Genomic DNA, 115343 nt, shown 5'->3' with positions numbered 1-115343 from the left:
CGCATCGGCGACCTTCACGCGGGCGCTGATGGTGCCCTTGCGGCCGTCCTCGAAGGTCACTTCCGTCGAAATGTCGGCTTCCTTCGAGCCGTCATAGAGCGCCGTGATCAGCGGGCGGTAACGCTCGGCGATGAAGCCGCGCCGCACCTTCTGGGTGCGGGTCAGTTCGCCGTCGTCGGCATCGAGCTCCTTGTGCAGGATGAGGAACCGCTTGATCTGGGCGCCCGCCATCATCTTTTCGGCGGCGAGCGAACGGTTGACCTCCTCGACATGGCCCTTGAGCATCTCGTAGACGCGCGGGTGATTGGCAAGCTCCTGATAGGAGCCGTAGACGACGTTGTTGCGCTCGGCCCAGCTTCCGACCGCGGTCAGGTCGATGTTGAGCATCACGGTCACGAAATCGCGCCCATCGCCATAGGCCACCACCTCGCGGATGTTCGGAAAGAACTTCAGCTTGTTCTCGATGTATTTCGGCGGGAACAGCGTGCCGTTCTTGAGCTTTCCGACATCCTTGGCGCGGTCGATGATCTTCAGGTGCCCGGTCTTCTCGTCGAAAAAGCCGGCGTCGCCGGTCTTCACATAACCGTCGCTGGTCAGCACCTCGGCGGTCTTGCCGTCATCCTTGAAATAGCCGGTGAACATGCCGGGCGACTTGAACAGCACCTCGCCGCTGTCGGTGATCTTGATGTCGACGTTCGGACAGGCGGGGCCGACGGTGTCGGAGTAGATTTCTCCGTCCGGCTGCGCGGTCAGATAGAGGAACGCTTCGGTCTGCCCGTAGAGCTGCTTCAGGTTGAGACCGATCGAGCGATAGAACGCGAAAAGTTCCGGGCCGATTGCCTCGCCCGCCGTATAGGCAGTGCGTACTTTCGACAGGCCGAGCACGTTCTTCAGCGGCTCGTACACGAAAAATCGTCCGATGCTGTAGAGGATACGGCCGCCGAGCGGGACGGACTTCCTGTTCAGGATGTCCTCGCCGTATTTCCGCGCGACGCCGATGAAATAATGGAACATCTTCCGCTTCAGCGTGCCAGCGTCTTCCATGCGGATCATGACGCGGGTGAGCATCTGCTCGAAGGTGCGCGGCGGCGCGAAATAGAAGGTCGGCCCGATCTCGCGCAAATCCTGCGCGGTGGTCTCGCTGCTTTCCGGGCAGGCCATGCAGAAGCCGGCGACCAGCCCCTGCGCGTAATTCAGGTAGTGATCGCCGACCCAAGCCAGCGGCAGATAGGCGAGCGAGACGTCGGTTTCGTTGAGGCGGTCGAACACCACGGTGTCGGTGGTCGCCTTGATCGAACGCTCGCCGGTCAGCACCACGCCTTTCGACTGGCCGGTGGTGCCCGACGTATAGAGGATGATTGAAACGTCGGCGCCGTTGCCGTTGGCGATCTGATCGTCGATCCACTGCCCGAGCGCGGGATCCTTCGCCATGGCGTCACGGCCGGCGGTGATGATGTCTTCGATGTTGTGCAGCCGCGTGTGGTCGTAATCGCGCAGGCCGCGCGATTCGTCATAGAACATCTGTTCGAGCTTGGGCAGGCGCTCCTGCACCGAGAGCACCTTGTCGACCTGCTCCTGATCCTCGAGCGCGGCAAAGCGCACTTCGGCATGGGCGAGAACGAAGGCAAGCTCGTCGGCCACCGCGTCGGCATAGACCGGCACCGGAATGGCGCCGAGCACCTGGGCGGCCATCACCGACCAGTAGAGCTTCGGGCGGTTGGCGCCGACGATGGCGATGGCGTCGCCGTGTTTCAGTCCGAGCTTGTGCAGGCCGACCGCGTAGGCGCGGACCTGATCGAGCACTTGCGCCCACGTCCACGACTGCCAGATGCCGAGATCCTTGTGGCGCATGGCCGGACGGTCGCCGAACTGACGCGCATTGCGGACAAGCAGTTTGGGAAACGTGTTCGCGCCGGCAGTGACGGACTGCTCCACGGCCTCCTCCCTCTCATGGCCGCTTTTTATTTGTCGGAGCATCCCCACGCCCCGATAAGCAGCCTTGATGAGATAAGAAGCCAGCCGCCGTGGGCGGTCAAGCCCGGAATGTCGCCTGATGAAAACCGGGGAGCGGTCTTAAGTTATTCGGCGGCTTTGAGAATCTGCCCGCTTGCGGACTGGAGCTGATCCCGCAGCGCGGCTTCCTCCGCCTTCGCAACGGCGAGATGGCGCTGCTTGACCGGACCATAGCCGCGGATCTTCTCCGGGATCGCCGCGAGACCGACGACGAGGTGATGGTTCTCGCCCGTCAGGTGATCGCAGGTTTCGCGCAGAAGCAACTCGTAGTCGCGAACCAGCCTGCGCTCCATGCGCCGCTCGGCGGTGTAGCCGAACGGGTCGAACGGCGTCCCGCGCAGGAACCGGAACTTCGACAGCACGCGGAACGCGGTCAGCATCCAGGGGCCGAATGACATCTTCTTCGGCTCGCCGGTCGCCTTGTCGATGCCCGCCAGCAGCGGCGGCGCGAGATGGAACTCGAACGACAGCTTGCCGTCGAAGCTCGCCTTCACCTGGTTCAGGAAATGCGTGTCGCTGTAAAGCCGCGCGACCTCGTATTCGTCCTTGTAGGCCATCAGCTTGAACAGATAGCGCGCCACCGTTTCGGCAAGACCCGACTTGCCCGGCGCGCGGTTCGCCTCAGCGGCGACGATCCGGTCCACCCACTGGCGGTAGCGGCGCGCGTAACGCTTGCCCTGATAGGCGGTGAGGAAGGCGACGCGGCGCGACACCAGCTCGTCGAATGTTTCCGAGAGCCGCAGCGAGTCGCGCTCCGCCTGCGGCGCGGGCTTCACCAGCGCCTCGACGGCGGCGGGGTCGGCGGCGGCGCGGCGGCCGTAGCGGAACGCGGCGAGATTCATTGCCACCGCCTCGCCGTTCATCTCGATCGCCTTCTCGATCGCTTCGCCCGACACCGGCAGCGCGCCGGTCTGGTAGGCATAGCCAAGCATGAATATGTTGGCGCCGATGGACTGCCCGAGCAGCGCGGTGGCGAGCCGCCCCGCATCGACGAAACGGCTCTGCTCATTGCCGGCCGCCGCGACGATCGCGCGTTTCAGCCGCTCGACCGGCAGCGAGAAGTCCGGATTGCGGGTGAAATCGCCCGGCGTGAATTCCGCGGTGTTGACGATCATCCGGGTGCCGCCGTGCTTGATCGCGGTCAGCACCTTCTTGTTGCCGACGACGACGATGTCGCCGCCGAGTACGAGGTCGGCGCCTGCCGCGGCGACGCGGATGGCGTGAATGTCTTCGGGGTTGTTGGCGATGCGGATGTGGCTGTAGACCGCGCCGCCCTTCTGCGCGAGACCGGCCATGTCGATGACGCCCACGCCCTTGCCTTCGAGATGCGCCGCCATGCCGAGGATCGCGCCGATGGTGACGATGCCGGTGCCGCCGACGCCAGTGACGATGACGCTGTAGGGATGATTGGCAAGCGGGAGCTGTGGCGACGGCAGCGCCGCCCAATCCGCAGGCTCCGCGACGCTCTCGCCCTTCTTCAGCTGCGCGCCATGCACGGTGACGAAGGACGGGCAGAAGCCCTTGAGGCAGGAATAATCCTTGTTGCAGCTCGACTGGTCGATCGTGCGCTTGCGGCCCCACTCGGTGGTCAGCGGCTGCACCGAGACGCAGTTCGACTTGACGCCGCAATCCCCGCAGCCCTCGCAGACGAGGTCGTTGATAACGACGCGCTTGAGCGGGTCCGGGAACGCGCCGCGCTTGCGGCGGCGGCGCTTTTCGGCGGCGCAGGTCTGGTCGTAGATGAGGACGCTTGTGCCCGGCACTTCGGTCAGTACGCGCTGCACGGCGTCGAGCTCGTCGCGGTGATGGATGGTCAGCCCGCGCGGCCAGTCGGTGCCCGAAGGATATTTATCCGGCTCGTCGGTGACGACGACGACCTTGCTCGCGCCTTCGGCGGCGACCTGCCGGGCGATCTGGTCGACGGTGAGCGTGCCGTCGTGATGCTGGCCGCCGGTCATCGCGACCGCATCGTTGTAGAGGATCTTGTAGGTCATCTTCACGCCGCTCGCGATCGCGGCGCGAATGGCGAGATAGCCGGAGTGATTATAGGTGCCGTCGCCGAGGTTCTGGAACACATGGTCGCGCTTGGAGAACGGCGCCTCGCCGATCCAGTTCGCGCCCTCGCCGCCCATCTGCGTGAAGCCGAGCGTCTTGCGGTCCATCCACTGCGCCATGTAGTGGCAGCCGATGCCGGCATAGGCGCGGCTGCCTTCCGGCACGCGGGTCGAGGTGTTGTGCGGGCAGCCCGAGCAGAAATACGGCGTGCGCACCGCAACGTCCGTCGTCTCGGTCAACGACTTCTGCGCGGTCTTGAGCCGCGACACATGGGTGGCAAGCTCGTCGTTCGGCGCATATTTCAGCAGCCGTTCGCCGATGCAAATTGCGACGTCGTTGGGATCGAGCGCGCCCTTGACCGGAAACAGCCAGTTTCCCTGCTCGTCCTTCTTGCCGATGCAGACCGGCTGGTTGGCCGAGCCGTAAAGCTCCTCGCGCACCTGCACTTCGATCAGCGAGCGCTTCTCCTCGACGACGATGATGAGGTCGAGCCCTTGCGCGAAGTCGACGAGATCTTGGCGCGGAATCGGCCACGGACAGCCGACCTTGAACAGCCGCAGGCCGAGATCGTTGCACTTCACCTCGTCGATGCCGAGTTCGTCGAGCGCCTGGCGCACGTCGAGATAGGCCTTGCCGGTGGTGATGATGCCGATCTTCGGCGCGCGGCCGCCGGACGTGATGATGCGGTTCAGCCTGTTGGCCCGCACGAAGGCGAGCATGGCGTCGCGCTTGAAGTCATGCAGCCGCGCTTCCTGGCCGAGAATGGTGTCGGCGAGGCGGATATTCAGCCCGCCATCGGGCATGAGAAAATCGGTGGGCGTGACGATCGACACGCGCTCGAGGCTGCCATCCACCACGGCGGTCGACTCCACCGTGTCGTGCATGCATTTCAGCGCCGTCCAGGTGCCGGTGTAGCGCGACATCGCCCAGCCGTAGAGCGCATAGTCGATGATCTCCTGCACGCCGGCCGGATTGAGGATCGGCATCATCACGTCGACGAAATGGAATTCGGACTGATGCGCGGTGGTGGAGGATTCCGCGGTGTGGTCGTCGCCCATCAGGGCAAGCACGCCGCCCTTCTTCGCGGTGCCGGCCATGTTGGCGTGGCGGAACACGTCGCCGGAGCGGTCGACGCCCGGTCCCTTGCCGTACCACATGCCGAACACGCCATCGAACTTGCCCTCGCCGCGCAGCTCGGCCTGCTGCGAGCCCCAGATCGCGGTGGCGGCAAGCTCCTCGTTGATGCCGGGCTGGAACTTGATGTCGGCGGCGGCGATATGGCGGCCGGCACGCATGAACTGCTGGTCGAGCCCGCCGAGCGGCGAGCCGCGATAGCCGGTGACATAGCCCCCGGTATTGAACCCCTCGCGACGGTCCCGTGCCTTCTGCATCAGGCAGGCACGGATCAGCGCCTGATAGCCCGTGACGAAGATGCGGGCCTGCGCCAGATCGTATTTGTCGTCGAGAGAGACCGGGTGAAGCGTCGTCATTGCTGGGTCACGATCGCTGTGTTGTGGGCATCGGGCCGAAGGCTGCGCCCACCCTTGAAGCCGGCATTTGTCACTATATAGGGCCGCCGCGGCAGACTCGAAACACTCTAACCTTCAAAAACCTGTCACCGGCCACGTTTCGGGTCAATTTCGTTGTCGGCGCGCGTCCGGGAACGAAATTTCAAGCGGCGCGGGCGGCACGCATTTTGGCGCAACGCAACATGCACAACAGCCATCCGTCCGGCGGGCTTGGTCGCGATCCGGCCGCCCGCTAAAAGGGCGGCACGCCGGACGCCTTTACGTGCAAATCACGACGCCGCCTTCCATCGAGACCAGGCAATCCTGGACCGTCGCCACCGCCGCGCTGGTGACGCTGATGATGTCGTTCGGCAGCGCTTGGATCATTTCGGTGGCGCTCAAGGACGTCGCCGCGGAAGCCGGCGGCGCGCGCACGGTGCCGGCGATCGCGGCCGCGCTGGTGTGGCTGTGTCTGGGTTTCGGCGGCATCCTGATGGGCCGCATCGCCGACCGTATCGGCACCCGCCCCGTCGTCGCGTTCGGCGGCGTCTCGATCGGCATCGGTCTTGCCATCTCGACGCTCGGCCCGTCCTGGCCGCTGTGGATCGGCCACGCCATCTTCATCGGCTTCTTCGGCCTCGGCAGCATCAATGCGCCGCTTTACATCTACATCAGCCACTGGTTCGACCGCCGGCGCGGCTCGGCGCTGGCGCTGATCTCGAGCGGCAGCTATCTCGCCGGTGCGCTGTGGCCGCCGCTGTTCGAGCGCATGATCGAGCATTTTGGCTGGCGGCACACCATGCTGGCCTGGATGGCCGTCGAGCTTCTCGTGATCGTGCCGCTGGCGCTGATCGTCTTCAAGGCGGCGCCGGCGACGGCACCCGAGACCGTGAAAGCGACCGGCGCCAAGCCGACCGTGCTCGGCATGCGGCCCAATACGGCCTACGCCCTGCTCTGCTTCGCCCCGATCCTGTGCTGCATCCCGATGGCAATGCCGCAGCAGCACCTCGTCGCCTTCTGCAGCGACCTCGGCTATTCGCGAACCTTCGGCGCCATCACGCTGTCGGTGTTGCTCGGCACGGCATTTCTCAGCCGGCAGTTCTGGGGGGTGATCTCCGACCGCATCGGCGGGCTGCTGACGATCTTCATCGGGGCGACCTGGCAGGCCGTCGCGATGTCCGGCCTGCTGCTGACGCAATCCGAAATCGGACTGATCACCGTCTCCGCCGCCTTCGGCCTCGGCTTCTCCGGCATCATCCCGGCTTACGTGCTCGCGGTGCGCGACCTGTTTCCGGCGAGCGAGGCCTATTGGCGTATTCCGGTGATGCTGCTGTTCACCGCGGTCGGCATGGCGATCGGCGGCTGGCTCGCCGGCGCGCTCTACGATCACTTCGGCTACTATGCGCCGGCCTTCCTCACCGGTGTCATCGCCAACGTGCTCAACGTGCTGCTGATCGGGTTTCTCGTACTGCGCCAGCATCGCTGGCGCGGCAGCAAGCCAGCTTTTGCCTGAACGGCGTTAAGCCTTCGGCACCAGACGAAACATCTCCTCGCCATAGGTCTTGCGCGCGTCGGCCAGCAGCGGCTGCACCGCGGCGACGAACTGCGCGTGCTGGTCTTGCGTCAGCGCATTGACGGTGCAGCCTTCCGCCTCGATCGCCTGGCGCGACTGCTCGTGCTCTTCGACCGCAAGCCCGCGCTGATAGACGACCGCATCCTTCACCGCGGCGCGCATCGCCTCCTGCAAGTCCTTCGGCCATGACTCGAAAGCGTCGCGATGGAAAAAGATCGGTCGCGAGATATAGAAGTGGTTCGAGAGCGTGTGGAACTTGTGGAACTTGTGCACGCCATAGGTGACGGTATTGGCGAGCGGATTTTCCTGCGCATCCAGCGTACCGGCCTTCACCATTGAAATCGCGTCGGTCAGATCCATGCGCATCGGCGCAGCCCCGATCAGTTCGAAGGTGCGGCGATGCACCTCGCTCGGCAGCACGCGGATTTTCATGCCTTTCATGTCGGCGGGCGTGTGGATCGGACGGTGCAGATTGGAGATGTGGCGGAAGCCGTTCTCGAACCAGCCGAGGATGCGATAATTCACGCGGTCCTCGATCTTCTTCACGAGGTAAGCGCCGAGCGCACCGTCCATCGCCGCGCGCGCCTGCGCGTTCGAGGAAAACAGGAACGGCAGATCGGCGAAGCCGAGTTCCGGCACCCGGTCGGTGAGATAACTCGCGGACTGGTAGCCGAGCGTCAGCAAGCCGTGCTCGACCAGCCACAGGATGTCCTCGGACTTGTAGCCGAGGTCCATGATGTTGAAGACGTATTTGATATCGACGCGCGGGCCGAACTGCTTTTCCAGCCGGTCGCCGATGAATTGGAGGCTTTTGCTGAACCCGGTCGTCGGCGGACCATAGCCGCCCATGCGGATTTGAATCGGCGCGCTCATATTTCGTTTCTTTCAGATGCTATTTTCATTTGCCGAAATCATTTCACGTCCTGAAACCGGCATTCGCGAAAGCAACGCAGCATAATGTGGCGCACGGCGAAAGCCAGAGCGCGTGAACCGGCCGCGATGTTGGGCTATGATGGGGCAACGCAAATTGAGGAGACGCGAGCCATGAACAAGCCGACGTCATCGGCCGAGGTCGCAAAGGCCGGCAAGGTCCCCGCAGGCATGTCGGCGGAGGAATGGCAGGCGCGCATCGATCTCGCCGCGGTCTATCGCCTCGTCGCCCACTACGGCTGGGACGACGTGATCTACAACCACGCCTCGATGCGGGTGCCCGGCGAGCCGCGCATGTTCCTGATGAAACGGCACGAGCTGCTCTACACCGAAGTGACCGCATCGAACCTCGCCAAGGTGTCGATGGACGAGGACCTCGACGAGTCGTCCGGCGTCAACCGTCCCGGCTTCACGCTGCATGGCGGCGTGCTGGCGGCGCGGCCGGACGTCAATTGTGCATTACATATGCACACCGAGATCGGCATGGCGTTCTCCGCACTCAAGCACGGCTTGCGGATGCTGTCGCAGCCTGCCGTGCGCTTCTACAACCGCATCGGCTATCACCCGTATGAGGGCCTCACCGAGGATTTCGGCGAGCGCGAGCGCATCGCCCGCAATCTCGGCGACGGCAAGGCGCTGGTGATGCGCAATCACGGGCTGCTCACGGTCGGCCGCACCGCGCGTGACGCTTTCGTACTGATGGAGCATCTCGCGGAAGCCGCCGATATCCAGATGCGGCTCGAGGCGACCGGCGCCGAGTTGATCGAGATTCCGCCGGACGTTTGCGCCAAGACCGCCGAGCAGTTCGACGCGCATGACCGCGGCCGCGGCCAGGCCGACTGGCCGGCCTACATCCGCATTCTCGACGGCATCGATCCGGGATTCAGGACCTGAATCGCCATCCTCCGCTCACCTCCGCGAAAGCGAGGGTCCAGAATCTAAATCAATAGACCGCGATACTGCGCTGGATTCCCGGCCGCAGGTCGGGTTTACCCGACCTGCGTGTTATAAAGACTGACATCGGGTATACCCGATGTCAGTGCGCGGGAATGAGCGGAGCTTTTAGCGATCGTTGCGGCGGCCCTCACCCGGCCCCCACTGCCAGAAATCGCGGCCTTCCTCGCGCAGGAATTTCGCCAGCACCATCATGTGCACTTCGCTCGCGCCGTCGACGAGGCGCGCGGCGCGCGCGGCGCGATAGATCCATTCGACCGGCGTGTCCTTCGAGAAGCCGCGCGCGCCCTGCAACTGGATCGCGACATCGGCCGCCTTGTGCAGCGTGTCGGCGACATGGACCTTGGCCATCGACACTTCCTTGCGGGCACGGCCGCCCTGATCGAGCATCCAGGCGGCGTGCATGGTGAGCAGCCGGCCGATCTCGATCTGTTGCGCGACCTCGCCTAATTTGATCTGCACGCTCTCGCGGTCCGCGAGCCGCACGCCAAACCCCTCGCGATTGTTGACGTAGTCCTGCGCGATCTCGAGGCAGCGCTTCGACCAGCCGAGCCAGCGCATGCAATGGGTGAGCCGCGCGGGACCGAGCCTGATCTGGCAGAGCTTGAGGCCGTCGCCCTCGCTCATCAGCACATTCTCTTCCGGCACTTCGAGGCCGGTGAATTCCAACTCGCAATGGCCGCCGTGCTCCTCGGGGCCGAGGATGCCGATGCGCCGCACGATGCGCCAGCCGGGCTGATCTTTGTGAAAGAGAAACGCCGTGAGGCCGCGCCGCTTGTCGTCGGACGTGCGGGCGATCAGGATGAAATGCGCCGCGCCGTCCGCGCCGGTGATGAACCACTTGCGGCCGGTGATGACGTATTTGCCGCCCTTCTTCTCCGCTTTGGTTCTGATCATCGAAGGGTCGGAACCGCCGCCCGGCGCAGGCTCGGTCATCGCGAAGGAGGAGCGCACCTTGCCCTCGACGATGGGACGCAGCCATTTCTCTTTCTGCGCCGGCGTGCCGACGAGACGCAGCACGTTCATGTTGCCATCGTCCGGCGCCATGCAGTTGAAAGCGAGCGGGCCGAACAGCGAGCGTGCCGCCTCCTCATACATAGCCGCCCAGGCGACGATCGGAAGCTCCATGCCGCCGAATTCCTTGGGCGACTGCGGCGCCCACAGGCCGGCGGCCTTGGCCTTCTCGCGCACCGGCGCGAGCCGCGCGTCCGGAATGTTCTCGTGCTCGGAGAAATTCGCCGGGTCTTTCTCCAGCGGCAGCACGTGCTGCTCGACGAAGGCGCGCACCCGCAGGCGGATGTCCTCATGCTCGGGAGAGAGGTTGAAGTCCATGAGCGTCCCCTACCCGTTCAACGCCGAAATCTGTCCGCCATCGACGACGATGGTCGTGCCGGTCATATAGGCGCCGGCGTCCGAGGCGAGCAGCAGCAGCGCCCCGGTCAGATCGCCCTCCTGCCCGAACCGCCCCATCGGAATGCTGCGCTTCAGCGCTACGCCCGCCTCGCCGTTGAGATAGGCGTCGTTGATCTCGGTGACGAACCAGCCCGGCGCGATGGCGTTGACGCGCACGCCCTTGAAGGCGAGCTCGAGGCCGAGCGCGCGCGTAACCTGCACCACGCCGGCCTTGGCGGTGGCGTAGGCGGCGACGCCCTTGTGCGCGCCGAAGCCGAGCACCGAGGCGATGTTGACGATCGCGCCTTTGGTGCCGGCGGCGAGCATGCGCCGCGCCGCCTCCTGCGACCAGTAGAACACCGCGTCGAGATCGACCGACAGCACGCGCCGCCATTCTTCTTCGCTGACGTCGGTCGCGCGCAGCGCTGCCTGTGCGACACCGGCATTGTTGACCAGTGTGGTGAGCGGACCGAGCGCCTTCTCGGCCTTGTCGAAGGCAGCGACCATGTCGGCGCGCTTCGTCACGTCCGCCTCGATGGCGACGGCCTTCGCGCCGCTTTTTTCAAGCTCGGCCTTGAATGTTTCCAGCCGCTCGGCGCGGCGCGCGACCAGCGCCACGGCGGCGCCGTTGTCGGCCAGCGCACGGGCGAATTGCTGGCCGAGGCCGGACGAAGCGCCGGTCACCAGCGCGACTTTGCCTTTGAGGCTGAACAGGTCCGCAGCTTTCATGCGCGCCTTTATACACACGGGCCGCGGGGCTTTGAAACAGATTAGCAAGCATTGTCCGGTTAGCGTCGTGCCGGGCCGCCACCGAACCGGGTTACCGCCGTGAACTGGCTTGTGCGCGCAACGATCAACAGCTGGAACGGCGTGGGTTCCGCGCTGCGAACGGAAAGGCCCTTTCGCTGGGAGGCTGCCGCTTGCATCGCCGGAACGCCACTCGCGTTCTGGCTGACGCCGTCGGCCGGCGAACGTCTCGCGCTGATCGGCGCGCTTGCCGCCCTGCTCGTCGTCGAGCTGCTCAACACCGCCATCGAGAAGCTCGCGGATCGCGTCACCCTCGAAAACGACGATGCCATCCGGCGCGTCAAGGATATGGGATCGGCCGCAGTCGGCCTCACGATCCTGCTCGCGGTTGCGGTCTGGGGCGCGATCGCCTGGCAGCGCCTCGGGTTTTAGAGTTTTTTGTTTTGCCGCGTTTTCTTCACGCGAACCGGTACCCACTTCGCTTGAAAACGCTCTATCGATACAGCGCCTGCGGCAGCGCGGTCGCAAGCTGCGGCACTAACCACAGCACGACCAGCGCGACGACCTGGATCAGCACGAACGGCACGATGCCCCAATAAATGTGCCGCGTGGTGATCGCCGGCGGCGCGACCCCGCGCAGATAGAACAGCGTCGGCCCGAGCGGCGGATGCATGTAGGAGGTCTGCAGGTTGACGGCGATCATGATGCCGAACCAGACCGGATCGATGCCCGGCATTTTTAGGAGCGCCGGCCCGACGATCGGGATCACCACGAAGATGATCTCGAAGGCGTCCATCACGAAGCCGAGCAGGAACACCGCGAGCATCACCGCGAGCATCGCGCCGCCCGCCCCGCCGGGCAGCGCGGTCAAGGCGCGATGCACCATGTCGTCGCCGCCGAGCGCGCGGAACACGAGGCTGAACAGCGTCGCGCCGAACAGGATGACGAAGATCATCGCGGTGATCTGTGCGGTCTTCTCGACCGCAGGCGCAAGCATGCTGCGCAGCGACGCCTTCAATGCCGCCAGCAAAAGCGCGCCGACCGCGCCGACCGACGCGGCCTCCGTCGGCGTCGCGACGCCGCCGAGGATCGAGCCGAGCACGGCGACGATCAGCAGCAGCGGCGCGACGAGCACGCGAGCGAGTGGAGCCGTCGCCTGACCTTCCACCCGCGTCATCGCCGGTGACGCATCCGGCCGGACCACCGCGACCGCGAGAAGGAACGCGAGATAGAGCGCGACCAGCAAGAGGCCCGGCACGATCGCGCCGGCGAACAGATCCGCCACCGAAATCGCGTCGGGCGCGAACTTGCCCTGCGCGAGCTGCGCGGCCTGATAGGAGATGTTGAGCTGGTCGCCGAGCAGCACCAGCACAGTCGAGGGCGGGACGATCTGCGCCAGCGTCGCGGAGGCCGCGACGGTGCCGGCCGCAAGCCGCGGATCGTATTTGTGCCGCAGCATCGCCGGCAGCACGATCAGGCCCATCGTCACCGCGGTCGCGCCGACCACGCCGGTCGAGGCCGCGAGCAGCGCGCCGACCAGCACGGTCGCGATGCCGAGGCCGCCACGCAGCCGACCGAACAGCCGGCCCATCGCCTCGATCAGCTCTTCCGCGATGCGCGACTTCTCGAGCAGCACGCCCATCAGCACGAACAGCGGCACCGCGAGCAGCACGTCGTTGGTGACGACGCCGAAGATACGCTGCGGCAACGCGGCAAGGATGCCGAAGCTCATCGCGCCGGTGAGATGCCCGATCGCGGCGAAGCCGAGCGACACGCCGCCGAGCGTCAGCGCCACCGGATAACCGACGAGCAGCGCGGCGCAGACCGCGGCCACCATCACGACGGCGAGGAGTTCGGCGAACGGCATCAGCGTCGCCCGGCCAAGGCGTCGGCCGCGCGGATCGCCTGCGCCACGCCCTGCAACGCCATCAGCGCCGCGAACAGCGGGATCAAAGTCTTGAGCAGAAACACCAGCGGCAGCCCGCTCGCCTCGCGCGAGCGTTCGAGGATCGCCCACGACCGCGCCGCATAAGGCCACGACAGCCACAGCAGCACGAGCATGAACGGCATCAGCAACAGCATCGCGCCCGCCAGGTCGATCAACGCCCGGGCGCGCGGGCCGGCGCGCTCGAAGAAAACATCGACCCGGACATGGCCGCCGGCCTGCAGGGTCCACGCCGCCGCCAGCATGATGAGCGCGGCGTGGCCGTAGATCACGGCCTCCGTCAGCCACACCGAGCCGAGCGAGAAGACGTAGCGCAACACCACCAGCGCGAACTGCAGCACCGCCACCGCAAGGCACAGCCACGCCGCCGCGCGGCCCACGGCGCGGTTCAGGCGATCGATGCGGTCGGCGAGCACGAGCACGGGTTGGCAACCACCTTCAGCCGTCATGCCCCGCGAAAGCGGGGTATCCAGTATGCGCAAACGCATACATATCATCGTCGCGTCTGAGTTTACTGGATCATCCGCCTTCGCGGATGATGACGCTTGTAAATATTTTCGCTTATACTCAGCGTATGTCCGGACACGAGCACGACGACCATCGCCACGGCCACGATCATCACGATCACGGCCACCATCACGACCACGACCATTCCGAGCTGTCGGAAGTCCAGCTTCGCGTCCGCGCACTGGAGACGATCCTGACCGAGAAGGGCTATGTCGATCCGGCCGCGCTCGACCTGCTGATCGAGACCTATGAGAAGAAGGTCGGCCCGCGCAACGGCGCCCGCGTGGTCGCCCGCGCCTGGACCGATCCGGCCTATCGCGAGCGGCTTCTGAAGGAAGCAACCTCCGCGATCAACGAACTGGGTTATGCCGGCCGCCAGGGCGAACACATCATCGCCATCGAGAACACCCCGCGGCGGCACAACATGGTCGTGTGTACGCTGTGCTCCTGCTACCCGTGGCCGGTGCTCGGCCTGCCGCCGGTCTGGTACAAGTCAGCGCCTTACCGCTCGCGCGCGGTGAGCGATCCGCGTGGCGTGCTGAAGGAGTTCGGCGTCGACCTGCCGAAGGACACCGACGTGCGCGTGTGGGATTCGACATCCGAATTGCGTTATCTCGTGCTGCCGATGCGGCCCGAAGGCACCGAAGGCTGGAGCGAGGAAAAACTCGCCGATCTCGTCACCCGCGACTCGATGATCGGCACCGGCCTGCCGAAACGGCCCGGGGAGCTTACCAAGTGAACGGCGCGCAGGATCTCGGCGGCATGCACGGCTTCGGGCCGGTCGAGCCGGAAAAGAACGAGCCGGTCTTCCACGGCGAATGGGAAAAGCGCGCCTTCGCGCTGACGCTCGCGATGGGCATGCCCGGCCAGTGGAACCTCGACATGTGCCGCGCGGCGCGCGAGAGCATTCCGCCGCCGCAATATCTGCGCAAGACCTATTACGACATCTGGTTCACCGCGCTCGAGAAGATGATGCTGGAGCGCGGTCTCGTGACGCCGGACGACATGGCGGCGGGTCACACCGTCACGCCGCCGCTGCCGGGCCGCAAGGTGCTCAAGCCCGCCGACGTCGCCAAGGTGCTCTATCGCGGCGGCCCGACCATTCGCGACACCGATACCAAGCCGCTGTTTGCGGTCGGCGACCGCGTGCGCGCCAAGAACATCAACCCCACGACGCACACGCGCCTGCCGCGCTATGTCCGCGGCCATGTCGGCACGATCGATCGGCTGCTCGGCAATCATGTGTTTCCGGACAGCAATTCGACCGGCGCGGGAGAAAACCCGCACTGGCTCTATACCGTCGCCTTCAACGCTCGCGACCTCTGGGGCCCGCAGGGCGACCCGACCGTCAGCGTCTCGGTCGATGCGTGGGAACCCTATCTGGAGAAGGCCTGATGGCGATGGACCCCCGCGCCGCGCTGCGCGCCGCGATCAGCGTGCCGGGCATGCCGCGCGACCATGACGGCCCGGTGTTCCGCGAGCCGTGGGAGGCGGAAGCCTTCGCCATGACGCTGGCGCTGTTCGAGCGCGGCCTGTTCACCTGGGCCGAATGGGCGGAAGCGCTCGGCGCCGAGATCAAGCGCGCGCAGGCGGCGGGCGATCCCGACACCGGCGAGACTTATTACACGCACTGGCTCAACACGCTGGAAGGCATGGTCGCGCGCAAGGGCATCGCGGATCAGGCGATGCAACATGAATATCGCGATGCATGGGAACATGCCTGCGAGCGCACGCCGCACGGCCAACCGATCGAATTGCAGTCGGACGATTTCAAATGACCTGTCATGGCCGGGCTTGTCCCGGCCATCCACGACTTGGATAAGAAGAAAGAACACGTGGATGCCCGGCATAAAGCCGGGCATGACGGAGAAAATCAGAAGCCGACCATCCGCTCGCTGACCATGTAGCCGGTCAGCAGCAACAGTCCGAACACCAGCACGAGGCCGGCGGCCGCGGTTTCAAAGCCGCGCAGCGCGATCATGCCGATGCCGGGCTTGGCATGCGCGAAGCGGCCGGCCACGTCGCGCGCCATCACCGCCAGCGTCGCGATGGCCGCGACCGTGATCGCGGTGCCGATACCCATCACGAAGGTGGCCGCCGCGCCAATCCAGAAAATGCCCTGCGCCAGCGCGAACACCAGCACGAGGATCGCGCCCGAGCAGGGCCGCAAACCCACCGCGACGATGGCCGAGAGACCGCGCTTCCACCAGTCGCGGCCCTTCAACTCGGACGGCTCCGGCGCATGGGCGTGACCCCAGGCCGAGGCGTCGTCGTCATGATCGTGGTCATGGTGATGACCATGATGGTGATAGTGGCCGTGATGATGGTGATGATGATGACCATGATCGTGATGGCGGTCATGCGTGTGATCGTGATGATGCGCGTGGTTATGCGAGGCATGCGCGTGCGCAAGCGCCGGCGCTTGAGGCATCAGCAGCCGCAGCAAGGCCCGGCCCTTCACCCACAGCAGTCGCGCGCCGATCAGCGCGATCAGCGCGTAGCTCACAGCCTCGATGACACGCACGGCATCGCCCATCATCTTCGCAGTCGCGCCCAGCAGCACGGCGGCGATGCCGACGATCAGGATCGCGACCAGCGCCTGCAGCACCGCGGAGGCGAACGACAGAATCACGCCGCGCTTCCAGGTTTCGTTGTTGGCGACGATGTAGGACGAGATCACCGCCTTGCCGTGGCCCGGACCTGCGGCGTGGAAAATCCCGTAAGCGAAGGAAATTCCCATCAGCGTTGTCGCGGCGCGTCCATCCGCCTTGGCGGCGCGGATCGCACCGGACAGCATGCGGTAGAACTCCGCCTGCTTTGCCAGCACCCAGCCGGTAAACCCGCCGAATTCCGGTGCGGCGGGCGCGCGTGACAGACCGAACGGTTGCGCCAGCGCGGCGTGGATCGCGCCGTCAACGAGCGCGACGGCGGCGATCAGCACAAGACATTGCAGCAAAGCGGTTCGGTCAGGCGGCTTCAGCATTTCGCGTTATCCCCTCGCCGCCCCCGCGGTCGAAAGCTTACGGGCAGTGCACCAGAAGCCGGTTGGCGAATTGCGCGCCCCAGGCCATCGTGGTGTTCTTCTGGTCGGCGGGAATCTGGCTCAGCGCCTTGCCCTCAGCCCAGGTCATCTCGCGCGGCAGCACGACATCGAGCAGGCAGCCTTTTGGCGCGCCGACGAGCTGCGCCGGCTTCTCCTTGGCGAATTCGAAATCGACGAAGATCGACGGGTCGTAAATCTCGATCTTCAGTTCTTTTGCCTTCGCCGGCGTCTCGAACGGCAGCGTGAAGTGCAGCGTCAGCCGCTGGTCGTCGTAGCTGAGATAATAATCCGGCAGCGGGTCTTTCAGCTTCACCGTCTTGCCGTCGACGGCGGCGAAGGTGAAGTAGTCGAACTCCTTGAGCGACTCGGCGTTGATCTTGGCGAGCGGCGCAAGCTCCTCGCGGGTCGGATTGTCCTTGTTCTTGAGTTCGAGCCCCTGCACCGCGAAAGCCGAGAACATGTCGTCGAAGGTCCAGGCGTGGCGGACGCCGGTGATCGCGCCGTCGGGCGAATAGACGAGATCGGTCTTCATGGTCACCCAGACATGCGGGTGCGCCTGCGCGGCGGCGGTTTGCGCGATCACCGCAATGGCGGCGGCGAGAAGACGGAACGGCCGAAAAATCATGAGAACCCTCAGAGCGCGCCATCCAATATACACCGGCGGCGCGAGATGTAACATTATAACAAACTGGGGCCGAACCGGGGCGGCGCATCAGACTTTGTCACAGCCCGCTTCGGCGCCGGCGGCAAGATGCGCCGCCTCGCTGAACTCGACCTGAACGGTGGTATGGCCGATGCCGAAGTCGCGCTGCATGGCCTGCGCGACCGAGCGCAGAAACGCATCGCCGGGGTGACCGCCCGGCATGACCAGATGGCAGGTCAGCGCCGTTTCGGTCGTGCTCATCGCCCAGATGTGCAGGTCGTGGACGGCGGTCACGCCCGGCAGGGCGGCGAGCGCCGCCCTCACCTTCGCCGGCTCGATGCCGCGCGGCGCGGCGCCGAGCGCAAGCCGCAGCGAATCGCGCAAGAGGCCCCAGGTGCCGATCAGGATGACGGCGGAGATCGCGAGGCTCACGGCCGGATCGAGCCATTGCCAGCCGGTCCACCAGATGCCGAGCCCGACGGCGACCACGGCGACCGACACGCCGGCGTCCGCCATCATGTGCAGATAGGCGCCCTGCATGTTGAGGTCGGATTTGCGCCCGCTGCTCAGGATGACGGCCGAGACGCCGTTGACCAGAACGCCGAGCGAGGCCAGCGCGATCACCGTGCCGCTCGCCACCTCTTGCGGTTGCGCGAAGCGATGCACCGCCTCCCACGCGATCCAGACGGTTGCGACCAGCAGCAGCAGGCCGTTGGCGAGCGGGGCGAGGATCGAGGCCGACCGCAGCCGGTAGGTGAACGACTCGCTCGGCTTCCAGCGCGCGACGACGAACGCGCCCCACGCGAGCAGCAGGCCGATCACGTCGCCGAAATTGTGCCCGGCGTCGGCGAGCAGCGCGAGGGAATTGGCGATCAGGCCAAAGACCACCTGCGCCGCCACCAGCGCGACATTGAGCGCGGTAGCGATCGCGAAGGCGCGGCCGAAATTGTCCGGCGCATGATGATGATGGCCATGATGCGAATGGCCGGAATGCAAATGACCCGAATGATCGTGAGGCAAGGCGCGCTCCGTTGGCGTGGAACCTAACGCGCCGCGCGGCGAATACTAGAACATGAACATTAGAACATTAGCCGCAGAACATCAGACACCTGCCGCGCCGCCGTCGGCGCGCGGATCGTGGCCGCCTTCGAGCGTGCGGTTCGAATGCAGGATCGCCGCGCCGGCATGGCCCATGGTGTCGGAATAATCCTCGTCGAGCACCGAGATGTCATGCCCGGCCGACATCAGCCGGTCGATGACGTTTTCATCGAGCCGCCGCTCGATGCGCAAATTCGTGACGGTCGAGCCCCAGGTGCGGCCGAGCAGCCAGCGCGGCGCGTCGAGCGCGCGATCGAGCGGCATGCCGTGCAGCACATGACGCGCGAAGATCATGGCCTGCGTCTGCGGCTGGCCGTCGCCGCCCATCGTGCCGTAGGCCATGACGCGGCCGTCCTTCAGCACCGCGAGCGCCGGATTGAGCGTATGGAACGGCTTGCGGCCCGGCGCGAGCGTGTTCAGGGCGCGCGGATCGAGCGAGAAGCTCGCGCCGCGGTTCTGCATCAGCACGCCGGTCTTCGGCAGCACGCAGCCGGAGCCGAACTCCCAATAGATCGACTGGATGTAAGACACGACGAGACCGGACGCGTCCGCCGCGCCCATCCAGATGGTGTCGCCGGCGGCTGCCGGTGCCGGCCATTTCGCCGCCTTGCGCATGTCGATCTTGCCCGCGTCGGCGTCGAGGAAGGCCGCGGTGAGAAAATCGGCGGGCTTGGCCGGCAGTTGCGCCGGATCGGTGACGACGCGGTCGCGCACGCGGAAGGCGCGCTTGGTCGCCTCGACCAGCGCGTGCACGAATTCGAAGGTTTCGGACTTCGCGACGCGCAGCCGCTCGTACAGCGCGAGGATGATGAGCGAAGCAAGCCCCTGGGTCGGCGGCGGCGCGTTGTAGAGCGTGCCGGCCGAAATACGGACGCTCAGAGGCTCGTCGGCAATGGCACGATAGGTTTCGATGTCACCGCGCGTCACCGGACTGCCGATGCGCTCCAGATCGGCGGCAAGCTCGCGGCCGACATCGCCGCGGTAGAAATCCTCGAGCCCGGCGTGGGCGAGTTGTTCGAGCGTCGCAGCGAAAGCCGCCTGCTTCAGCGTCGCGCCGGCCTCCGGCGGTTTGCCATCGGCGAGAAACGTCTGCGCGAAGCCGGGCGCATCTTTCAGTTCGGCAAATTTCTCCTGCGTCAGCCGCGCCTGGCTTTGGGCGACGACATAGCCGTCGCGGGCGCGGCGGACTGCGGACGACAGCAGCACATCGAGCGGCAGCTTGCCGCCCTGATGCCGCGCCGCCTCCGCCGCCAGCATCCAGCCGCCGACCGCGCCCGGCACCGTGAGCGCAGCGAGCGAACCGCGCGACGGAATCCCGCCATTCGTCTCGTCATGGCCGTGGTCGCGATAGAGCCGCGCGGTCGCCTTCGCGCCGGCGACGCCCGCCCCCATCAGCGCGCGCACGCGGCCGTTCGGCTCATGCACCAGCCAGAAGCCGTCGCCGCCGATGTGGTTCATGTGCGGATAGACGGCGGCGATGCTCGCCGCCATCGCGATCATGGCTTCGAGCGCGTTGCCGCCCTCGGCGAGGATGCGCCGGCCGTCCTCGACGGCGCCGGCATGCGGCGCGCAGACGACGCCGCGGCGGTGGCCTGACGTGTGAAGTTCCATGAGAATTGTTTGCTACACCGCCGCCGTGCCGGCAAGCGGGACATCGAGCCCCCGCTTCTTCAGCAGCGCATCGACCGCCGGCAGCCGGCCGCGGAACGCCTTGTAGGCCTCGGCCGGGTCGCGCAGGTTGCCGGCCGAGTAGATATAGTCGCGCAGGCGCTTCGCGGTCGCCGGGTCGAACACGTCGCCGGTCTCCCTGAACGCCTCGAAGGCGTCGGCGTCGAGCACCTCCGACCACATGTAGGAGTAGTAGCCCGCCGCGTAGCCGCCGCCGGAAAACAGGTGCTGGAAATGCGGCGTGCGGTGGCGCATCGCGATCTCGGCCGGCATCCGGATGGCGCTGAGGCTGTCCTTCTCGAACTGGATGGGATCGAGATCGCCCGGCTCGCGCAAGGCATGGAAGTCGAGATCGACCAGCGCGCAGGCAGTGTATTCGACCGTCGCAAACCCCTGATTAAAGGTGCGGCTTTTCAGCACCTTGTCGAGCAAGGCCGGCGGCATCGCCTCCCCGCTGCGATAGTGCCGCGCGTGCTTCGTCAGGATTTCCGGCGTCTCCAGCCAGTGCTCGTAAAGCTGCGACGGCAGTTCGACGAAATCGCTGGAGACCGCCGTGCCGGCGAGCGAGGGGTAGGTCACGTCGGACAACAGGCCGTGCAACCCGTGGCCGAACTCGTGGAACAGCGTGCGCGCGTCCTCAAACGACAACAGCGCCGGTTCGCCGGCGGCCGGCTTCGAGAAGTTGCAGACGTTGAGGATGATCGGGCGCACATCGCCGATCAGCTTCTCCTGGTCGCGCAGCGAGGTCATCCACGCGCCGGAATGCTTGGAGGCGCGCGCGAAATAATCGCCGACGAACAGCCCGACATGCCGGCCGGAGGCGTCCTTCACCTCCCAGGCGCGCGCGTCGGGGTGATAGAGCGGCACATTGGCCGCGGTGAAGGTCAGCCCGAACAGCCGGTGCGCCGTCTCGAAGGCGGCGGCGATCATGTTGTCGAGCACGAGGTAGGGCTTCAGCTCCGCCTCGTCGAGGTCGTAGCGCTGCTTGCGCAGCTTCTCGGCGTAGTAGCGCCAGTCCCACGGCGCCAGCGCGAAATTGCCGCCCTCGGCGGCGATCAGCGTCTGCAGCTCGTCGCGCTCGGTCCCGGCGCGGGCGCGGGCGCGGCTCCACACCTCCATCAAGAGGTCGCGGGCCGCCTTCGGCGTCTTCGCCATCTGGTCGTCGAGCCGGTAGTCGGCATAGGTCGGGTAGCCCATCAGCGCCGCGCGCTCGGCGCGCAGCCGGACGATCTCGGCGACCACCGCGCGGTTGTCGGTCGGCCCGCCGGACTCGCCGCGGCCGATCCAGGCGGCGAAGGCCTTCTCGCGAAGGTCGCGGCGGGCGGAGAACTGCAGGAAGGTCTCGATCGAGGACCGCGCCAGCGTGACGGCGTATTGGCCGGGGTGGCCGCGCTCTTGCGCCGCCGCGCGCGCGGCGGCGCGGGCGAAGTCCGGCAGGCCGGCGAGGTCGCCCTCTTCCAGGATCAGCGCATAGGCCTTCTCGTCGGCCAGCACGTTCTGCCCGAAGGTGGTGCCGAGGCTCGCCAGCCGCTCGGTGATGGCGGCAAGCCGCTGCTGCGCCGGCTTGTCGAGCGCCGCGCCGGCGCGGACGAAGCGGGTGTGGTGGCGCTCCAGCGCCCGCGCCTGCTCGGCGTCGAGGCCGAGGCTCGCCCGGCGCTGCCAGAGGCTGTCGATCCGGGTGAACAGGGCGGCATTCAGATAAAGCTCGTTCGAATGCCGGGCGAGCAGCGGCGAGACGTCGCGCTCGACCGCCTCGATGGCGTCCGAGGTGTCCGCCCCGGCCAGCACCCAGAACAGCGCGGAGACCCGGTCGAGCGTCCGCCCGGCACGCTCCAACGCGGCGACGGTGTTGTCGAAGGTCGGCGCGTCAGGATTGCCGGCGATCGCCGCGATCTCGGCCTTGTGCGCCTTCAGCGCGGTGTCGAAGGCCGGGCCGAACTGCTCCGGCGTCGCCGCGGCGAAGTCCGGCAGGCCGAACGGGCCGGTCCAGTCGGCGGTTAACGGGGTCGCGGGCTGCCCGGTGGAGGTCATGCGGAGCGCCTTTATGCCTTGATTACGGCAGAAGTTTCAGGGAGATTGCCGGCGCCCGAGGGGTAGCCCCCGGGCGCGCCGACCGCAAGCCAGAGGCCGAGCAAGGCTCGCCAACAAGGATCGACCGATGAACGCCACCGCCCGGAAGCCGCGCCGGATCCACTGGCTGAACGTCAGCACGGTGATCAGCGCCGCCATCCTGATCGGCGCCGAGGTGTTCGGCGCCGCCTTCGCCAGCTCCTGGGCGATCGCCACGCTGCTCGAACTCGGCAGCACCGTGGCGCGCGTGCTCGACGTCGTGCTGATGCTCTGCGGCCTCCTGGTGATGGTGCGTTTCGTGCGCAACGCGCAGCGCATCGAGCCCTTCACCGAGTAACTGCGGCGTCCGCCGCGAGCCAAAAAGCCCCGTCAATCCGGTCTAACTTTCACGCCGCCGCGACACGCCGGCGGCGTTAACGCTTGGCGCGAGCGGCGCCGGCGCGCGCCTTCTGCCCGTCATGTTGTCGCCTTACCCGCCACATCGTCGCCACACGAGGCACGCGCGCCGCCCGAGAGCGTGACGCGAACGACGCACCACGTGGGGAAAGTTAAGAATGATTTTGCAAATCCGAAATTTTTTTCTTGCATCCGCGTGCAAAGCGACTATCTCTCGCCTTGCCCAAATTCGCACGTGCCTGTGGACGTGTGTCGGTCGGTAGGTAGCGGGACAAGAGGCCCGCCAGCCGCCTGGAGAGAGAAGCCAAAGTCTCTCCAAGAATTCTGACCGGCAGCCGGAGGCGAAACCGGCAAACCCTGCTCTCAGCAGGGGACGCGTCTTAAAGCAACGACGATCGGGCTTCTCTGGTCTCTGCCGGCCTCCACCACCGGCGCGGGTTACCGTAGAGGCTTGTTCATCCTTGCCGGCCGTGCGGAACGGGGTTTCCCCCATTCCAATCCAAGGCAGCACAGCGGGTCCACGAGTTGTACCCCGCATGCGCGTCCCCAAAGCGCGCTGTGGCGAACTCGGAAGCCGCATCATACGGGGTTTAAATCACCCCGGCAGCTTGGGGAATTGCGCCCATGACCGAGCGCATTCGCGAATTCCTGCGTCAGCGTCGCGAGGATGGACCGTGCCTCGTCGTCGACCTCGACGTCGTCCGTGACAACTACACCACCTTTGCGAAGGCTTTGCCCGACACCCGCGTCTTCTACGCGGTGAAGGCGAACCCGGCGCCGGAGGTGCTTGCCCTGCTGGCCGGCCTCGGCTCGTGCTTCGACACCGCTTCGGTGGCGGAGATCGAGATGGCTTTGGCCGCCGGCGCGACGCCCGACCGCATTTCCTACGGCAACACGATCAAGAAGGAGCGTGACGTCGCCCGCGCCTACGCGCTGGGCATCCGCCTCTTCGCGGTCGACTGCAAGGAAGAGGTCGACAAGATCGCCCGCTCCGCCCCCGGCAGCCGCGTGTTCTGCCGCATCCTGTCCGACTGCGTCGGCGCCGAATGGCCGCTGTCGCGGAAGTTCGGCTGCGAGCCGGCCATGGCGGTCGACGTGCTGGAACATGCCCTGCGTCAGGGCCTGGAGCCGTACGGCGTGTCGTTCCATGTCGGTTCGCAGCAGCGCAACCAGCATGCCTGGGACCGTGCCCTCGCCTCCGCGGCGGCCGTGTTCAAGGAGTGCGGCGAGCGCGGCATGAACCTGTCGATGGTCAACCTCGGCGGCGGCTTCCCGACCAAGTACCTGAAGAACGTTCCGTCGGTGAAGACCTACGGCAACGCCATCTTCAAGGCGCTGCGCAAGCACTTCGGCAACCGCATCCCGGAGACGATCATCGAGCCGGGCCGCGGCATGGTCGGCGGCGCAGGCATCATCGAGGCGGAAGTCGTGCTCGTGTCGAAGAAGAGCGAGGAAGACGACGTGCGCTGGGTCTATCTCGACATCGGCAAGTTCGGCGGTCTCGCCGAGACGATGGACGAGTCGATCCGTTATCCGATCCGCACCCCGCGGGACGGTGACGCGATGGCCCCGTGCGTGCTCGCCGGCCCGACCTGCGACTCGGCGGACGTCCTCTACGAGAAGACGCCGTACCCGCTCCCGGTGAGCCTCGAGATCGGCGACAAGCTGCTGATCGAAGGCACGGGCGCCTATACGTCGACCTACTCGGCGGTGTGCTTCAATGGCTTCCCGCCGCTGAAGACGTATCACATCTGACATCGCGGGGAGCCGGTCCGCCGGCTCCCATCCCGTCACCCCCCAGTCGGACTGACAACGCCCGTGACCCGGGCGGGGAAAACTGCGCCATGATCACGATTCGAACTGAACGGCCGGTCGACGAGGCAGCCCGCGAGGCGCTGCTCGACGTCGCCTATGGCGACATCCGCCACACCAAGCCCTCCGCGAAGCTCCGCCGGGGCCGGCTGCCGGCCGAAGGGCTGGCGCTGGTCGCGCTCGAGCGCGGCAAAATGCTCGGCACCGTGCGGCTGTGGAACGTGCGCGCCGGCGGCCGCGACGCGCTGCTGCTCGGCCCGCTCGCGGTCCACCCCGGCGCGCGCAACCGCGGCATCGGCGCCGCCCTGATGAAGCGCGCGCTTGGCGAGGCCGCGCGGCGCGGCCACGGCGCCGTCATCCTGGTCGGCGACGCGGACTACTACGGCCGCTTCGGCTTCTCCGTCGCGAAGACCGGCGCGCTGCACCTTGCCGCGGCCTGCGACCCGGCGCGGCTGCTCGCCTGCGAACTCAAAGCCGGCGCGCTCGACGGCGCCATCGGCGCCTTCCGCGCCACCGGCCGGCGCATCCCGCTGCCGGCGCTGGCCGGCCTTGGCGCGCTCGCGCGCCGTCCCCGCCTCATCCCGCGCGCCGCGTAGCCTATCCACAAGTCGCCGCTGCCGTGCGGGAATCTGTACGGCAGCTATTCCGTTGCCGCGACGGCAACGCTAAACCCGTCAGTGGCGGGCTGAGGAGATTGATGATGGCTAAGTGGCCGGTCCACGCGAAGATCAGCGGCCCGATCGTGATGGTCGGTTTCGGCTCGATCGGCAAGGGCACGCTGCCTTTGATCGAGCGCCATTTCGACTACGACAAGAAGCGCGTCACAGTTCTCGATCCCAAGGATGAGGGCCGCAAGGCGCATTGCGAAAAGCACGGCGTCCGCTTCATCCAGCAAGGCCTGACCAGGGACAATTATCGCGAGTTGCTGACGCCTTTGCTCACCGAAGGCGGCGGCCAGGGCTTCTGCGTCAACCTGTCGGTGGATACCGGCTCGGTCGACATCATGGAGCTCTGCAACGAACTCGGCGCGCTTTACATCGACACCGTCAACGAACCTTGGCTCGGCTTCTATTTCGACAATACGAAGGACGTAGCCGCCCGCTCGAACTACGCTTTGCGCGAGACGACGCTGGCCGCGAAGCGCGCCCGCAAGCCCGGCTCGATGACGGCGGTGTCGTGTTGCGGCGCCAATCCCGGCATGGTCTCCTTCTTCGCCAAACAGGCGCTGATCAACATCGCCTCGGACCTCAAGCTCAACGTGCCGGAGCCGAAGACGAAAGCCGAATGGGCCGATCTGATGCGGCACGCTGGCGTCAAGGGCATCCACATCGCGGAGCGCGACACCCAGCGCAGCAAAAATCCGAAACCGGCAGACGTTTTCGTCAACACCTGGTCGGTCGAAGGTTTCCTGTCGGAAGGCATGCAGCCATCCGAACTCGGATGGGGCACGCACGAAAACTGGATGCCGCCGAACGCTCATACGCATGAGACCGGCTCCGGCGCGGCGATCTATCTGATGCAGCCCGGGGGCAACACGCGGGTGCGCACGTGGTGTCCGACCCACGGCGCGCAATACGGATTTCTCGTCACCCACAACGAGTCGATTTCGATCTCCGACTACTTCACGGTGCGTGACGCCTCAGGCAAGGCGATCTACCGGCCGACCTGCCACTACGCCTATCACCCTGCCAACGATGCGGTGCTGTCGCTGCACGAGGCGTTCGGCTCGAACAAGATGCAGCAGAAGCACCACATTCTCGAGGAAAGCGAAATCGTCGACGGCATCGACGAGCTTGGCGTGCTGCTCTACGGCCACGGCAAGAATGCCTACTGGTTCGGCTCGCAGCTCTCGATCGAGGAAACACGCGAGCTGGCTCCATACCAGAACGCCACCGCCTTGCAGGTCACGTCCACCGTGATCGGCGGCATGGTCTGGGCGCTCGAGCATCCACATGAAGGCATCGTCGAAACCGACGAGATGGATTTCCATCGGCTGCTGGAAATCCAGTCGCCCTATCTCGGCCCAGTGAAGGGCTTCTATACCGACTGGACGCCGCTGACCGGACGGCCCGGCCTGTTCGCCGAGGACATCGACGAGCGCGATCCCTGGCAATTCAAGAACGTGCTGGTGCGCTGAACGTCACCGCATTCTCCAAATGACACGGGCGGCCTGACGGCCGCCCGTTTCGTTTGTGGCGATAAGGTCGCCGCTATTTCTTGTCGTCGGGCTTTTCGCCCGGCTTCGGCGGCGGCTTCCTCGCTGGCGGCGGTGCAGGCCGTGCCGCTGGCGGCGGCGCAGGACGCGCAGCCGGAGGCGGAGCCGGACGTGCAGCCGGCGGAGGCGCCGGACGCGCGGCCGGAGGCGGTGCTGCCGGACGCGCTGCCGGAGGCGGCGCGGGTCGCGCAGCCGGGGGTGGCGCGGCCGGGCGAGCGGCAGGCGGCGGAGCCGGACGCGCCGCGGGCGGTGCGTTCAGTTGCGGCGCGGGCGCAGGACGCGCGGCAGGCGGTGGCGCAGGCTGCGCCGCGGGCGGCGGCACAGGCCGCGCAGCCGGCGGCGGTGCCGGGCGCGCAGCCGGAGGCGGCGCGGGACGGACCGAAGGCGGCGGGCCGTTCGGACGCGCGGCAGGCGGCGGAGCATTCAACTGCGCCGGCGGCGGCGATGGTGCAGCGGCCGGCGGCGGTGGCGCGACCGGACGCGGCGCGTTCAGTTGCCCCGGCGGCGACGCAGGCGCAGCGGGCGGCGTCGCTGCGCCCGGACGCGGCGCATTCAACTGCGGCGCGGCAGGCGGCGGCGCTTGCTGCGGCTGCGGGATGAGATTGCCCGGCTGCTGCGGTTGCGCGGGCGCCGGTGTTGGCGGCGATGCCGGCCGCGGCCGGTTGTTGGCTGGCGCGATGGTGGTGCCCTGCGCCGCCTGCGGCGGACGCGGCCCAAGCCGGCCACGCTCGCCGCGCGGCAAGGCCTGCGGACCAGGCGCGGCGGCCGCCGCGCCGGGCTGTACGACGGCCGCGCGGGTCACGGTGACCACAGGCGGCCGCGCCGCGTTGCGGTTGCCGCCGCGGCGGCCGCGGAATTCGGTCGGCCGCGTCGTTACCGCGCCCGCAATGCCGGCTGAACTGCCGAGCACGCGCGGCTGCACGCGATAGGTCGGCACGGGGCGGCGAACGCGGCTTGCGAAGAAGCTCGGCGCCACGCCCGGATTGACGGCGAAGCGGCGCTCACGCAGCGAGACGGTACGGTTGACGATCACGGTGCGGGTGAAGATGTCGCGATGGCGCGAGCCATAGACGTAGTGCGGACGCATCCGCGGCTCGAACAGGAAGCGCGGCGCGATGAAGGTCCAGTAGCCCGGATCCTCGTCATATTCGTAGATCACTTCGTCCGGCGGCTGCGGCGCCCAGCCGACATAGTCGTCGCCATTGCGCCAGTTCACCCAGGCCGGAGCCCACTCCTCGCCCGGCACCCAGACCCAGCCGAGACCGCGCTCACGCACCCAACGGCCGTAGTGATAGGTGATCCAGCCCCAATCCTCTTCCTCCGGATCGGACACCCAGTACCAGCCCCACTCGTCGGTGTAGACCCAGCGGCCGACCGTGTAAGGCCGCCAGCCACGCGGCTTGTCGTAAGGCACCCAGACCTCACCGAAGCGCGGGCTCTGCTGCCAGAAGCCGTAGGACTCGAGCGCGACGCGAAATTCGTCGACCGACTGCGCCTGCGCCGGCGCGACCGGCGAAACCGAAGACGGCAGCAGCGGAGCTCCGGCGGTGAGAGCGGCGGCCGTCAATGCGATGGCCGTGAAACGCCCCCACATGCGGGTGGCAATCATTGAAAGTCTCCATCCCGGCGGGAATGGCCGAAGCAAGTTCGACGCGGCCGGGGGTCACGTCGTCGTTTCGGAAAAGCTAGGAATGCATTAGGGCCGATTATGGTCGCGGTCGTTAAGCTGGCGTTCAGACAGGCTTGAACGTCACGATGCCAGCTTTGCCATTCTCGTCGCCGACCGCAAGCGAGCCGCCGGACTTGCTCCATGCCAAAGCCGTGACCGGAGCGCCGGCGGGATGGCGCGCGACGATCTCACGACCGTCGGCGGCATGGACGAGCAAGACGAGGCCATCGGCGTAGCCGGTCGCGATCACCGGCTCGCGCGGATGGCAGGCCACCGCGACAACGCGCTGCGCGTAAGGCGCCCACATCGACGGACGCGAACCCATCGGGCCGTCCTTGCCCTCGAACGGCCAGAGGATGAGTTGCTCGGAGCCGGAGGTCGCAAGCTGCCTGCCGCCTGCCGTCCATTCGAACGAGCGCACCCGCGCCGAATAGCCCGACATGCGCATGTGCTTGGCATCGACCAGCCGCCAGCCATGCAGCATCGGCTCCTGCATCGCGGTGATGAGAAACTTGCCGTCCGGGCTGTAGGCGACGCCGAGATGCGAGCCTTTCCATTCGAGTCGCTCCGGCGTGCCCTGCACGTTCGGGAACCACAGGGTCACGCCGTTGTAATGCGCGATGGCGAGGCGAAAACCCTTCGGCGCGAAGGCGAGGCCCGCGACGGTCGATGGCGCATCGAGCGTCTTGTCGTCACCTTTTTTCGGTCGAACGAAGGCGGTCTTGCCGGCCGACCACGCCAGCGCGCCGTCGCCGCCGAGCGCGACATGATCGATCCAGCGATGCTTTTGATCTGCGAACAGCACGTCATGCGTGCCGTCGGCTTTCGTCGCGATCACCTTGCCGTCGTCGCCGCCGGTGACGAGCCGCTCGCCGTCACCGGCAAAGCAGAGAATGCCGCCATCATGCACGGCGAGACGTTTCTCACCGCCCTCGCCGGCGAACAGCAGTTCCTGTTCGCCGAGCACGAAGACCGGCGTGTCCTTCAGGAAACACACACCGACCACGGTGCCGCCGGTTTCGACCGGACGCAGCGTGTCGGCGATCGACGGGGTGTTGTCGCGGATGTCGCTCACGTCAGGCGATGCAGGCTTCGAAGCCCTGCCGGATCGTCTCTTCCGGCAGATTGCGGCCGATGAAGACGACGCGGCTTTCGCGCTTCTCGCCGTCCTTCCAGGCGCGCTGATGGTCGCCGTCGAGGATCATGTGGACGCCCTGGAACACGAAGCGCTCGTTGTCGTCCTTGAACGACAGGATTCCTTTCGAACGCAGGATGTTCGGTCCCTCGGTCTGCGTGAGATTCTGGATCCACGGGAAGAACTTGTCGGGCGCGAGCGGCTTGTCGGTGCGCAGCGCGACCGACTGCATGTCCTCGTCGTGATAGTGCTTCAGGCCGCCGCCATGATGGTGATGGCCGTGCTTGTGATCGTGGCCGTGATGATGGTCGTGACCGTGGTGGTGGTCATGGTCGTGATGATGATCGTGGCCGTGCTCGTCGGCGTGCAGGAATTCCGGCTCGATTTCGAGAATGCGGTCGAGGTCGAAAGCATTGCGGCCGAGCACCTGATCGATCGCGATCTGCGACTTCTGCGTGCGATGCAGCTTGGCGTAAGGATTGATGCCGCGGATGCGCGCCTCGACGTCTTCCAGCTCGTCCTTCGAGACAAGATCGGTCTTGTTAACGAGGATGACGTCGGCGAAGGCGATCTGGTTCTTCGCTTCCGGCGCGTCCTTGAGACGATCGCGCAGCCACTTGGCGTCCGCCACCGTCACCACCGCGTCGAGCTTGGTGCGCTCGCCGACCTGCTCGTCCATGAAGAAGGTCTGCGCGACCGGCGCCGGGTCCGCGAGGCCGGTGGTCTCGACGATGATGCCGTCGAACTTGCCCTTGCGCCGCATCAGGCCCTGAATGATGCGCACGAGATCGCCGCGCACCGTGCAGCAGACGCAGCCATTGTTCATCTCGAACACTTCCTCATCCGCCCCGACGATGAGGTCGTTGTCGATGCCGATCTCGCCGAACTCGTTGACGATGACGGCGAACTTCTTGCCGTGCGGCTCGGAGAGGATGCGGTTGAGAAGCGTGGTCTTGCCGGCGCCGAGATAGCCGGTGAGCACGGTGACGGGGATTTTTTCGGAGGCGGGAGCGTCGGACGTTGATTTGTCGGGCATGGGACTTCAGGGCCTGTGCTTGTCAGGAGCGGCCCCAGATATATTCACCGCCCCCGCAAAACGGAACCCCCGCGCGGGGTGGCCTGATCCGCCCGAAAAGCGCTTTTAAATCAGGAGACGACAGTGACCTGCGTGCCCACCGGGACGCGGTTGTAGAGGTCGATAATGTCCTGATTGAACAGGCGGATGCAGCCCGACGAGACGGCCTTGCCGATGCTGTCCGGCTCGGTGGTACCGTGCAGGCGGAAATGGGTGTCGCGGCCGCCGCGGTAGAGATAGAGAGCGCGGGCGCCGAGCGGGTTCTCGATGCCGCCGTCCATGCCGCCGGCATAGCGGCGATACATCGGGATCGCCTGCATCATGTTCTCGGTCGGCGTCCAGTGCGGCCAAGCCTCCTTACGGGCGATGGTCGCGGTGCCACGGAAATTGACGCCCTCGGAGCGGCCGACGCCCACCGCGTAGCGAAGCGCGGTGCCGCCATCCTGCACCAGATAGAGCCTGCGCTCGCTGATGCGCACAACGATGCTGCCGGGCTTCTCCTTGCCGCGCCAGGCGACCTCGGTGCGCTGCAAGCCCGGATCCAGCACCTGGAAATCGACCGCCGGAACGAGCTGGCCGCCGTCGCGAACCGCGCCGTAATTCGCGGTGACGCAGCCGCCGACGAACAACGGCAGCCCGAGGAGGACGGCGCGGCGGCTGACGGTGTGAGTGGAGGTAACGAGGTCTGCAGAAGGGCGAAACTTGGTCATGCCACGCTCGGTCATTTGAATGATTTCTTATGAGCAAGATGACCGCGTAATGCAATACGACGGTGACATAACCCACACGCGGCATTGTGATGCCGCGCGACAATTTGAACAGTTTGGAATCGATCAGGCTTCGAGGTGACGCCGCGGCCACGCGCGCGGCAACAGACCGCCGACCGGCCCGAACAGCAGCGACACGAGATAAACCGCGCCGGCGGCCAGCGTCACCGCAGGCCCGGACGGCACATCGGCATAAAACGACACAAGCAGCCCGGCCCAGCCGGTCAGCAGCGCCGTGACCGACGACAGCGCCACCAGCCTTGTCACATCGCGGGTCCAGAACCGCGCGGCGGCGGCCGGAACGATGATGATGGATACGCCGAGCAAGGTCCCGAATGCGTGGAACCCGCTGACGAGGTTCAGCACCAGCACGATCAGGAAGGCCAGATGCGCGATCCCGCCGCCCCGGCTGACGGTGCGCAGGAAGGTCGGATCGACGCAGTCGATCACCAGCGGACGGAAGATCAGCGCCAGCACCAGGATGCTGACGGTCGAATTGACCGCGATCACCAACAGCTTTTCGGCATTCATCGCGGCCGCCGTCTCGCCGAACAGAAACTCCATCAGCTTCTCGATATCCATGCCGTTGGCGGTGACGATGACGACGCCGAACGCCAGCGAAACCAGCAAAAAGACCGCAAGCGAAGCATCTTCCTGCAACTGCGTCGCGCGGCTAACGGCGCCGGACAACAGCGCGATGACGATGCCGGCGACAACGCCGCCAACGGTCATCGCAAAAACGCTGAGACCGGCGGCGAGAAAGCCGATGGCGACGCCGGGCAGGATCGCGTGCGCCATCGCGTCGCCCACGAGGCTCATGCGACGCAGCATCAGGAACACGCCGACAGGCCCCGCGGCAAGCGCCAGCGCCAGCACGGCCGCGAAGGAATGGCGCACCGAATCATCCTGCAGGGGAGCGAGAAGGAAATTCACCGTCACACCGCCTCCGGCACGGCGCATTCCCGCGCCTCGTCGTCGAAGGCCTCGCACATCTGACGCGCGCGCAGGAGATTGGCGCCGGTGAGGACGTCGCCGGTTGCGCCCCAGGCGACCGGCTCGCGCGCAAGCAGCAGCGCCTGCGGGAAATTGGCTTTCACCAGCTCAAGATCGTGGATCGCGGCAATGACGGTGCGCTCTTCGCTGTGCCAGCGCCGCACCACATCCAGCAGATCCGCGACGGTCTTGGCGTCGATGGCGTTGAACGGCTCATCGAGCACGATGACGCGGGCGTCCTGCAACAGCAGCCGCGCGAACAGCATCCGCTGCATCTGTCCGCCCGACAGCGTGCCGATGGCGCGCTGCTCGAAGCCGGTCAAACCCACCGACGCCAGCGCGCGCTCAATCGCCGCACGTTCGGAGCCGCCGATGCCGCCGAACAGGCCGGTCGTCTTCCACAACCCCATCGCCACCATGTCGTAGACGGTGATCGGGAACGAACGGTCGATCTCCGCAACCTGCGGCAGATAGGCGATGTCGCGCGGCGCAACGCCGGCAAATTCGAGGCTGCCCGCGAGCGGCTTTAGCGCGCCGACGATGCCCTTGAACAGCGTGGACTTGCCCGCCCCGTTCGGCCCGACCACGGCGAGCATCGACCCGGCCTGAACCGCGCCGTCGAGATGATGCACCGCCGGATGACGGTCGTAACCGAGCGTCAGATCGCGGAAGACGAGATGCGCAGTCATGACATCGTCCCCCGGATCGCCCAGGCGACGCCGAGCCAGATCACCGCGATCAGCGCCGCGGCGATGGCGAGACGGCCGGCTGCGGACAAACGCAGCAGCGACGGCGTGACAGCGGCCGGCGGGTGGACGTGGCCGGCGTGGTGGTGATGGTGCGCCGAGTGGTGGGAATGATCGTGGGCGTTCATGGATATGTTATATTATAACATTTCGGTCACTGCAATCCGCCGCAAAGCCGCATCAAGCTCCGGGATTGCGGACAACCCGCGTTGACCCTCCCCACCCCCGCCGATAGGTTCGCCGCCGATGGGGATGGGGTTCCCCCGATAACCGCCCATAGCTTCACAAGGGCTGATGACTTCTATCGCGTTCAACCCGCGCCCGGACTGCGTCCGGGCCCTGTGAGCGGCCGCATGGCCGCGATGGAGAGCACGATGGGATTTCTGATCGTATTTGCCGGCGGCGGCGTCGGCGCGGCGCTGCGCCACGGCTTCAACCTCATGTTCGCGCGTCTGTTCGGCACGCAATTCCCCTACGCCACGCTGTTCGAGAACGTCACCGGCTCGCTCCTGATGGGGCTGCTGGTTGCGACCTTCGCCTTCAAGAGCGACGTCCCGCAGCACATCCAGCTGTTCCTGACCACCGGAATTCTCGGCGGCTACACCACCTTCTCGACCTTCTCGCTCGACGCCGCGCTGCTCTACGAGCGCGGCGACATCGGCCTCGCGGCACTTTACGTGGCGCTGTCGGTGGCGCTGTCGATCGGCGGACTGTTCGCCGGCCTCGCACTGGTGCGCAGTTTCAGCTAACCGCGACGCTCGGGACACCCTGGCCTGCCCCGTTTCGCGTGACGCGAGACGCCTTTTTTTGTTCGCCCCCGTCCCAACCCTCGGTAGAATGGGCCATAGACCTGCAAATCCAGCAGGAAGAACAAATGTGGAGGATTTTGCTCATGAATAAACCAACACGCCTGTCGTGCCTCGCGGCCGGAGCACTCGCGGTGGCCGTGGCGTCGGCGCCGGTTGCCGCGCAAGCCGAGCAGTTCATCAACATCCTGACCGGGGGCACCGGTGGCGTCTATTATCCGCTGGGCGTGGCGCTATCGAAGATTTACGCGGAGAAAATGAAGGACGTGAAGCCGTCGGTGCAGTCGACCAAGGCTTCGGTCGAGAACCTCAATCTGCTGCAGCAGGGCAAGGGCGAGATCGCCTTCACGCTCGGCGACTCGCTCGCCGACGCATGGGCCGGCAATCCGGAAGTCGGCTTCAAGGCGAAGCTCGGCAAGCTGCGCACCGTCGCCGCGATTTATCCGAACTATGTGCAGATCGCCGCGCTGAAAAGCTCGGGCATCAAGACGCTGGCCGATCTCAAGGGCAAGCGCATGTCGGTCGGCGCGCCGAAGTCGGGCACCGAACTCAACGCCCGCGCCATCATGAAAGCGGCCGGCATGAGCTACAAGGATCTCGGCAAGGTCGAGTATCTGCCGTTCAATGAATCGGTCGAACTGATGAAGAACCGCCAGCTCGACGCGACGCTGATCTCCGCCGGTCTCGGCGTCTCCGCGATCCGCGACCTCTGCGCTTCGGTCGAGTGCGTGATCGTCGAGGTTCCCAAGGCCGTGGTCGAGAAGATGGGCACCCCCTATCAGGCGGCGTCGATCCCGGGCGGCACCTATAACGGCAACGACAAGGACGTTCCCGCCGTCGCGATTCCGAACTATCTCGTCACCCGCGATAACCTGTCCGAGCAGGTCGTTTACGAGATGACGAAGACCCTGTTCGACAACCTGTCGGCCATGCAGGCGGCGCACGCCGCAGCCAAGGCGATCAAGCTTGACGCCGCGGGCAAGAACCCGCCGGTGCCGCTGCATCCCGGCGCCGCCAAGTTCTATAAAGAAAAAGGCGTGATGTAAGGCGGAAGTCTTGCACATCGCCGTCTTAACGACTGCCACCGGGTCGGGCGCCTCAGCGCCGGCCCGGTGAATTTCTTGCCGACAGGCGGCAGCCGCCGCCAACCGACCGCCGCATGAATGACGGCGTCACGGAATAATAAAGTGAACGTGAGATCGAGGGGGATCGCGTCCATGGCCATGACCGACGTGGAGAAAGTCGCCGAAGCACCGGGTCAGCCGATTCCCGGCCAGACCAAAACCGAAGCGCAACTCGACAAGGGCTGGAGCAAGAGCGCCGAAGGACGCGCGCTGTTCTGGATCGCCGTCGCCTTCTCCGCCTTCCAGGTCTTCACAGCGATGTTCAGCCCGCTCGCGAGCGAAATCGTTCGCTCGGTGCATGTCGGTTTCCTGATGGTCATGGTGTTCGGCGTCGCCTCGACGGTGACCGACAACAAAACCGCCAAGATCATCCTGTGGGCGCTGGGCATTCTCGGCTTCGTGCTCGGCCTCTATCACTGGGTGTTCTACGAAGACCTCATCCTGCGCGCCGGCGAGCCGAACACGATCGATATCGTCGTCGGCGTCGTGGTCGTCGTCATGGTGTTCGAGGCCGGCCGTCGCATGATGGGCCCGATGCTGCCGATCATCTGCGCGATTTTCCTCAGCTACGGGTTGTTCGGCCAGTACTTCCCGAGCCCGCTGAACACCCGCGGCTACGATTTCGGCCAGGTCGTCGACCAGATGTTCCTCGGCACCGAGGGCATCTACGGCATCCCGGTCTACGTCTCCTCGACCTACATTTTCCTGTTCATCCTGTTCGGCGCCTTCCTCGAGAAGGCCGGCATGATCAACCTGTTCAACGACATCGCCATGGGCACGGTCGGCCATGCGCGCGGCGGCCCTGCCAAGGTGGCGGTGATCTCCTCTGGCCTGATGGGCACCATCAACGGCTCCGGCATCGCCAACGTGGTGACTGTCGGCCAGTTCACCATCCCGCTGATGAAGCGCTTCGGCTATCCGGCCTATTTCGCCGGCGCCGTCGAGGCGACCTCGTCGATGGGCGGGCAGATCATGCCCCCGGTCATGGGCGCGGTCGCCTTCATCATGGCCGAGACCATCAATGTCCCCTATTCGACCGTCTGCATCGCGGCCATCGTGCCCGCCGTTCTCTACTACTACTCCGCCTTCTGGGCGGTGCATCTCGAAGCCGGCAAGCGCGGCCTGATGGGCCTCTCGAAGGACCAGACGCCGAACCCAATCAAGGCGCTGGTCAAGAACTGGTATCTGCTGATGCCGCTCGCGGCGCTGGTGATGCTGCTGTTCGCCGGCTACACGCCGCTGTTCGCCGGCACGGTCGGCCTCGGCCTGACCGTGATGGTCATCTTCAGCCATCCGATCGTCGCAGCAATTCCCGTGCAAGTGCTGCGCGTCGGGTTCTGGATCGTACTCGGCATCTCGGCCGCGTTCTTCTTCGAATACGGCGTGTGGCTGCTGATCACGATGGTGCTGGCGCTGATGGCCGTCACCGTCTTCGTCAAGGGCGGTCCGGCGACGCTCAGGATTGCGCTCGACAGCCTCGCCGACGGCGCGCGCCACGCGCTGCCGGTCGGCGTCGCCTGCGCGCTGGTCGGCACCATCATCGGGACGCTGACGCTGACAGGCGCGGCGACGAATTTCGTCCGCGTCATCGTCTCGGTCGGCGAGCACTCGATCTTCCTCTCGCTGTGCCTGACCGCGATCACCTCATTGATCCTCGGCATGGGTATCCCGACCATCCCGAACTACATCATCACCTCGTCGATCGCGGCGCCCGCGCTGCTTCATCTCGGCGTGCCGTTGATCGTCTCGCACATGTTCGTTTTCTATTTCGGCATCATGGCGGACCTGACCCCGCCGGTGGCGCTTGCCGCCTTTGCCGCCGCCTCGATTGCCAAAGAGAGCGGGTTCAAGATCGGCTGGACCGCGGTGAAGATCGCGCTGCCCGGCTGGATCGTGCCGTTCATGGCGGTCTATTCGCCGGCACTGATGCTGCAGCCGGTCGGCACGCGGGTGGAGGCCTACGGCTTCGCGTTCGCGGCCGCCTACATGATCGTCAAGGCCGTCATCGCGGTGACGCTCTGGGGCGTGACGGCGATCGGCTATTTCCTGCGGCCGGTCGGCTGGCCGGAGCGCATCATCGCCTTCCTGTCCGCGGTCTTGCTGGTCCTCGAATACCCCTGGACGGATCCGATCGGCTTCGTCTGCTGCGGCGCCTTCGTCGCCTATCAGATCTGGCGCGGACGCGAGGCAAAGCCCGCGATGACCACGGCCGCGTAGGATGGAGTTCTGCCTCCTCGCGGCCGGCGCCACGGTCCGTCTCGGCACCGTGGCGCTGACGCTGGCGTGGACTCATTCGATCGAAAAGACCCGCTGGGAAGAAGACTATCGCGCGACGCCGGCCGGCATCGTGGTGACGCAGGACCGCATCCAGGGCACCGGCGCCGGCATGGAACCGCCGCCCGATGCGACGTTCGACGGCCAGTGGTGGCGCTACGACCCGCATATGACGCCGCTGCCGAAAGTCGTGCTGCGCCGCTCCGGCATGACGGTCGGCGACTGGCAGGTTTGCATCAAGGGCGCCTGCAAGCCGATGGGCGATTATCTGCCCGACAAAAAGGCCGACCCGGTCACGCTCGCGACCTGCCCCTGACCGCGCCGGTCAATCCTCACTCGCCTTGAAGCGGCTGAGGCCGCGCAGCGCGAAGGGCAGCACCAGCGCCAACGCCGCGATGCCGAGCAGCGTCGCCGAGATCGGACTTTGCAGCAGCACCATCGGATCGCCGAGGCTGATCTGCAACGCGCGGCGCAACTGCGCTTCCGCGACCGGCCCGAGGATCAGGCCGACGACCACCGGCGCAACCGGATAGTCGAACCGCCGCATCAGGAAGCCGAGCACGCCGAAGCCGGCGAGCATCGACAGTTCGACCACCGAGGGCTTGGCCGCGATGGTACCCATCGTCGCGAAGACGAGAATGCCGGCGTAAAGCCAAGGCTGCGGGATCGCGAGCAGGCGCACCCACAGGCCGACCAGCGGCAGGTTCAGCACCAGTAGCATCGCATTGGCGATGAACAGGCTGGCAATCAGGCCCCAGACCAGATCGGGCTTGTCGGCGAACAAGAGCGGGCCGGGATTGAGGCCGTATTGCTGAAAGCCGGCGAGCATCATTGCCGCCGTCGCCGAGGTCGGCAGACCGAGCGTCAAGAGCGGCACCAGCGTGCCGGCGGCGGACGCATTGTTGGCGGCCTCCGGTCCGGCGACGCCTTCGATCGCGCCGTGGCCGAATTCCTCCGGGTGCTTGGTCAGCTTGCGCTCGGTCGAGTAGGACAGGAACGTCGGGATTTCCGCACCACCCGCCGGCAGCGCGCCGATCGGAAAGCCGAACAGCGTGCCGCGGATCCACGGCCAGAACGAACGTTTCCAGTCCTGCGCCGTCATCCAGAGCGAACCGCGCACCGGCTCGAGCTTTTCCTCCACGATGTGCCGGCGCGAGGCGACATAGAGCGCCTCCCCGACCGCGAACAGGCCGACCGCAAGCGTCGTCACCTCGACGCCGTCGAGCAGTTCGGGTACGCCGAAGGTCAGGCGCGCCTGGCCGGTGAGCCGATCGATGCCGACAAGGCCCAGCGTCAGGCCGATGAACAACGCGGTCAGCCCGCGCACCGGCGAATCGCCGAAGGTCGCCGACACCGTGACGAAGGCGACGCACATCAGCGCGAAGTAATCCTCCGGCCCGAAATTGACCGCGACCTGCACCAGATAGGGCGCGAGAAACACGATGCCGAATGTCGCGATGGTACCGGCGACGAAGGAGCCGATCGCCGCGGTCGCGAGCGCCGGGCCGCCGCGGCCGGCCTTCGCCATCTTGTTTCCTTCGAGCGCCGTGACCATCGAGGCGCTTTCGCCCGGCGTGTTGATGAGGATCGAGGTCGTCGAGCCGCCATACATGCCGCCGTAGTAGATGCCGGCGAACATGATGAGCGAGCCGCCGGGATCGAGCTTGAAGGTGATCGGCAGCAACAGCGCGACCGTGAGCGCCGGGCCGATGCCCGGCAGCACGCCGACCGCGGTGCCAAGCAAGACGCCGATCAGCGCGAACAGCAGGTTGAGCGGCTGCGAGGCGATGGCGAGGCCGTGCAGCAGCGAATGGAGTGGGTCCATCGCCCTCTCCTCACAGCAGCCGTTCGATCGGACCCGCCGGAAGCGACAGCGTCAGCAGCTTGTCGAACAGCAGGAACACAGCGACGGCGAGCGCGGCACCAACCGCGAGGTCGATATGAAAAGCGCGGCGGCCGAAAGCGGCGGCCGTCGCGGCGAACAGGATCGCGGTCGCCGGGATGAAGCCGCCGCCGAAATCGATGATGGCGATCAGCACCGCGAAGCCACCGAGAATCAGCACAACGGCCCTGGCATCGAAGCTCTCGCGAGGCGGGAATCCGCCGCGCCACGCCATCGCCGCGTTGGCAATGGCGAGCAGCGCGAGACCCGCGGCGATGACATAGGGCATCGCCTTCGGCCCGATGCCGTAGGTCGACCCAAGCGACAGTCCCTCGGTGTCCCACAGCACCATCGCGGCAGCGACAAGCAGCGCCGCCGCGATGGCGAGACCCGCGAGGTCAGGCCTTGCAGCCTTGTCCATGCCGGCCTCCTATTTGACGAGGCCGACGGTCTTCATCACCGCTGTGACGCGCGCCTGCTCCGCGGTGAGGAACTTCGCGAAGTCGTCGCCGGCCAGATAGGCGTCGTCCCAGCCCTTCGCCTTGAGCACCTCTTTCCAGCCGTTTGTTTTCACCATTTTGGCGACGACATCGCCCAGCGCCTTCTTCTGCGCGTCGTTGAGGCCGGGCGGTGCGAACACCGAGCGCCAGTTGGTCAGCACGAGATCGATGCCCTGCTCCTTGAAGGTCGGCACGTCGACGCCCGGCAGCCGCTTCGGTGAGGTCACGCCGATGGCGCGCAGCTTGCCGGCCTTGATCTGGCCCTCATATTCGCTGACGCCGGAAATGCCGGCCGTCACCTTGCCGCCGAGGATAGCGGCGAGCGACTCGCCGCCGCCGGAGAAGGCGACGTAGTTGACCTTCGAGGCATCCGCCCCCACCGCGCCGACGAACAGCGCGGCCATGATGTGATCGACGCCGCCGGCGGAGCCGCCGGCAAAGGTCACCTTGGCGACGTCCTTTTTCACGGCCTCGGCGAGATCCTTCGCATTCTTGATCGGCGAATTCGCCGGCACCACCATGATCTGCGTTTCCTCGGTGATGCGGGCGATCGGCGTGATCTGCGACAGCGACACCGGCGACTTGTTGCGCAGGATCGCACCCATCATGACGAAGCCGTTGACCATCAGTTGATGGCCGTCGCCCTTCGCGCCGGTGACGAACTGCGCGAGACCGACGGTGCCGCCGGCACCTGGAATGTTGATGACCTGCGCGTTCCTGGCGAGTTTTTCGGCGATCAGCACCTGCTGGATCGAGCGGGCGGTCTGGTCCCAGCCGCCGCCCGGCGCTGCCGGCGCGATGATCTTCAGTTCCATGTCCTGCGCCGACGCAGGCGCGGCGGCGAATGCCACGGCGAATGCGAGGCAGGCGAATGTGACGGCACGGACTGTCTTGATAGCTGACGTTTTGACGACGACGGACATTTTGGCGTTTCCCTGATTTTTTATGAGGGTTGCCCGTATTAGGAGCGCGTTTTCACGCTGCGTCCAGAGGACACGCCAACTTTTTTATCGCCGGCGCATGGCTGCGTCGCGGCGGCGACCGGATTTCGCTTTCAGGACTAAAGGCTCGGCCGCAATCCGAGCTTGTCGAGCAGCGCCATGTCGCGGTCGCGGCCGGGGTTCGGCGTGGTCAGCAGCTTCGGCCCGTAGAAGATCGAGTTGGCGCCGGCGAGGAAGCACAAAGCCTGCGTTTCCTCGCTCATGTCCTCGCGGCCGGCGGACAGCCGCACCATCGAAGCAGGCATGGTGATGCGCGCGACGGCGATGGTACGCACGAAGTCGAACGGATCGACCGGCGCGGCGGTTTCGAGCGGCGTGCCTTCGACCTTGACCAGCATGTTGATCGGCACGCTCTCCGGATGCGCCGGCAGGTTGGCGAGCGCGACGATCATGCCGGCGCGGTCTGAGACATCCTCGCCCATACCGACGATGCCGCCGCAACAGACATGGATGCCGGCCTCGCGCACCAGGCCGAGCGTGTCGAGCCGTTCCTGATAAGTGCGCGTGGTGATGATCTCGCCGTAGAACTCCGGCGAGGTATCGAGATTGTGGTTGTAGTAGTCGAGGCCGGAGTCCTTCAGCCGCCGCGCCTGCGCCTGCGTCAGCATGCCGAGCGTCACGCAAGTCTCCATGCCGAGACCGCGCACGCCTTCGATCATGGCGCAAACCTTGTCCATGTCACGATCCTTCGGCTCGCGCCAGGCCGCGCCCATGCAGAAGCGCGTGGCGCCGCCGGCCTTGGCGGCGCGCGCCTCGCGCAGCACCGCATCGAGGCTCATCAGCTTCTCAGCCTTGACGCCGGCGTCGTATTTCGCGCTCTGCGGACAATAGGCGCAGTCTTCCGGACAGCCGCCGGTCTTGATCGACAAAAGCGTCGAGATCTGCACCTCGGCCGGATCGAAATTCTGCCGGTGCAACTGCGCGGCGCGGAACACCAGTTCGGTGAACGGCAGATCGAACAGCGCGCGCACCTCCTCCCGCGTCCAATCGTGGCGCAATTGCGGAAATCCCGCCGCGAAGCCGGAAAGCGAGCCGTTTTCAGTCAATGCCATGTGGTGCCGCCGTGTCTGGTCATCGACGATTATCCCTCCCCCCGATGAAAGGCAATATTTGGGTTCCGCGCCCCGGAACCATCGCCGTTCTGCCCCGTTTCCTACCACCCGCACGATTTCGTGACTCAGGAGGAACCTATGGCAGACGGCGGCAGCGGCGCGACCGGAATTCTGGGCGTACTGGTCGGCGCGATTCTCGTGATCTTCGTCGGCGCTGCGGTGCTGATCGGCACCGGCCACCTCGGCGGCAAGGGCGGCGGCGGCGCCAGCAAGACCTTCACCATCAAGCTCCCGGACGCGAAATAACGCCCGCTGAATTTGCGGCCGGAAGAAACCCGATTTCATGAAAGCGAGGATACTGACATGGATGGCATCATTTATCTGATCGGCCTGATCGTGGTGGTCATGGCGATTTTGTCGCTGCTCGGCCTGCACTGAACGGAGCGGCAGACATGACAACAATCGAACGCAACGTCGTGGTCGCCACCGGCCCTGCGCCTCAGGGCTCCTATGTCGAATGGAGTCCGGTGATCGCCGGCGCGATCGGCGCGAGCGCGATCTCGTTTCTCCTTCTGACCTTCGGCGGCGCCGTCGGGCTCACGCTCACCTCGCCGTGGCCGAACGAAGGCGTGCCGGCCTGGGCCATCCTGTTCGCGGTGGCGTGGTGGTCGGTCATGGTGCAGATCGGCAGCTTCTTTGCCGGCGGCTATCTCGCCGGCCGGATGCGCAACCGCTGGGCCGACGCGACGCTGCACGAAGTGCGGTTCCGCGACGGCACGCATGGTTTCACGGTCTGGGCGGTCGGCGTGCTGTTCGGCGCGCTGCTGATCGCTTACGCAGGCGGAGCCGCGCTGCATTCCGCGACGCAGGCGACCGCGACTGTCGCCGCGGGCGCTGCGTCCGGCAATGTCGACGCGGCAAAGAATTCCGCCGCGTCGACCGTGACCGGCATGCTGCTGCGGCCGACACCGCGAGCATCTGCGCAGCCTCCGGCTCCGCCACCCCCGGCCCCGCCCGCCGCGGCCGGCGATCAGCCCGCGCCGCCTCCGGCTGCGGCGGCCGCGCCTCCGCCGCCGCCGAAGCCGTTCGATCCGGCCTATCGCGACGAGGTCAATCGCATCCTCGAGTCCACCGTGGCGAACCGCGAACTGACGGCGGACAACCGCAACTATCTGGTCGGCGTCGTCGCCGCGCGCGACGGCATCTCCGAGGACGAGGCGCGCAAGCGCGTCGATGCCGGCATCACGCAACTGCAGACGATGGAGAACGACGCCCGCAACGCGGCCGAGAAGGCGCGCAAGGCCGGGCTGATCGCCGGCTTCCTGACCGCGGCGTCGCTCCTCATCAGCCTTGCGGCGGCGATCGGCGGCGCGCATCTCGGCGGCCGTCATCGCGACGAAGGCACGATGCCGCATCTGTTCGGGCGCCGGTTCTGGTGACGAACGCCGCGACAAACCCAAAGGGCGGACTTCGGTCCGCCCTTTTTTGTCTGCTATTTGATTTTTTTCGCCGGCCGTCACCAACCCATGCCGAAATGCCAACGCGGGCCCCAGTGATGGCGGCCCCAGTAACGCCGGTAGCGATAGGGATAGTAATAATAGGCCGGCGGCGGCGCGACGTAGACCGGCGGCTCCTCATAGAAGACCGGGCCGTCGACCGGGACATAGCCGCCGCGGACATAACGGCGGGCAGGACGCCGCGCCGGCACGCGGCCGGACATATCGAGACCCGACTGGATCGAGAAGCCCTGCTTGTCCTGCCAGGTGACGGCGCACCAGTTGTCGGTGCAGGCGCCGACATCGACCAAACTGCCGCCGGGAATTTTGGCGACCACGTCATTGGTGGTGCCGGGCGCGGCGCGCAGGTTCAGCGCGGTGGGAACATAGGCGGGCTTCGCCACCGCCGCCCCGGCGAACATCGCCACCCCCACAACGCACGCGACACAGGATGCCCACCGAACGACCGGCTGCATGACCTTCTCCCCGAGTATACGCAACGCCCCAGACAGACGCCGCAATCTAGCAAAGCGCGGGAAGGATGAAAATTGAAGGCGGCGAAAGCGCGGCGGTGCTGCGCGCCGGGAGCAGGTGCACAACCGGCGCTTTTCAGGCAAAAGGGGCGCATCACGGAGCCCAGCGAACCGAGAATGACCGACACCTTCCCCGACCGCCTCTGCGCCGACCCGGCGAGCCCGCACTACAACGAGGAACTGCTGAAGCGCGATATCGGCATCCGCTTCAGCGGCAAGGAGCGCTCCGACGTCGAGGAGTACTGCATCAGCGAAGGCTGGATCAGGGTGCCGGCCGGCAACGCCAAGGACCGCTTCGGCAAGCCGCTGACCCTGAAGCTCAAGGGCACGGTGGAGCCGTTCTTCAAGGACTGACGGCGCGAGCCGCCATGAGCGACACCGGCCACAACATCGCGATGATCGAGGAGCGGATCGAGGCGCTCGCCCGCACGATCGAGCGCTGCCGCAAGATCGCGACCGGCGCGCGCGTGCTCACCTGGGGCGGGGCCGCGCTGCTTGCGCTGACCCTCCTGCACGCGCTGCCGATGTCGGCAACGCTGTTCTTCGGCTCGATCACGGCGGCAATCGCCGGCGTGGTGCTCGCCGGCTCGAACCGCGCCACGCGCGAACAGGCGCAAGCGCAGCTTGCAGCGCTGGAAGACGAGCGCAATGCGCTGATCGACGCTCTGGCGTTACGGCGGATCGAGGAGCGGCCGACGCTGCATTGAAACAGCCGACGCAGGGTCAAGGACGGAACCGCGGCTAATGTGACGATTTGTCCTGCATCAATCGAAGCGATTGCCAACAATAGTCGATGCCGGGGCGGCGAGCACTGAACATCGCAGGAAGGAAACACCTCATGCAGATGCCCGCCATATTGCGAGGAGAATCGCTTACGCGTCTGCTCCAGGGATTCGCCGTCGGCGTGATCGGCACGCTGGCCGTCGGATTCACTTGGGGCGGATGGATGCTCGGCAGCACCGCCAGGGAGATGGCCAGCGAGCAGTCGACCGCCGCTGTCGTCAAAGTTCTCGCGCCGGCCTGCGTGCAACGCTTCCAGCAGCAGGACGACCTTGCCGCCAAATGGGCCGCATACAAGGCTGTCGAGTCCTGGCAGCGCGACGCCTATATCGAGAAAAACGGCTTCGCCACGCCGATCGGCGCGAAGAGCGCGAACGCGGACGTCGCCGACAAATGCTCGACGATGCTTACGGAAATTCTCGAGAAGCAGAGCGCTGACCCCGCGACGCCGAGCACGCCGGCCGACAAGATTTAGCGTCCGCTATCGGCGGGCATCGCCAAGTACACGCTGACAAAGCGTCCCTTGAGGCTCGGCCTTGCGGCCGAGCATCTCGGGATAGCGCGTGACGCGCCCTACTCCGCGGCCTCGCGCTGCGGCTCGATTTTCTCGACACGCGCGGCGCAATATTTGAACTCCGGAATCTTGCCGAACGGATCGAGCTTCGGGTTGGTCAGCAGGTTCGCCGCCGCCTCGACATAGGCGAACGGGATGAACACGACACCGTCCGGCACCGCATCGTCCTGCCGCGAATGCAGCTCGACCGCGCCGCGGCGCGTCGAGACTCTCACCATGTCGCCGGGCTGGATGCCGAGCTTTTCGATGGTGCCGCGCGAGAGCTGCGCGATCGCCGACGGCTCGATGGCGTCGAGGACCTTGGCGCGGCGGGTCATCGAGCCGGTGTGCCAGTGCTCGAGCTGGCGGCCGGTGCTGAGAATGAACGGATACTCGGCATCGGGTACCTCGTCCGGCGGCTGCAGCTTCGCGGCGACAAGCTTGGCAAAGCCGCCCGGGCGCGGGAAGCCGGCGTCGAACACCACGTCGCGGCCCGGCACGTCGATGGCGTCGACCGGATAGGTGACGGCGTTCTCGCGCTCGAGACGGTCCCAAGTGATGTTGGCGAGCGACGGCATCACCGACGCCATCTCGGTGAAGACCTCACCGACATGCTTGTAGTTCCAATTGCAGCCGAGGCGATTGGCGATGTCCTGGATGATCCAGAGATCGTGGCGCGCCTCGCCGGGCAACGGCAGCGCCTGCCGGCCCATCTGAACCTGTCGGTTGGTATTGGTGACCGTGCCGTCCTTCTCCGGCCAGCCGGAGGCGGGCAGCACGACGTCGGCGTACACGGCCGTCTCGGTGAGGAACAGATCCTGCACCACGAGATGCTCGAGGTGAGCGAGCGCCTCGCGGGCGTGGTTGAGATCGGGATCGGACATCGCAGGGTTTTCGCCCTCGACATACATGCCCTTGATCTCATTATCGTGGATCGCGTGCATGATCTCGACGACGGTCTTGCCGCGCTTCGGCGGCAGCTTGACGCCCCACACCTGCTCATACTTGCCGCGGATATCCGGGTCTTCGACCGACTTGTAGTCGGGGAAGAACATCGGAATCAGACCGGCGTCGGAGGCGCCCTGCACGTTGTTCTGGCCGCGCAGCGGATGCAGGCCGGTGCCGGGACGGCCGATCTGGCCGGTGATCAGCGCGAGCGCGATCAGGCAGCGCGCGTTGTCGGTGCCGTGAGTGTGCTGCGACACGCCCATGCCCCAAAAGATGATGGCGCTTTCGGCGCGGGCGTAGGCGCGCGCGACTTCGCGCAGCGTGTCGGCCTCGATGCCGCAGATCGGCTCCATCTCCTCGGGCGTGAAGTCCTTGATGTTGTCCTTCCACGCCTCGAAGCCCTCGACATAGGTCTGGATGTACTGCTCGTCGTAGAGCTTCTCGGTGACGATGACGTTGAGCATCGCGTTGAGCATCGCGACGTCGGCACCGTTCTTGAACTGCATCATCCGCCAGGCGTGACGCTTCAGCGCCGTGCCGCGCGGATCCATGATGACGAGCTTGGCGCCGCGCTTGGCCGCCTGCTTGAAGAAGGTCGCCGCGACCGGATGGTTTTCGGTCGGGTTCGAGCCGATGACGATGATGACTTCCGAGTTCTTGCACTCGTTGAAGGTCGCCGACACCGCGCCGGAACCGACGCCTTCCAGCAGCGCCGCCACCGACGAGGCATGGCAAAGCCGCGTGCAATGGTCGACGTTGTTGGTGCCGAAGCCCTGCCGCACCAGTTTCTGGAACAGATAGGCCTCTTCGTTCGAACCCTTGGCCGAACCGAAGCCGGCCAGCGCATCGGGACCGTCGCGGTCGCGGATTTTTTTCAGGCCGCCGGCCGCACGGTCGAGCGCCTCTTCCCAGGTCGCCTCGCGGAAATGCGTCCACGGGTTGCTCGGGTCGATGAATTCGTGCGGCACCTTCGGCACGCCGTCCTTGCGTATCATCGGCTTGGTGAGGCGCTGCGGATTATGGACATAGTCGAAGCCGAAGCGGCCCTTGACGCAAAGCCGGTTCTGGTTGGCCGGACCGTTCTTGCCTTTCACCGAGATCAGCTTGTCGTTCTTGATCTGGTAGGTGAGCTGGCAGCCGACGCCGCAATAGGGACACACGCTGTCGACTTCCCGGTCCGGAAATTCGGTGCGGACGTTCTGGTCGTTGAGCAGCGTCGAGGGCATCAGCGCGCCGGTCGGGCAGGCCTGCACGCATTCGCCGCAGGCGACGCAGGAGGAGGCGCCCATCGGATCGTCGAAGTCGAAGACGATCTTTTCGTTCATGCCGCGCCCGGCCATGCCGATGACGTCGTTGACCTGGACTTCGCGGCAGGCGCGGACGCAGAGATTGCAATGGATGCAGGCGTCGAGATTGACCGCCATCGCCGGATGGCTGCGGTCGGGCTCGGGCACCATCTCCCGCTCGTGGCGGGGGAAGCGTCCGGCCTCGACGCCCTGGCGCTTGACGGTCTTCCAGAATTCGGACTCCGGATCGTGCGCGACTTCCATCGCCGGCTGGTCGGTGACCAGAAGCTCGGCGATCATCTTGCGCGCGGTCTTCGCGCGATCGGTCTGGGTCTGCACCTTCATGCCGGGCGCCGGCGTGCGCAGGCAGCTCGCGGCCAGCACGCGCTCGCCCTCAATCTCGACCATGCAGACGCGGCAGTTGCCGTCCGGCCGGTAACCCGGCTGCGGCGAATAGCACAGATGCGGCAGCTTGATGCCGAGCCGCCGCGCGGCGCGGAAGATCGTCTCATCCTTGCGGATGTCGATCTCGTGGCCGTCGATGAAAAAGGTCTTCTTGTCGGTCATCGCGTCACCACTTGCCCAGAGGCTTGGTCAGATCGTCAGGGAAATATTTAAGCACGCACATGAGCGGGTTCGAGGCCGCCTGGCCAAGACCGCAGATCGAGGCGTCACGCATCGCGGTGGACAGTTCGGTCAGCAGGCCGGTGTTCCACGGCCCCTGCTCCATCAGCTTCGCGGCCTTCTCGGTGCCGACGCGGCATGGCGTGCACTGGCCGCAGCTTTCGTCCTCGAAGAACTTCATCAGATTGAGCGCAACCGCCTTCATGTCGTCCTGCTCGGACAACACGACGACGGCATGGGAGCCGACGAAGCTGCCGTATTTCTCCAGCATGCCGAAGTCGAGCGGGATGTCGGCCATCGAGGCCGGCAGGATGCCGCCGGATGCGCCGCCCGGCAGATAGCCCTTGAACACCTGGCCGTCCTGCATGCCGCCGCAGAACTCGTCGATCAGTTCGCGCATGGTGATGCCGGCGGGCGCGAGCTTGACGCCCGGATTTTTCACGCGGCCCGACACCGAGAACGAACGGAAGCCCTTGCGCTCATGGCGGCCCTGCGAGGTCGCCCATTCGACGCCCTTCTCGATGATGTCGCGCACCCAGAACAGCGTCTCGACGTTCTGCTCGAGCGTCGGGCGACCGAACAGGCCGACCTGCGCGACATAAGGCGGGCGATGGCGCGGCAAGCCGCGCTTGCCTTCGATCGACTCGATCATCGCCGACTCTTCGCCGCAGATATAAGCGCCGGCGCCGCGGCGGATCTGGATACGCGTGTGCGGCGAGAGGCCGGCCTTCTCGGCCTTGACGATCTCGTCGGCGAGCATCAGCCGCAGTTCCGGATATTCGTCGCGGATGTAGAGATAGGTATCGCGCGCTTCCACCACCCAGGCTGCGATCAGCATGCCTTCGATGAAGCGATGCGGATCGCGCTCGAGATAGTAGCGGTCCTTGAAGGTGCCCGGTTCGCCCTCGTCGCAGTTGACGGCGAACAGGCGCGGCGCGGGTTCGGCGCGCACCAGCGACCATTTTCGGCCGGTCGGAAAGCCTGCGCCGCCCATGCCGCGCAGCCCCGCGTCGCTGACGATCTTGATCAGTTCGTCGCGCGTGCGCTCGTCGGCAAGGCAATCCTTCAGGAGCTTGTAACCGCCCTCTTGCTGATAGGCGGCAAGATCCTTGTGGTCGTGCCAGGCGTGAGCATGCGGCTTCGCCTTGACCGACGCCGCGACATTGTCGGGATTGGCCTTGAACGTCTGCACATGGCCGACCGCCACGACCGGCGCGCGATCGCATGCGCCCATGCAGGGCGCGTGAACGACGCGAACGTCCTTGCCGAGAATGGCCGGCAGCTTCTTCAACAGTTCTTCGGAACCCGCCATTGCGCATGACAGCGAGTCGCACACGCGCACGGTGATGGCCGGCGGCGGCGTCTCGCCTTCCTTCACCACGTCGAAGTGCGAATAGAAGGTCGCGACCTCGTAAACCTCGGCCTGTGCCATCCGCATTTCCGCGGCAAGCGCGGCCAGATGCGCGGCCGACAGGTGGCCGTATCTGTCCTGGATGAGGTGCAAATGCTCGATCAAAAGGTCGCGGCGGCGCGACCGATCAGTCAAAAGGCCACGAACTTCCTCAAGCGCGACCGGATCGACCTGGCGGCCTTTCGGCGTGCGCGGCGGCCGACGACGGCCAACGCCGTCTCCGCGCGCGGGCGGCGGAACCTGCATATTCATTGAGCGTATCTCCCTCCTTAGAATTGATCTGCAATAGCTTTTCCGACAATCCCCTCCTCCTGATGGTTCGATAGATAAAATCTATTGTAAGAATATGCCTTGATGGGATAATACCGCCCATCGAGACCGATGCTGCGCGGTAAGATATTGATTTTACAGGTACTATCTTGCTCGACAAACTCGACTACATTCTGGCCCTCGCCCAGGAGCGCCACTTCGGCCGTGCTGCGGAAGCCTGTGGGGTAACGCAGCCAACCCTGTCGGCCGGCATCAAGCAGCTCGAGGAGCAGATGGGCGTCCTGCTGGTCAATCGCGGTTCGCGGTTCCGCGGCTTCACCGTGGAGGGCGAGCGGATGCTGGACTGGGCCCGCCGCATCGTCGGCGACACGCGCGCGATGCGCGAGGAGATCGTCTCGCTGCGCCACGGCCTGTCCGGGCGGCTGCGGATTGCGGCGATCCCGACCGCGCTGGCAATGATCGCGGCGCTGACGACGCCCTATCGCGAGCGCCACCCCAACGTGCAGTTCACGGTGTATTCGCGAACCTCGGTCGAGATTCTCGACCTCCTGGAAAATCTCGAGGTCGATGCCGGCATTACCTATGTCGAGAACGAGCCGGTCGGCCGCGTCGGTACCGTACCGCTGTACCACGAGCGTTACCGGCTTCTGACCTCGGCGGATGCGCCGCTCGGCGACCGCGATACGGTCACCTGGGCGGAGGTGGCGCAGGTTCCACTCTGCCTGCTGACCCCCGACATGCAGAACCGCCGGATCATCGACCGGCTGCTGAAGAGCACGGGCGCCGATTCACGGCCGACGCTGGAATCGGATTCGATGATCCTACTTTATTCCCATGTCCGGACCGGCCGCTGGGCGAGTATCATGCCGGCCAAGCTCGCGGAGACCTTGGGGCTGACCGAGACGATCCGCGCCATTCCGATTACCGAGCCCGACGCGGTGCAGACCATCGGACTCGTTGTGCCGGCGCGCGCGCAAATGACGACGCTGACCGCAGCGCTCGTTGAGGAAGCCAAGCGCTTCGCGCCCGACCTTGAACAGCTCGATGCGGCCACCGGTCAGCGCTCGCCGTTGCGTTAGGCAGCGTCGGCGATCAGGGGATCACAATTCATGCGGCGGTATAAAACGGCCGAATATTGCAGCTTGCCAACGCTGCGACCAATTGTCATACCCTATCGTTCTATAAATCGAATGTCCGCGCCACGCTCCGTTTCTGTGCCAGCCGTTGGACTTTTGCGATGATCGAGAAACTCGAATATCTGCTCGCGCTCGCGCAGGAACGTCATTTCGGACGCGCCGCGGAAGCGTGTTCGGTGTCGCAGCCCTCGCTATCGCTCGGCCTGAAGCAACTCGAGGAATCGCTCGGCGTCATGCTGGTGCAGCGCGGCTCGCGCTTCATCGGACTGACCAGCGAAGGCGAGCGCGTGCTGGAATGGGCGCGCCGCATCGTCAGCGATGCGCGCGCCATGCGGCAGGACGTCAAGGCGCTCAAGCACGGACTGAATGGACGGCTTCGCGTCGCCGTGATCCCCGCAGCGTTGCCGATGGTTGCGACCGTAACGCGTCCCTTGTCGGCGCGTTATCCCGCCGTGCAGTTCACCATCCTGTCGCGCGCATCCTCCGAGATTCTTGCAATGCTCGAAAATCTCGAGATCGATGCGGCGATTACCTACATCGACGAGCCGATCACGCGGGTGACGACGATCCCGCTGTACCGCGAGCGATATCAGCTGCTGATGTCGCAGGACTCGGCCTTCGCGAACGGCGACACCGCGACATGGACCGAGGTTTCGGAACTGCCGCTGTGTCTGCTGACGCCAGACACGCAGAACCGGCAGATCGTCGACGGGCTGATGCGCGGCGTCGGCGGCAATCCGCGCGTCACGCTCGAATCGGATTCGCTGACGGTGCTGCTCGCGCATGTGCGTTCGGGCGACTGGCTCACCGTGATTCCCGAACGGGTGGCCGCAGCCTCCAACCTCGGCCAGGAATTCCGCATGGTCCCCATTGTCGAGCCCGAGGTCGTGCACACGATCGGGCTGATCATGCCGGTGCGCGAGCCGAACACGCCGCTGGCCGCCGCCTTCGCCAGCGAGGCGCGCCGCGCCGCGGTCGCGCTGCTCTGACAGCCGATAGGCTGTGATTATCGTCCGCAATCAAACGCGCATTTAATCGGACTCGGTCCTTGCCCAACCGTCGCGACTTCTGCGGCTGAACGGCATTTTAGCGCGCTCCCACTCCATCACGGCAAAATAGGACCGAGCTGATATAGGCATCGTCTATTAGGCAATAGAGACACCTTTATTGATTCCCCGTTTTGCCCTTCGCAGTGTCGAAAATGGTGAGGCGCGACGTCAATCGACGGTCGGATGCCGAACAATAACAAGGCAAGGGGGAGAACGCCGCAATGAGTCTACTTTCATTCCTCGACCGCGAGCGGACGGTCGCCGGTCCCGGTTTCAGCCGCTGGATGGTGCCGCCAGCAGCACTCTGCGTCCATCTGTGTATCGGCCAGGCTTACGCGCTGAGCGTGTTCAACCTGCCGATGACCAAGTTGCTCGGCATCACGGCGTCCACGCCCGAAGACTGGAAGCTCACGCAGCTCGGCTGGATTTTCTCGCTCGCGATGCTGTTCCTCGGCGGCTCCGCTGCCGTGTTCGGCCGCTGGGTCGAGGAAGGCGGCCCGCGCCGCGCGATGTTCACCGCCGGCTGCCTCTGGGCGGGCGGTTTCTTGGTTTCCGCCTTCGGCGTCTCCATCCACAACCTGTGGCTGATCTATCTCGGCTACGGCGTGATCGGCGGCTGCGCGCTCGGCATCGGCTACATCTCGCCGGTTTCGACGCTGATCAAATGGTTCCCGGATCGGCCGGGCATGGCGACCGGCATGGCCATCATGGGCTTCGGCGGCGGCGCTTTCATTGCCTCCCCGCTGTCGGTGTGGCTGATGGGCAAATTCACCACGGCGACGCACGTCGGCGTGATGGAAACATTCGTCATCATGGGCCTGATCTATTTCGTGTTCATGATGGTCGGCGCCGCGATCGTTCGCGTTCCCGCACCGGGTTGGAAGCCGGAAGGCTTCGTCGCTCCGAAGGAAAACAAGCTGATCAGCAAGAACGACGTGTTCGTTTACGATGCGGTGAAGACCCCGCAGTTCTGGCTGATCTGGTGGGTGCTCTGCCTGAACGTGACCGCCGGCATCGGCGTGCTCGGCCAAGCTTCGGCGATGAGCCAGGAAATGTTCCCGGGCAAGATCACGCCGATCGCCGCGGCAGGCTTCGTCGGCCTGATGAGCCTGTTCAACATGGGTGGCCGCTTCTTCTGGGCCTCCACGTCGGACTATATCGGCCGCAAGAACACCTACTTCGTGTTCATGGTGCTCGGCTTCGTGCTGTATTGCACAGTTCCGTTCGCCGGCTCGACCAGCAACGTCGTGCTGTTCGTCTGCTGCTTCCTGATCATCATCTCGATGTACGGCGGCGGCTTCTCGACCGTTCCGGCCTACCTCAAGGACATGTTCGGCGTCCGCTACGTCGGCGCCATTCACGGCATCTTGCTGACGGCATGGTCGGCGGCGGGCATCTTCGGCCCGGTCATCGTCAACTATCTGCGCGAGTACAACATCACCCACGGTGTGCCGAAAGCGCAGGCCTACAACAACACCATGTACATCATGGCGGGTCTGTTGGTGATCGGCTTCATCTGCAACTTCCTGGTTCGCGCAGTGAATCAGCGCTACCACATGAAGCCCGAAAACGACACGCTCGGTTCACCAGCGGCCGCGCGCGGCTAAGGAGGCAGTCATATGGCAACGCAAACTCAAGATCCGACGATGACGACGAAACTGGTCCTCGCTTGGCTCTTCGTCGGCATTCCGCTTGTTGCCGGCGTCATCCAGACGCTGATCAACGCAATGAAGCTGTTCCAGTAACAGGGGAACACGCTTTACCTGGGCTGCGCCGCTTCTCCTGGGCGGCGCAGCCTTTTTTGCGCCTGTATTTGGCGTCCTGAAGCGCGGAACTCCCTCTTCGCAACATCGTTTCCCTAAAGGCGATGTCGTTGCCGAGTTGGAGAGTTCCCATGACGCAGCCCCTGAAAGCCCTTGCCCTCAACTGCTCGCTGAAGAGTTCGCGCAGCAAGGAGCCGTCCTCGACCGAAGCGCTGACCGCAATCTTTCTCGACGCGCTGAAGACCCACGACGTCGGCAGCGAAACCGTACGGGTCGCGGACTTCGACATCAAACCCGGCGTGACTGCCGACGAAGGCGATGGCGACGAATGGCCGGGGCTGCGCCGGAAAGTGCTCGGCGCCGATATCGTCGTGATCGGCTCGCCGATCTGGCTCGGCCAGCCTTCGAGCCTCGCCAAGCGAGTCCTGGAGCGCATGGATGCCTTCCTCGGCGAAAAGGACGACCGCGGCCGCATGCCGACTTACGGCAAGGTGGGGGTCAGCATCGTGGTCGGCAACGAAGACGGCGCGCACCACGTCGGCGCCGAGGTCGGGCAGGCGCTGTTCGAGGTCGGCTTCACCATTCCCGCCGGCGGGTCGACCTACTGGGTCGGCGAGGCGCTGCAGAGCAAGAATTTCGTCGATCTGCCGGCAGCGCCAAAGGCGGTCGCACAGTGGACCGACATGCTCGCCTCCAACACCGCGCATCTCGCACGGTTGCTGAAGGCGCAGAACTATCCGGGTATCGACGGCGGGCGATAAAGCAAAACGCGCGCCGGAGACCGGCGCGCGTTCGTCGTTTCCTGGACGGCGTGAGGGTCTAGAACAGACCGACGATCTGGCCCTGCGCATTGACGTCGATCGCGTCGGCCGACGGCACCTTGGGCAGGCCCGGCATCGTCATGATCTCACCGCAGATCGCGACGACGAACTCGGCGCCGGCCGAGAGCCGCACTTCACGCACCGGAATGGTGAAACCGGTCGGGGCGCCCTTGGCGTCCGGATTGGTCGAGAACGAATACTGGGTCTTGGCGATGCAGACCGGCAGCTTGCCGAAGCCCATGTCTTCCCAGGTCTTGAGCTGGTCCCTGACCGACTTGTCGGCGACCACGTCATCGGCGCGGTAAAGCTCCTTGGCGATGGTGCGGACCTTGTCGAGCAGCGGCATGTCATCCTGATAGAGCAGCTTCAGGTTTGCCTTGCCCTCGTCGATGACCTTGACGACCGCCTTGGCGACGTCGGCGGCGCCTTCGCCGCCCATCGCCCAATGGTCGGCCATCAGCGCCTCGACGCCGAGCGCCTTGCACTTTTCCTTGACCAGCTTGATCTCGTTCTCGGTGTCGGCCGAGAAACGGTTGATCGAGACCACGGCCGGCAAGCCGAACTTCTTCACGTTCTCGATGTGACGCTGCAGGTTGGCCATGCCGGCTTCCAGCGCCTTCAGGTCTTCCTTCTTGAGGTCTTCTTTCTTGACGCCGCCGTGCATCTTCAGCGCGCGAATGGTGGCGACCACCACCACGCAGTCCGGCTTGAGGCCGGCCTTGCGGCACTTGATGTCGAGGAACTTCTCCATGCCGAGGTCGGCGCCGAAGCCGGCTTCGGTCACGACGTAATCGGCAAGCTTCAGCGCGGTGGTGGTCGCCATCACCGAGTTGCAGCCGTGCGCGATGTTGGCGAAGGGACCGCCGTGGATGAAGGCCGGCGTCGCCTCGAGCGTCTGCACGAGGTTCGGCGTCAGCGCGTCCTTCAGGAGCGCGGCCATCGCGCCGTGGGCGTTGAGGTCACGGGCGCGGATCGGCTTGCGGTCGCGCGTATAGGCCACGATGATGTTGCCGAGCCGCTCCTTCAGATCGTTGAGATCCTTGGCAAGACAGAAGATCGCCATGACTTCCGACGCCACGGTGATGTCGAAGCCGGCCTCGCGCGGGTAGCCGTTGGCGACGCCGCCGAGCGAGCAGACGATCTCGCGCAGCGCACGGTCGTTCATGTCCATCACGCGGCGCCAGGTGACGCGGCGCGAGTCGATGCCGAGCGCATTGCCCCAGTAAATGTGGTTGTCGATCAGCGCCGAGAGCAGATTGTGCGCCGAGGTAATGGCGTGGAAGTCGCCGGTGAAGTGGAGGTTGATGTCTTCCATCGGGATGACCTGCGCATAGCCGCCGCCGGCCGCGCCGCCCTTCATGCCGAACGAGGGACCGAGCGAGGGCTCGCGCAACGCGCACATCGCCTTCTTGCCGATGTGGTTGAGCGCGTCGGTGAGGCCGACCGTGGTCGTCGTCTTGCCCTCACCCGCCGGCGTCGGCGAGATCGCGGTGACGAGGATCAGCTTGCCGTCCTTCTTGCCCGCGAGCGACTTGATGTAATCCATCGACACCTTGGCCTTGTAGTGGCCGTAGGGGTCGAGGTTTTCCGGCGCGATGCCGAGCTTTTCCTTGGCGACCTCGAGAATCGGCCGCTTCTTGGCGGACTGCGAGATTTCGATGTCGGACTTCGGATTCTGATGCTGCGAGGCGGGCATAGGGTTCAATCCAATCTGTTGGTCGCTTGTTTCTCCAATGTCATGCCCGCAGGAGCGGACATCCGGTCATCGATGCACCGATCGATTGCCGGGTCCCCGCATGCGCGGGGACGACGGTCATCCCAAAATCTTTCCCTTTTCGAGACCGGCGCTCTTCGCCCATTCGCCGGCGTCGACCTTCTTGCCATCGGCCGGTTGCACGCGCGTGACCTTGAAGCGGCCATCGGCGCAAACGACCGTGAAGCTGTCGGCGTCGACCGCGGCAACCTCGCCGAGCTTGCCGCCGATGCCCTTCGGGTCTTTCGCCGGCATGGGCGTGGCGTCGAAAATCTTCAGCGTCTTGCCGTCGAGCGTGGTCCAGGCGCCGGGCGCCGGATTGCAACCGCGGATCAGCCGGTCGATCTGCTCCCAGGGCTTACCCCAGTCGATCTTGGCGTTGCCGGGGCCGCAGCGGCCTTCATAGGTCGCCTTCGCCTCGTCCTGCTTGATGCGCGGAGCCTTGCCGGCCTTCACGAGGTCGACCGACTCCAGCATCGCCTCGACGCCCATCGGGAACAGGCGGTCGAAATAGACGGTGCCGAGCGTGTCGGTGCCGGAGATCGGCGTCTTCTTCTGGATGAGGACGTCGCCGGTATCGAGGCCGTTGTCGGGCCAGAAGATCGACAGGCCGGTCTCCGTCTCGCCCTTGATGATCGGCCAGTTGATCGCGCTCGCGCCCCGGTAGGCCGGCAGCAGCGAGGGGTGATACTGGATCGAGCCGTGGGTCGGGATGTTGAGGAATTCCTCCGGCACGAACAGCGTGACGAAGGCCATAACCTGCAGATCGGGCTTCAGCGCGCGGAACTGCTCCTGCACCTCCGCCGAACGGTAGCTGTCCGGCTGATAGACCGGCAGGTTGGCGGCGAGCGCCGCTTCCTTCAACGGATCGGCCTTGGCGCCCGGCTTTTCCGGCGCGACATAGACCGCGATGACGTTCTCGCCGCGCTTCAACAGCGCTTCCAGAACGGCCTTGCCGAACGCCTGCTGGCCATGAACGACGATACGCATGCGAAACCTCCCACTTCTCCTGTCGTTCCGGCCGCGCAACGCGAGGGCCGGAATCCATACACACCGAGGTTATGGGTCCCCGCCTTCGCGGGGACGACAGTTCGATTAAGCCGCCTTCTCTTCTTTTTTCGGCGCGCTGAGAGCGCCCGAATTCTTGATCTCGGCGATGTCCTTCGCCGAGAGTTTCAGCACGTCTTTTAGAATCTCGTCGGTGTGTTCGCCAAGCAGCGGCGAGCGCTTCACCTCCGAGATCGAGTCCGACAGCTTGATCGGGTTGCCCACAGTCAGATACTTCCCACGGGTGGGATGATCGACCTCGACGACGGTGCCGGTCTTGCGCAGCGACTGATCCTCCGCGATCTCCTTCATCGACAGGATCGGCCCAACCGGAATGTCGACCGCGTTGCAGAGCTCCATGACCTCGAACTTGGTCTTGGTCATGGTCCACTGCTCGATGCGCTCGAAGATCTGCTTGAGCTTGGGCAGCCGCGCGCGCGGCGTGGCGTATTCCGGATCGGTCTTCCAGGTGGGCTCGCCGATCAGATCGCAGATCGGCTCCCACACCGGCGCCTGGGTGATGAAATAGATGTAGGCGTTGGGATCGGTCTCCCAGCCCTTGCACTTGATGATCCAGCCCGGCTGGCCGCCGCCGGAGTCGTTGCCGGCGCGCGGCGTGGCGTCGCCGAACGGAAGGCCCTGCCCGTACTGGCTGTATTCGGTGAGCGGACCGGCCTTGAGCCGCTGCTGGTCGCGCAGCTTGACGCGGCAGAGGTTCAACACGCCGTCCTGCATGGCGGCGAGCACGCGCTGGCCGCGGCCGGTACGGGTACGCTGGTAGAGCGCAGTGACAATGCCGAGCGCCAGATGAAGACCGGTGCCGCTGTCGCCGATCTGCGCGCCGGTGACGAGCGGCGGGCCGTCGAGGAAACCGGTCGTCGAAGCCGCGCCGCCGGTGCACTGGGCGACGTTCTCGTAGACCTTGCAATCCTCATAGGGGCCGGGACCGAAGCCCTTCACCGAGGCGACGATCATGCGCGGGTTGGTCTTGTGGATGTGTTCCCAGGTCAGCCCCATGCGGTCGAGCGCGCCGGGCGCGAAGTTCTCGACCAGCACGTCGCAGGTCTTGATCAACTCGTCGAGCACGCGCTTGCCCTGCGGATGCTTGGAGTCGATGGTGATCGAACGCTTGTTGTGGTTGAGCATCGTGAAGTAGAGCGAATCCGCGCCCTTCACGTCGACGAGCTGGCCACGAGTAATGTCACCGACGCCGGGACGCTCGACCTTGATGACGTCGGCGCCGAACCAGGCGAGAAGCTGGGTGCAAGTCGGACCCGACTGCACATGCGTGAAGTCGAGGATGCGCACGCCCTCGAGCGCCTTGCCGGCTTGGCCGAACGGCTTCGACGACGGCTTCGGCTGACCGTTGCCGTTCGCCTTCTTCGCGGACGCCTTCCTGACCGAAGACTTCTTCGCGGCTTTCAGCTTCGGGGCCGACTTCTTTGCCGGCTTGGCTTTTTTCGCCTTGCCGGCCTTCTTGGCTTTCTTCGCCATGTGCGCTCTCCTCAAACTCCAATTGCTTCGGTGAACGGGCCGGCGGCGGCGCAGCCCGCGAACGGTGCTATTTCTTCTTCAGCTTGCTCTGCGGGTTGAGATTGCCGATGCGGCCGGACTCGCTGCCCGCCGCCGGATCGATCACCGCATTGATGAGAGTCGGCTTGCCCGAGTCCATCGCGGCATTGACCGCGCGCTTGAGCTCATCCGGGTTCGTCGCGTTGACGCCGACTCCGCCGAACGCCTCCATCATCTTGTCGTAGCGCGCGCCCTTGACGAACATGGTCGGCGCCGGATCGGTGCCGAGCGGGTTGACGTCGGTGCCGCGGTAAATGCCGTCATTGTTGAAGATGACGACGCAGACCGGCAGCTTGTAACGGCAGATGGTCTCGACCTCCATCCCCGAAAACCCGAATGCCGAGTCGCCTTCGACGCAAAGCACCGGCTTGCCGGTCTCGATCGCGGCGGCGATGGCGTAACCCATGCCGATTCCCATGATGCCCCAGGTGCCGACGTCGATGCGCTTGCGCGGCTGATAGACATCGATGATGCCGCGGGCGAGATCGAGCGTGTTGGCGCCCTCGTTGACGAGGATGGCGTCCGGCCGCTCCTTGACGATCTGCTTCAGAACGCCGAGCGCGCCGTGATAGTCCATCGGCGAATTGTTGTTCATCAGCTTCGGCGCCATCTTCGCGATATTGTCTTCGCGCTTCTGGGTCACGGCGCCCATCCAGTCGGCCGGGGCCTTGGCCCAGCCGCCGCCCATCGCATCGCTCATCGCAGCGACGGCGGAGCCGATGTCACCGACCACCGGGGCGACGATTTCGACGTTCGAATCCATCTCCTTCGGCTCGATGTCGATCTGGATGAACTTCTTGGGCGCATCGCCCCAAGCCTTGCCCTTGCCGTGCGACAGGAGCCAGTTGAGCCGCGCGCCGATCAGCAGCACGACGTCCGAGTCCTTCAGCACGGTCGAGCGGGCAGCGCCCGCGCACTGCGGATGCGTGTCCGGCAACAGTCCCTTGCCCATGCTCATCGGCAGGAACGGCGCGCCGGTCTTTTCGACGAAGTTACGGATGGCGTCGTCGGCCTGCGCGTAGGCCGCGCCCTTGCCGAGGATGACGAGCGGCTTCTTCGCTCCCTTGAGCACCTCGAGCGCGCGCTTGACCGAATCCGCGCTCGGAATCTGCGCCGGCGCGGCGTCGATCACCTTGACCAGCGACTTGCGGCCGGCTTCCGCATTCATCACCTGGCCGAACAGCTTGGCCGGCAGGTCGAGATAGACGCCGCCGGGGCGGCCCGAGACCGCGGCACGAATGGCGCGCGCGATGCCGATGCCGATGTCCTGCGCATGCAGCACGCGATAGGCTGCCTTGCACAGCGGCTTGGCGATGGCGAGCTGGTCCATCTCCTCGTAGTCGCCCTGCTGCAGGTCGACGATCTCGCGCTCCGACGAGCCGGAGATCAGGATCATCGGGAAGCAGTTGGTGGTCGCGTGCGCCAGCGCGGTCAGGCCGTTGAGGAAGCCCGGCGCCGAGACCGTGAGGCAGATGCCGGGCTTCTTGGTGAGGAAGCCGGCGATCGAGGCGGCGTAGCCGGCGTTCTGCTCGTGACGGAACGACAGCACGCGAATGCCGGCGGCCTGCGCCATGCGCCCGAAATCGGTGATCGGAATGCCCGGCACGCCGTAGATGGTGTCGAGCCCATTGAGCTTGAGCGCATCGATGATGAGATTGAAGCCGTCCGTCTGTTCTTCGTCGGCGGCCTGTACGGTCTTCACGGCTGCATCAGCCATAGCAATTCCCCTCATTGGTCGCCCGGCGCTGTCCGGCCGGGCAAGCCTCAATCCAAGTAATCGGCGAAGCGCGCGACATGGTCGGCGAGGCCGAGCGCATGGTCGCGCACCAGTTTTTCGGCGCGAGCAGTGTCGCGCTTTTCCAGCGATTCGATGATCTGCATGTGGTCGCGAATCGACCGGTCGGCGCGGTCGCGCTCGACGATGGTCTTGCGGCGGATCATGCGCATGTGGGTGAACAGGTTTTCCGCCATGTCGATCAGCACATGATTGTGGCTCATGCGAATGATCGACTGGTGGAACTCGATATTCACTTCGGAGTATTCGTCGAGATTAGCGAGCACCTTGCCGTCGACGAAGGACGAGAACATGCGGCGCAGCGACTTGATGTCGTCGTCGAGCGCGTTTTCGGTGATGAGACGCGCCGCCATGCTCTCGAGCGCCGCCCAGGCGGTGATCAGCTCGATCACCTCGCGCTTGGTCTTGCGGACGACGAAGACGCCGCGCCGCGGTACCGAGCGCACAAAGCCTTCACTCTCGAGCTGCGCCATCGCCTCGCGCACCGGGGTGCGGCTGATACCGAAGTCCTGCGCGAGCTTGCGCTCGTCGAGCCGGATTTCGTCGCGGCTGCGATAGATGTCCATCGCGACGATGGCGTTCTTCAGTGCGGTATAGGCTTTGTGCTTGAAGCTCGGCGCCACCTCGATCGGACCGAGCGACGGCTGCGGCGAGGTCGGGGCGCCGGGCGCCGCGGAAGAGCGGCGACGCGAACCGGCACGGGAGGAATGATCCTGGCTACTCATGGCTGGTATACATTATTCCAGAACACACCCGCCGCTGCAATAGCCCCTGTTTACAAGGCTTTTGGAGTGCCCGGTTGGTCGCCGGACCACCCCATGACCGCCAGGACCGCTCGGGGTGGGCCCGCGGACCGGCCCGCCCTCCGTCTCCAGGCCGCGCGATCACGCCGTCTTGGGCGCTCCGCGCAGCCGGGTCCAGCCGCCCTGGATGATCGGCCAGAACAGGGCGATGAAGCCGAGCGCCATGATGGTGCTCACCAGGCCGTTCTCGAAAAAGACACTCAGGCCGCCCTGCGAGGCGAGCAGCGCCTGACGGAAGGATTCCTCCGCCTTGTCGCCGAGCACGATGGCGAGAACCATCGGAGCCAGCGGGTAGTCGGTCTTCTTCAGGAAGTAGCCGGCAATGCCGAACACCAGCATCATGACGATGTCGAAGGTGTTGTTGTGCACCGTGTAGGCGCCGATCGCGCAGAACACCAGGATGATCGGAGCGATGACGCTGAACGGGATGCGCAGGATCGCGGCGAACAGCGGCACGCAGGTCAGCACCACGATGAGGCCGACGATGTTGCCCATGTACATCGAAGCGATCAGACCCCAGACGAAGTCCTTCTGCTCGGTGAACAGCAGCGGGCCGGGTTGCAGGCCCCAGATCAACAGGCCGCCAAGCAGCACGGCCGCGGTCGGGGAGCCCGGCACGCCGAGCGAGATCATCGGCAGCAGCGCCGAAGTGCCCGCCGCATGCGCGGCCGTCTCCGGCGCAACGACGCCTTCGATCTGGCCGGTGCCGAACTTCGAGCCGTTCCTCGAAATGCGCTTGGCGATGCCGTAGCTCATGAACGAGGCCGGCGTCGCACCGGCCGGCGAGATGCCCATCCAGCAGCCGATGATGCAGGAGCGCAGCGACACCATCCAGTAGCGAGGCAATTCCATCCAGGTTTGCAGCACGACCTTCGGATTGATGCCGGCGGCCTTGCCGCGGAACGCGAGCCCCTCCTCCATCGTCAACAGGATTTCGCCGATGCCGAACAGACCGATGACGGCGATGAGGAAGTCGAAGCCGGCCAGCATCTCCGGGAAGCCGAATGTCAGGCGCAACTGGCCCGTCACCTGATCGAGACCGACCGCGCCGAGCGCGAAGCCAAGCATCATCGAGGCGACGGTCTTGAACGGCGGTTCCTTGGAGAGACCGACGAAACTACAGAAGGCCAGGAAATAGACCGAGAAGATCTCAGCCGGCCCGAATCTGAGCGCGAAGCTCGCGACCAGCGGTGCGACCAGCGTGATCATGATGACGGCGAACAGCGCGCCGACGAAGGACGACGTAAAAGCCGCCGTCAGCGCCTCACCGGCCCGGCCCTGCTGCGCCATTGGATAGCCGTCGAAGGTGGTCGCCACCGACCACGGCTCGCCGGGAATATTGAACAGGATCGAGGTGATGGCGCCGCCGAACAACGCGCCCCAGTAGATGCAGGACAGCATGATGATCGCCGAGGTCGGCGACATCGAGAACGTCAGCGGCAGCAGGATCGCCACGCCGTTGGCGCCGCCGAGACCCGGCAGCACGCCGACGATGACGCCGAGCACAATTCCGATCACCATCAGCAGGAGGTTGAACGGCTGGATCACGACCGCAAAGCCGTGGAACAGATTGAAGATGTCTTCCATCGAATGCCCCGAGTACCGACGGCTGCGCGCCGCCGGAAACGGCCCCCTCTAGGATCAATAACCGAGCATGGATTCGAGCGGGCCCTTGGGCAGCGGCACCAGGAACCAGATCTCGAACATCAGGAACGTGATCACCGGCATGGCGATCGCGACCGCAGCGGCAACGAGCACCGGATAGCGGCCGAGCCAGATCATGAAGCCGGCAATCAGGATCGCCGAGCAGACGTAAATCCCGACATAGGGAATAGCGAACACATAGATCGCCGTCGGAATGACCACCGACATGACCTGCCGGAGCTGGCCCCATTCGGCGAACAGCGCGCCGTCGTCCTCGGAGCGCAGGGTGTTCACCAGGTTCACCGCCGACGAGATCATCACGATCAGTCCGCAATAGAACGGGAAGAACCCGGCGCGCGGACCTTCGGCACCCCAGCCGATGCCCACCTGCATGCTGCCGACGATCGCGATCAGTCCGAGCAACGCAACGGCACCGATCACTCCGATCTCGACACTCCGGTGGGACGGCCCCGCCCCACCGGTCGATTTGGCACTTTGGTTCATGATGTCACCTGTCCCGTTCGCGACGGGACCGTTGCTTGAGTGGCGACTTAGTTGGTCTTCGCGAGGAAGCCGGCTTCCTTCATCAGACCTTCATGCGTCTTCTCGGCCTTCGCCACCCAGTCGGCGAATTCCTTGCCCGTCATGAAGCTCTGGTTGAAAGCGCCGTCGTCCATCAGCTTCTTCCACTCCGGCGTCTCGCGAACCTTCTTGAAGAGGTCGACATAGTAGGCGACCGCCTCGTTGGAGACGCCCGGCGGCATGAAGAACCCGCGAAGCATCAGATATTCGACGTCGAGACCGGCGGACTTGCAGGTCGGAACGTCGGCCCAGGACTTGCCATCGGCGATCGGGGCCTTATAGGCCGCCGGCTTGCCGTCGAAGATGCAGAGCGGACGCAGCTTGCCGGCCCGCCAGTGCGCCACCGCTTCGATCGGGTTGTTGACCGACGAGTCGATGTGGTTGCCGACGAGCTGCACGGCGACCGCGCCACCGCCTTTGTAGGGGATGTAGGTGAGCTTCTTGCCGACCGCCTTCTGCAGCGCGACCGTGATGATCTGGTCTTCCTGCTTGGAGCCGGTGCCACCCATCTTGAACTGGTTGTCGCTGCCGGCCTTGATCGCCTTGATGTAATCGCCGGCGGTCTTGTAGGGTTTCTCGGCGTTCACCCAGAGGATGAATTCGTCGAGCGCGAGCATCGCAACCGGGGTCAAATCTTTCCAGTTGAAGGGAATGCCGGTGGCGAGCGGCGTGGTGAAGAGATTGGACAGGGTGATGATCAGCTTGTGATCGTTGCCCTTGGAATTCTTGACGTCGAGGAAGCCCTCACCGCCGGCGCCGCCGGACTTGTTGATGACCACCACCGACTGCTTGGACAGATTGTGCTTGGCGATGATGCCCTGAACCGTGCGCGCCATCTGGTCGGCGCCGCCGCCTGTACCCGCCGGAACGATGATTTCGATCGGCTTCGAAGGCTCCCACGCCTGCGCCGGCGCAGTCGCCAACGCAAAACTGCCGGCAAAGCCGACAGCGAGACCACAGAGCATCTGCTTGCTGTATCGGATCATTGACGTCCTCCCTGACTTTCGTTTCCTCATCGCCGGTTGTTCATTGCCGGTCTATTCTTGGTATTCTGTATACCAGCGCGTCCTAGAACCATTTGCAAGAAAAATCGGCCCGCGCACCTTACCTCATTCACCGTCACGTCCTTCAGGAAGTTTATTTTCACGCTCTGAAGCGCAACACGCGTGCGCAATGAAAACGCACGACGATGACGCGGTGCGCATTTCATTCCGATCAGAATTGCGTGGCTTTTCAGAACGCATGCTTGCAACGCAGCAAGACATTGCCGCGCCGTGCGCGCGCGATCATAAATTTCGAAATTTGAATCGCGGCGCGCAACTTGTATCGGAGTCGCAAGGCGAACTTGCGCGTTGGAGTCGAGATTTCGAAATTTTTGCTAACGTAGTGCTAATTGCACTGCGTTGACGACACGATCCTGCGCATCCGCTTCGAGATAGGGATGCATCGGCAGGCTGATGACCTCATGCGCGATGACATCCGAAACCGGAAGGCCATTACCCGCGACCGGGAAATTCCGATAGGCCGTCTGCTGATGTAGCGGCTTCGGATAATAGATCGCCGTCGGAACGCCTTGGGCGCGCAGCGCCGCGGCCAAAGCATCCCGCTTCGCCGCCGGCACCTTGATGGTGTACTGCGCCCAGGCCGACGTGCAGCCCTGCGCCGTCGACGGAACGGCGGCGGCATCCTTCAGTGCATCGCTGTAACGGCGCGCGATCATCTCGCGCTTCTCCAGCTCGTCCGGGAAGATCTTGAGCTTTTCGATCAGCACCGCGGCCTGGATCGTATCGATGCGGCCGTTGGTGCCGATCAGAACGTTGTCGTATTTATCGGTGCCCTGCCCGTGGACGCGCAGCGAACGGATCACCGCCGCAAGATCCGCGTCGTCGGTGAAGATCGCGCCGCCGTCGCCATAGCAGCCGAGCGGCTTCGCCGGGAAAAAGCTGGTCGTCGTCGCAAGGCCGATCGTGCCGACCTTGCGGTCGTGATAGCGCGCGCCGAACGACTGCGCCGCGTCGGTCAGCAGCCACAGCCCATGCGCGTTGCACCACGGCTCGATGTCCTGGTATTCGGCCGGGTGTCCGAACAGATCGACCGGAATGACGCCGACCGGCTTGAGGCCGAGTTTCTTTGCGGTGGCGAGGCCGGATTCAAGACCCGCCGCATCGAGGTTGAATGTGTCGCCATGCACGTCGACGAAAATCGGCGTGGCGCCGACGAGCGCGACGACCTCCGCGGTCGCCGCGAAGGTAAAGCTCGGACACAGAACCGCATCGCCGGCCTTCACGCCTTTCGCGCGCAATACAAGCTCGAGCGCGATGGTGCCGTTACCGCAGGAGATGACGTGCCCGGCGCCGCAGAACTCCGACAGCGCCTTTTCGAGCGCGATCACTTCCGGTCCCATGATGTACTGACCGTGCGCCAGCACCCGCGCGATCGCTTCTTCGACCTGAGGCGCGATGCGCCGCTGTTGCGCGGCAAGATCGATGAAAGGAAGAGGCGCGGCAGGCTTGGTCATGTCATTCATGGATGATCGCTTGTGAAATCGGCTCGGCAGCCGACGTTGTGCAATGCGAAATTCTTGCCCGATGCGATAGCCCAAGGCCCCGAACGCAGCAAGGCGCATCTCACCGAAACGGTGAATTGCAACAATCTGTAACGAAGAGTGAGGGTGTGCCAGCCGCGCCGGCAAAACGGCGTCAGGTGATGCGCCGGTAAACGTCTTCCAGACGTTCGATATCGTCCTCGCCGAGATAGCTGCCGGTTTGCACCTCGATCAGCTCCAGCGGGATTTTTCCGCGATTGGCGAGACGATGGACGCTGCCGATCGGGATATAGACCGACTCGTTTTCATGCACGGCGGCGACCGTCTCGCCGAGCGTCACCTCAGCGGTACCGCGCACGACGACCCAGTGCTCGGCGCGATGGCAGTGTTTCTGCAATGACAGCACGCCGCCAGAACGCACGACGATGCGCTTGACCTGAAAACGGTCGCCGGCGTCGATCGACTCGAAATAGCCCCACGGCCTGTGCACGCGGCGATGCGCGCTCACCTCGGTGCGTCCGGCAGCCTTGAGCTTGCCGACCAGTTCGCGCACGTCCTGCGCCCGGTCGCGCGGAATGACCATCACCGCATCGCGCGTCGAGACGATCACCAGATCCTTGACGCCGACAGCGGCGGTCAGCATGTCCTCGGAATGAACGACACAGTTCGACGCGCCTTCAACAACTACGTTGCCGTGAACCGCGTTGCCGTCGCCGTCGCGCGCGGAGATGTCGAGCAAGGCATCCCAGCTTCCGATATCCGACCAGCGGAACGCGCCGACCACGACGGCGGCGCGGCTCGTCTTCTCCATCACGGCGTAATCGATCGACTTCTGCGGCGAGCGCGCGAAAGCCTCCCGATCGAGACGCAGAAAGGACAGGTCGGTCGCCGCGCTGTCGACCGACTCGGCGGCCGCGCTGGCGATGTCGGGCTCGAAGGCTTCAAGTTCGCCGATCATCACATCGGCCCGATACAGGAAATTGCCCGAATTCCAGAGATAGCCGTCCTGCACGTAGCGGGCGGCCGTCGCGGCGTCCGGCTTCTCGACGAAGCGCTTGACCGCGAAGACGCCGTTCTCGCCGATCGGCTCACCGCGCAGAATATAGCCGTAGCTTGTCTTCGGTTCGGTCGGCTTGATGCCGAAGGTGACGATGCGGCCCGATGCGGCTGCTTCGCGTCCCGCCACGCAGGCGGCGCGGAACGGCGCGACATCGAGCACGACGTGATCCGCGGCGAGCACCAGAACGATCGCCTCCGGGTCGCGCCGATGCACCACCATCGTGGCGGCGGCAACCGCGGCGGCGGAATCCCGGCGCATCGGCTCGACCACGACGGTTGCTTCGATGCCGACATCCTCGGCCTGGCGCTGTGCGAAGAAATGAAAGTCCGGCCCGGTAATGACGACCGGCGGTGCAAACAGCTCCGGGTCGGCGACGCGCAGCAGCGTTTCCTGATAGGTCGAGCGGTCTCCCGCGAACGGCAGGAATTGTTTCGGCAGCGCGTCGCGCGACACCGGCCAGAGCCGCGTGCCGGTGCCGCCTGTGAGAATGACCGGAACGATTGTCGACGCCACGTTCACCGACCGGAAAAAGCCACGCGAGAAAACATCCGCCCCATCCCCCTTGCGCCCAGTCCTCTACTGCGCCGCGTCGGTCAGCTTGGTGCGCAGGGTCAGGCCCGCCGCCTCGGCGTCGGCGCAGAACGCCTTCACGGCATCGAGTGAAATCTCGGCGCCGGTCCTGGTGCCGATCGCGGCGAGCTTCTTCAGGATATCCGCCGGCGCGGTGATGATGTGGCAGCCGATCTCGTCCGCCTCGATCACGTTGAAGACCTCGCGGGTCGAGGCCCAGATAATCTCGACGTTTTTCGTGCGCCGCGCCCGCGCAACCGCGTCGCGCATGATCGGCCGGTAGTCGATGCCGAAATCGGCCAGCCGCCCGGCGAACACCGACACGCAGGCCGGCGCGCCGCCGTCGAGCGCATCGATCGCCTTGACGATCTGATCCTCGGCGAAAATCGCCGTCATGTTGATCTTGACGCCGTCGCGCGACAGCGCGCGGACCATCTCGTAAAGCCCTTCGCCTTTCGTGTTGGTGACGGGCAGCTTGACGTAGACGTTGCGGCCCCACGAAGCGATCACCTGCGCCTGCGCATGCATCTCGTCGAGTTCGTCGGAGAACACCTCGAAGGAAATCGGCTTGTCCGGCACCGCCGCGACCACGTCGCGCGCGTAAGCTTCATAGTCCGAGACGCCGGCCTTCTTCAGCAGCGACGGATTGGTGGTGAACCCCGCGATCCACGGCTGCTTGGCCATCTCGACGATCTGCGCCTTGTCGGCACCGTCGGTGAACAGCTTCACTTTGAGATCTGCGAGACGGGTCGGCATCATAGGCTCCACTGAAGGCAAGATGGCTGAGGGCAACGGCCATGCATGGCGGCTGACGCGCCATGATCGCTCCGGGGGCCGCCGGCACCGGGCCGGGCTTCCGGCGCAGGCAATATCGCGGTTCGCCCCCAAAAGCTCAAGGGATGCGGAAAATCGCACGGCATCAAGGTTTATATGCGGCGACGCGCGGGGCGAAGCGTCTCCCGCCTTGCGCGCGATCCAGCCACTGGGTACCTGTTGGCGCTCGTTACCGGAGGCCGATTTGGACCAGGCAGGCGAAGCTGCGATACGCGACCACCTCGTGCGGTCGCAGGAGGCGTTCGCCCGCGCGGTGAACAGCCCCGCATTTGCCGCGTCGATCCTCGCGGCCGCAAAGGCGATCCGGCATTCGCTTGCCGCCGGCGGCAAGCTGCTGATCGCCGGCAATGGCGGCAGCGCCGCCGATGCCCAGCACATCGCGGCCGAGCTGGTCGGCCGCTACAAGCGCGAGCGCGCCGGCATGCCGGCCATCGCGCTGACGACAGACACCTCGGCCTTGACCGCGATCGGCAACGATTACGGTTTCGAGGCGATTTTTGCCCGGCAGGTGCAGGCGCTGGGCCGGCCCGGCGACGTGCTGATGGCGATTTCGACCTCAGGCCGCTCGCCAAACATCCTGCGTGCGCTGGAAGCCGCGCGCGACCGCAAACTGACGAGGATCGGATTGACCGGCGAGATCGGCGGGGACATGACGCGCCATTGCGACGTGACGATTGCCGCGCCCTCGGCGGAAACCGCGCTGATCCAGCAACTCCACATCGCGGCCGGACACGCGATCTGTAGCTATCTCGAAGAACGCCATCAGCAATAGAGGCGCCTTTCGACGTGGAAGGGCTGAGCTCCGAACAATTGAAGGAAGGTTGTCAGGCCATGAGGATCGCCGTCACAGGCGCGACAGGTTTTGTTGGCACTAGATTGGTCCCTCTACTTTCGGCTAGCGGCGCGCAGCTACTTCTTGTCGGCAGAGACCGCTCACGGTTAATGCAGCTTTTTCCAGGCCTCCCCGCTTGCTGCTATGACCAGCTTGCGGAGGAGGCTCGAGATTTCGATCTACTAATCCATCTCGCAGTGGCGAACACGGACTCCGACCTCCCGGAGGCGGAGATTCGCGATGTTAACGTTGGATTACTACTCAAAACAGCTCAAGCTGCGAAACTGGCCGGCGTCAGTTGTTTCCTAAACGTTTCTTCCGTGCATGCTCTCGCCCCAAATAACCGCAGCGCATATGCTCGGACTAAACGCGAAGCGGCCCAACGTCTAATGGAAATTGAAGGTATGAGCGTCCGTACCCTCTACCTTCCCGTCGTGTATGGAAACGGGTGGAGCGGCAAACTCACTTTCCTCGGCCACCTGCCCTCCTGGTTGTCTCGTTTATTATTTAGAGCACTCGCTTCAGTGTATCCCACTGTGCATGTTTCGCAACTTGCAGCCTTCATATTAGATTATTGCAAAAATGAAAATCGCCCAGAAATCGTATTATCAGATGGTCAAGAGAACAATATTGTCTACCGTTTTGTTAGCAGAGCGGTCGATCTTATTTTCGCGATCTCCGTAGCGGTCTTCTTCTGGTGGGGTCTGGCATTAATCTGGGCGACAATTCGACTTCAGTCGCCTGGGCCTGGCATATTTGCTCAGGACCGGATTGGAAAAAATGGCTGCACTTTCACCTGCTACAAGTTTCGTACTATGCGGCAGGACACGCCACAAGACGTAACGAACCGAATCCCGGCTGACGCGGTAACGACCATTGGTCGTCTGCTGCGAAGAACCAAATTAGATGAGCTTCCTCAAATATGGAATATTTTTCAAAACGAGATGAGCCTCGTCGGACCCCGTCCCTGTCTACCGATTCAGGCAGAACTCATTGAAGCACGACGGCAACACGGTGTCCTCCGGCTTAAACCTGGCATCAGCGGCTTTGCCCAGATTAATGGCGTTGATATGAGCCAACCTGAAACACTAGCCCATTGGGATGCCCGCTATCTAGCGCTTCAGTCACTATCGCTTGACATGTGCATTATTGCAGCAACAGCAATTGGAAGAGGAAGCGGCGATCGGACCGAACGGAACGCGCATCACCTGTCGTGATCTGCCCCCACCGAAGTGATCCTCCCTGAAGTATGGTTTTGACGAGGAGGACGAGGCAATGGGAAGGAAGCGGCATACGGCTGAAGATATTGTAGCGAATCTTCGGCAGGTCGAGGTGTTGACGGCACAAGGTCAGCCGGTAGCGGATGCGATCCGGGCGATAGGCGTGACGGAAGTTACGTATTATCGCTGGCGCAAGGAGTACGGCGGGCTCAAGGGCGACCAGGTGAAGCGGTTGAAGGAGCTTGAGACCGAGAATGGCCGGCTCCGGCGTGCGGTGTCTGATCTGACGCTGGACAAGCTCATCCTGACCGAGGCCGCCAAGGGAAACTTTTAAGCCCCGCACGCCGCCGCGCCTGTGTGGATCGTGTCAAGGCCGCGCTCGGCATCTCGGAGCGCCGTGCTTGCCGGGCTCTGGGCCAGCATCGATCCACGCAGCGCAAGATACCGACAACGCCCGATGATGAGGTTGCTCTGACAGCCGATATCATCGCACTTGCCCGCCAGTATGGCCGCTACGGATACCGCCGGATCACGGCATTGCTGCGTGCGGCGGGTTGGGTGGCGAACAAGAAGCGGGTCGAGCGGATCTGGCGGCGTGAGGGGCTTAAGGTCCCGGCAAGACAGCCCAAACGTGGGCGTCTGTGGCTTAACGATGGATCGTGCATCCGTCTGCGGCCGCAGCGTCCTAATCATGTGTGGTCATACGACTTCGTCACGGATCGCACCCATGATGGCAAGGCGTTCCGAATGTTGTGTGTCATCGACGAGTTCACCCGCGAGAGCCTGGCGATCCGGGTGGCGAGGAAGCTCAAGTCCGCAGACGTCATCGACACCCTCGCCAATCTCTTCATCCTGCGGGGAATCCCGACACACATACGATCTGACAATGGACCGGAGTTCGTCGCTCAGGCGCTTCGGGATTGGATCGCTGCGGTCGGCACCAGGACCGCTTACATCGAGCCCGGCAGCCCATGGGAGAACGGTTATGTGGAATCGTTCAACGGCAAGCTGCGCGACGAACTGCTCAATGGCGAAATCTTCTATACCCTCAAGGAGGCCGCGATCATGATCGAAGCTTGGCGGCGTCACTACAACGCGGTGCGACCGCACTCATCGCTCGGATATAGACCACCGGCCCCAGAGACCACTGTCTGGCCAGCAAGAAAACCCATGGCCCAAATGCCATCACCAAACTAACATTCGACCCGGACCACTCAGTGGGGGCCGGTCACAATCCGGCAGCATGCTCTTTCAGCACGCGGTGATACGCTCTTCGGTGAATCTGCTCTTGCGCATGCCCGTCTCCCGAAGGAACGGACTCTGTCTAAAACCGGAGGCATTTAAGGGGAGCAGGTTGGTCGGACTGCGCCCGAAATCAGGTGCCCTACAATCTGTCTGACGGTGGACGCCGGCGAGAATAGCCGGTCAGCGAGCGCCGTGCACCGCTCCGACATCTCAGCGCGCAGGCTCACGTCATCTGCAAGGATGTTGAGAGCTGCATAAAGATCATCGAGCGCATCGCCGGCAAATGCCCGCCCGACACCTTCATTTTCAATTATGCACTGCAAATCGGTACCTGCATTTACACTTGCTAGTACTGGCAACGCGGCGCGCAGATAGCTCAAGAACTTACCGGGAATATTATGTGATTTGTGATTAGGATGTAATGCTAAAAGTCCCACGTGGCATTGAGCAAGAAGGCCCGGAATCTCTTCTGCGGGGATTTCGCCGAACATCAAGACATTGGTAAGACCGAGATCGGAAATTCGCCGCTTTAAAGCCGGGACCTCCGACCCGCGGCCTACAAAAAGAAAACCGATATCGCTTCGGTTGCAGGTACGAGCAGCTAGGTCGACCAACACATCCATGCCCTGCGCTAAACCCATATTACCAATATAACAAAAAATCGTCCGCCCGCTGAGAACAGTATTTGCGATACGGATACTGCACGGCCCCACGACGGGGGGATGCTGCCAGTTGTGGAGGACCTCAAGCCGCTTGTTCGTGCGAGAACACCAATCCGAAAGATAGACGAGATTGGATTCAGTCTGGACACCGATTACATCGGCTATTTTGTATTGAAAAAGCGCGTGCCGCTTAAAATACCAATAAGCCGGCCCCTTTCTGAGGACGCCCAAGTCGACCGCCCACTCCGGGAAAATGTCGCGAAGGATCAAGTACGCGAGCGCCCCCGACCGTCGTTTCAATTTTCGAATAAACGGACCAAAAAAGATCGTCGGCGAATACCAGACGACAATGTCCCAATCCTCCCGCGCGAACGGACTTGCGTCGATGCCTCGCGCCAGAATGTAGCTCACCTGGCGCTCATTGATTGTCCGCCGTACATGGCCAATGTCTCGCATCGGCTTCGCCCGCACTCGCAATATCTCTACCCCGTTCGCCTCCTCAAGCCTCCAAGGCTTCTCGACTTTGGTATCAGGAACGATAACAACGGGTCGATGCCCCTGCCTTTGAAACTCGTGCGCTAGATCGCGCATCTGCACTGCAGCAGAGGTGCGTGCTGGAGGGTAATCGATAGTGATAAGAGCCACCCGGAGGCTGCGAGCCGCTCCCGGAGCACCCATCACTAATCCTTTAGAAGAAGTTGGTAATTTGCGTACGCAACGCATTGATTACGACATTAGAAGGCGATCCCTCCTCCTCAAGTTCGTAGCGGGCATTCCACGGCTCACTTGTTGCAGTGACGACGGATGCAACGATATTGTCGACATCCATACCCGAAACGATTGTCGCACCGCTTTCAATTGTTTCCATACGTTCAGTCGCCATCCTGAGACTTACATTAGGGACCTTATAGAAGAGTCCCTCTTCTGCCGCAGTCCCGGAATCAGAAACCACACAAAAAGCATGACACAACAGACTGTTAAAGTCGTAGAACCCGAGAGGAGACATCACCTCCACATTTGATGGAACGGCAAGATTCCTTAATTTACTCTTCGTACGCGGGTGCATCGGAAAGATCACCTTAAAATCGAAATGCAAGGCAAGCCGCGCCATCGCATTAAGAATGTTGTTTAGATAGACAGGATTGTCGACGTTCTCGCTGCGATGCGCAGTCACAAGAAAATATTTGCGGGCTTCCAATTTCAGCCGATCGAGGATATTACTGGCACTTACTTGCGGCGCGAAGGCACGCATGGCCTCGAAAGTGGTATTACCGGTCACGATGATCTTCGAGGGATGAATGCCTTCTCGCAGAAGGTTTTCCCGATGATATTGATTGTAGGGCAATAGGATGTTGCTGATATGATCGATTAAAATGCGGTTTCGCTGCTCAGGCATACGGCGATCCCAAGCCCGCAAACCGGCTTCCATGTGGAAAATTTTAATACCGTAGTGCGCCGCAGGCAGCACCGACAGACCGCTATAGGTGTCTCCAAGCACTAGAAGAGCGTCGGGCTTCTCCTTTTTGAATAACTCGTCCGACTTTCTGATGACGTCTGCTACCTCAGCACCGTAGCCAGATGTATCGATATCAAGCTCGTAGTTAGGACGCCGCAACTGCAGATCACGGAAAAAAAAATCTCTCAGTTCGGGAGTAAAGTTCTGCCCGGTATGCACCATCACGTGATCGAAATTGAGCTCGTCTAGTTTTTTTAATGTAGCCCACATCTTGATCATCTCTGGACGCGTACCGAAGATCGACATAACTTTCATTCCCAGCCTCCATCGTACGAGACGACCAATATTAATCTTTACCTCAGATCATCCTGACTACTGGAAGTGGCACAATCATCTTTCCTCCATTATCAAAATAAACATGATTTCTCTTTCTGATTTCATCAATAAAAGCCCAAGCAAACACAACAACACACTCAGGAGCGTCAGCCTCGAATAAGCGTCGACTCGACAAGATTTCAAGGTGCGAACCTGGAGTAAAATAGCCCTGTTTTGCCGGCGCATCGTCGATCATGTAGTCGAGGTGATCGGTTGTGAGATCGCAATACTGAATAATCGTATTTGCGCGCCCCGAGGCGCCGTAACCAGCGATCCTCGTGCCCTTCTCACGCAAATCCGCAAGTAACGCTCGTAGATCTCGACGAGTCTTGGCCACATCCTGGGAGAACCGCGCGAAACACTCGGCCTTATCAAACCCCTTGGCTCGCTCTTCGGCCTCCAAACTCTTTGCGGCAGAACTGATTTGAAAAGAGTGACTACTACCGTCTTTACAAACGTAAAACCGCATCGAGCCTGCGTGAATCGGAATTGACTTCACATCAAAAATGGTCATCCCATAGCGCCGGAAATGCGCGACCGCCGACAGCATCGAATAATAATAGAGATGCTCGTGATATATCATGTCGTACTGCATGCCCTCAATAACGTTACCGAGGTAATGCACTTCAAACACAAACACCCCCTCGTCTTTTAATACTTTATGTACCGCCCTCGTCGTGCCCTGGATGTTGCTGATATGAGCATAGACATTGTTGGCCATCACGAGGTCAAGCGGACCGTGGTCGCGGATAATGCCTTCAGCAACCGACTCGGTGAAGAAGTCATTGATTACCGCTACACGAGGATCGTTGATTGCACTAATCACATTAGCCGAGGGATCAACGCCAATTACGGTCTTTACACCTTTGTCCGCAAGCGGATGCAACAAGACACCGTCATTACATCCGAACTCCAGCACCTTTGCGTTAGCAGGCGTGAGAAAACGCTCAACCATCTCCCCCGCATAGCGCTGGAAATGGTCGCGCAAGGTTCCAATTTGCGAAGAGAAATAGAAGTATTTATCGTTGAATAAAACATCAGGCGGTACATGGTCAGCTACCTGGACCGCGTAGCAGTCATGACAAAACCAGAGACGCAGAAGAAATTTGCGTTCGTTGCGGAATTGTTCTGGTTTTACAAAAGCGCCCGCAAGCGCCACCTTACCAAAGTTAACAATCTCGGAAAATCGCGTACCATCGCAGAAGGCGCAGACTCCAGCCGCCATCAATCAAGCCCTTTCTTGGACGAGGGATTATTCGTCAATTCCGCTTGTAAATAATCGAGCTTAAGCAAAAGCATTTTTAACTCATTTTGGCCGAGCCGCTCTGTATTGTGCGAAGTGTAATCCTCAAACTCCGCAATCCTCTGCGTACCCTCACTAAAATAAACCCTATAGTTGAGATCCCGGTCATCCGCGGGAATACGATAATAGCGTCCCATATCTTCGGATCTGACCATCTCTTCGCGCGAGATCAGAGATTCAAAAAGCTTCTCGCCATGACGCGTTCCTATGATTTCGATCGGCGAAGCGCTTAAAAATATATCTTTGAGCACGAGCGCTAGATCGAGAATGGTGGAAGCAGGTGCTTTCTGAACGAAGATGTCGCCCTGTCGACCGTGCGCGAAGGCATGAAGGACAAGGTCCACCGAATCGTCGAGCGACATTAAAAAACGAGTCATATTCGGATCGGTAATAGTGATAGGTTTACCCTGTTTGATCTGTGAAATAAACAACGGTATAACTGATCCCCGCGAGGCCATGACGTTGCCGTAGCGCGTCGTACAAAGAATACATTCGTCTTGTTGCATCGTGCGCGCCTGTGCGAGCAATACTTTTTCCATCAACGCTTTGGTTTGACCCATGGCATTTATCGGATAGACAGCCTTATCAGTGCTGAGAGCTACAACTCTCGACACTTTTTGCTCTATTGCACTACGCATTACGTTGTCAGCACCCAACACGTTCGTGCGAATTGCCTCCATTGGATAAAACTCGCAGGAAGGCACCTGCTTGAGCGCGGCAGCATGAAACACATAGTCGACACCCCGAAATGCCGAAAACACAGAATCGTAATTTCTTATATCCCCAATGTAAGATTTGACACGAAGATCATTGAATTCCTGACGAACCTCTTCCTGTTTCTTCTCATCTCGACTGAATACTCGGATTTCGTTCGCCTTAGTGGTGAGAAAAAATTTCAGGATTCGTCGTCCAAACGACCCCGTGCCACCCGTAATTGCGATGTTCTTATTTTCAAACATGCTCAAACACCAATTGTTTGGTGGTCTTCATACATCATCTGAATCAGCACTGGCCAGCTCGCGCTTTGATAACCCGTAAGCTGCCGGAACACATTACAATCGAGTGACCTGTTTATGACCACGCTTGGGTCATCTTCGATTGTAATCGCCTTATCATATTGATTCGCGATTAGTCGTAGAAGCTCAAGCTTAGAGATTGGATCAGACGCCAGATGGTAAATGCCTGAAAGAGTTGAACGTGGCAGGATGACGTCTCGGACGATACGAGCAATCTCGACCGTCGGCAGACCTGAGAAGATTGAACGGGAATATCCAGCACATCTCTTCTTCTGCGCGAGAAACCAAGACAGCAACCCAGTTCGGCCGACAGGATCGGGACCGAGCATCGAAGTCCTGATCGTCAAAACGCCTATTCCAGTTACCTCACCGAGGATCTTGCCAATTCCATAGATATCGTCTGCATCTGGAATGTCATTCTCAGCGTAATTTCCCCGTCGCCCTGAAAAGACACCGTCGGAGCTAAAATGCACAAGGCGGATACCCTGCTTCTGGCAAAGATGAGCAAGTCGTTTTGGCAGAAGAGCGAAAAGCGCGAGAATTTCTTCCGGCTTTGACCAATCAGAGCGTGGTGCTGCAACGCAATTCACAACCACATCGGGTAATTGTTGGTCCAGAAGTTTGTTAAGTACGCTAATGTCACGCAAGTCGCCCGAAGAGATCAAATTGGGTACAAGATAAGGTGCAACACGGCGTACTGTCTCTGGATTACGCGTGGCTCCAACCACCCAGCAACCACTAGTCAATAGAGTACGCAACATGGCGAATCCGAGCAGCCCGCTCGCGCCGAGGACGAGAACGCGCGGTCGACGCGTCACGCCGCCTCCCCTTCCGCTTGTAGCAAAGCTCACTTGTATGATCGACCGTGTGTGGAGCGACCGGATGGTATGTGCTGACCGGAGAAAATTGCATCCTTTTGCGCAGGCGTGGGATAATTCACTAGCACTGCTTTGTAAGGACCCTTGAACATGAAAAGGCTACCGGCACCAGCTCCAATCAACGGAAATCGATCAATCAGCGCAGCAATATCATCGAGCGACCCAGCACCGCCCACCACCGTAAGAGGAATCCGAACTGCGCCCCTTACTGCACCCACCGCATCAAGGTCGTAGCCGGACATCTTTCCGTCCCTATCGATTGAGTTGAGCACAATTTCGCCCACACCCGCCTGCTCAAATGCCAGCGCGATTTCTAGCACCTCATGGCCGGTGTAATCGCAGCCATTATGTACCCATACGCTAAGCCGTCCCCCGCTATCGCGTCGAAAATCTATTACCCCAACAACCGACTGACTACCCACATCACTAGCAATGTTCGACAAAAGCGAGGGATTTTTGATTGCCGCCGCGCTCAGAGCGACCTTTTCAACTCCTAGCGCGATGATGCGTTTGGCAAACTCTCGATTAGAAACTCCGCCGCCATAACAAACCGGCATACGGGACTCGGCGGCTAATCGCTCAATCAGGCGGAAATCCGGCTCTCTTCCCACAACCGTCGCGTCGATGTCAAAGATGGTCAATTCGTCTACTTGCTTTTCATTTAGAATCCGGACCACGTTGATAGGATCGCCGACGTATTTCGGCGATCCAAAACTTACCGTCTTCACCAGCCCTCCTCCATGCACCAAAAGGCATGGGATCACGCGAGGCTTTAGCATCAACTCATCCTACCGAAGTTTTCCAGAAGTCGTACCCCGGAATGATGACTCTTTTCGGGGTGAAATTGTACACCCACCACGTTATCCGCATGCACTGCACAAACGAAACGCCCCCCGTAATCTGCCTCGGCCATAACATTGCGATCTTTACGACACGACAAGACGAAAGAATGCAGAAAGTAGAATCGGGCGTTTCCAGCCGGCAATCCGTCGAATAGCGGCTCGTCGGGTCGCGAGATAACATCATTCCAGCCCATATGAGGCAATATCAACTCATTCTTTCCTGCAACCGCCCGCATGTGAACGACCTCGCCCTCGATCCATCCTAGACCTTTCGTCCGCCCTTCCTCGCTGCGCTCCGCCATGATCTGCATGCCGACGCATATTCCGAGCACCGGTATGCGCTTGTCCATGACAAGATCCTCAACCTTATTCCGCATGCCCGACGAGCTGAACAGATCTAAGGCGTGGTCAAAGGCACCTACCCCAGGCAAGATCAACCGACTGGCCTGCGCGAGATCTTCCGAGGTCTCGGCAATCTTCGCCTCTATCCCCAGCCGCTTGTAGACGTTAGCGATAGCGGTGACGTTGCCTAGTCCATAATGGATAATCGCGATCATCTAAAAATCCGGTTATCTAACCCCATCAGGTTGTAGATTCGCGCGCCAAGCGTGATCCAAAAGAAATTGTTCTTGTAGTCGCGAAACGTTTTGTTTTCGCCGTTGAGGATTGCTTTGAACTCCTCCACGTTCCAATCAAGCTTTTTGGCGACGTATTCAAATTCGGACGTCATGGTTTTTTCATCGAGCTCGGGGGCGGCGATGCGATCGAGAGCCTCGTCGCGCTTCATTTGGCCAGTCAAGATGAGACTAGAAAGATATGCACGCCGCTTATCGTAGCCGAATTTGGTCGGCGTCCAGAACGATTCGTAGAAGCGAGTGAACCTCGATTCGTAATGCTTTTGCGGATAAGGCTGCCAACCGAAGCGATCCTGAAGTTCTTTAATAGCACTCTCTTTAGTGAACTCCACGTAGTCGAGGAGCTTCAAGACTCTGATGCCTTTAAGCCAGCGATAATAGATGCGGTACTTCAAGATATCGCACGTGGGGAAAGTTTTGAGCTGCCGCGTTCCAAATTTGTTATGGATATCTTTCACATGCCGCATATCAGTAGAAAAATAGGTCCATTCTAAAGATTCGCGCACGCACTCAGTAGAATTGTTTCCGCCAGTGATGATGTATTTAAAATTATTTCGGGAAGCGAAATTGTAAAGCGCTGAGAACAGCGCAAGATCCTGGGGTGTATCCACGAAGGGCACCTGCGACAGGAAGAAAGCCCGCTGAAGATCCTTCATCTCATCCCAATTCACCACCTCTGTGACGAGATCGAGGCCCATACCGTCAATAATCTTCTGAATATTGCTCACCCCCAGATCGGAATTCCATCCGGTGTCGCAGTGGAACATCAGTGGCCTAAGGCCGAATTTTTCTTTGGCTATATAACTCACATAAGAACTGTCGAGCCCACCACTTATACCGATAAGGCAATCGTGATCGCGCTTCTTCCCTTCCTTCTTAATCTTCTCGATAATCGGCGCGATTTCAGCAATGCCCTCCGGCCCCGGATGCCAATTGGGAGCGATGTTCTTCTCATAATTCTGGCAGTAGTCGCACCACCCACGCCCATCAAAAGTCAGCGTGACGTCACTCGTATCCATTATGCAATTCGTGCAGATTTGATATTTGCGATTTTCCATACCATCCTTCCACAGCTTCATAGGGGCGACGTCTAGGGTTGAAAGTCAGCCCGCCCACTTTTTCCGATGATGCCATGCAACAATCCCATGAGGATTGCTTTTGCAAGAGCTCGTTTTTGATCAGCGTAGAAGATGAGAATGATGCGGGAAGTCAGAACGGTGATAACCTGTTTAATACCAAAGTACCTTGGCCAGTGAGGGTATCTTAATAGGATCAGCGCGTTCCTGATCTGATAGTAACAGCGAATGGGCGAATGTACGAACACCACACAACCGAAAACGCGGAAACTACGCTCCCCAATTCGATGGCTCAGCTTTGCTTGTGGCACAATATTAATTGGAACGCCTGCCTGCCTGCATCGTAGACACCATTCACTATCCACATAGTCAATAAACAAGCGCTCATCCATACAGCCTGCCAATTCGAACACGTCTAGCGTAGCCATCGTTCCCGAAGCGATGATTATATCGACCGGGTAAGGAGCGTTGCGGCCGGCGTGAAAAACTGCCGCTGACCTGCCGCGGACATCCAGTGACTGCGATGGCAGTTCATGATGAGGAGGCATTTCGTCAATAACCAATGGCCCCACTATCCGCGGCCCCTGCCCGGCGATCGCAGCGCGGAGGACGGCTAGCATTTCGGGCTGAACTCGGGAATCCTGATCCAGAAACAGAACCGCTTGTGCCCCATTCTTACGCGCAGCAGCGATTCCTGCGTTCTGCGCCTTGGCGATTCCGGCATTTTCGCCCATGCAGATAAGCTGCGTACCCACGCTAGGAAATTCGAAGCGGAAGGTTGGCCCAGAATTGTCGACGACGATCACGTTTAGGCCCGCTTCCTGCAGGCACCTGCATAGACTACCTAAAGCAGCCATGTCCGGATGGTAGCTGACGACGACGGCGGAAATAGCTTCAGAAGGAAGCGAGTTACCAGTCATATGCCTCAAGTTTTTAGGCGTCGATAGAGTTGCCACATTCCTCCCACCATCCGTCGGAAAGGCGAGGCGTTCAGTATGCTGATCGTCCTCACGCGACGAGAAACTGTCAACTCCCCTTCCCGCGCAGATGCACAAAGAGCGAGGGATTCACGAATTTGTTGAATAACGTCACGCGCTATAACGTGTCCATTCTCACATGCCTCAATCAAGGCAAAGATAAGCGCATTACGATGATAGGTGAGGAAAAAGTCAGGCCCCATGCCATCGACTATTTCGCGAATTGAAGCGTTCTTAGCCGCAACCTCATCCAAGAAATCATGGAACTGCTTCAGCCCTTTGAGTAAAGGCCGCCAGATACCAGGTAGGGAGGCGGATTCGCTGCGCGAATGTAGGCGTACGGAGAATAGCTCCCGAGGATCAGAAATCTTAGGGCCTCTCTGCATTAGCGAGACCCAAAGCGCATCATCGGCAAAAAAGAGCTTATCGAAACTAGGTATTCCTCCTACTTCGTCGTAATCCCTCGATCGCATAACGAAGCCAGTTCCGAACGCATCCCGCGAAAAGGAAAACCTAGCCTTAAGATAATCAGCGGCGGTTTCCTCGCAAGGCATCGACTTGCACGCCCGAATCCGTTTGCCCTCGAAATCAATGAAACATGAACCGGTTTGATAAAGCGCCGCGTCCGGCCGGATTTCTATCATTCTGACAATTGCGGCCAAGAACCCAGGATCGAGCAAATCGTCATGCCCGATTGTAGTTATGAATTCTTTTTTCCGAATCGTTTTGATTCGCGCCCAACTTTGCTCGATGGATAGCGATTTTGAACTTCGTTCGACAAAAATACGCGGATCCGAAAGTGTCGAAAGCCACGTTGCCGTCTTATCTGTGCTAGCATTGTCGAGAATAATCAGTTCGAAACACGGATAAGACTGCGCAAGGACGCTATCTACGCATGCCTTTATATAAGGCCAGCCATCACGCACTGGAAGCGCGACCGTAAACTCAATCATATCGGAAGATCCGCTTGCGGACCTCGCTTTTGCCGGTCACGAATATAGATATTCGCTAGGCAGATCGACAGAAGTGTCACACCCATTGACGAGAAGAGATTGGGGTTAATTGCACAGGCAATCAGATAGATCGCGTACGCCACACTCAGGCTCCGCAATTGTACGTTCTGGTTAAGTATAAATCCCCACAAAAATGGATAGGCTAAGAGCCCGAACATCATGAAAGCGCCGAAAATACCGAAATTCCGGATGATCTCTAAGTAAGTAAGTTCGGAAAGTGGGAAATACCGGTTACGCGCAGTCCAGAATTCGTATGTCCCGAGACCGCGCCCCCACAGCAGAGTCTCCCAGTTAGAAAATATCCGCTTGTAGTCGTTCAGGTAAGCGAGCTTAATCGCGTTCGATTTCTCCGAGCGATCGAGCATTGCACTAAGAGAATTAAACTGATTCGAATTTTGGCTTATGCGAAAGTTTTTTTGAAGACTAAATACCGGCTGTATTGAGTTCAGGATAATCCCGCCAAACAGAAGTTGAATCACTAGAACAACGGCGAAGACTGCGTGTGCAATCTTTCGACGCAAAGTGCAGGCCAAGGCTAGCAATAATAGGATCGCGCCGAACATATTCGCCCGCGTCCCCGCAATAAACATGGACTCCGTGACAATAACTATGCCGCCGAAAAGCAGGCTAAGCCGCAATGCTCCCGAGCTCTGTGAGAAGATATAGGAAAGGTACGCTATCGAAACCAATATCAGCGGTGAGGTCGCATAATAAATTTGTAGCATCTCCATGCCGGGTCCATAGGACCGAACATCAAGATAAAACATTCCATTATCACGACCAAACCAGTACATGCTTTCGGCTATATTCGGAAAGGCGATCATCGCCGCAAATATTAGATAAATTAAAAAAGCTATGAATATCATAACGTATGAAAAATTGCGGTATTCGTTGCGCTCGGAGAATGCCAAAATTGGGAACAGCGCAATTAAGAGATAGCCTTTCAGCATTGACATTCCATCGCTCTGCACAGTAGGCAGATGGAAATGCGCTAAAAGAATCGAAGTCGCCGGAATTCCTGCGAATAAAAGCACATACCAAACTATCCATTTCGATTCCCAGGCCCTTTGGATGGCCGCGCGTCCGTACAGCGCTAGGAATAGAACTACAGTTATCAAGAACAACGGCACCTTTGCATGTAGTAACCGATCTGCCGGATCAATTGCCGTATCAAGTAAGAATAGGAAGATCGCCGCATCAAACGCCAAAGAAAAGCAGCCGGTGAGCTTGCTAGCGGCTAGGGCAGCTGTCACATTCGAGGGTCGCAAAGGGGTATTGCTCCAGACAGGCTGCAGTTCGTCTGTTCAAATCAATGCGCACTATAAAACCATTTGTTGCGCTGATTGACACTGAGACCGTGAATTCGACGCCGGCGCGGTACATTAAACTTATCGATGGCTAGACCTTTATAAGGAAAATTGCCGCATTTTAGCTGGGTTGCCCCAAAACGCTACTGGTTCCCACGCTGCATAGGCATGGGCGCCGAGCTCAAGCTCAATAATCCAGCCATTTATCGCGAGCCACGATTCTACTAGCGCCCGGATCGAGACCGGCTGTCCAGAACAGATGTTGACCACCCCCATGTTACGTCCGTTTTCCACCGCATTTGCTAACGCCTCCACCACTCTTCCGATGGGAAGGAAATCTCGAAGCTGTTCACCCCTCGACATTTTGAAGCTTTTATCGCCACGCTCCACTGCCCCTCGCAGCCGTGGATAAAGCGCAGTCGGCCTTTGGCCCTCTCCCCAGACGTAGAATAGGCGGAGCCAGTTAAGCTCAAATGGCACCTCAAGTTGGAGGAATTGTAACTGCATGCGCAACGCATCCTTAGCGTGCCCATAGGGGTTTGAGGGCGCAGTAGACATATTCTCACTCAACGCGCCGTTCTGCATACCGTATTCAAAGCACGTACCGGCAACGGTGAGATGGCGCAACCCAGCCCGGACTAGAGCGCTCAGGAAGGCAAACTGACGCGATAGTTCAGTCTCAAAATGATGCAAGGACTCGTAATTTGGGAGCCCCTCCCAAGCCAGATGCAACACGGCATCGGGCTGCCCTATCTTCTCGAATATGTTTAATCCGGATTCTGAGAGCGGAATCGGTACGAAGCGGCCGACACCGTTCCATCTCGATTCGTGTCGTCCGACGCACACTACCTCAGCGCCGCGCTCGTTAAGCCGCCGAGTCACATGTTGGCCCAAGAAACCTGTTGCACCGGTGACCGCGATCTTCATGAAACAACCACGTGGGGAATAGCGGTAACGAACTGCGCACCCCATTCGCGAATATGGGCAAGCTGTTCCTTCACCTCATCCGCGATGTTCCAAGGCAAGATCAAAACATAGTCCGGCTTCTCCACATCGATCGTGCATGGAGGAAGGATCGGAATGTGGCTGCCTGGCATAAACTTTCCTTGCTTGGCGGGAGCAGCGTCACAAACAAATGAAATCAGATCTGATCGCACACCGGCAAAGTTGAGCATAGTATTGCCTTTGGCCGCTGCGCCGTACGCCGCAACTTTGCGTTTCCTCCTTTTCTGCTCGATCAGGAAAAGAAGGAGATCATCCTTGATCGTCTCTACCCTCGACTGGAACCCCTGATAGGTTGAGAGACTGCAAAGCCCAATTTCCACCTCCGCGTCGAGCAAAGCGGCGACGCTCGGCTCGGTTTTCCACGTCGCGCCATTGAGACAACCGAAAACCCTTACACTGCCGCCATGGGTCGGTAGTTCGTCTACGCGCCACATTCTAAGACCCGCAGCCGCGAAGATGCGCAAAACCGCGTGCAGCGAAAGATAGGAGAAATGTTCGTGATAGATCGTGTCGAACTGCAGTTGATGGATTAGCTGCATCAAGTGCGGAAACTCGAGCGTAACCACTCCTTCCGGCTTCAGCGATGCCGCAAGACCAAGAGTGAAATCGTTGATGTCTGGCACATGAGCATAGACGTTGTTTCCAACGATGAGGTCGGCACACTGGTCATTGTCCATTAGGCGCTTGCCAAGCGCCGCGCCAAAGAACTCACGTTTGACATCAATCCCAAGCGCTTCAGCTGCAACGGCAGTGCTATGTGTTGGCTCAATACCAAGACAAGGAACGCCTTTAGCAACAAAATTCTTCAAAAGATAGCCGTCGTTCGAGGCGACCTCAATCACGAAACTTGAGGAATTAAGGCCAAGAAGGTCGGTCATCGCATCGCAATAACGCGCCGCGTGGTCAAGCCAAGTCGTTGAGGTACTAGAGAAATAGGCGTAGTCTTGATGAAAGAGAGTCTCAGCATCGGTATAATCTTCGGTCTGCACCAGCCAGCATGCACCACACACTAAGACCCTTAGTGGATAGACGATCTCCGCCTTGGTGAGGTCATCCTTCGCTAGATAATCGTTGGATGGCGGAGCATAGCCGAGATCGACAAAAGTATGCTCAAGCGGAAGTCCACAGCTCCGGCACTTCAAATTTCAATCCCCGCAAATTTAGGCCCGATCAACGGATGCGACCTGTCCCGTACAGACATCGCCGAAGTCGAAAGAGGCCATTGAATGGCAAGGGTCGGGTCGTCTGCCCGAACACCACCCTCATGAAAGGGTACATAGCTCGCCGAATGGCAATATAATAGCTCTACGTCATCTGTTAACGTTTGAAAGCCGTGCGCGAAGCCCTCTGAAATCATTAAGGCGCGTCCGTTTTCCGCTGACAGCCGTTCCCCATGCCATTTGAGAAAGGTAGGCGAACTAGCGCGGAGATCCACGGCGACGTCAAAAATCTCGCCCTTGATGCAGGTTACGAGCTTCATCTCCGCCGCCGGTGGCCGCTGAAAATGCATACCACGAATTGTGCCCTTTAAGTCCGTCGTGGACATGTTGATCTGGGCAATCGATTTTTTCCAACCCACCGCACCGAGCTCAACGGCACAAAAGAAACGCGACAACGAACCCCGCGCGTCTTCGATCCGTGCGCGAGAGACGACGACTACTCCGTTGAGTGGTGTAGCGGCAATCGCGAAACGTCCGCTCATAAGTTAGTCTCAAATGCTACAATGTCTGCTAGACAAACTTCCCGCGCCAAAATCCCCCTGTCGACGGCACGATACCAGGAAACGGTCCGTTCGACCGCCGCGTCCAGCGCCCAAATAGGATTTACGCCTAAGAGACCGCGCGCCTTAGATGTCTCGAGCGTCAGCAAACCTGCTTCGTGAGGTCCGCTGATCTTTGTTGCGTATTGAACATGGCCGTCTCCATAAATATGCCGCGCCATCTCGATTACATGCCGCACAGTGGCCCGTTCGCCAGGATTGGGACCAAAATTATAAGCGTCCGCCATCGCCGGATCCGACCACAGCGTTTCAGCCAGAATCAGATACCCGCAAAGCGGGTCGAGCACGTGTTGCCACGGTCGGATCGCATCCGGCCGTCGAATATTTAGCATCTCACCTACCCGCCACGCCCGGATCGCATCTGGTATCAAACGGTCGACCGACCAGTCGCCTCCTCCAATAACGTTTCCTGCTCGGGCAGTTGCAACCGCGATTCCCTGCTCGGCGAGAAATGCATCGCGGTAACTAGCAATCACGATCTCACTTGCCGCCTTGCTAGCGCTATAAGGATCTCGGCCGCCTAGGCGATCAGTTTCCCGATATGGGAAGATTTGCTCGATATTGCGGTAAACTTTATCAGTGGTAATTGCGATGGCGACACGCACGTTTGATAGACCGCGTAGAGCATCCAGTACATGCGCCGTGCCCTGCACGTTGGTTGCCAGTGTGCCAAGCGGATCCGCGTAGCTTGTACGCACTAGTGCCTGCGCGGCCATATGAATGACGATCTCAGGATTCGCTGAACGAACAATTTCAGCCAAGAGCGCGGGCTCGCGAATATCATGGAAATGGGTTTCAGCCAGTTCGCTGACTCGCGCCGCCTGAAACAGCGAAACCGTATCCGGGGGAGGCAGGCTGATGCCGGTCACTTCGGCGCCGAGCCGATGAAGCCAGATTGTTAGCCATGCCCCTTTGAATCCGGTATGTCCGGTCAGAAGAACCCGTTTGCCTGCCCAAAAGCTGGCATCGGGGCGCCGTGTCGCGCCTACCATTTCTTCCACGGAGCTGCGTTGCATCGCCACAGATTCTCTAGGTGATTTCTCTCCCGAAGTGTGTCCATGGGTTGCCAGAACCCCTCATGACGAAAAGCGACGAGCTCCCCCCTTCGCGCCAGCTCTGATAACGGCGCAGCCTCCCACGGAACTTGGTCCCCCTCGATTAGATCAAGACACTTAGGTGACAGCACAAAGAATCCACCATTGATGAGTCCACTTTCTCCCTGCGGCTTTTCGGTAAAACCCTCAACACTATTTTCCTTTATCTTCAAAGAGCCGAAACGTCCCGGCGGTTGAACCGCAGTCACCGTTGCCAGTCGGCCATGTGCCTTATGAAACACAATCGAGGCCGCGATATCCACATCGCTCAAACCATCGCCATAGGTTAAGCAAAAAGGATCGCTGTTTTTAATATGACTCCCGACCCGCTTCAGTCGTCCTCCGGTCTGGGTGTCCTCACCTGTATCGACGAGCGTAACCCGCCAAGGTTCGGCATTCTGCTGATGCACCTGCATCTTATTTGTCTGCATATCAAACGTCACGTCCGATGTATGCAGAAAGTAATTGGCAAAGTATTCTTTAATTACGTAACCTTTGTAGCCGCAGCAGATAATGAAATCGGTGACCCCGTGCGCCGAATAAAGCTTCATAATATGCCACATAATCGGTTTCCCACCGATCTCGATCATGGGCTTGGGGCGCGTCGCAGTTTCCTCGGAAAGCCGAGTACCGTATCCGCCTGCCAGAATGACAGCCTTCACCTTCACGATCTCCTTAATCCTTCACCTCAGCGGCAAGACGCGAGGCTAGCAATGTCGAAAGCCGTCTTGTGCTATTCCGCATCCGCCTCTTTATGCGACCGCAAAACTGTAGCGAGACGCGATCAAAAAGAAACCATCTCAAATGCCAGCGCACCTTTTCCCTGTCGAGCCCGAACACCTCGCTTTGGATGGCAGATTCTAGATTGATAAAGGCGTCGAAGTCTTCGTGCGACAGCGTTACGCCAAGACATTCCGCAATCGCTCTGATCATTTTTCGTCCGCTGCGCCCCACAAGCGGCGAACCGTCAGGAACAGCGTCGGCGGCCTTGTGCAATAGATCGAAAGCGGCGCGAATGACTAAGACTCCGAGCGGAAGCGGCTCGTGCCATTCCCATTCTAGATCGATGAACGTGCAACGCCCTTCGGCGAGATAGGCATTTCCCCAGATTGCGTCGACAAGTTTTCCTGGCAAGCGACCGGATTCCGCTTCGACGGCTTTCCGCAGCGTATCTACCCAAGCACCAGCCGGCGCGAAGATATCGGCTAGCGCTGCATTGCTACTCGCAGCGCGCACGAGTAACTGCGTTTGCAGCGACGACGCATCGACCCATTCGGATGGATCCAAACGTTGTCGAAGCACTGAGGCAAGAGGTTGCGGATCCTCTGTGATCCGTTCCTTGACTGTCTGCAGCTGGCCGTCCGGGCGTGCGACAATTCGAGTTTGAGTCGCATAAAGAGGGCGACGCCTTGGCGAATAGAAGATACCCTGTTGTGGAAAGCTAACTCCACTGTTGGCCGACTTACCCGCAATTACCAGAAAGGAATTAGCCACTATATCGAGCAGGTGATTACGATTGAGCTCGGCAACCGAGCTGCTTTCAAGCCAAAGAGGATGATAGGATTGCGAATAATCTCGCGATCGTACCTGCGAGATCATTTCTCCTGCACGTCCTGATGCAAGGAACTCTTCCGACAAAACCATGTCCGGAACTTTATAGTCCGGGTAGGGGTAGTAGAACTGCTGGTGCGAGAAGTGCCGATTGAGTAAATCGCCGAGTTCATGTTTGCCGAACGTCCGCGCCCCTCCAGGTTTGCGTACATAACCTTCGATGCCATCGAAAGGCAGGCCAGAATGATCCTCGCTGGCCCCACAAAAATATTTTAGGCCGAATTGGTTCTCGATGGCTAGAACTAGCACTCCATCATCCGTTAAAACACTCGAGAAATAATCGATAATCGACTCATAGGGACGTTCATCGTCAACAAAGAGTCCAGAATATTCAAAAACTCCGACGCAAAAAATGACATCGAACTTATCGGAGAATTCAATCAAATGAAACGGCGCACAAACGATGGCGATATTGTCTTGGTCTCTGGTTCTAAGTCGAGCCAATCTGGCGCGACTTAGATCACCTTCTACCGAAACTACCTCGTCGAAAACTTCTCCAAGAAAGCGGGTGATCGCACCGCAGCCGCAGCCCACTTCCAGAACACGTTTTCTTTTATCAAAACTAAAGCCAGAGAGTAGCTGCGAACGCTTACGAGTGAGGTGGTATTCGCTCGGCCAATCATGAATATAGCCTTCTAATTCTTCTGATCTGCTGCCCAGGTTCCTGGCCGACTCAAAAATGCGGCGCAAATAGGCATCCGAAGCGGAGCCGTCGGAATAGCCGATGGTCTTGTGATGGCTGAGAATCCAGACACCGGATGTGTCCTGCTCCATCTTATTCGTTATGATCCGCTTCAACTGTATCTGTTCCTCTGTCGCTTACCTCAGCCCCCATCGAACCCGTGGTTAAGAGGATTCGATTCCTATCGAACGCAAGCTTAGTCGAATCAATACGTGAAAAACCTTCCGATTTCACGGGGCATCTTTGCCAAAATACTGCGTTGCTCCGAATCAACAAGGATATCGGGAACGAAAATTTGCATATTGGATCATCGAACAGGGTTTCTAGAAAAGGACAGTGAATCCGTCCGGGTCGACAGCCGGAGAGTTACCTAGCTTGAGCATTTTTAAACGGCTCCGCCTTATACAATAGTGGCAGATTTTCCTGCAGCGGCAGCAGCTAATTATTTGAATGGCAGGCCTAATTCGAAGCCGAAAAGCTGATAACTCCATCAAAATCTACATAATGCCAAATCTAGCGAGTTTATCCACGACTACCAACTAACCTGCAGACGCAGGAATCCGGCGATACCCGTAAGATTGATGGCAAAGAAGAGGCATACGGCTGAAGAGATTGTTGCGAAGCTTAGGCAGGTTGATGTGCTGATGGCACAGGGCTGGCAGGTTGCGGACGCGACCCGGGCGATAGGTGTGACGGAAGTCACGTACTATCGATGGCGGAACGAGTACGGTGGCCTGCCGACATCATCGAGCTTGCCCGTCAATATGGCCGCTATCCTCCGTCCGAAAATCATACTTCAGGGAGGACCACTTCAAAGGGGGCAGATCAAGCTGAACCCGCGCGTAAGGAATTAATATCAAGTACTTTACTTGGGAAGCAGGCACTCTCCGCTCCAGCCTATTACTGCCTCTATAAGCATTTAGAAATCGGGCAGATTAATTTCATCAAATCCATTTGCGAGTACTTATTTAAAAACTTCGGATTGCTTTTTGCGGATCTTGGCTTTCGTTTTTCGTATCAATCTCTTTATTCGCTCGCTCGCGGTATATGATTTTTTTTGATGCTCTGCCCTTAAAGCCTCAAAAGGGATCTGCTCTCCGCCTACGGTCGCATCTATCAGTTCAAAAATCGACCTTGCACTAGTTCCCAATTTCGAAAATGTCCGTTCTCGCCACTCGATAAGTTGGTAACCCTGCGTGTAATCCGTAAATAAGATACGCCTTACATCTTCTCGAAGACTAGAACGCGTGCTCTTCAAAACAAACGAAAACGGGACGTCAGGCCGCCTGGGAGGGCTTCGATCGGGGATAAGCCAATCCATGACCGCAATACTAGGTACTCCGAGTGCTAATCCCTCTACCATCACGCTGGATTCATCGGAAACAATAACGTCGGCTGCCATAATGCAGTCAAAAATATTTTCATTGGGATCAGCGACATAAACGTTAGGAAATTGCCTGCGGTGCATCGCATTCGCTTCATCTATATTTTTAAGAATTTGCGGGAACTGATTAGACCATGGCGCTTGCTTCAGAATCAAATTGATCGGCAAATCGCGAAGAGCCTCAACGACATCATTTTGCTTGCCATCATTTTCCCAAGAAGGAGCGTAAAGTACTGTTTTTCGATCGAGCAACTTGAACCGTTCCGAAATAGTTTTGCGAGCTTTAGTCTGATCGGCGAATTCGAGTACAACCTTGTCGGCTTTTGGCCAGCCAAGTTCGAAAACGCCAATTCGCGGATGCGCTTTGGGCGTCCATGAACATTGCTTCCATCGCTCGGACCACTCGGGGCCCGGCAAAACGGCAACATCGAAATCGTCCCAAGGCTCCAAATCCCAAATATTGGGCCATCTGTTATGACCTTGCGCCATGTCATGCAGTAGAATAACTGAAAAAAGCGAGTTAGACGGCACGCAATAATGTTGGCAATAGATACCAATATCTGACTTTTCGTAAATGTTCGTCGTTTGTCTTACGATATACCTTTTAGAATTCTGAAATATATCGTGTATGGGCTGTAAAGCGTGCAACTCTACATTATCGGTATGATAAAATGTAACAGACCTTTTCTTCATGACAACGCTAGATCACGCGAACATATAAGAATTAAATCTATATTTGCTCTGCGCGTAGTTGGGCACTATTTGCTCGCTCGTTTCCACTCTGCGATATCCCGCATCAATCGCAATCTGTTCTAGCCATGTCGGATCGAAATAGGTGTGAGGCAACCCTTGATATTTTAGATGATACTCTCCTTCAGAAAGTTTGTCAGCGCGCGCCCGTTCGGACTCTTGTCTAAAATGAAGATTTGGAACATCGAGCAAAGCGACGGCTTTATAGGCTTTCTTCAGCATTATCTTCAGAACTGCGGAAGCATAGTCTTCGGGAAAATAATGAAAGACGCCATTCGCTACAACAAAATCGTACTGACGATTTGCTGAGATAGAGTTGGCCTCCGCTTTAGAAATCTCCGCGGCAGGCAGAACATGGCGTGCAAGCCCAACCAGCGACGTAGAATAGTCGATGCCACCCAGGTGAAGATTTCGAAATTTCGATAGAGCAAAAAGAAATGCACCGCTACCGCAACCAACCTCGAATACGCTGTCCCCATTCTTAACGTCAAGAATATGGATGATTTTTTCGGCATAAGCTAACCAGTCTTCTGGAGCGATCTTTCCCGCCCCGCTGTCAAATCCATTCGCTGCAATGAGATCGGCGAGCGATTTTGGGTCGGCATCCTTAATTGATCGGCGCTCCCATATGGCGTGCCAGTTGTTAATCAATTTCGTTGCCTCCAATAATCTGCGCTGCTGCCCTTAGAACCCGCGCACGAAGTAGTGAACTACTGATACCCGGAGTGCGCGGAAGGATTTTCAACCGTTGCGGGGAAATTGGATTAGAGTTATCGGCACCGTGGAGGAGTAAATCGATGCAGTATTGATTCAGAAAACTCTCTTCGATAAGCCAGTTACAGGGGACAACTTCATCGACATATCGAATAGCTTCGAGCACTTCCTTCCGCATTTCATAATCTAACTCGGGCTTGTACCCTTTATGAGCCTCGACTTCCGCATCGCTAGTTAAGGCAACAATTACATATCCAATCTCGCTAGCGGCTTTTAACAGACGTACATGACCGTGGTGGAACAAGGTAGCAGACATATCTACCATGACTCTCAGTTCGTGCGCAGAAACAGTCATTCGTCAAGAAACTCCAAACCTTTGAGGATGTCTCCTTGCGCTTTTAGACCGAGGTGAGCCTCTCCTAAATGACACACGATACTTCCACCCGGGAGATCGCGTGGACGATAAAGCACCGCAGCGGGATTGTCTGACGAAATTCGTCCGTCCACCCACGTACAAAGCTGAGGCTGCGCGTCAGGAGAAATCCGCAGACGGTCAACATGATCGCGCATGAACCGCCGCTTGTTCTCCGACACCGCCCACGCGAACTCCGCATGGCGCGGCAAGACTTCGAGTAACGACGCTATAGCGTGATAAGGTCCAGTAGTTTTCTTTTCGGCGTGGGTTGCCAGGTCGAGATAGAAAGACGGAACCGCAATTTGTGGCGGGGTACTGTAAGCGATAAATCCGGCGCCGGTCAGACCGAACAGTCCTTTGCAGGAACTGTAACAGATAACGTCGGCGGCTTCGTGCCCTTGCTCGAGGCCGATTGAAGCGGTCGCGTCTAGCAGAATCTTCGCACCTGTATTCTTCTTGAGAGCCTCAAGCGCACGGATGCTGACCAGTAAGCCACGGCTGGTTTCCGCATAACAACTGACGATCCAGTCATAAGCGCCGGAAACTTCTTCTATCTTCTGCCAGTCGCATTGTTCGACTTGCCGGATAGCGCCTACGGACAATTGCGCAAAGCTGACAAGGTCGGCGAGCCTCTTAGAATAAAACCCACTCTGAACAACTAGCACTTTTCCTTGAAGAAAATTCAGACCAGCAATTTCGAGTGCGAGACTTGCCGAACCTTGAAGACGTACGATCTCGGGATGCCCGGTTATTGCCTTGAGAGCACCGAGAACCGAAGCCTCAACGGCGTCATAATCGCCGTCTTCCCGTCCGAAACAAGGCCTTAGCCCAAGGATATTTTCCGCTAATAGACTTGCTGGCCCGGCAGTGAACAACAGCTTTTCTCTATTTCGTTTTGCAACGAAATCTTTGACAGATATTGCGAATCTATTCATCGCTAGCCTTTCTCAAAGCGTGCTAGGCTAGCTGTAAAATCGTCCACATTTTGTCGTGCTGTCCGCGTCGGTCGACCAAGGTTCGTCCGCGCCCCAGCACGGCACTTGATCTCAAGGAAACTGCTGCCCTTTGAAGTCAGCAAATTACGAACCGCGGGGGCTACTGTATCCGGCAGCGACACTGACATAATATTGATATAGCCAAGGCTCTTTGCCACCCGCGAAAGGGCAAGGCCAGCTGCTCTCGTGGGCTGTCCACCCACCGAGTCGTGACACTCATTGTTTAGAACAATATGAAGCAAATTCGACTGAATAGCGGAATTTGCCAGCCCACCCAGATGCATAAGCAACGCACCATCCCCGTCTAAGCAGATAATTCTTAAGTCAGGACGCGACTGCGCGAGGCCAGTAGCGATTTGCGAGGCGTGTCCCATTCCACCGACAGTCAGAAAATCAAGATCATGTCGCCCTCCCCGTCGTGCCCGAAGTTCAAAAAGCTCGCGGGAAGCCATACCGGTCGTCGAAACAATTCGTGCATCGTCGTTGAGTTCGCCAATTACCAATTCGATCGCAGCCTCGCGAGTAAGAGGAAATGCCGACACCGAATTCACTCTCGACGGGCTTTTTATCAGATAAGGCAAAAATGTATTCTTGCGCACTAATATGGCCGCTGGCCCGCGCCGCGCAAAAGCCATATCCACAGCGCGTTTGGCTAACGCCGCAGGTTCAGTACATTCCCCACCCAGCACTTCGAATGGAATGTCGAGCAGCTTTAAAAGCGCCTGGCTGATCGCTCCTTGTTTAACGTGCTGCGGCTCATCGTGAAGTTGCTGCCCGTTCATGATTTCCCCACGCCAGCCAACGAGCAGAACCATAGGAACACCATAGACCTGAGCATCCGCCAGCGAGATAAGCGGATTAACGGCGTTGCCGAAACCGGAATTCTGCATATAAACTAAGGCGGGTCGTCCGGCGCCAAGATACCAACCTATCGCTAGGCCGATCGCAGATCCCTCGTTAGTCGCCGACCGATGCATGTTTGCGAACTCGGAATCGACGCAGTCGCAGACCGACTTAAGAAGCGAGTCCGGCACACCGGTAAACAGTGAAACGCCGCTCTCCTTCAACGCTGCAACAAATTTAATCGGGTCGATCATTACCGCGTGCCGGGGATTAGATTGAGTATGTCATTGATACTCATCAAATCGGAATCCACGCCAGAGCTTCTTCCATCTTCCAGGATTTTGGTTGCGACTTTCATCATAGCGGGATAGGCGGCACGGAAGAGATGATTTGCATAAATCACGATGTTGAACCCCCCTGCCGCTAGATCCTCTTCGGTAGCGGCGTTAAAGCTCGTAGGAACAACGACCATAGGCACGAACGGAAACTCAGTCCTGAATATCTTCGCAAATTTAAAAATTTCGTCGGGTTCTTTCTTTCTACTGTGGATCATGATCCCATCCACTCCCGCTTCAACGTATTTTTGCGCACGCGAGGCGGCATCTGACATACCCTTATCAAGGATAAGGCTTTCGATGCGCGCAATAACCATGAAGTCTTCACTGCGCCTCGCAGCACGACCAGCACGGATTTTTGCCGCGAAGGCATCAGGATCTTCCTGAGCCTGAAAAACTTCAGTGCCGAAAAGCGAATTCTTCTTCAGCCCGACTTTATCCTCGATAATAACGGCCGAAATACCTAGACGTTCAATGCTTTTGATATTGATCTCGAAATGTTCCGGTTTGCCACCTGTGTCTAAGTCCATGATCATAGGCTTAGTGGTCACATCAAAAATGTCGTTAATATTCGACAATCGCGCGGTCAAATCGAGCACTTCAATATCCGGCTTCCCCCGACTTGAGGAATCCGTCAGCGAACTAGACCAGAAGGCATCGAATTCCACCTGCGAATTGACACGCCAAGCCTTAGCTGACTGGGCTACAAGTCCCGACATTGGACTATGCGTTTCAATTACACGACATAGAGTTTTTGAGGCAAGTAAACGCTTGAGCATTCCTCGCCGCAAGTCCGGCGTAGTCCCCATTTTCTGCATTTCGCGCTGAATATCCGTCGACGACACCCCTTCAGTATAAGGTACCTCGACAAGCTTCCCGCCATAGCTCTGCAGCGCTTTCAACGCCAGCTTCCGAAACGGCAACAAGGGACCGGATAACCAGTCATCGCCATGAACCATAATATCCGGCTTGTACCGTAGTAAATTGGGCGAATAGTCCCATTCTTCTTGCGGCACGATACGCGCAACACCCTTGATGTTTTCAAGTAATATCTTGCGATGTTCGTACTTAAGGTAAGGTAACCGCTTATGGTTGGCGATCGCCTTGTCCGTTAAAAGCCCTACAGTAACTTCACCGTAGCCGCGCGCGACATTGATAATGTTCGCGTGACCGTGATGCAGTATATCTAACGTCATTCCAATGTAGACTTTGGACATGAGCGGCCATTGTCACCCGTTTGAAGCACCAGCCAACGCGTCAAGAGTTTCTATCGGCGTACCAATTCGTCTTACTTCGCCTTTGTTCAACTCGATGACCTCATCGCATAATTGCAACGTGCTTGTTCGATGCGCAATAATGATGATCGTCTTGGCTCCACGCTTTTCCAAAAGCGACTCGATCACCGCACCCTGCGTGGCGTCGTCTAGCGCACTGGTAGCCTCATCAAAAACTATCAAGCCAGCATTGAGATAGAGCGAACGTGCAATTGCTATCCGTTGCCCTTGACCACCGGATAACCTTATCCCGCGCTCCCCGACAATCGTGTCTGCGCCCTGCGGCAAAGATTGGACAAATTCGCTAATCTCTGCGCCTGCGATTGCACGGCTAATCGCTGCTTCTTCTATTTCCTCCTCTCTGAATCTGAAAGCAATGTTCTGTCGGATGGAGCTGTCGATCAGCGCGAAATTCTGCGGGACATAGCCAATATTGCGCTGCCACGCACTCAAAAGATCAGGAAATTCTGCGCGTGGCGGATTGACCTGTAACCCGTCAAGGAAGACGCCGCCCTCGGAAGGGGCTAGCAGACCCATTATCACGTTCGCCAACGTCGTCTTACCTGCGCCGCTCGGCCCCACAAACCCCACCACTGAGCCGCGCTTAATTGTGAAATTTACCCTCCGCAGAGAATGCGCTTCGGCGCCCTCATGTTGATAAGTGACATTCCTGATTATCAACTCTTTCCAGCTCGCAATTGCATTTTCAGTCTTTACGGAAATAGGAGTCTGCGACGTACCCGCGCGAACGCGCCAGTGAGCTGTCAGCCGTGTCGCAAGTATCTCGACTACAGGCTGGGCATAGCGTAGTGCTTGCACATGAGCGACTACTCGGTTTGCCGAGGGCGCTAACTTGAAGGCAACCGCGGCGAACACCCCTAGAGTAGAAACCGTAACGGAGCTGTCGCTTCCAGACATGACTAAGTATGCGACTAACAAAAGAATGCTAATAAGCAAAAAGAACTCAATCCAATATCTGGGAAATGCCTGCCAAAAATTAATTCGCTCAGCCATTTTTACGACGCTTCGATTGTACTCAGAGAAATAGCTAAGGAAATAACGACTATCCCTCCGCAGCTTGATCTCCGAAAAACAATTTACAGTTTGTTGCATACACTTCACTCGATCAACTTCTGCCTCCTGTCGAATATTTCCCCAATGGGCCAATCTAGGGGACAACAAAATGTATAGCGCAGCGATCATAACACCTGAGCTAACAACCGTGAGGAGTGCACCCAACGGCTGCAAGACGAAAAGTACGACGCCAAGCGCAACTATAATCGGGAGCTCGGTTAGTATTCCCATCATGGGCAAGGCAGCATAGGCAGTAAAATATTGGACCTCAGTGGTCACATCTCGAATGAGATGCGACGAATGACCCGAAACCTGCTCTTCAAACGTTTGGTCTAAATAACGGTCGAAAATCTGCTCCGAAAGAGCCGCCTGCAGTCCAAATACAAAGCGTCCTTGAAACCATACGACCAACATGAAAAATAAATTCTTCAGAAAGAAAAACGCTAAAACAACCCCTATTGCAAGGATCACCAGTTCATTCTCTGAAAACTTCGCGGCAATCTGGTCCATCGCTTCCCAGCCGATGGCTTTTGAAGCGGAGCTTGAGGTAAGAATTAGGATCAGAGGCAGAACAAGACTTATGCTTACTGCTTCCAGAAAAGACCCAATCACAAGTAAAGCCAATATTCCCAACGCCACCGCCTTTCGTCGCCTGTCAAGCAAACTTACGATGTCAAAAATCGTTTTCATCATTGAATGTTGCTCTGATCTAGCAGATGTTCGGCGCTTAAAAATCTTCGAGTTTTGGCCATTTTGCCTTCTTGGAGCGATGATTTTATGCGGCAAATGCGCGATGCAGCAAGCAGTGATGTTGTATTTGCCGCAGCGTCTTACAACTAGAGGCGTCTTCCCGCGATCTCTAAGGTCGACGTAGGCGTATCTGTCCTCTCGCGCACTCGCCGGTTCTCATCTCTCAGTAAGGCCTTTAGCGCATGAAAGGCAAAGCCTTAAGATGCAAAAAGGGTACGCTGCCAGACTGTACGATGCCAGGGCATGAGCGACACGACATTACAAGTGGAACCGCCAAAGTAGAATAGAGACATCCGAAGCCTAGAGCTCGGGTCGTTGAAGACGAGGATCTGAAAGTCTTGGCGGATTCAACGCTGGAGGTCGATGCCAGAGAAATGCTCGGAAATTTTTGACATTCGGTTTCCCGTAATATTTTTGAGACTCCGAGCTTTTTAAGCGAGAAGCTATTGCAGCGACAAGCTCGACGCACGAACGATCGCACAGGCGTGCAACAGACTTAGATCGACCGAGTTCGAAATGCGCTCACGAAAGCTCGGAACAGAGCTAGCGGCTACCAGGTCGGATCAAATCGGCATAGATAGAATTGTCTGATGACAGAATATCACTTTATTCTTATAGTTGATGCTGTAATGACCGAATAACTAGAATGATTCCTGAATGCACCTGCTAAAATACCATGTTTAGCGCAACCAACATATTCTCGAAACGTACGTTTGTATTGATACACGACTTGGCCGCCACCGCTGCCGCGATCTTCGCCACTTTCTGGTTCCGTTTTGAGAATCCCGGTCTCGTTGAGCGTCTTTACGATCTTCTGATATTGCTACCAGGCATACTTATCTATGCGGGATTAATTTATTGGTATTTCGACCTATACCGATCGAAGTGGCGCTTCGCGTCCTTACCAGATCTCCGTAATATTTTCCGAGCCGCAACTGTGATGGCGGCTTCGATTCTACTACTTGATTACATCCTGGTGTCACCGAACGTTCTTGGTACTTTTTTCTTCGGCAAAATCACTATCGTTCTTTATTGGCTTTTGCAGATCGCGTTTCTCGCTGGACTTCGGATTGTTTATCGTTACTTCCGTGACGGCCTCATTCGGGCACGAAATGCAACGGGAGCCCGCACGCTAATCCTTGGCAACGCGGCGGACTCAGAAGTCCTCCTACGCGGAATTGAAAGCGGCGCTATCAAAAATATTCAACCTTTGGGTATTCTTTCACCCTCACTTGCCGATCTCAATCAAAGCCTGCGGGGTGTCCGCGTCATTGATCACCCCAAGAATTTGCTGTTGACTATCGATAATTTCGGCGCTTCCGGCCAAAATATCACTCGGCTTTTGCTTACTCCGTCCGCATTTGCAACCGGTCTTGGGATCGAAGCAGCAATCGTGAAGGCGCGCCGCCTCGGAATCATCGTCAGCCGTATGCCATCACTTGCCGAAAGTGGCGACAAGATTGAACTTGCACCTATCGAAGTTGAGGACCTGCTACTGCGTCCCAGTTCGTCTATCGACTATAATCGGCTCGAGCACTTCATTCGGGGGCGGTCAGTCATCGTCACAGGCGGCGGTGGCTCAATCGGTTCGGAAATTTGCAACCGCGTCGCCACATTTGGCGCCAGTCGACTTTTGGTGATCGATAACGCCGAACCAGCGCTTCATGCTGTGCTCGAGCGCTTACAGAAACGCGGTACCGCACTAGATATTCAGGGTCACATTTGCGACGTTCGAGACCGCGAAAGAGTATTTCAACTTATTCGTGATTATAAGCCGGATCTTGTGTTCCACGCCGCCGCACTTAAACACGTTCCAATTCTCGAGAAAGACTGGATCGAAGGCGTTCGAACCAATGTGTTCGGCTCGGTCAACGTGGCCGATGCGACAGTCGCCTCGGGTGCAGCTGCGATGGTAATGATCTCAACCGATAAGGCGGTTGATCCCGTGTCAGTTCTAGGAGCAACTAAGCGAATTGCAGAAATCTACTGCCAGGCGGTCGATATAGAGCAAGCTACCAAAGTAGCGGCGCGTGGCCCGTCAACCCGCATTATTTCGGTACGATTTGGCAACGTCCTTGCATCGAACGGATCTGTCGTCCCAAAGTTTAAAGCTCAGATCGAAGCTGGCGGTCCAGTCACCGTCACCCATCCAGATATGGTACGTTATTTCATGACGATCCGCGAAGCATGCGATCTCGTGATCACGTCTGCAAGCCACGCATTAGGCAACCTCCAGTCGGACCTTTCCGTCTTCGTACTCAATATGGGCCAGCCGGTAAAAATCGTTGACCTCGCCGAACGCATGATTCGTTTAGGTGGCCTAGAACCCGGACGGGATATAGAAATCGTATTTTCGGGCTTAAGACCTGGCGAGCGCTTGCGCGAAATTCTTTTTTCGAACGAAGAACCGACCTCTGAAATTGGTATCCCCGGCGTAGTAGCAGCCCGGCCCTCTCAGCAATCGCTGCATCAAATACGCAGTTGCCTCGTAGCACTCGAGCAGGCGATTGCAGAGAGAAATCGACACGCTATCTTTAGCGAATTGAAGAGGCTATCGGAGAAAGACTGCGCATAATGATTCTAATTGAGGCTTTTGGTCAGCGGTGATGTTGCTCAGTCCTGTGCTGGTCACGCTCGATCGTCGGACTCGGCGGCGACCGCGCGCAGATATTCGCCGTAGCCGCTCTTCTGCATCTCGCGCGCGGTGCGCAGCAGGTCGTCCTTGCCGATCAGGCCCATCCGGTAGGCGATTTCCTCGAGGCAGGCGATTTTCACGCCCTGGCGCTGTTCCAGCGTCTGCACAAAGCTCGACGCCGACAACAGCGACTCGAAAGTGCCGGTGTCGAGCCAGGCAAAGCCGCGCCCCATGCGCTCGACCGCGAGCTTGCCGGCGTCGAGATAGAGCCGGTTGAGATCGGTGATTTCCAGTTCGCCGCGCTTCGATGGCTTCAGCGACTTGGCGAGCCGCACCACATCGCTGTCGTAGAAATAAACGCCGGTCACCGCCCAGTTGGAGCGCGGCGCGGCCGGCTTTTCCTCAAGCGTCAGCGCCTTGCCGGTCTTGTCGAACGAGACGACGCCGTAACGTTGCGGATCGCTGACCTGATAGGCGAACACGCTTGCGCCCGTTTTGCGCGCGGCGGCCGCGCGCAGCATCTCGGGCAGGCCGTGGCCGAAGAAGATGTTGTCGCCGAGCACCAGCGCGACATTGTCGCTGCCGATGAAATCCGCGCCGATGATGAAAGCCTGTGCGAGACCTTCCGGCCGCGGCTGCACGGCGTAGGAAAGCGTGATGCCCCATTGCCTGCCGTCGCCGAGCAGGCGGCGGAACTGGTCGGCATCTTCCGGCGTGGTGATGATCAGCACGTCGCGGATGCCGGCGAGCATCAGCGTCGACAGCGGATAATAGATCATCGGCTTGTCGTAGACCGGCAGCAGCTGTTTGCTGGCCGCGCGGGTGATCGGATAGAGGCGGGTGCCGGAGCCGCCGGCGAGCACGATGCCCTTTTTCGTCGTCATCGCCGTCACCGATCTCCTGCTTCGGCCAGCCGGTCGAGGCAGGCCTCAAGCGATGTCTGCCAGTCCGGCAGGCGGATGCCAAGCTCGCGTTCGATCTTCGCGCAATCGAGCCGGGAATTGGCTGGGCGCGGCGCCGCCGTCTTGTACTCGGCGGTCGTGATCGCCTCGAGTTGCGGCACCGCCCGGCCGCGCCGTGCCCAGCCATCGAAGATCGCCTTGGCGAAGCCGTACCATGTCGTCTCGCCGCGCCCGGCGACGTGATAGAGCTTGCCGCCGCGTTTCGGGCCTTCCAGCACCGTCAGGATGGCGTCGGCAAGGTCGAGCGCCGAGGTCGGATTGCCGGTCTGATCGTCGACCACGCGCACCACCGGCCGCTCGGTGGCGAGCCGCAGCATGGTGCGCACGAAATTGGTGCCGCCTGCGCTATAGACCCACGCGGTGCGCAGGATATTGGCGGCGGGGTAGACAGCGCGCACGGCGATCTCGCCGGCGAGCTTGGAGCGGCCGTAGGCACCGAGCGGGGCGGTGGCGTCGTCCTCGACGTAAGGCGAGGGCTTTCGTCCGTCGAACACATAGTCGGTGGAGAGATGAACGAACGGCACGCCGGCGCGCGCCGCGGCGGTGGCGAGCGACCACGCGCCGGTCTCGTTGATGGCGAAGGCCGAAGCTTCCTCGCTCTCGGCCTTGTCCACTGCCGTAAAGGCTGCGGCGTTGACGATGGCGCGCGGCCTGACGGCGGCGACGGCCGCATCGACCGACGCGGGATTGATGAGATCGAGGTCGGGCCGGCCGCGCAGCACGAGTTCGGCGCCGCGCGCGGCGGCGCGTTCGGCGAGGCAGCGCGCGACCTGCCCCTCTCGGCCGACCACCAGGATGGGGCCGGCCTTGCTCATTTCAGCCCGAGACGTTCGCCGCCATAGACGCGCTCGCGCAGCGGCTTCCACCATTCGGCATTGGCGAGATACCACGCGATGGTGCGCTCGAGCCCGGTCTCGAAGTCGAGCGACGGCGACCAGCCGAGTTCGCGCCGCACCTTGCTCGCGTCCATCGCGTAGCGCGCGTCATGGCCGGGACGGTCGGTGACGAAGGTGATGAGCTTGCGTCGCGGCTGCGCGCCCGGCTGCAAGCGGTCGATGATGTCGCAGATCGTCTCGACCACCGTGAGATTGGTACGCTCACTGTCGCCGCCGAAGTTGTAGCTTTCCCCGAGGCGGCCCTTTTGCAGCAGCGTGATCAGGCCGCGCGCATGATCCTCGACATAAAGCCAGTCGCGCACATTCGCGCCCTTGCCGTAGACCGGCAGCGGCAAACCATGTGTCGCGTTAAGGATCATCAGCGGGATCAGCTTTTCGGGAAACTGATACGGCCCGTAATTGTTGGAGCAGTTGGCGATGACCGCCGGCAGGCCGTAAGTCCGATGCCAGGCGCGCACCAGATGATCGCTGCCCGCCTTGGTGGCGGAATAGGGCGAGCTCGGATCGTAGCGGGTGTCTTCGTGGAACTGGCCGTCGCTGCCGAGCGAACCGTAGACCTCGTCGGTCGAGACATGGACGAAGCGGAACGCCTCGCGCTCGCCCGGCGCGAGATTGGCGGCATAACTGCGCGCCGCTTCGAGCATCTGATAGGTGCCGATCAGATTGGTCTCGACGAAGGCCGCCGGGCCATCGATCGAGCGGTCGACATGGCTCTCGGCGGCGGCGTGCAGCACCGCTGTCGGCTTGTATTTGGCGAAGATCGCGTCGAGCGCCTTGCGGTCGCAGATATCGGCCTTCTCCAGCACGTATTTGGAATTGCCGGACACCGCGTCGAGCGAGCGCAGGTTGGCCGCATAGGTCAGCTTGTCGACATTGACGACGAAGGCGCCGCCGGCGACGAGCTGGCGGCAGATAGCGGAGCCGATGAAGCCCGCGCCGCCGGTGACGAGAATGCGCATCCCGGCCGTCATGCGAACGTATCCCGCAGCGCCGCCAGCGTCGGCAGCGTCTTGTCACGGTCCGCGAGGGACGCGGCCGCCGCGTCGATCGGCCAGGCGATGCCGAGCGCCGGGTCGCTCCACAAGACGCCGCGCTCATGCGTCGGGGCGTAGCTGCTGTCGACCTTGTAGAGCACCTCGGTATCGGGTTCGAGCGTGCAGTAGCCGTGCGCGAAGCCGACCGGCACGAACAACTGCTGGCCCGCCTCGCTGTCGAGCGTCACCGCGACGTGGCGGCCGAAGGTCGGCGAGCCGCGGCGGATGTCGAGGGCGACGTCGAAGATGCGCCCGCGCAGCACGCGCACGAGCTTGGCCTGCGCATGCGGCGCGGTCTGGAAATGCAGCCCGCGCACCGTGCCGGCGGCGCGTGAGGCCGCCTGATTGTCCTGCACGAAGTCGGTCGCGAGACCGGCCGCGACGAAATCCGCGCGCGCGTAGGTTTCCGCGAAGTGGCCGCGCGCGTCGGCGAACCGCGGCGCTGAGATCAGCTTCACGTCGGGAATGGCAAGCGCAGTAACGGCAAGCTTCATCGGTGGCCCGGACCCGGTCCTTCGTCGGTGCAGGGATTTATAGCGTTTCCGGCGCTGCCGCGACGGCAATTTTGCCGCAAACCGGCGCCGTCAGTCCTTGTCGCCGGCGATATGGTTACCCGGCGCGGGGTCCCAGGCGGCAAGATCGCCGAGACTGCCGGGCTTTTTGCTAATTTGACGCATCCTTTCCAAGATCGAGATTTTGACGTGTTCTCGTCCACAACTCGTGAGCAACCGCGAGCGCATCAATCTTCTGAATTTGCCACCAATTTCTTTCATTTCCGAAGCGATGAAGTTCACGGTGGTGCCCTCGGCAAAGGGGTACTGTATACTCATCACTGACCTTGAGCCCCAACGCTTTTGGTTGCGCAAATTTCAGATGATGCGCATCTGAGGGATGCCGACCACAGATCAAACAGGGACGCGTCGCGACGTATCTAAGATGCGCACGATTTCGAATTCGCTTCGGCGCAGCGATCGTCAACAGGCTTTTGTCAATTCTGCCCGCTTCACCCAACGGCAAGATTGCACAATTTTCCTTGTTCGCCTCTTGGCTCCTTGGCCGGGCAGCGGCATATTGGAAATTAAACGTGGCAGACTGATTACTTGGCTGACTTTCACTCCTAGCACTACTTCGATCATAAAGTGCTAAACCAAAGCGGCTTCCGAAGGTTGCTAGTGCGCGCTTGGTGGCATCAGTTTCCGCTGCCTTAAGCGCCGTATCGTGCACTTCGCCAGCCGTATTGCCCCACCCCTCTCCGGTACCGTGCCCATCACGAATGATGGCAGTGCCGTCAGCCCAAACTGTAATTCGTGCTTTTGCTGTGTAAACAGCAGTAAACATGCCGCGATTCTCGCGAGCCAGAACACATTTGGATTCGAGCGTTTCGCGACTCCAGCCATCGAAGCCAAAAATTCGATTGGCCTCGGAAATAGCGTACCATCCCTCAATGTAGGAGAGCTGTCGCCCGTTCGTCTCACGTGTTCTAACTCGGCTTTGGTCAAGCTTGCGTCGTAGCGCTTGCCTCTGTTTGATTGTAAAACTCATTATCGCACCCTCGCCGACAAGACCGGCGTCGGATTTGAAAGCATTACACCGTCAATCTCCGCACCTTCTTTGAGCTCATTTGCTAGTTTCTGACGGTTCAACTGCGGCTCCCCGGATATCCAGTAATTGCGTGGAATCACGTTTTCATCGACGACAACTAGTGCCGGGGTTCCCGGCCTCAGCGAGATAGTAAAATCTGGTGCAAGAATATTTTTGAGATCGAGCTCGACCATTACGTCTCGCGCGATCTGACGGCGTTTAGACGCCCGCTCTTGAAACCTGACAAGCCTTGCCCGCATGTCAATGATTCGGCATTTTAGTGCAGCAACGCGAGATTCGTCTTCCAAAGCAGATCTCATGATAGCGATAATGATTTCATGAAGATCGGTAAGGCCTTCGACGGTGTCGGCCAAAGTTTGTTCGTCAATGGCAGGGTCTTCCCTCTTAATACACTCCCGAATTGCGCGATATCGCACAGCGGAACACAACAACTGATCCATGATATTACCTCGTACAGAGAAACGGCCTTGAACGTTGAACTTTTCTGATACTAAAAGTATCATTATGGAGAAGCGCTTGTCAATACCAAAAGTATCAATTCGTCAGATTAAGGCTGGGAGGGCGCTTCTAGGCTGGTCTCAGGACGACCTCGCAAATAAGTCCAATGTCTCGCTGCCAACCATCAAGAGACTCGAAGCTGCAGAAGACATCTTGGGCGGGCGCGAAGACACAATAAATAAAATCCTCAACGCAATGGCTGAGGCAGGGTTGTCATTTATTGAGGAGAATGGAGGCGGCGCCGGAGTACGAATAACAAAAAGAAAGAAACGTTTTCGATAGAAGCGCTGTGGCAATTTGATTAGAAGATCGCAATGAACGCCTCTATTTATTACTGATAGAAAAATTCATGCCCGTCTTGAGCTCAGACTTAAAAAGTCGAGCGCAATACAATTAGATATCCTTTTATGGAATGGTGCGGTCGGGCGGTAGCATCTCTGCCGACATCGCTAAAACGACGTCCGTCGCAGCCTTCACCCGACCGCATCTCAATATTATCTTATTGATCATGCTACCGCAACGTACTCTTGAGATTTTTTCAACCTGATTGGCTATCTCAAAGAACCTCAAGCATCATTCAATACGCAAGAAATGTTTTGTGCTGCCTCAGCAAGGAACATACGACAAGCGCGTGGCACCTCTGCCAGTATCGGTCGAGACAGAAGCACGCTCCTTCATCTACACGCCTCGTCAGATACACTGCTCTTGGTAGACCGCAATATAAACGCCGCTCAATTCGATTCTTGGAAATTAAATTATTAGCCGAGCGAAGAGCAGTCGTTGCCATTTTGAAAAGGAGCAGGAAAGCGGTGCGATCAAATACCGAGATTACCGAGCATGCTTTCCTACTCAATTTTCTGCGAGCTTTTACTAACGCGAAGATGATTTCCGCTTCGCATTTTTTCTGCGGTTGAACGCGCCAAGCATGTCCCCAAGCCTCTCGAGCGCCTTAAGCCGATCTTGCATCTTCAGTGAAATGCGCGTGCGATTGCTTTTGCCGGTTGTGGGGTAACACTTGAACTCGACAACCACACTCGCAGCTTCGGGGGGCCATTGTGAGACCGGGAGAACTCTCCCATGCTCATCAAACAAGGAGGAGATTTTGAAATCGACGATTTTTGCTAGTTCGTCGATTATTTCCCGCCTCTCCGCGCTTAAACGCTCTTGCTGAGAGCGCTCCAGGTTCGCGATCTCTCCCCGGATGGAGGGTTTCCTTAGGTTCTCGCTGGCGATCGCCCTCGCCGTCCTCTGACTGTAGCCTGCGGCAATCGCTGCTTGGGTCCCATTGAGACAGCGAAAATATTCTTTCACGAAACGCGCTTGCCTGGCGGTGAGTGTCATGCCAACCTCGAATCAACAACCTGTTGATCTAAAAGCATAAAGCCGAATGGTTGCGCTGAAATGTTAGGTTTTGTCAGGTCCGAAAAATTGGTTTGTGCGCATGTAAACGCGGCACAATTTTCTGAGCTGAGCTGATTGGCTCGCGTCAAAAATCGCGTGCGCTCAAGTGAGCCGGAATCGGCGGAAAGCGACCCGGCGTTTGAAGTTGAGGAGTTGGATGGTCGCCGGCTCAACGAGGCTCTCGGACGTGACTTCGGGCGATTTTCCTCTCGATCAGGACGGGGTCTGGTGCGAGGTCTATGCGCGCCCTGACGGCCGCCGACCCGCGCTGTTTCTCGACCGCGACGGCGTCATCGTCGAAGAGACCGGCTATCTTCGTCGCGTCGAGGATATTGCCTTGATTCCCGGCGCCGCCGCGGCGATCGCCAACGCCAACGCGCGGGGCGTGCCGGTCGTCATCGTCACCAATCAGGCCGGCATCGGCCGCGGCATGTTCGGCTGGGACGTCTTTCTTACGGTGCAGCAGACGATCAATGAGAGGCTGACCCGCGAGGGCGCCCGCATCGATGCCGTCTATGCGACGCCGCATCATTCGGAGGGCGTCGGCGAATTCGCGCATCCGAACCATCCGGCCCGCAAACCCAATCCCGGAATGCTGTTACGCGCCGGCACTGCCCTGAACATCGACCTCGCCGCGTCCTGGCTCGCCGGCGACAAGCTGAGCGATATGGAGGCGGCGAAGAATGCCGGCCTCGCAGGTGGACTCCACGTCCTGACCGGACATGGCCGCAGCGAGCGTGACAGAATTCTTCAATGGAGAGCGGACAACGGCTTCGATGTACGCCTTGGCGGATCGCTGATCGAAGCGATGCAGCTGTCGATCCTAGCGTCCTGATTCCACTTCATCCGGCGGCGATGCCCAGATGACCTGCGCGGCGAGCGCGCCGATCATCAGCGCATAAAACGTCGCCAGATATTTCAGCGCGAAGGTCTCGGTGGACAGGCCGAAGCAGAAGACACCGGCGATATAGCCGAGGCCGATAACGCCGGCGGCCGAGGCCTCCTTGATGTGCGACCTGGCGGCGCGCCAGAACAGCACAAACGGGACGCCGAACATCAACAGCGTCGAGATCACGCCGAAGATGCCGGAACGGACCATGTTCTGGAACAACTCGTTGTGCGCGCCGTTGTGCGTCAGGGCGTATTGCAGCAGGTCGGTATAGAACGGCCGGATCGCGGGAATCGTCATCAGCGGAGGCGTTCCGCCGTCGCCATAGCCATAAAGCGGCTGCGACAGGAACAGGTGCCACGACGCCCGCAGGAGCGAGAGCCGCAGGCCGCCCGAGGTGTCGCGTAAACCGCCGTCGAAATAAGCGCGATAGTCGATCAGGGCCGCATCGACGCGCGTGTGCACCGGCTGCAAGACCAGATAGGCGAGCACGCAGGCGAGCGCCAGCGCCGCAGTTCCACCCGCGATCATGGTCACGTTGCGAATCCGGGCCACCGCGAACAGCCAGATCACGAACAACACGGGAATGGCGAGCCAGCCCGAGCGCGATTCCGTCAGGACGGAAACCCAGAGGCCGACGACCAGCGCCGCCAGTTTCAGCACGATCGCGATCGGCCCGTCTTTCTCGACGAGGTTGATCATGAAGGCCGACAGCACGCCGAGCAGCAGCATGTACTGGCCGAGACTCAGAGGATCGACAAAGTAATTCGACAATCGCCCGCCCCATTTCGCGAACGGATCGGGACCAACGAGAAGCCCGGCTGCGCAGAGCAACACCGCGAGCGGACAGGTCCACTGGAAGATCTTGAGGAAGTTGACGCGGCGTGCGGTGAGATAGAGCAGCACCGCGACGCCGCCAAGCGGGCGCAGCGGCGCGTCATAGGGTTGCGCTTGAAAATCCCAACGCAATGTCTGGCTGGCGAGAATGGCGACAACGGCCGAGGCGAGTGCGGCGGTGAGCCAGCCGATACGGCGGTCGCGCCACAGCGGCCAGTACAGTTCGGAGTGTCGGCAGATGTCGTAAAGTGCGAGCAGGACGAGGACCAAACAAAGCGCGTTGGTCCAACCCTTGACCGTCAGGAACAAGAGCGGCGCGAGACCGGCAATCACGGCCGCCACGGCACTGTTGCCGTCGGCGTCCGCGGAAACGAGATTGCGGGTCCGGCAAAACCGCAGCAAGCGCGCTCCGGCGTCCATGAACTATTCCGCCCCCGCTTGCGCCTTCGCCCCGTCGCGCGATCCGTTTTTTTGGAATTGGTTGCGGGGGTAGGATTTGAACCTACGACCTTCAGGTTATGAGCCTGACGAGCTACCGGGCTGCTCCACCCCGCGCCAATTCATCAAGCCAATCAAGCAGTTATATGCTTTTTCGGCTGCCGCCGGCGCCCTCCCCACTGTCATGCCGGTGTCATAAAAAACCGGCCGGCAGCATGCATAATCGGGTGCCAAACGACGACGCGCGGGATCTCCCCCGCGCGAGAGACCCGTATGTAGCAACGCCCGGCGGCAAAGAAAAGAGCGTAAGCGCGCGTATTTCATGGATATTTCGCATGACGCGGCAAAAAAACAGCGGGCCGCTGCCGTCTCCGGCAATGGCACGGGCAGCATCGGCGTCGCTCTGGCGGCCGCCGGACGCAACATTCTGGCGGATGCCCGCCGCGGGCTGATCGCGCCCGACCTGTCGCCGGCGCAGGCTGTCCACGAGATCCGCAAGGCGCTGAAGCGCTGGCGCGCGCTAATGCGGCTGCTCGCACCGATCCTCGGCGAGCCTGCGGACCTGATGCGGCGGGAGGCGCGCGAGATGATGCGCAATCTCGCCAGCGCCCGCGACGCGCAGGCCTGCCTCGACGCCCTCGACGACCTGCGCAAGAGCGACACCGAATTGTCGCCCACCTCGATGGCGACCATCCAGGACCGCCTTGCCGCGCTGAAGGCGCAGGCCGAGGCCCAGAGCTTTTCCGGCGCCACCCGCGATCAGCTGTCGCGCTATCTCGACGACGCGCTGCTGACGCTCGAACGCTGGCCGCTCGCCGACATCGCATTCCCTGCGATCGCCGACGCCCTGGCCGTCACTTACCGCCGGGCGCGGCAGATCGTGCCGGACGACTGGAACAAGGCCGACGCCGATCACCTTCACGACCTGCGCCGCCGGGTCGTCGAGCATCGCCACCAGATGGAATTGATCGAGCATCTGTGGCCGCGGCTCGGCCGGCTCTGGACCGAGGAAGCGCAGCGGCTGCGCAACCGGCTCGGCGCCTGCCAGGATCTGTTCGTGTTCCACCAGATGACCGCGCGCAACCAGCCGCTCGCGCCGTGGCGCTCTCGGCTTGCGCCGGCGATCGCGGCGCGCCGGGAGGCCCATATCCGCGCCGCCGCGCGGCTGGCCGACCGGTTGTTCGCCGAAAAACCGAAGGCGTTCCGCCGGCGCATCGCCAAGCTCTGGGACAACCGGGTCTCCGCGGGCGAGGACGCGAACACGGCCGTCGTGAAGCCGGCCAAAGCAGTCAGGTCGAAGCCGATCAAATCGTCCCGCAAAGCCGGCGCGCCGCCGACACAAAACGGCCCGAAGCCACCGGTAACGAAAACACCCAGGAAACCCGGCCAATCCGCCTCTTGAGGCTATACGCCGGCAGTGTTGTGGCGTAGCAAGGCGCCAAAGCCGATGAGGCGCGGCCGATGTCATCCATCACCGCGGGCGCGCGCACCCGCATTATCCGGACCGGGTTCGAGATCCCCCAGAAACTGCGCGCGCTGGTGCGTGCGCGGGAGTCCGGGCTTGTCGTTCTCGGCGCACTGATCGGCGCCATCGCCGGCGGCGTGGTGGCCGCGATGAGCCTCGGCGTGGCGATGCTGCACACCGTCCTGTTCGACGTGCCCTGGGGCTCGCGGCTCTCGAGCCTCACCGCGATCGATCCCGCGCTGGCCATCGCCGTGCCAACCGTCGGCGGGCTTCTTTTCGGCCTTGCGCTCACCGCCCTGCTGCGCTGGCGACCGGGACGCGAAATCGACCCGATCGAAGCCAACGCCCTGCATGGCGGCCGCATGTCGGTGCGCGGCAGCCTGATCGTCGCGCTGCAAACGGTGTGGTCGAGCGGCGTCGGCGCTTCGGTCGGCCTCGAAGCCGGATATACGCAGCTGGCAAGCGGCCTTGCGTCGCGGATCGGACAGGCCTTTCGTCTGCGCCGCCGCGACCTGCGCGTGCTGGTCGGCTGCGGCGCCGCGGGTGCCATCGCCGGCGCATTCGGAGCGCCGCTGGCCGGCGCCTTCTACGCCTTCGAACTGGTGATCGCGAGCTATTCGGTCGCAAGCCTCGCGCCGGTCGGCATCGCGGCGCTGGTCGGATTTCTCGTCGCAGGTGCGCTCGGCCAGCCGCCGCTCGACATCGGCGGCATGTATGTCTCGCATGTACGCGGCCTCGATCTCGCCATCGCGGCGCTGGTCGGCCTGCTCGCCGCCGGCGTCGGCGTCACGCTGATGCGCGGCGTCGCCTTGTGCGAGACGCTGATGAATTCCGTGCGCATCCGCCCGGCACTGAGGCCGACGCTCGGCGGCCTCGTGGTCGGCGCCTTCGCCATCGTCACGCCGGAAGTGCTGTCGTCCGGCCACGGCGCCATCCACATCTCGTCGACGCTGACCAGCCCGCTCGGCGCCATCGCGCTGCTGTTCGTGCTCAAGTCGCTGGCCTCGATCGTGTCGATCGGCACCGGCTTTCGCGGCGGCCTGTTCTTTGCGTCGCTGCTGGTCGGCGCACTGGGCGGCCGGCTGTTTGCCGAAGCCGCCAACACCCTGATCCCCTCGCTGGGTCTCGACGCCCATGTCTATGCCGTGGTCGGCCTCGGTGCGCTGTCGGTCTCGGTGATCGGCGGGCCGCTGACGATGACCTTCATCGCGCTGGAGACGACCGGCGATTTCTGGCTGACCACCGCGGTGCTGATCAGCATCATCGTCGCCGCCCAGGTGACGCGCGAGACGTTCGGCTACTCCTTTGCCACATGGCGCTTCCACCTGCGCGGCGAAAGCATCCGCAGCGCGGCCGATGTCGGCTGGATCCGCGAGCTGACCGTGCGCCGCATGATGCGGCCGGACGTGCGCACCGTGCCCTCGCATACGACAGCCGGCCGCTTCCGGCTGGTGTTTCCGCTCGGCTCGGTGACGCAGGTGATCGCGATCGACGAGAGCAAACGCTATGCCGGCATCGTCCAGGTCGCGGAAATCCACGCGCCGGAAGTCGACGAAGCGACGCCGGTGCGCGACCTCGCGCACTTCCGCGACACGGCGCTGCTGCCGACCATGACGGTCAAGGATGCGATGGTCGCCTTCGAAAAGGCGGAAGCCGAAGCGCTGGCGGTGATCGACTCGCTGGAAAAGGCAGAGGTCGTCGGCCTGCTCACCGAGGCCTACACGCTGCGCCGTTACAAAGACGAGCTCGAGCAGCGCCGTCAGGAGCTGCTCGGCGAGTAGCGCCGGCCGTTCCGCGCCTAGGCGACGAGCGGCCGCAGCACCGCGCTGTTCCTTACGACATCGAGTTTCTCGGCCCAGGCATCGAGCCCGAACACGTGGCCGGCCCGTTTGACGGCGAGATAGGTCAGCACGCCGGCATAGACGAGATGATAGTCGACAATAAAGTTGTTGGTGTTCTCGATGAACGGCCAGTCCATGTGGGCGAACCAATAGACGATCATCAGCAGCACGCCGAACGCCGCCGAGATCCGCACCATCAGGCCGAACAACAGGGACAGACCGATCAGCAGATGCCCGTATTCGACCATGAAGGTGGTGATCGGCGCCATGGTCGGCGTGGTGAAGATCGCGAATGCGTCGTGAAACGTTTTGGTGTGGCTGACAAAGCCGACGACGGAAAAGCTCGGTACGAACACCTGATGCGAGGCGGCATAGAGGAAAGTCCACGCCATCAGAAAACGGAAATAGAGAACGATGGCCTTTTCGGTGGAAGATGTCGGCATGACGAAACCCTCTCGATGATCAGACCCACGATGGCCGTGGTTGAGAGGCTATGCTTTGCAGGGGCCGGCTTCTTGATCTGGCGCAAGTCCGGAACGGGCCGCGGACAACAAAAAACCCCCGCCGAAGCGGGGGTTTTTCGTAGCTCTGTTTGCGACAAAGCAGCATCGTGATGAGGAATTTCTCGTCCTTGGCAGGCCTGGCAGCGACCTACTCTTCCAAGTCTTGAGACTTAGTACCATCGGCGCTGAGGAGTTTAACGGCCGAGTTCGGGATGGGATCGGGTTCAGGCCCCTCGCAAAAACCACCAGGCCGGCCAAAGACGAGATGAAGCAAAGCGTTGGTCAATCTAACCGCCATTCCGTCGCGATCACGACATGAATGGACATTGAGTAATGAGAGCAATCAAGACAATCGAGCGATTAGTACCGGTAAGCTCAATGCGTTGCCGCACTTACACACCCGGCCTATCAACGTGGTGGTCTACCACGGCTCTCAAGGGAGAACTCGTTTCGAGGTGGGTTTCTCGCTTAGATGCCTTCAGCGATTATCCCGTCCGCACATAGCTACGCAGCACTGCCGCTGGCGCGACAACTGCTCCACCAGAGGTGCGTCCATCCCGGTCCTCTCGTACTAGGGACAGATCCTCTCAATTCTCCTACACCCACGACAGATAGGGACCAAACTGTCTCACGACGTTTTGAACCCAACTCACGTACCACTTTAATTGGCGAACAGCCAAACCCTTGGGACCTGCTCCAGCCCCAGGATGTGATGAGTCGACATCGAGGTGCCAAACGATGCCGTCGATATGGACTCTTGGGCATCATCAGCCTGTTATCCCCGGCGTACCTTTTATCCGTTGAGCGATGGCCCTTCCACGCGGGACCACCGGATCACTATGACCGACTTTCGTCTCTGCTCGACTTGTAGGTCTCGCAGTCAGGCAGGCTTATGCCATTGCACTCAACGAGCGATTTCCGACCGCTCTGAGCCTACCATCGCACGCCTCCGTTACTCTTTGGGAGGCGACCGCCCCAGTCAAACTACCCACCATGCAATGTCCCGGCCCCGGATAACGGGACGCGGTTAGACATCCATAACCACCAGGCTGGTATTTCACATTTCGACTCCACCCGAGCTGGCGCCCGAGCTTCAAAGTCTACCAGCTATTCTACACAAACAGTCACGAATGCCATTGCAAAGCTATAGTAAAGGTGCACGGGGTCTTTCCGTCTGACCGCAGGAACCCCGCATCTTCACGGGGAATTCAGTTTCACTGAGCCTATGCTGGAGACAGCGGGGAAGTCGTTACGCCATTCGTGCAGGTCGGAACTTACCCGACAAGGAATTTCGCTACCTTAGGACCGTTATAGTTACGGCCGCCGTTTACCGGGGCTTCGATTCAAGGCTTGCACCCCTCCTCTTAACCTTCCGGCACCGGGCAGGCGTCAGACCCTATACGTCCACTTCCGTGTTCGCAGAGTCCTGTGTTTTTGATAAACAGTCGCCACCCCCTGGTCTGTGCCACCCCTCACTGGTTGCCCAATGAGAGGTCCTCCTTATCCCGAAGTTACGGAGGTAAATTGCCGAGTTCCTTCAGCATAGTTCGCTCAAGCGCCTTGGTATTCTCTACCAGTCCACCTGTGTCGGTTTAGGGTACGGACTATGTGGGGGCTATTTCCTGGAACTCCTTCGCTGCCAGATCAATCCAGTAAGACCTGACAACTTACGGAATTCGTCACCACCCACCGGCTGCCGAATATTAACGGCATTCCCATCGATTACGCCTTTCGGCCTCATCTTAGGGACCGGCTAACCCTGCGCAGATTAGCTTTACGCAGGAACCCTTGGACTTTCGGCGACAGAGTCTTTCACTCTGTTAGTCGTTACTCGTGCCAGCATTCGCACTTCTGATACCTCCAGCGGCCCTCGCGGGTCCACCTTCATCGGCTTACAGAACGTTCCGCTACCGCGTACACTTGCGTGCACACCCAAAGCTTCGGCTCGTGGCTTGAGCCCCGTTACATTTTCGGCGCGGGAACCCTTATTTAGACCAGTGAGCTGTTACGCTTTCTTTAAAGGATGGCTGCTTCTAAGCCAACCTCCTGGTTGTTATGGGATTCCTACATCCTTTCACACTTAGCCACGAATTAGGGGCCTTAGCTGTTGGTCAGGGTTTTTTCCCTCTCCACAATGGACGTTAGCACCCACTGTGTGACTCCCGGATAGTTCTCGCAGGTATTCGGAGTTTGGTTGGGTTTGGTAAGACGGTGAGTCCCCCTAGCCCATCCAGTGCTCTACCCCCTGCGGAATTCATCCGAGGCGATACCTAAATATCTTTCGCGGAAAACCAGCTATTTCCCAGTTTGATTAGCCTTTCACCCCTAGCC

Annotated in this window: 104 protein-coding genes, 1 tRNA gene, 2 rRNA genes, 1 pseudogene and 1 riboswitch (2 of these 109 running past the window's edge); of the genes and pseudogenes, 35 read left to right on the top strand and 73 right to left on the bottom strand. The window is 61.0% G+C overall.

Features of this window, described 5'->3' with window-relative positions; all coding sequences use genetic code 11:
• Both AB7F10_RS00555 and AB7F10_RS00550 read right to left on the bottom strand, forming a co-directional pair.
• On the bottom strand, positions 1–1977 hold the 5' portion of the coding sequence (locus AB7F10_RS00555; protein WP_428558271.1) for an AMP-binding protein. It extends 42 nt beyond the left edge of the window; only the first 1977 of its 2019 coding nucleotides appear in the window; the start codon lies at positions 1975–1977; its stop codon lies off the left edge, out of view.
• Positions 1978–2078: 101 nt separating this feature from the next.
• Complete coding sequence (locus AB7F10_RS00550) at positions 2079–5558, bottom strand: indolepyruvate ferredoxin oxidoreductase family protein (RefSeq protein WP_428558272.1); 3480 nt, start codon at positions 5556–5558, stop codon at positions 2079–2081.
• 301 nt (positions 5559–5859) lie between these two features.
• Here AB7F10_RS00550 and AB7F10_RS00545 point away from each other — a divergent pair, with 301 nt between their 5' ends.
• Positions 5860–7089: an MFS transporter gene (locus AB7F10_RS00545; RefSeq protein WP_428558274.1), complete on the top strand. Its 1230-nt coding sequence runs from the start codon at positions 5860–5862 to the stop codon at positions 7087–7089.
• Between the two features lie 6 nt (positions 7090–7095).
• Here AB7F10_RS00545 and AB7F10_RS00540 read toward each other — a convergent pair whose 3' ends face one another.
• A complete protein-coding gene (locus AB7F10_RS00540) occupies positions 7096–8022 on the bottom strand; it encodes a TRAP transporter substrate-binding protein (protein WP_428558276.1) in 927 nt (308 codons plus the stop codon).
• 171 nt (positions 8023–8193) lie between these two features.
• Here AB7F10_RS00540 and AB7F10_RS00535 point away from each other — a divergent pair, with 171 nt between their 5' ends.
• Positions 8194–8973: a class II aldolase/adducin family protein gene (locus AB7F10_RS00535; RefSeq protein WP_428558277.1), complete on the top strand. Its 780-nt coding sequence runs from the start codon at positions 8194–8196 to the stop codon at positions 8971–8973.
• Positions 8974–9141: 168 nt separating this feature from the next.
• On the opposite strand, the gene AB7F10_RS00530 is transcribed toward AB7F10_RS00535, so the two are convergent.
• A complete protein-coding gene (locus tag AB7F10_RS00530; protein WP_428558278.1) occupies positions 9142–10365 on the bottom strand; it encodes an acyl-CoA dehydrogenase family protein in 1224 nt (407 codons plus the stop codon).
• A 9-nt stretch (positions 10366–10374) separates the two neighbouring features.
• A complete protein-coding gene (locus tag AB7F10_RS00525; RefSeq protein ID WP_428558279.1) occupies positions 10375–11154 on the bottom strand; it encodes an SDR family NAD(P)-dependent oxidoreductase in 780 nt (259 codons plus the stop codon).
• Between the two features lie 99 nt (positions 11155–11253).
• Between AB7F10_RS00525 and AB7F10_RS00520 the strand changes: the two genes are divergently transcribed.
• Complete coding sequence (locus AB7F10_RS00520; RefSeq protein ID WP_428558280.1) at positions 11254–11604, top strand: diacylglycerol kinase; 351 nt, start codon at positions 11254–11256, stop codon at positions 11602–11604.
• 61 nt (positions 11605–11665) lie between these two features.
• On the opposite strand, the gene AB7F10_RS00515 is transcribed toward AB7F10_RS00520, so the two are convergent.
• The gene (locus AB7F10_RS00515) at positions 11666–13039 is read right to left on the bottom strand and encodes a TRAP transporter large permease (RefSeq protein ID WP_428558281.1); all 1374 of its coding nucleotides are present in this window, start codon (positions 13037–13039) and stop codon (positions 11666–11668) included.
• Positions 13039–13539, bottom strand: coding sequence for a TRAP transporter small permease subunit (locus tag AB7F10_RS00510; protein WP_428558282.1), 501 nt, complete (start codon positions 13537–13539; stop codon positions 13039–13041). The genes AB7F10_RS00515 and AB7F10_RS00510 overlap by 1 nt, the downstream gene beginning before the upstream one ends.
• A gap of 152 nt (positions 13540–13691) precedes the next feature.
• On the opposite strand from AB7F10_RS00510, the gene nthA reads away from it, so the two are divergent.
• From nthA to AB7F10_RS00495, 3 genes are read left to right on the top strand one after another with little or no spacing between them, the layout of a single operon-like run.
• Positions 13692–14363, top strand: a complete 672-nt coding sequence (gene nthA / locus AB7F10_RS00505) for a nitrile hydratase subunit alpha (RefSeq protein ID WP_428558283.1) — start codon at positions 13692–13694, stop codon at positions 14361–14363.
• Positions 14360–15019 carry a nitrile hydratase subunit beta gene (gene nthB / locus AB7F10_RS00500; protein WP_428558284.1) on the top strand — a complete coding sequence of 220 codons (660 nt, stop codon included), beginning with the start codon at positions 14360–14362 and terminating at the stop codon, positions 15017–15019. Before nthA ends, nthB begins: the two co-directional genes overlap by 4 nt.
• Positions 15019–15402, top strand: coding sequence for a nitrile hydratase accessory protein (locus AB7F10_RS00495; RefSeq protein ID WP_428558285.1), 384 nt, complete (start codon positions 15019–15021; stop codon positions 15400–15402). Before nthB ends, AB7F10_RS00495 begins: the two co-directional genes overlap by 1 nt.
• Before the next feature lie 95 nt (positions 15403–15497).
• On the opposite strand, the gene AB7F10_RS00490 is transcribed toward AB7F10_RS00495, so the two are convergent.
• The 5 genes from AB7F10_RS00490 to AB7F10_RS00470 form a co-directional block, all read right to left on the bottom strand.
• The gene (locus tag AB7F10_RS00490; RefSeq protein WP_428558286.1) at positions 15498–16607 is read right to left on the bottom strand and encodes a nickel/cobalt transporter; all 1110 of its coding nucleotides are present in this window, start codon (positions 16605–16607) and stop codon (positions 15498–15500) included.
• Positions 16608–16644: 37 nt separating this feature from the next.
• Positions 16645–17292, bottom strand: a complete 648-nt coding sequence (locus AB7F10_RS00485) for a DUF1007 family protein (RefSeq protein ID WP_428558287.1) — start codon at positions 17290–17292, stop codon at positions 16645–16647.
• A gap of 87 nt (positions 17293–17379) precedes the next feature.
• On the bottom strand, positions 17380–18330 hold the full coding sequence (locus AB7F10_RS00480; RefSeq protein ID WP_428558288.1) for a cation diffusion facilitator family transporter: 951 nt from the start codon (positions 18328–18330) through the stop codon (positions 17380–17382).
• An 81-nt stretch (positions 18331–18411) separates the two neighbouring features.
• Positions 18412–20019: a gamma-glutamyltransferase family protein gene (locus AB7F10_RS00475; RefSeq protein ID WP_428558289.1), complete on the bottom strand. Its 1608-nt coding sequence runs from the start codon at positions 20017–20019 to the stop codon at positions 18412–18414.
• 12 nt (positions 20020–20031) lie between these two features.
• Entirely contained in the window at positions 20032–22107 is a 2076-nt protein-coding gene (locus tag AB7F10_RS00470; RefSeq protein WP_428558290.1) for a M3 family metallopeptidase, read from the bottom strand.
• 127 nt (positions 22108–22234) lie between these two features.
• Here AB7F10_RS00470 and AB7F10_RS00465 point away from each other — a divergent pair, with 127 nt between their 5' ends.
• From AB7F10_RS00465 to AB7F10_RS00450, 4 genes are all read left to right on the top strand, one after another.
• Positions 22235–22483 carry a hypothetical protein gene (locus AB7F10_RS00465; RefSeq protein ID WP_428558291.1) on the top strand — a complete coding sequence of 83 codons (249 nt, stop codon included), beginning with the start codon at positions 22235–22237 and terminating at the stop codon, positions 22481–22483.
• Positions 22484–23166: 683 nt separating this feature from the next.
• Positions 23167–24297, top strand: a complete 1131-nt coding sequence (locus AB7F10_RS00460) for a type III PLP-dependent enzyme (RefSeq protein ID WP_428558292.1) — start codon at positions 23167–23169, stop codon at positions 24295–24297.
• A gap of 89 nt (positions 24298–24386) precedes the next feature.
• Positions 24387–24950 carry a GNAT family N-acetyltransferase gene (locus AB7F10_RS00455; RefSeq protein WP_428558294.1) on the top strand — a complete coding sequence of 188 codons (564 nt, stop codon included), beginning with the start codon at positions 24387–24389 and terminating at the stop codon, positions 24948–24950.
• 104 nt (positions 24951–25054) lie between these two features.
• On the top strand, positions 25055–26491 hold the full coding sequence (locus tag AB7F10_RS00450) for a homospermidine synthase (protein WP_428558295.1): 1437 nt from the start codon (positions 25055–25057) through the stop codon (positions 26489–26491).
• 73 nt (positions 26492–26564) lie between these two features.
• On the opposite strand, the gene AB7F10_RS00445 is transcribed toward AB7F10_RS00450, so the two are convergent.
• From AB7F10_RS00445 to AB7F10_RS00415, 7 genes are all read right to left on the bottom strand, one after another.
• Positions 26565–28178, bottom strand: a complete 1614-nt coding sequence (locus tag AB7F10_RS00445) for a DUF6600 domain-containing protein (RefSeq protein ID WP_428558296.1) — start codon at positions 28176–28178, stop codon at positions 26565–26567.
• A 124-nt stretch (positions 28179–28302) separates the two neighbouring features.
• Positions 28303–29313, bottom strand: a complete 1011-nt coding sequence (locus AB7F10_RS00440; protein ID WP_428558297.1) for a WD40 repeat domain-containing protein — start codon at positions 29311–29313, stop codon at positions 28303–28305.
• Between the two features lies 1 nt (position 29314).
• Entirely contained in the window at positions 29315–30409 is a 1095-nt protein-coding gene (locus tag AB7F10_RS00435) for a CobW family GTP-binding protein (RefSeq protein ID WP_428558298.1), read from the bottom strand.
• Positions 30410–30519: 110 nt separating this feature from the next.
• Complete coding sequence (locus AB7F10_RS00430; RefSeq protein ID WP_428558299.1) at positions 30520–31158, bottom strand: L,D-transpeptidase; 639 nt, start codon at positions 31156–31158, stop codon at positions 30520–30522.
• Between the two features lie 123 nt (positions 31159–31281).
• Positions 31282–32154: a metal ABC transporter permease gene (locus AB7F10_RS00425; protein ID WP_428558417.1), complete on the bottom strand. Its 873-nt coding sequence runs from the start codon at positions 32152–32154 to the stop codon at positions 31282–31284.
• Positions 32151–32897, bottom strand: a complete 747-nt coding sequence (locus AB7F10_RS00420; protein ID WP_428558300.1) for a metal ABC transporter ATP-binding protein — start codon at positions 32895–32897, stop codon at positions 32151–32153. Before AB7F10_RS00420 ends, AB7F10_RS00425 begins: the two co-directional genes overlap by 4 nt.
• Positions 32894–33082: a hypothetical protein gene (locus tag AB7F10_RS00415; RefSeq protein ID WP_428558301.1), complete on the bottom strand. Its 189-nt coding sequence runs from the start codon at positions 33080–33082 to the stop codon at positions 32894–32896. The genes AB7F10_RS00420 and AB7F10_RS00415 overlap by 4 nt, the downstream gene beginning before the upstream one ends.
• Positions 33083–33193: 111 nt before the next feature.
• A riboswitch (Fluoride riboswitch) is annotated at positions 33194–33265 on the top strand.
• A gap of 63 nt (positions 33266–33328) precedes the next feature.
• Between AB7F10_RS00415 and crcB the strand changes: the two genes are divergently transcribed.
• The 4 genes from crcB to AB7F10_RS00395 all read left to right on the top strand — a co-directional run bounded on the left by crcB (position 33329) and on the right by AB7F10_RS00395 (position 37474).
• Positions 33329–33703 carry a fluoride efflux transporter CrcB gene (gene crcB, locus AB7F10_RS00410; RefSeq protein WP_428558303.1) on the top strand — a complete coding sequence of 125 codons (375 nt, stop codon included), beginning with the start codon at positions 33329–33331 and terminating at the stop codon, positions 33701–33703.
• A 143-nt stretch (positions 33704–33846) separates the two neighbouring features.
• Complete coding sequence (locus AB7F10_RS00405) at positions 33847–34806, top strand: TAXI family TRAP transporter solute-binding subunit (RefSeq protein WP_428558304.1); 960 nt, start codon at positions 33847–33849, stop codon at positions 34804–34806.
• 177 nt (positions 34807–34983) lie between these two features.
• Positions 34984–37101, top strand: a complete 2118-nt coding sequence (locus AB7F10_RS00400) for a TRAP transporter permease (RefSeq protein ID WP_428558418.1) — start codon at positions 34984–34986, stop codon at positions 37099–37101.
• A 1-nt stretch (position 37102) separates the two neighbouring features.
• The gene (locus AB7F10_RS00395) at positions 37103–37474 is read left to right on the top strand and encodes a DUF1850 domain-containing protein (RefSeq protein WP_428558305.1); all 372 of its coding nucleotides are present in this window, start codon (positions 37103–37105) and stop codon (positions 37472–37474) included.
• A 9-nt stretch (positions 37475–37483) separates the two neighbouring features.
• Here AB7F10_RS00395 and AB7F10_RS00390 read toward each other — a convergent pair whose 3' ends face one another.
• From AB7F10_RS00390 to bioB, 4 genes are all read right to left on the bottom strand, one after another.
• Entirely contained in the window at positions 37484–38983 is a 1500-nt protein-coding gene (locus AB7F10_RS00390) for a tripartite tricarboxylate transporter permease (RefSeq protein ID WP_428558306.1), read from the bottom strand.
• Between the two features lie 10 nt (positions 38984–38993).
• Positions 38994–39461 (bottom strand): tripartite tricarboxylate transporter TctB family protein, encoded by a 468-nt coding sequence (locus AB7F10_RS00385; RefSeq protein ID WP_428558307.1) that lies wholly within the window; start codon positions 39459–39461, stop codon positions 38994–38996.
• Positions 39462–39470: 9 nt separating this feature from the next.
• Complete coding sequence (locus tag AB7F10_RS00380; RefSeq protein WP_428558308.1) at positions 39471–40463, bottom strand: Bug family tripartite tricarboxylate transporter substrate binding protein; 993 nt, start codon at positions 40461–40463, stop codon at positions 39471–39473.
• A gap of 137 nt (positions 40464–40600) precedes the next feature.
• Positions 40601–41593 (bottom strand): biotin synthase BioB, encoded by a 993-nt coding sequence (gene bioB, locus AB7F10_RS00375; protein WP_428558309.1) that lies wholly within the window; start codon positions 41591–41593, stop codon positions 40601–40603.
• A gap of 138 nt (positions 41594–41731) precedes the next feature.
• Between bioB and AB7F10_RS00370 the strand changes: the two genes are divergently transcribed.
• The gene (locus tag AB7F10_RS00370) at positions 41732–41899 is read left to right on the top strand and encodes a hypothetical protein (RefSeq protein WP_428558310.1); all 168 of its coding nucleotides are present in this window, start codon (positions 41732–41734) and stop codon (positions 41897–41899) included.
• Between the two features lie 146 nt (positions 41900–42045).
• Positions 42046–43032 (top strand): hypothetical protein, encoded by a 987-nt coding sequence (locus tag AB7F10_RS00365; RefSeq protein WP_428558311.1) that lies wholly within the window; start codon positions 42046–42048, stop codon positions 43030–43032.
• Positions 43033–43109: 77 nt separating this feature from the next.
• Here AB7F10_RS00365 and AB7F10_RS00360 read toward each other — a convergent pair whose 3' ends face one another.
• Positions 43110–43511, bottom strand: a complete 402-nt coding sequence (locus AB7F10_RS00360) for an SH3 domain-containing protein (RefSeq protein ID WP_428558312.1) — start codon at positions 43509–43511, stop codon at positions 43110–43112.
• Positions 43512–43739: 228 nt separating this feature from the next.
• On the opposite strand from AB7F10_RS00360, the gene AB7F10_RS00355 reads away from it, so the two are divergent.
• The 3 genes from AB7F10_RS00355 (at position 43740) to AB7F10_RS00345 (ending at position 44877) form a co-directional block, all read left to right on the top strand.
• Positions 43740–43976, top strand: coding sequence for a DUF3297 family protein (locus AB7F10_RS00355; RefSeq protein ID WP_428558313.1), 237 nt, complete (start codon positions 43740–43742; stop codon positions 43974–43976).
• A 14-nt stretch (positions 43977–43990) separates the two neighbouring features.
• Positions 43991–44329, top strand: a complete 339-nt coding sequence (locus AB7F10_RS00350) for a hypothetical protein (protein ID WP_428558314.1) — start codon at positions 43991–43993, stop codon at positions 44327–44329.
• 131 nt (positions 44330–44460) lie between these two features.
• A complete protein-coding gene (locus AB7F10_RS00345; protein ID WP_428558315.1) occupies positions 44461–44877 on the top strand; it encodes a hypothetical protein in 417 nt (138 codons plus the stop codon).
• A gap of 98 nt (positions 44878–44975) precedes the next feature.
• Here AB7F10_RS00345 and fdhF read toward each other — a convergent pair whose 3' ends face one another.
• On the bottom strand, positions 44976–47756 hold the full coding sequence (gene fdhF / locus AB7F10_RS00340) for a formate dehydrogenase subunit alpha (protein ID WP_428558316.1): 2781 nt from the start codon (positions 47754–47756) through the stop codon (positions 44976–44978).
• A 4-nt stretch (positions 47757–47760) separates the two neighbouring features.
• Positions 47761–49317: an NAD(P)H-dependent oxidoreductase subunit E gene (locus AB7F10_RS00335; RefSeq protein WP_428587075.1), complete on the bottom strand. Its 1557-nt coding sequence runs from the start codon at positions 49315–49317 to the stop codon at positions 47761–47763.
• Here AB7F10_RS00335 and AB7F10_RS00330 point away from each other — a divergent pair, their 5' ends adjacent.
• From AB7F10_RS00330 to AB7F10_RS00305, 6 genes are all read left to right on the top strand, one after another.
• Positions 49318–49479 (top strand): hypothetical protein, encoded by a 162-nt coding sequence (locus tag AB7F10_RS00330; RefSeq protein WP_428587073.1) that lies wholly within the window; start codon positions 49318–49320, stop codon positions 49477–49479.
• Positions 49480–49643: 164 nt separating this feature from the next.
• The gene (locus AB7F10_RS00325) at positions 49644–50573 is read left to right on the top strand and encodes a LysR family transcriptional regulator (RefSeq protein WP_428558318.1); all 930 of its coding nucleotides are present in this window, start codon (positions 49644–49646) and stop codon (positions 50571–50573) included.
• Between the two features lie 158 nt (positions 50574–50731).
• The gene (locus tag AB7F10_RS00320; protein ID WP_428558319.1) at positions 50732–51619 is read left to right on the top strand and encodes a LysR family transcriptional regulator; all 888 of its coding nucleotides are present in this window, start codon (positions 50732–50734) and stop codon (positions 51617–51619) included.
• A 281-nt stretch (positions 51620–51900) separates the two neighbouring features.
• The gene (locus tag AB7F10_RS00315) at positions 51901–53286 is read left to right on the top strand and encodes an L-lactate MFS transporter (protein WP_428558320.1); all 1386 of its coding nucleotides are present in this window, start codon (positions 51901–51903) and stop codon (positions 53284–53286) included.
• 12 nt (positions 53287–53298) lie between these two features.
• Positions 53299–53424 carry an MFS transporter small subunit gene (locus AB7F10_RS00310; RefSeq protein ID WP_428558321.1) on the top strand — a complete coding sequence of 42 codons (126 nt, stop codon included), beginning with the start codon at positions 53299–53301 and terminating at the stop codon, positions 53422–53424.
• 149 nt (positions 53425–53573) lie between these two features.
• Positions 53574–54203 carry a flavodoxin family protein gene (locus tag AB7F10_RS00305; protein WP_428558322.1) on the top strand — a complete coding sequence of 210 codons (630 nt, stop codon included), beginning with the start codon at positions 53574–53576 and terminating at the stop codon, positions 54201–54203.
• Positions 54204–54261: 58 nt separating this feature from the next.
• On the opposite strand, the gene AB7F10_RS00300 is transcribed toward AB7F10_RS00305, so the two are convergent.
• The 8 genes from AB7F10_RS00300 to AB7F10_RS00265 all read right to left on the bottom strand — a co-directional run bounded on the left by AB7F10_RS00300 (position 54262) and on the right by AB7F10_RS00265 (position 64445).
• Positions 54262–55959, bottom strand: coding sequence for a formate--tetrahydrofolate ligase (locus tag AB7F10_RS00300; RefSeq protein WP_428558323.1), 1698 nt, complete (start codon positions 55957–55959; stop codon positions 54262–54264).
• A 117-nt stretch (positions 55960–56076) separates the two neighbouring features.
• Positions 56077–57006: a methionyl-tRNA formyltransferase gene (locus AB7F10_RS00295; protein WP_428558324.1), complete on the bottom strand. Its 930-nt coding sequence runs from the start codon at positions 57004–57006 to the stop codon at positions 56077–56079.
• A gap of 105 nt (positions 57007–57111) precedes the next feature.
• A complete protein-coding gene (frc, locus tag AB7F10_RS00290) occupies positions 57112–58557 on the bottom strand; it encodes a formyl-CoA transferase (RefSeq protein WP_428558325.1) in 1446 nt (481 codons plus the stop codon).
• A gap of 67 nt (positions 58558–58624) precedes the next feature.
• Complete coding sequence (gene oxc, locus AB7F10_RS00285) at positions 58625–60352, bottom strand: oxalyl-CoA decarboxylase (protein WP_428558326.1); 1728 nt, start codon at positions 60350–60352, stop codon at positions 58625–58627.
• A gap of 47 nt (positions 60353–60399) precedes the next feature.
• Positions 60400–61155 carry a GntR family transcriptional regulator gene (locus tag AB7F10_RS00280; protein ID WP_428558328.1) on the bottom strand — a complete coding sequence of 252 codons (756 nt, stop codon included), beginning with the start codon at positions 61153–61155 and terminating at the stop codon, positions 60400–60402.
• Between the two features lie 159 nt (positions 61156–61314).
• The gene (locus AB7F10_RS00275) at positions 61315–62820 is read right to left on the bottom strand and encodes a tripartite tricarboxylate transporter permease (protein WP_428558329.1); all 1506 of its coding nucleotides are present in this window, start codon (positions 62818–62820) and stop codon (positions 61315–61317) included.
• Between the two features lie 54 nt (positions 62821–62874).
• Positions 62875–63381, bottom strand: a complete 507-nt coding sequence (locus AB7F10_RS00270) for a tripartite tricarboxylate transporter TctB family protein (RefSeq protein WP_428558330.1) — start codon at positions 63379–63381, stop codon at positions 62875–62877.
• Between the two features lie 47 nt (positions 63382–63428).
• Complete coding sequence (locus tag AB7F10_RS00265) at positions 63429–64445, bottom strand: Bug family tripartite tricarboxylate transporter substrate binding protein (RefSeq protein WP_428558331.1); 1017 nt, start codon at positions 64443–64445, stop codon at positions 63429–63431.
• Positions 64446–64632: 187 nt separating this feature from the next.
• Here AB7F10_RS00265 and AB7F10_RS00260 point away from each other — a divergent pair, with 187 nt between their 5' ends.
• Positions 64633–64866, top strand: a complete 234-nt coding sequence (locus tag AB7F10_RS00260) for a hypothetical protein (RefSeq protein ID WP_428558332.1) — start codon at positions 64633–64635, stop codon at positions 64864–64866.
• Here AB7F10_RS00260 and AB7F10_RS00255 read toward each other — a convergent pair.
• The 3 genes from AB7F10_RS00255 to AB7F10_RS00245 all read right to left on the bottom strand — a co-directional run bounded on the left by AB7F10_RS00255 (position 64838) and on the right by AB7F10_RS00245 (position 68390).
• Positions 64838–65977: a DegT/DnrJ/EryC1/StrS family aminotransferase gene (locus AB7F10_RS00255; RefSeq protein ID WP_428558421.1), complete on the bottom strand. Its 1140-nt coding sequence runs from the start codon at positions 65975–65977 to the stop codon at positions 64838–64840. The two genes, AB7F10_RS00260 and AB7F10_RS00255, sit on opposite strands and share 29 nt — an antisense overlap.
• A 181-nt stretch (positions 65978–66158) precedes the next feature.
• Positions 66159–67577, bottom strand: a complete 1419-nt coding sequence (locus AB7F10_RS00250; protein ID WP_428558333.1) for a mannose-1-phosphate guanylyltransferase/mannose-6-phosphate isomerase — start codon at positions 67575–67577, stop codon at positions 66159–66161.
• Between the two features lie 63 nt (positions 67578–67640).
• A complete protein-coding gene (locus AB7F10_RS00245) occupies positions 67641–68390 on the bottom strand; it encodes a transaldolase (protein ID WP_428558334.1) in 750 nt (249 codons plus the stop codon).
• Positions 68391–68652: 262 nt separating this feature from the next.
• On the opposite strand from AB7F10_RS00245, the gene AB7F10_RS00240 reads away from it, so the two are divergent.
• The 3 genes from AB7F10_RS00240 to AB7F10_RS00230 all read left to right on the top strand — a co-directional run bounded on the left by AB7F10_RS00240 (position 68653) and on the right by AB7F10_RS00230 (position 71717).
• Positions 68653–69240: a D-sedoheptulose 7-phosphate isomerase gene (locus tag AB7F10_RS00240; protein WP_428558335.1), complete on the top strand. Its 588-nt coding sequence runs from the start codon at positions 68653–68655 to the stop codon at positions 69238–69240.
• 59 nt (positions 69241–69299) lie between these two features.
• On the top strand, positions 69300–70517 hold the full coding sequence (locus tag AB7F10_RS00235; protein WP_428558336.1) for a sugar transferase: 1218 nt from the start codon (positions 69300–69302) through the stop codon (positions 70515–70517).
• Between the two features lie 58 nt (positions 70518–70575).
• Positions 70576–71717 (top strand): IS3 family transposase gene (locus tag AB7F10_RS00230; RefSeq protein WP_428558337.1). Its coding sequence is split into 2 segments (ribosomal slippage): positions 70576–70840 and positions 70840–71717, totalling 1143 coding nucleotides; the frame shifts between segments, so codons are not numbered across the junction.
• Between the two features lie 143 nt (positions 71718–71860).
• On the opposite strand, the gene AB7F10_RS00225 is transcribed toward AB7F10_RS00230, so the two are convergent.
• The 17 genes from AB7F10_RS00225 to AB7F10_RS00145 all read right to left on the bottom strand — a co-directional run bounded on the left by AB7F10_RS00225 (position 71861) and on the right by AB7F10_RS00145 (position 89569).
• On the bottom strand, positions 71861–73072 hold the full coding sequence (locus AB7F10_RS00225; RefSeq protein ID WP_428558338.1) for a glycosyltransferase family 4 protein: 1212 nt from the start codon (positions 73070–73072) through the stop codon (positions 71861–71863).
• Positions 73073–73115: 43 nt separating this feature from the next.
• Entirely contained in the window at positions 73116–74198 is a 1083-nt protein-coding gene (gene wecB, locus AB7F10_RS00220; RefSeq protein ID WP_428558339.1) for a non-hydrolyzing UDP-N-acetylglucosamine 2-epimerase, read from the bottom strand.
• A 43-nt stretch (positions 74199–74241) separates the two neighbouring features.
• Entirely contained in the window at positions 74242–75483 is a 1242-nt protein-coding gene (locus AB7F10_RS00215; protein WP_428558340.1) for a methyltransferase domain-containing protein, read from the bottom strand.
• Positions 75483–76520 carry a polysaccharide biosynthesis protein gene (locus AB7F10_RS00210; protein ID WP_428558341.1) on the bottom strand — a complete coding sequence of 346 codons (1038 nt, stop codon included), beginning with the start codon at positions 76518–76520 and terminating at the stop codon, positions 75483–75485. The genes AB7F10_RS00215 and AB7F10_RS00210 overlap by 1 nt, the downstream gene beginning before the upstream one ends.
• 2 nt (positions 76521–76522) lie before the next feature.
• A complete protein-coding gene (locus tag AB7F10_RS00205) occupies positions 76523–77395 on the bottom strand; it encodes a dTDP-4-dehydrorhamnose reductase family protein (protein ID WP_428587069.1) in 873 nt (290 codons plus the stop codon).
• 29 nt (positions 77396–77424) lie between these two features.
• Positions 77425–78234 carry an AglZ/HisF2 family acetamidino modification protein gene (locus AB7F10_RS00200; RefSeq protein WP_428558343.1) on the bottom strand — a complete coding sequence of 270 codons (810 nt, stop codon included), beginning with the start codon at positions 78232–78234 and terminating at the stop codon, positions 77425–77427.
• A complete protein-coding gene (hisH, locus tag AB7F10_RS00195) occupies positions 78234–78854 on the bottom strand; it encodes an imidazole glycerol phosphate synthase subunit HisH (protein ID WP_428558344.1) in 621 nt (206 codons plus the stop codon). Before hisH ends, AB7F10_RS00200 begins: the two co-directional genes overlap by 1 nt.
• Positions 78851–79990 (bottom strand): N-acetyl sugar amidotransferase, encoded by a 1140-nt coding sequence (locus tag AB7F10_RS00190; protein WP_428587114.1) that lies wholly within the window; start codon positions 79988–79990, stop codon positions 78851–78853. Before AB7F10_RS00190 ends, hisH begins: the two co-directional genes overlap by 4 nt.
• Positions 79991–80022: 32 nt before the next feature.
• Positions 80023–80928 (bottom strand): glycosyltransferase family 2 protein, encoded by a 906-nt coding sequence (locus AB7F10_RS00185; RefSeq protein WP_428558347.1) that lies wholly within the window; start codon positions 80926–80928, stop codon positions 80023–80025.
• A gap of 5 nt (positions 80929–80933) precedes the next feature.
• The gene (locus tag AB7F10_RS00180; RefSeq protein WP_428558348.1) at positions 80934–81938 is read right to left on the bottom strand and encodes a glycosyltransferase family 2 protein; all 1005 of its coding nucleotides are present in this window, start codon (positions 81936–81938) and stop codon (positions 80934–80936) included.
• The gene (locus AB7F10_RS00175) at positions 81935–83251 is read right to left on the bottom strand and encodes a hypothetical protein (protein WP_428558349.1); all 1317 of its coding nucleotides are present in this window, start codon (positions 83249–83251) and stop codon (positions 81935–81937) included. Before AB7F10_RS00175 ends, AB7F10_RS00180 begins: the two co-directional genes overlap by 4 nt.
• A gap of 153 nt (positions 83252–83404) precedes the next feature.
• Positions 83405–84232 carry an NAD-dependent epimerase/dehydratase family protein gene (locus AB7F10_RS00170; protein WP_428558350.1) on the bottom strand — a complete coding sequence of 276 codons (828 nt, stop codon included), beginning with the start codon at positions 84230–84232 and terminating at the stop codon, positions 83405–83407.
• A complete protein-coding gene (locus tag AB7F10_RS00165) occupies positions 84229–85452 on the bottom strand; it encodes a class I SAM-dependent methyltransferase (protein ID WP_428558351.1) in 1224 nt (407 codons plus the stop codon). The genes AB7F10_RS00170 and AB7F10_RS00165 overlap by 4 nt, the downstream gene beginning before the upstream one ends.
• The gene (locus AB7F10_RS00160; protein WP_428558352.1) at positions 85449–86012 is read right to left on the bottom strand and encodes a dTDP-4-dehydrorhamnose 3,5-epimerase family protein; all 564 of its coding nucleotides are present in this window, start codon (positions 86010–86012) and stop codon (positions 85449–85451) included. The genes AB7F10_RS00165 and AB7F10_RS00160 overlap by 4 nt, the downstream gene beginning before the upstream one ends.
• Positions 86009–87106: a CDP-glucose 4,6-dehydratase gene (rfbG, locus tag AB7F10_RS00155; protein WP_428558353.1), complete on the bottom strand. Its 1098-nt coding sequence runs from the start codon at positions 87104–87106 to the stop codon at positions 86009–86011. The genes AB7F10_RS00160 and rfbG overlap by 4 nt, the downstream gene beginning before the upstream one ends.
• Positions 87076–87846, bottom strand: a complete 771-nt coding sequence (rfbF, locus tag AB7F10_RS00150) for a glucose-1-phosphate cytidylyltransferase (protein ID WP_428558354.1) — start codon at positions 87844–87846, stop codon at positions 87076–87078. Before rfbF ends, rfbG begins: the two co-directional genes overlap by 31 nt.
• Positions 87847–87859: 13 nt before the next feature.
• Positions 87860–89569 carry a class I SAM-dependent methyltransferase gene (locus tag AB7F10_RS00145; RefSeq protein ID WP_428558355.1) on the bottom strand — a complete coding sequence of 570 codons (1710 nt, stop codon included), beginning with the start codon at positions 89567–89569 and terminating at the stop codon, positions 87860–87862.
• A 489-nt stretch (positions 89570–90058) separates the two neighbouring features.
• On the opposite strand from AB7F10_RS00145, the pseudogene AB7F10_RS00140 reads away from it, so the two are divergent.
• Positions 90059–90214, top strand: a pseudogene (locus tag AB7F10_RS00140) (transposase); the annotation flags it as partial.
• A gap of 227 nt (positions 90215–90441) precedes the next feature.
• Here AB7F10_RS00140 and AB7F10_RS00135 read toward each other — a convergent pair.
• From AB7F10_RS00135 to AB7F10_RS00105, 7 genes are read right to left on the bottom strand one after another with little or no spacing between them, the layout of a single operon-like run.
• Positions 90442–91554 carry a CDP-glycerol glycerophosphotransferase family protein gene (locus tag AB7F10_RS00135; RefSeq protein WP_428558356.1) on the bottom strand — a complete coding sequence of 371 codons (1113 nt, stop codon included), beginning with the start codon at positions 91552–91554 and terminating at the stop codon, positions 90442–90444.
• A 12-nt stretch (positions 91555–91566) separates the two neighbouring features.
• Positions 91567–92262, bottom strand: a complete 696-nt coding sequence (locus AB7F10_RS00130) for a class I SAM-dependent methyltransferase (RefSeq protein WP_428558357.1) — start codon at positions 92260–92262, stop codon at positions 91567–91569.
• Positions 92255–92680: an adenylyltransferase/cytidyltransferase family protein gene (locus tag AB7F10_RS00125; protein ID WP_428558358.1), complete on the bottom strand. Its 426-nt coding sequence runs from the start codon at positions 92678–92680 to the stop codon at positions 92255–92257. Before AB7F10_RS00125 ends, AB7F10_RS00130 begins: the two co-directional genes overlap by 8 nt.
• Positions 92677–93675, bottom strand: coding sequence for a hypothetical protein (locus AB7F10_RS00120; protein WP_428558360.1), 999 nt, complete (start codon positions 93673–93675; stop codon positions 92677–92679). Before AB7F10_RS00120 ends, AB7F10_RS00125 begins: the two co-directional genes overlap by 4 nt.
• 2 nt (positions 93676–93677) lie before the next feature.
• The gene (aepY, locus tag AB7F10_RS00115) at positions 93678–94832 is read right to left on the bottom strand and encodes a phosphonopyruvate decarboxylase (protein WP_428558361.1); all 1155 of its coding nucleotides are present in this window, start codon (positions 94830–94832) and stop codon (positions 93678–93680) included.
• On the bottom strand, positions 94832–96130 hold the full coding sequence (aepX, locus tag AB7F10_RS00110) for a phosphoenolpyruvate mutase (RefSeq protein ID WP_428558362.1): 1299 nt from the start codon (positions 96128–96130) through the stop codon (positions 94832–94834). The genes aepY and aepX overlap by 1 nt, the downstream gene beginning before the upstream one ends.
• Positions 96131–96142: 12 nt before the next feature.
• Entirely contained in the window at positions 96143–97954 is a 1812-nt protein-coding gene (locus AB7F10_RS00105) for an ABC transporter ATP-binding protein (RefSeq protein ID WP_428558363.1), read from the bottom strand.
• A gap of 733 nt (positions 97955–98687) precedes the next feature.
• Here AB7F10_RS00105 and AB7F10_RS00100 point away from each other — a divergent pair.
• Complete coding sequence (locus tag AB7F10_RS00100; protein ID WP_428558365.1) at positions 98688–100586, top strand: SDR family NAD(P)-dependent oxidoreductase; 1899 nt, start codon at positions 98688–98690, stop codon at positions 100584–100586.
• Between the two features lie 53 nt (positions 100587–100639).
• On the opposite strand, the gene rfbA is transcribed toward AB7F10_RS00100, so the two are convergent.
• From rfbA to AB7F10_RS00070, 6 genes are all read right to left on the bottom strand, one after another.
• Positions 100640–101530: a glucose-1-phosphate thymidylyltransferase RfbA gene (gene rfbA / locus AB7F10_RS00095; protein WP_428558366.1), complete on the bottom strand. Its 891-nt coding sequence runs from the start codon at positions 101528–101530 to the stop codon at positions 100640–100642.
• 5 nt (positions 101531–101535) lie between these two features.
• Positions 101536–102423, bottom strand: coding sequence for a dTDP-4-dehydrorhamnose reductase (gene rfbD / locus AB7F10_RS00090; RefSeq protein WP_428558367.1), 888 nt, complete (start codon positions 102421–102423; stop codon positions 101536–101538).
• Positions 102420–103463, bottom strand: coding sequence for a dTDP-glucose 4,6-dehydratase (rfbB, locus tag AB7F10_RS00085; RefSeq protein WP_428558423.1), 1044 nt, complete (start codon positions 103461–103463; stop codon positions 102420–102422). The genes rfbD and rfbB overlap by 4 nt, the downstream gene beginning before the upstream one ends.
• A gap of 8 nt (positions 103464–103471) precedes the next feature.
• On the bottom strand, positions 103472–104032 hold the full coding sequence (rfbC, locus tag AB7F10_RS00080; RefSeq protein ID WP_428558369.1) for a dTDP-4-dehydrorhamnose 3,5-epimerase: 561 nt from the start codon (positions 104030–104032) through the stop codon (positions 103472–103474).
• Between the two features lie 169 nt (positions 104033–104201).
• A complete protein-coding gene (locus tag AB7F10_RS00075; RefSeq protein WP_428558370.1) occupies positions 104202–105080 on the bottom strand; it encodes a Rad52/Rad22 family DNA repair protein in 879 nt (292 codons plus the stop codon).
• Positions 105080–105580 carry a siphovirus Gp157 family protein gene (locus tag AB7F10_RS00070; RefSeq protein WP_428558371.1) on the bottom strand — a complete coding sequence of 167 codons (501 nt, stop codon included), beginning with the start codon at positions 105578–105580 and terminating at the stop codon, positions 105080–105082. Before AB7F10_RS00070 ends, AB7F10_RS00075 begins: the two co-directional genes overlap by 1 nt.
• A 64-nt stretch (positions 105581–105644) precedes the next feature.
• On the opposite strand from AB7F10_RS00070, the gene AB7F10_RS00065 reads away from it, so the two are divergent.
• Positions 105645–105920 carry a helix-turn-helix domain-containing protein gene (locus AB7F10_RS00065; RefSeq protein WP_428558372.1) on the top strand — a complete coding sequence of 92 codons (276 nt, stop codon included), beginning with the start codon at positions 105645–105647 and terminating at the stop codon, positions 105918–105920.
• 588 nt (positions 105921–106508) lie between these two features.
• On the opposite strand, the gene AB7F10_RS00060 is transcribed toward AB7F10_RS00065, so the two are convergent.
• A complete protein-coding gene (locus tag AB7F10_RS00060) occupies positions 106509–106979 on the bottom strand; it encodes a terminase small subunit (RefSeq protein ID WP_428558373.1) in 471 nt (156 codons plus the stop codon).
• 247 nt (positions 106980–107226) lie between these two features.
• Here AB7F10_RS00060 and AB7F10_RS00055 point away from each other — a divergent pair, with 247 nt between their 5' ends.
• A complete protein-coding gene (locus AB7F10_RS00055) occupies positions 107227–107874 on the top strand; it encodes a D-glycero-alpha-D-manno-heptose-1,7-bisphosphate 7-phosphatase (RefSeq protein ID WP_428558374.1) in 648 nt (215 codons plus the stop codon).
• On the opposite strand, the gene AB7F10_RS00050 is transcribed toward AB7F10_RS00055, so the two are convergent.
• Positions 107863–109185 (bottom strand): O-antigen ligase family protein, encoded by a 1323-nt coding sequence (locus AB7F10_RS00050; protein WP_428558376.1) that lies wholly within the window; start codon positions 109183–109185, stop codon positions 107863–107865. The two genes, AB7F10_RS00055 and AB7F10_RS00050, sit on opposite strands and share 12 nt — an antisense overlap.
• A gap of 58 nt (positions 109186–109243) precedes the next feature.
• A tRNA-Met gene (locus tag AB7F10_RS00045) sits at positions 109244–109320 on the bottom strand.
• Positions 109321–109525: 205 nt separating this feature from the next.
• Here AB7F10_RS00045 and AB7F10_RS00040 point away from each other — a divergent pair.
• Together AB7F10_RS00040 and AB7F10_RS00035 are read left to right on the top strand one after the other, a co-directional pair.
• Positions 109526–110605, top strand: coding sequence for a CHAD domain-containing protein (locus tag AB7F10_RS00040; RefSeq protein WP_428558377.1), 1080 nt, complete (start codon positions 109526–109528; stop codon positions 110603–110605).
• Between the two features lie 59 nt (positions 110606–110664).
• The gene (locus AB7F10_RS00035) at positions 110665–112449 is read left to right on the top strand and encodes a chloride channel protein (RefSeq protein ID WP_428558378.1); all 1785 of its coding nucleotides are present in this window, start codon (positions 110665–110667) and stop codon (positions 112447–112449) included.
• Between the two features lie 17 nt (positions 112450–112466).
• Here the strand turns inward: AB7F10_RS00035 and AB7F10_RS00030 are convergent, their stop codons facing one another.
• The 3 genes from AB7F10_RS00030 to AB7F10_RS00020 form a co-directional block, all read right to left on the bottom strand.
• Entirely contained in the window at positions 112467–112952 is a 486-nt protein-coding gene (locus AB7F10_RS00030; protein WP_428558379.1) for a DoxX family membrane protein, read from the bottom strand.
• A gap of 195 nt (positions 112953–113147) precedes the next feature.
• Positions 113148–113262: ribosomal RNA gene (gene rrf / locus AB7F10_RS00025) — 5S ribosomal RNA — on the bottom strand.
• An 89-nt stretch (positions 113263–113351) separates the two neighbouring features.
• Positions 113352–115343 (bottom strand): 23S ribosomal RNA (locus AB7F10_RS00020); it runs 821 nt beyond the window's last position.

The sequence above is a fragment of the Pseudolabrys sp. genome (assembly GCF_050250095.1).
In the GTDB taxonomy this organism is placed as follows: Bacteria; Pseudomonadota; Alphaproteobacteria; order Rhizobiales; family Xanthobacteraceae; genus Pseudolabrys.
The sequence above is the reverse complement of the archived record's forward strand: the minus strand, read 5'-3'. Positions and strand labels throughout refer to the sequence as shown.

Coding starts and splice junctions, on each gene's coding strand:
- AB7F10_RS00280 (WP_428558328.1), bottom strand. CDS start 61,155: ATGAGTAGCCAGGATCATTCCTCCCGTGCCGGTTCGCGTCGCCGCTCT.
- AB7F10_RS00215 (WP_428558340.1), bottom strand. CDS start 75,483: ATGGCGGCTGGAGTCTGCGCCTTCTGCGATGGTACGCGATTTTCCGAG.
- AB7F10_RS00300 (WP_428558323.1), bottom strand. CDS start 55,959: ATGCCCGCCTCGCAGCATCAGAATCCGAAGTCCGACATCGAAATCTCG.
- AB7F10_RS00380 (WP_428558308.1), bottom strand. CDS start 40,463: ATGTCCGTCGTCGTCAAAACGTCAGCTATCAAGACAGTCCGTGCCGTC.
- AB7F10_RS00270 (WP_428558330.1), bottom strand. CDS start 63,381: ATGAACCAAAGTGCCAAATCGACCGGTGGGGCGGGGCCGTCCCACCGG.
- rfbB (WP_428558423.1), bottom strand. CDS start 103,463: ATGCGCATTCTCGTCACCGGCGGCGCGGGCTTCATCGGCTCCGCTATC.
- AB7F10_RS00210 (WP_428558341.1), bottom strand. CDS start 76,520: ATGTTTGAAAATAAGAACATCGCAATTACGGGTGGCACGGGGTCGTTT.
- AB7F10_RS00260 (WP_428558332.1), top strand. CDS start 64,633: ATGAAAACGCACGACGATGACGCGGTGCGCATTTCATTCCGATCAGAA.
- AB7F10_RS00065 (WP_428558372.1), top strand. CDS start 105,645: ATGGAGAAGCGCTTGTCAATACCAAAAGTATCAATTCGTCAGATTAAG.
- oxc (WP_428558326.1), bottom strand. CDS start 60,352: ATGGCTGATGCAGCCGTGAAGACCGTACAGGCCGCCGACGAAGAACAG.
- AB7F10_RS00310 (WP_428558321.1), top strand. CDS start 53,299: ATGGCAACGCAAACTCAAGATCCGACGATGACGACGAAACTGGTCCTC.
- AB7F10_RS00275 (WP_428558329.1), bottom strand. CDS start 62,820: ATGGAAGACATCTTCAATCTGTTCCACGGCTTTGCGGTCGTGATCCAG.
- nthA (WP_428558283.1), top strand. CDS start 13,692: ATGTCCGGACACGAGCACGACGACCATCGCCACGGCCACGATCATCAC.
- AB7F10_RS00040 (WP_428558377.1), top strand. CDS start 109,526: ATGGATATTTCGCATGACGCGGCAAAAAAACAGCGGGCCGCTGCCGTC.
- AB7F10_RS00525 (WP_428558279.1), bottom strand. CDS start 11,154: ATGAAAGCTGCGGACCTGTTCAGCCTCAAAGGCAAAGTCGCGCTGGTG.
- AB7F10_RS00445 (WP_428558296.1), bottom strand. CDS start 28,178: ATGATTGCCACCCGCATGTGGGGGCGTTTCACGGCCATCGCATTGACG.
- wecB (WP_428558339.1), bottom strand. CDS start 74,198: ATGAAAGTTATGTCGATCTTCGGTACGCGTCCAGAGATGATCAAGATG.
- AB7F10_RS00295 (WP_428558324.1), bottom strand. CDS start 57,006: ATGCGTATCGTCGTTCATGGCCAGCAGGCGTTCGGCAAGGCCGTTCTG.
- AB7F10_RS00265 (WP_428558331.1), bottom strand. CDS start 64,445: ATGATCCGATACAGCAAGCAGATGCTCTGTGGTCTCGCTGTCGGCTTT.
- AB7F10_RS00245 (WP_428558334.1), bottom strand. CDS start 68,390: ATGCCGACCCGTCTCGCAGATCTCAAAGTGAAGCTGTTCACCGACGGT.
- AB7F10_RS00255 (WP_428558421.1), bottom strand. CDS start 65,977: ATGACCAAGCCTGCCGCGCCTCTTCCTTTCATCGATCTTGCCGCGCAA.
- AB7F10_RS00390 (WP_428558306.1), bottom strand. CDS start 38,983: ATGGACCCACTCCATTCGCTGCTGCACGGCCTCGCCATCGCCTCGCAG.
- AB7F10_RS00450 (WP_428558295.1), top strand. CDS start 25,055: ATGGCTAAGTGGCCGGTCCACGCGAAGATCAGCGGCCCGATCGTGATG.
- AB7F10_RS00305 (WP_428558322.1), top strand. CDS start 53,574: ATGACGCAGCCCCTGAAAGCCCTTGCCCTCAACTGCTCGCTGAAGAGT.
- rfbG (WP_428558353.1), bottom strand. CDS start 87,106: ATGCAACGCAGCTCCGTGGAAGAAATGGTAGGCGCGACACGGCGCCCC.
- AB7F10_RS00365 (WP_428558311.1), top strand. CDS start 42,046: ATGACAACAATCGAACGCAACGTCGTGGTCGCCACCGGCCCTGCGCCT.
- AB7F10_RS00170 (WP_428558350.1), bottom strand. CDS start 84,232: ATGAAGATCGCGGTCACCGGTGCAACAGGTTTCTTGGGCCAACATGTG.
- AB7F10_RS00430 (WP_428558299.1), bottom strand. CDS start 31,158: ATGACCAAGTTTCGCCCTTCTGCAGACCTCGTTACCTCCACTCACACC.
- fdhF (WP_428558316.1), bottom strand. CDS start 47,756: ATGACCGACAAGAAGACCTTTTTCATCGACGGCCACGAGATCGACATC.
- AB7F10_RS00360 (WP_428558312.1), bottom strand. CDS start 43,511: ATGTTCGCCGGGGCGGCGGTGGCGAAGCCCGCCTATGTTCCCACCGCG.
- AB7F10_RS00135 (WP_428558356.1), bottom strand. CDS start 91,554: ATGAAGAAAAGGTCTGTTACATTTTATCATACCGATAATGTAGAGTTG.
- AB7F10_RS00405 (WP_428558304.1), top strand. CDS start 33,847: ATGAATAAACCAACACGCCTGTCGTGCCTCGCGGCCGGAGCACTCGCG.
- AB7F10_RS00185 (WP_428558347.1), bottom strand. CDS start 80,928: ATGACTGGTAACTCGCTTCCTTCTGAAGCTATTTCCGCCGTCGTCGTC.
- AB7F10_RS00490 (WP_428558286.1), bottom strand. CDS start 16,607: ATGCTGAAGCCGCCTGACCGAACCGCTTTGCTGCAATGTCTTGTGCTG.
- AB7F10_RS00495 (WP_428558285.1), top strand. CDS start 15,019: ATGGCGATGGACCCCCGCGCCGCGCTGCGCGCCGCGATCAGCGTGCCG.
- AB7F10_RS00530 (WP_428558278.1), bottom strand. CDS start 10,365: ATGGACTTCAACCTCTCTCCCGAGCATGAGGACATCCGCCTGCGGGTG.
- AB7F10_RS00515 (WP_428558281.1), bottom strand. CDS start 13,039: ATGCCGTTCGCCGAACTCCTCGCCGTCGTGATGGTGGCCGCGGTCTGC.
- rfbD (WP_428558367.1), bottom strand. CDS start 102,423: ATGAGCAAGGCCGGCCCCATCCTGGTGGTCGGCCGAGAGGGGCAGGTC.
- AB7F10_RS00355 (WP_428558313.1), top strand. CDS start 43,740: ATGACCGACACCTTCCCCGACCGCCTCTGCGCCGACCCGGCGAGCCCG.
- AB7F10_RS00030 (WP_428558379.1), bottom strand. CDS start 112,952: ATGCCGACATCTTCCACCGAAAAGGCCATCGTTCTCTATTTCCGTTTT.
- AB7F10_RS00475 (WP_428558289.1), bottom strand. CDS start 20,019: ATGGAACTTCACACGTCAGGCCACCGCCGCGGCGTCGTCTGCGCGCCG.
- AB7F10_RS00190 (WP_428587114.1), bottom strand. CDS start 79,990: ATGGAAAATCGCAAATATCAAATCTGCACGAATTGCATAATGGATACG.
- AB7F10_RS00470 (WP_428558290.1), bottom strand. CDS start 22,107: ATGACCTCCACCGGGCAGCCCGCGACCCCGTTAACCGCCGACTGGACC.
- crcB (WP_428558303.1), top strand. CDS start 33,329: ATGGGATTTCTGATCGTATTTGCCGGCGGCGGCGTCGGCGCGGCGCTG.
- AB7F10_RS00330 (WP_428587073.1), top strand. CDS start 49,318: ATGCTCGATCAAAAGGTCGCGGCGGCGCGACCGATCAGTCAAAAGGCC.
- hisH (WP_428558344.1), bottom strand. CDS start 78,854: ATGATCGCGATTATCCATTATGGACTAGGCAACGTCACCGCTATCGCT.
- AB7F10_RS00100 (WP_428558365.1), top strand. CDS start 98,688: ATGTTTAGCGCAACCAACATATTCTCGAAACGTACGTTTGTATTGATA.
- AB7F10_RS00415 (WP_428558301.1), bottom strand. CDS start 33,082: ATGAACGCCCACGATCATTCCCACCACTCGGCGCACCATCACCACCAC.
- AB7F10_RS00145 (WP_428558355.1), bottom strand. CDS start 89,569: ATGGAGCAGGACACATCCGGTGTCTGGATTCTCAGCCATCACAAGACC.
- aepY (WP_428558361.1), bottom strand. CDS start 94,832: ATGATCGACCCGATTAAATTTGTTGCAGCGTTGAAGGAGAGCGGCGTT.
- AB7F10_RS00400 (WP_428558418.1), top strand. CDS start 34,984: ATGACCGACGTGGAGAAAGTCGCCGAAGCACCGGGTCAGCCGATTCCC.
- aepX (WP_428558362.1), bottom strand. CDS start 96,130: ATGTCCAAAGTCTACATTGGAATGACGTTAGATATACTGCATCACGGT.
- AB7F10_RS00385 (WP_428558307.1), bottom strand. CDS start 39,461: ATGGACAAGGCTGCAAGGCCTGACCTCGCGGGTCTCGCCATCGCGGCG.
- AB7F10_RS00035 (WP_428558378.1), top strand. CDS start 110,665: ATGTCATCCATCACCGCGGGCGCGCGCACCCGCATTATCCGGACCGGG.
- bioB (WP_428558309.1), bottom strand. CDS start 41,593: ATGGCATTGACTGAAAACGGCTCGCTTTCCGGCTTCGCGGCGGGATTT.
- AB7F10_RS00315 (WP_428558320.1), top strand. CDS start 51,901: ATGAGTCTACTTTCATTCCTCGACCGCGAGCGGACGGTCGCCGGTCCC.
- rfbA (WP_428558366.1), bottom strand. CDS start 101,530: ATGACGACGAAAAAGGGCATCGTGCTCGCCGGCGGCTCCGGCACCCGC.
- AB7F10_RS00125 (WP_428558358.1), bottom strand. CDS start 92,680: ATGACTGTTTCTGCGCACGAACTGAGAGTCATGGTAGATATGTCTGCT.
- AB7F10_RS00345 (WP_428558315.1), top strand. CDS start 44,461: ATGCAGATGCCCGCCATATTGCGAGGAGAATCGCTTACGCGTCTGCTC.
- frc (WP_428558325.1), bottom strand. CDS start 58,557: ATGGCGAAGAAAGCCAAGAAGGCCGGCAAGGCGAAAAAAGCCAAGCCG.
- AB7F10_RS00395 (WP_428558305.1), top strand. CDS start 37,103: ATGGAGTTCTGCCTCCTCGCGGCCGGCGCCACGGTCCGTCTCGGCACC.
- AB7F10_RS00465 (WP_428558291.1), top strand. CDS start 22,235: ATGAACGCCACCGCCCGGAAGCCGCGCCGGATCCACTGGCTGAACGTC.
- AB7F10_RS00180 (WP_428558348.1), bottom strand. CDS start 81,938: ATGATTGAGTTTACGGTCGCGCTTCCAGTGCGTGATGGCTGGCCTTAT.
- AB7F10_RS00075 (WP_428558370.1), bottom strand. CDS start 105,080: ATGAGTTTTACAATCAAACAGAGGCAAGCGCTACGACGCAAGCTTGAC.
- AB7F10_RS00420 (WP_428558300.1), bottom strand. CDS start 32,897: ATGACTGCGCATCTCGTCTTCCGCGATCTGACGCTCGGTTACGACCGT.
- AB7F10_RS00350 (WP_428558314.1), top strand. CDS start 43,991: ATGAGCGACACCGGCCACAACATCGCGATGATCGAGGAGCGGATCGAG.
- AB7F10_RS00435 (WP_428558298.1), bottom strand. CDS start 30,409: ATGCCCGACAAATCAACGTCCGACGCTCCCGCCTCCGAAAAAATCCCC.
- AB7F10_RS00070 (WP_428558371.1), bottom strand. CDS start 105,580: ATGGATCAGTTGTTGTGTTCCGCTGTGCGATATCGCGCAATTCGGGAG.
- AB7F10_RS00550 (WP_428558272.1), bottom strand. CDS start 5,558: ATGACGACGCTTCACCCGGTCTCTCTCGACGACAAATACGATCTGGCG.
- AB7F10_RS00535 (WP_428558277.1), top strand. CDS start 8,194: ATGAACAAGCCGACGTCATCGGCCGAGGTCGCAAAGGCCGGCAAGGTC.
- AB7F10_RS00540 (WP_428558276.1), bottom strand. CDS start 8,022: ATGAGCGCGCCGATTCAAATCCGCATGGGCGGCTATGGTCCGCCGACG.
- AB7F10_RS00460 (WP_428558292.1), top strand. CDS start 23,167: ATGACCGAGCGCATTCGCGAATTCCTGCGTCAGCGTCGCGAGGATGGA.
- AB7F10_RS00120 (WP_428558360.1), bottom strand. CDS start 93,675: ATGAATAGATTCGCAATATCTGTCAAAGATTTCGTTGCAAAACGAAAT.
- AB7F10_RS00060 (WP_428558373.1), bottom strand. CDS start 106,979: ATGACACTCACCGCCAGGCAAGCGCGTTTCGTGAAAGAATATTTTCGC.
- AB7F10_RS00485 (WP_428558287.1), bottom strand. CDS start 17,292: ATGATTTTTCGGCCGTTCCGTCTTCTCGCCGCCGCCATTGCGGTGATC.
- AB7F10_RS00160 (WP_428558352.1), bottom strand. CDS start 86,012: ATGAGCGGACGTTTCGCGATTGCCGCTACACCACTCAACGGAGTAGTC.
- AB7F10_RS00320 (WP_428558319.1), top strand. CDS start 50,732: ATGATCGAGAAACTCGAATATCTGCTCGCGCTCGCGCAGGAACGTCAT.
- AB7F10_RS00105 (WP_428558363.1), bottom strand. CDS start 97,954: ATGATGAAAACGATTTTTGACATCGTAAGTTTGCTTGACAGGCGACGA.
- AB7F10_RS00455 (WP_428558294.1), top strand. CDS start 24,387: ATGATCACGATTCGAACTGAACGGCCGGTCGACGAGGCAGCCCGCGAG.
- AB7F10_RS00050 (WP_428558376.1), bottom strand. CDS start 109,185: ATGGACGCCGGAGCGCGCTTGCTGCGGTTTTGCCGGACCCGCAATCTC.
- rfbC (WP_428558369.1), bottom strand. CDS start 104,032: ATGAAGCTTGCCGTTACTGCGCTTGCCATTCCCGACGTGAAGCTGATC.
- AB7F10_RS00200 (WP_428558343.1), bottom strand. CDS start 78,234: ATGCTAAAGCCTCGCGTGATCCCATGCCTTTTGGTGCATGGAGGAGGG.
- AB7F10_RS00235 (WP_428558336.1), top strand. CDS start 69,300: ATGAGGATCGCCGTCACAGGCGCGACAGGTTTTGTTGGCACTAGATTG.
- AB7F10_RS00370 (WP_428558310.1), top strand. CDS start 41,732: ATGGCAGACGGCGGCAGCGGCGCGACCGGAATTCTGGGCGTACTGGTC.